At 57.5% G+C, this 115,343-nt stretch carries 99 protein-coding genes (2 of these 99 only partly in view); 49 read left to right on the top strand and 50 right to left on the bottom strand.

Going from position 1 to position 115,343, the window contains the following annotated elements; all coding sequences use genetic code 11:
- On the bottom strand, positions 1 to 229 hold the 5' portion of the coding sequence (locus AC1MEA_RS23285) for a methyl-accepting chemotaxis protein (protein ID WP_219060288.1). 1,253 nt of this gene lie to the left of the window's left edge; only the first 229 of its 1,482 coding nucleotides appear in the window; the start codon lies at positions 227 to 229; the stop codon falls past the left edge of the window.
- A gap of 121 nt (positions 230 to 350) precedes the next feature.
- Positions 351 to 1,184: a TatD family hydrolase gene (locus AC1MEA_RS23280; RefSeq protein ID WP_219060286.1), complete on the bottom strand. Its 834-nt coding sequence runs from the start codon at positions 1,182 to 1,184 to the stop codon at positions 351 to 353.
- 191 nt (positions 1,185 to 1,375) lie between these two features.
- On the opposite strand from AC1MEA_RS23280, the gene AC1MEA_RS23275 reads away from it, so the two are divergent.
- The 3 genes from AC1MEA_RS23275 (at position 1,376) to AC1MEA_RS23265 (ending at position 3,914) form a co-directional block, all read left to right on the top strand.
- Positions 1,376 to 2,812, top strand: coding sequence for an MltF family protein (locus AC1MEA_RS23275; RefSeq protein WP_219060283.1), 1,437 nt, complete (start codon positions 1,376 to 1,378; stop codon positions 2,810 to 2,812).
- A gap of 102 nt (positions 2,813 to 2,914) precedes the next feature.
- The gene (locus AC1MEA_RS23270; protein WP_219060282.1) at positions 2,915 to 3,349 is read left to right on the top strand and encodes a DoxX family protein; all 435 of its coding nucleotides are present in this window, start codon (positions 2,915 to 2,917) and stop codon (positions 3,347 to 3,349) included.
- Positions 3,350 to 3,605: 256 nt separating this feature from the next.
- Entirely contained in the window at positions 3,606 to 3,914 is a 309-nt protein-coding gene (locus AC1MEA_RS23265; protein WP_219060279.1) for a class I SAM-dependent methyltransferase, read from the top strand.
- Positions 3,915 to 3,931: 17 nt separating this feature from the next.
- Here AC1MEA_RS23265 and AC1MEA_RS23260 read toward each other — a convergent pair whose 3' ends face one another.
- From AC1MEA_RS23260 to AC1MEA_RS23245, 4 genes are all read right to left on the bottom strand, one after another.
- Positions 3,932 to 4,804, bottom strand: coding sequence for a PI-PLC domain-containing protein (locus tag AC1MEA_RS23260; protein WP_219060278.1), 873 nt, complete (start codon positions 4,802 to 4,804; stop codon positions 3,932 to 3,934).
- Positions 4,805 to 5,005: 201 nt separating this feature from the next.
- Positions 5,006 to 5,503 (bottom strand): transcription elongation factor GreB, encoded by a 498-nt coding sequence (gene greB, locus AC1MEA_RS23255; RefSeq protein WP_219060276.1) that lies wholly within the window; start codon positions 5,501 to 5,503, stop codon positions 5,006 to 5,008.
- Between the two features lie 36 nt (positions 5,504 to 5,539).
- Positions 5,540 to 8,062, bottom strand: a complete 2,523-nt coding sequence (locus tag AC1MEA_RS23250) for an ABC transporter permease (RefSeq protein ID WP_219060274.1) — start codon at positions 8,060 to 8,062, stop codon at positions 5,540 to 5,542.
- Entirely contained in the window at positions 8,062 to 8,745 is a 684-nt protein-coding gene (locus AC1MEA_RS23245; RefSeq protein WP_480417534.1) for an ABC transporter ATP-binding protein, read from the bottom strand. Before AC1MEA_RS23245 ends, AC1MEA_RS23250 begins: the two co-directional genes overlap by 1 nt.
- A gap of 10 nt (positions 8,746 to 8,755) precedes the next feature.
- Between AC1MEA_RS23245 and AC1MEA_RS23240 the strand changes: the two genes are divergently transcribed.
- The 3 genes from AC1MEA_RS23240 (at position 8,756) to AC1MEA_RS23230 (ending at position 10,758) form a co-directional block, all read left to right on the top strand.
- Complete coding sequence (locus AC1MEA_RS23240) at positions 8,756 to 9,361, top strand: arylesterase (protein ID WP_219060270.1); 606 nt, start codon at positions 8,756 to 8,758, stop codon at positions 9,359 to 9,361.
- 55 nt (positions 9,362 to 9,416) lie between these two features.
- Complete coding sequence (locus AC1MEA_RS23235; protein WP_219060268.1) at positions 9,417 to 9,710, top strand: hypothetical protein; 294 nt, start codon at positions 9,417 to 9,419, stop codon at positions 9,708 to 9,710.
- 85 nt (positions 9,711 to 9,795) lie between these two features.
- Positions 9,796 to 10,758, top strand: coding sequence for a L,D-transpeptidase family protein (locus AC1MEA_RS23230; protein WP_480417533.1), 963 nt, complete (start codon positions 9,796 to 9,798; stop codon positions 10,756 to 10,758).
- 139 nt (positions 10,759 to 10,897) lie between these two features.
- On the opposite strand, the gene AC1MEA_RS23225 is transcribed toward AC1MEA_RS23230, so the two are convergent.
- A complete protein-coding gene (locus AC1MEA_RS23225; protein WP_219060265.1) occupies positions 10,898 to 11,149 on the bottom strand; it encodes an Lpp/OprI family alanine-zipper lipoprotein in 252 nt (83 codons plus the stop codon).
- 622 nt (positions 11,150 to 11,771) lie between these two features.
- On the opposite strand from AC1MEA_RS23225, the gene AC1MEA_RS23220 reads away from it, so the two are divergent.
- Positions 11,772 to 12,053, top strand: coding sequence for a GNAT family N-acetyltransferase (locus AC1MEA_RS23220; RefSeq protein WP_219060263.1), 282 nt, complete (start codon positions 11,772 to 11,774; stop codon positions 12,051 to 12,053).
- A 65-nt stretch (positions 12,054 to 12,118) separates the two neighbouring features.
- Here the strand turns inward: AC1MEA_RS23220 and AC1MEA_RS23215 are convergent, their stop codons facing one another.
- A complete protein-coding gene (locus tag AC1MEA_RS23215; RefSeq protein WP_219060261.1) occupies positions 12,119 to 13,195 on the bottom strand; it encodes a 3-deoxy-7-phosphoheptulonate synthase in 1,077 nt (358 codons plus the stop codon).
- Between the two features lie 276 nt (positions 13,196 to 13,471).
- Between AC1MEA_RS23215 and AC1MEA_RS23210 the strand changes: the two genes are divergently transcribed.
- From AC1MEA_RS23210 to cysB, 5 genes are all read left to right on the top strand, one after another.
- The gene (locus AC1MEA_RS23210; RefSeq protein WP_480417532.1) at positions 13,472 to 13,807 is read left to right on the top strand and encodes a thioredoxin family protein; all 336 of its coding nucleotides are present in this window, start codon (positions 13,472 to 13,474) and stop codon (positions 13,805 to 13,807) included.
- A 15-nt stretch (positions 13,808 to 13,822) separates the two neighbouring features.
- On the top strand, positions 13,823 to 14,776 hold the full coding sequence (locus tag AC1MEA_RS23205; protein WP_480417531.1) for a putative 2-dehydropantoate 2-reductase: 954 nt from the start codon (positions 13,823 to 13,825) through the stop codon (positions 14,774 to 14,776).
- Positions 14,777 to 14,797: 21 nt separating this feature from the next.
- Positions 14,798 to 15,703, top strand: a complete 906-nt coding sequence (locus AC1MEA_RS23200) for a 5'-nucleotidase (RefSeq protein WP_219060255.1) — start codon at positions 14,798 to 14,800, stop codon at positions 15,701 to 15,703.
- Positions 15,704 to 15,798: 95 nt separating this feature from the next.
- A complete protein-coding gene (locus AC1MEA_RS23195) occupies positions 15,799 to 16,287 on the top strand; it encodes a universal stress protein (protein WP_480417530.1) in 489 nt (162 codons plus the stop codon).
- A 136-nt stretch (positions 16,288 to 16,423) separates the two neighbouring features.
- On the top strand, positions 16,424 to 17,398 hold the full coding sequence (cysB, locus tag AC1MEA_RS23190) for an HTH-type transcriptional regulator CysB (protein WP_219060251.1): 975 nt from the start codon (positions 16,424 to 16,426) through the stop codon (positions 17,396 to 17,398).
- 74 nt (positions 17,399 to 17,472) lie between these two features.
- Here cysB and AC1MEA_RS23185 read toward each other — a convergent pair whose 3' ends face one another.
- Positions 17,473 to 18,207: a phosphoadenylyl-sulfate reductase gene (locus tag AC1MEA_RS23185; protein WP_480417529.1), complete on the bottom strand. Its 735-nt coding sequence runs from the start codon at positions 18,205 to 18,207 to the stop codon at positions 17,473 to 17,475.
- Between the two features lie 166 nt (positions 18,208 to 18,373).
- On the opposite strand from AC1MEA_RS23185, the gene thrH reads away from it, so the two are divergent.
- Positions 18,374 to 18,991 carry a bifunctional phosphoserine phosphatase/homoserine phosphotransferase ThrH gene (gene thrH, locus AC1MEA_RS23180; RefSeq protein ID WP_219060247.1) on the top strand — a complete coding sequence of 206 codons (618 nt, stop codon included), beginning with the start codon at positions 18,374 to 18,376 and terminating at the stop codon, positions 18,989 to 18,991.
- 45 nt (positions 18,992 to 19,036) lie between these two features.
- On the opposite strand, the gene pabB is transcribed toward thrH, so the two are convergent.
- Positions 19,037 to 20,380, bottom strand: coding sequence for an aminodeoxychorismate synthase component I (pabB, locus tag AC1MEA_RS23175; protein WP_480918206.1), 1,344 nt, complete (start codon positions 20,378 to 20,380; stop codon positions 19,037 to 19,039).
- 357 nt (positions 20,381 to 20,737) lie between these two features.
- On the opposite strand from pabB, the gene AC1MEA_RS23170 reads away from it, so the two are divergent.
- The 3 genes from AC1MEA_RS23170 to AC1MEA_RS23160 all read left to right on the top strand — a co-directional run bounded on the left by AC1MEA_RS23170 (position 20,738) and on the right by AC1MEA_RS23160 (position 26,738).
- Positions 20,738 to 22,756 carry a hypothetical protein gene (locus tag AC1MEA_RS23170; protein ID WP_480417528.1) on the top strand — a complete coding sequence of 673 codons (2,019 nt, stop codon included), beginning with the start codon at positions 20,738 to 20,740 and terminating at the stop codon, positions 22,754 to 22,756.
- 197 nt (positions 22,757 to 22,953) lie between these two features.
- Positions 22,954 to 25,206 carry an autotransporter outer membrane beta-barrel domain-containing protein gene (locus tag AC1MEA_RS23165; protein ID WP_480417527.1) on the top strand — a complete coding sequence of 751 codons (2,253 nt, stop codon included), beginning with the start codon at positions 22,954 to 22,956 and terminating at the stop codon, positions 25,204 to 25,206.
- 56 nt (positions 25,207 to 25,262) lie between these two features.
- A complete protein-coding gene (locus AC1MEA_RS23160; protein ID WP_480417526.1) occupies positions 25,263 to 26,738 on the top strand; it encodes a hypothetical protein in 1,476 nt (491 codons plus the stop codon).
- 117 nt (positions 26,739 to 26,855) lie between these two features.
- Here AC1MEA_RS23160 and AC1MEA_RS23155 read toward each other — a convergent pair whose 3' ends face one another.
- From AC1MEA_RS23155 to rloA, 3 genes are read right to left on the bottom strand one after another with little or no spacing between them, the layout of a single operon-like run.
- The gene (locus AC1MEA_RS23155; protein ID WP_449633572.1) at positions 26,856 to 27,824 is read right to left on the bottom strand and encodes an alpha-L-glutamate ligase-like protein; all 969 of its coding nucleotides are present in this window, start codon (positions 27,822 to 27,824) and stop codon (positions 26,856 to 26,858) included.
- A complete protein-coding gene (rloB, locus tag AC1MEA_RS23150; protein WP_219060240.1) occupies positions 27,824 to 29,359 on the bottom strand; it encodes an osmotic stress tolerance membrane protein RloB in 1,536 nt (511 codons plus the stop codon). The genes AC1MEA_RS23155 and rloB overlap by 1 nt, the downstream gene beginning before the upstream one ends.
- Before the next feature lie 5 nt (positions 29,360 to 29,364).
- Positions 29,365 to 29,901, bottom strand: a complete 537-nt coding sequence (gene rloA, locus AC1MEA_RS23145) for a retropepsin-like aspartic peptidase RloA (RefSeq protein ID WP_480918205.1) — start codon at positions 29,899 to 29,901, stop codon at positions 29,365 to 29,367.
- A gap of 472 nt (positions 29,902 to 30,373) precedes the next feature.
- On the opposite strand from rloA, the gene prpD reads away from it, so the two are divergent.
- Positions 30,374 to 31,858, top strand: a complete 1,485-nt coding sequence (gene prpD, locus AC1MEA_RS23140) for a 2-methylcitrate dehydratase (RefSeq protein ID WP_480417525.1) — start codon at positions 30,374 to 30,376, stop codon at positions 31,856 to 31,858.
- Between the two features lie 38 nt (positions 31,859 to 31,896).
- Here the strand turns inward: prpD and ppsR are convergent, their stop codons facing one another.
- A complete protein-coding gene (gene ppsR / locus AC1MEA_RS23135) occupies positions 31,897 to 32,715 on the bottom strand; it encodes a posphoenolpyruvate synthetase regulatory kinase/phosphorylase PpsR (protein WP_219060236.1) in 819 nt (272 codons plus the stop codon).
- A gap of 177 nt (positions 32,716 to 32,892) precedes the next feature.
- Here ppsR and ppsA point away from each other — a divergent pair, with 177 nt between their 5' ends.
- The 9 genes from ppsA to AC1MEA_RS23090 all read left to right on the top strand — a co-directional run bounded on the left by ppsA (position 32,893) and on the right by AC1MEA_RS23090 (position 41,376).
- Complete coding sequence (ppsA, locus tag AC1MEA_RS23130; RefSeq protein ID WP_219060234.1) at positions 32,893 to 35,268, top strand: phosphoenolpyruvate synthase; 2,376 nt, start codon at positions 32,893 to 32,895, stop codon at positions 35,266 to 35,268.
- 101 nt (positions 35,269 to 35,369) lie between these two features.
- Entirely contained in the window at positions 35,370 to 36,335 is a 966-nt protein-coding gene (locus AC1MEA_RS23125) for an alpha/beta fold hydrolase (protein ID WP_480417524.1), read from the top strand.
- 126 nt (positions 36,336 to 36,461) lie between these two features.
- Complete coding sequence (locus tag AC1MEA_RS23120; protein WP_449633529.1) at positions 36,462 to 36,761, top strand: Rieske (2Fe-2S) protein; 300 nt, start codon at positions 36,462 to 36,464, stop codon at positions 36,759 to 36,761.
- Between the two features lie 128 nt (positions 36,762 to 36,889).
- Entirely contained in the window at positions 36,890 to 37,378 is a 489-nt protein-coding gene (rraA, locus tag AC1MEA_RS23115; RefSeq protein ID WP_219060230.1) for a ribonuclease E activity regulator RraA, read from the top strand.
- Between the two features lie 12 nt (positions 37,379 to 37,390).
- A complete protein-coding gene (locus AC1MEA_RS23110; RefSeq protein WP_480417523.1) occupies positions 37,391 to 38,386 on the top strand; it encodes a zinc transporter ZntB in 996 nt (331 codons plus the stop codon).
- Positions 38,387 to 38,474: 88 nt separating this feature from the next.
- Positions 38,475 to 38,723 carry a CrfX protein gene (locus AC1MEA_RS23105; protein WP_219060227.1) on the top strand — a complete coding sequence of 83 codons (249 nt, stop codon included), beginning with the start codon at positions 38,475 to 38,477 and terminating at the stop codon, positions 38,721 to 38,723.
- A gap of 2 nt (positions 38,724 to 38,725) precedes the next feature.
- A complete protein-coding gene (locus tag AC1MEA_RS23100) occupies positions 38,726 to 39,550 on the top strand; it encodes a mechanosensitive ion channel family protein (RefSeq protein ID WP_219060226.1) in 825 nt (274 codons plus the stop codon).
- 90 nt (positions 39,551 to 39,640) lie between these two features.
- Entirely contained in the window at positions 39,641 to 40,231 is a 591-nt protein-coding gene (sigX, locus tag AC1MEA_RS23095) for an RNA polymerase sigma factor SigX (protein ID WP_480417522.1), read from the top strand.
- Positions 40,232 to 40,338: 107 nt separating this feature from the next.
- Positions 40,339 to 41,376, top strand: coding sequence for an OmpA family protein (locus AC1MEA_RS23090; protein ID WP_219060223.1), 1,038 nt, complete (start codon positions 40,339 to 40,341; stop codon positions 41,374 to 41,376).
- 89 nt (positions 41,377 to 41,465) lie between these two features.
- On the opposite strand, the gene cobA is transcribed toward AC1MEA_RS23090, so the two are convergent.
- The 8 genes from cobA to AC1MEA_RS23050 all read right to left on the bottom strand — a co-directional run bounded on the left by cobA (position 41,466) and on the right by AC1MEA_RS23050 (position 53,005).
- Entirely contained in the window at positions 41,466 to 42,245 is a 780-nt protein-coding gene (gene cobA, locus AC1MEA_RS23085) for a uroporphyrinogen-III C-methyltransferase (RefSeq protein ID WP_480417521.1), read from the bottom strand.
- A 13-nt stretch (positions 42,246 to 42,258) separates the two neighbouring features.
- Positions 42,259 to 44,988: a nitrate reductase gene (locus tag AC1MEA_RS23080; protein ID WP_480417520.1), complete on the bottom strand. Its 2,730-nt coding sequence runs from the start codon at positions 44,986 to 44,988 to the stop codon at positions 42,259 to 42,261.
- On the bottom strand, positions 44,988 to 45,305 hold the full coding sequence (gene nirD, locus AC1MEA_RS23075; RefSeq protein WP_219060220.1) for a nitrite reductase small subunit NirD: 318 nt from the start codon (positions 45,303 to 45,305) through the stop codon (positions 44,988 to 44,990). Before nirD ends, AC1MEA_RS23080 begins: the two co-directional genes overlap by 1 nt.
- Entirely contained in the window at positions 45,302 to 47,746 is a 2,445-nt protein-coding gene (gene nirB, locus AC1MEA_RS23070; protein WP_480417519.1) for a nitrite reductase large subunit NirB, read from the bottom strand. Before nirB ends, nirD begins: the two co-directional genes overlap by 4 nt.
- Before the next feature lie 291 nt (positions 47,747 to 48,037).
- Entirely contained in the window at positions 48,038 to 49,696 is a 1,659-nt protein-coding gene (locus AC1MEA_RS23065) for a bifunctional protein-serine/threonine kinase/phosphatase (RefSeq protein ID WP_480918204.1), read from the bottom strand.
- 8 nt (positions 49,697 to 49,704) lie between these two features.
- Positions 49,705 to 50,916 (bottom strand): nitrate/nitrite transporter, encoded by a 1,212-nt coding sequence (locus AC1MEA_RS23060; RefSeq protein ID WP_219060218.1) that lies wholly within the window; start codon positions 50,914 to 50,916, stop codon positions 49,705 to 49,707.
- A 287-nt stretch (positions 50,917 to 51,203) separates the two neighbouring features.
- Complete coding sequence (locus AC1MEA_RS23055; RefSeq protein ID WP_219060217.1) at positions 51,204 to 51,779, bottom strand: ANTAR domain-containing response regulator; 576 nt, start codon at positions 51,777 to 51,779, stop codon at positions 51,204 to 51,206.
- A gap of 14 nt (positions 51,780 to 51,793) precedes the next feature.
- Positions 51,794 to 53,005 (bottom strand): CmpA/NrtA family ABC transporter substrate-binding protein, encoded by a 1,212-nt coding sequence (locus tag AC1MEA_RS23050; RefSeq protein WP_480417518.1) that lies wholly within the window; start codon positions 53,003 to 53,005, stop codon positions 51,794 to 51,796.
- A gap of 347 nt (positions 53,006 to 53,352) precedes the next feature.
- On the opposite strand from AC1MEA_RS23050, the gene AC1MEA_RS23045 reads away from it, so the two are divergent.
- On the top strand, positions 53,353 to 54,387 hold the full coding sequence (locus tag AC1MEA_RS23045; protein WP_449633523.1) for a quinone-dependent dihydroorotate dehydrogenase: 1,035 nt from the start codon (positions 53,353 to 53,355) through the stop codon (positions 54,385 to 54,387).
- A gap of 113 nt (positions 54,388 to 54,500) precedes the next feature.
- On the opposite strand, the gene rmf is transcribed toward AC1MEA_RS23045, so the two are convergent.
- Positions 54,501 to 54,716, bottom strand: a complete 216-nt coding sequence (gene rmf / locus AC1MEA_RS23040) for a ribosome modulation factor (RefSeq protein ID WP_080290409.1) — start codon at positions 54,714 to 54,716, stop codon at positions 54,501 to 54,503.
- Positions 54,717 to 55,295: 579 nt separating this feature from the next.
- Between rmf and rlmKL the strand changes: the two genes are divergently transcribed.
- Both rlmKL and AC1MEA_RS23030 read left to right on the top strand, forming a co-directional pair.
- On the top strand, positions 55,296 to 57,566 hold the full coding sequence (gene rlmKL / locus AC1MEA_RS23035) for a bifunctional 23S rRNA (guanine(2069)-N(7))-methyltransferase RlmK/23S rRNA (guanine(2445)-N(2))-methyltransferase RlmL (protein WP_480417517.1): 2,271 nt from the start codon (positions 55,296 to 55,298) through the stop codon (positions 57,564 to 57,566).
- A gap of 133 nt (positions 57,567 to 57,699) precedes the next feature.
- Positions 57,700 to 60,060, top strand: a complete 2,361-nt coding sequence (locus tag AC1MEA_RS23030) for a sensor domain-containing diguanylate cyclase (RefSeq protein WP_480417516.1) — start codon at positions 57,700 to 57,702, stop codon at positions 60,058 to 60,060.
- A 90-nt stretch (positions 60,061 to 60,150) separates the two neighbouring features.
- On the opposite strand, the gene dacB is transcribed toward AC1MEA_RS23030, so the two are convergent.
- Positions 60,151 to 61,617 carry a D-alanyl-D-alanine carboxypeptidase/D-alanyl-D-alanine endopeptidase gene (gene dacB, locus AC1MEA_RS23025; protein WP_219060211.1) on the bottom strand — a complete coding sequence of 489 codons (1,467 nt, stop codon included), beginning with the start codon at positions 61,615 to 61,617 and terminating at the stop codon, positions 60,151 to 60,153.
- Positions 61,618 to 61,956: 339 nt separating this feature from the next.
- Here dacB and AC1MEA_RS23020 point away from each other — a divergent pair, with 339 nt between their 5' ends.
- Positions 61,957 to 62,301 (top strand): YggL family protein, encoded by a 345-nt coding sequence (locus AC1MEA_RS23020; RefSeq protein WP_219060210.1) that lies wholly within the window; start codon positions 61,957 to 61,959, stop codon positions 62,299 to 62,301.
- A 72-nt stretch (positions 62,302 to 62,373) separates the two neighbouring features.
- Here AC1MEA_RS23020 and AC1MEA_RS23015 read toward each other — a convergent pair whose 3' ends face one another.
- The 10 genes from AC1MEA_RS23015 to AC1MEA_RS22970 form a co-directional block, all read right to left on the bottom strand.
- Positions 62,374 to 65,328, bottom strand: a complete 2,955-nt coding sequence (locus AC1MEA_RS23015; RefSeq protein WP_480417515.1) for an HD domain-containing phosphohydrolase — start codon at positions 65,326 to 65,328, stop codon at positions 62,374 to 62,376.
- Positions 65,329 to 65,478: 150 nt separating this feature from the next.
- Positions 65,479 to 65,949 (bottom strand): GNAT family N-acetyltransferase, encoded by a 471-nt coding sequence (locus AC1MEA_RS23010; RefSeq protein WP_480417514.1) that lies wholly within the window; start codon positions 65,947 to 65,949, stop codon positions 65,479 to 65,481.
- Between the two features lie 40 nt (positions 65,950 to 65,989).
- Positions 65,990 to 69,625 carry a transporter substrate-binding domain-containing protein gene (locus tag AC1MEA_RS23005; RefSeq protein WP_480417513.1) on the bottom strand — a complete coding sequence of 1,212 codons (3,636 nt, stop codon included), beginning with the start codon at positions 69,623 to 69,625 and terminating at the stop codon, positions 65,990 to 65,992.
- 8 nt (positions 69,626 to 69,633) lie between these two features.
- Positions 69,634 to 70,260, bottom strand: a complete 627-nt coding sequence (locus AC1MEA_RS23000; RefSeq protein WP_449633517.1) for a response regulator — start codon at positions 70,258 to 70,260, stop codon at positions 69,634 to 69,636.
- A 308-nt stretch (positions 70,261 to 70,568) separates the two neighbouring features.
- Positions 70,569 to 70,973 (bottom strand): response regulator, encoded by a 405-nt coding sequence (locus tag AC1MEA_RS22995; RefSeq protein WP_219060205.1) that lies wholly within the window; start codon positions 70,971 to 70,973, stop codon positions 70,569 to 70,571.
- Positions 70,974 to 71,299: 326 nt separating this feature from the next.
- Complete coding sequence (locus AC1MEA_RS22990; RefSeq protein ID WP_449633515.1) at positions 71,300 to 72,631, bottom strand: deoxyguanosinetriphosphate triphosphohydrolase; 1,332 nt, start codon at positions 72,629 to 72,631, stop codon at positions 71,300 to 71,302.
- Positions 72,632 to 72,712: 81 nt separating this feature from the next.
- Positions 72,713 to 73,876 carry an EAL domain-containing protein gene (locus tag AC1MEA_RS22985; RefSeq protein WP_480417512.1) on the bottom strand — a complete coding sequence of 388 codons (1,164 nt, stop codon included), beginning with the start codon at positions 73,874 to 73,876 and terminating at the stop codon, positions 72,713 to 72,715.
- Between the two features lie 120 nt (positions 73,877 to 73,996).
- Positions 73,997 to 74,338, bottom strand: coding sequence for a hypothetical protein (locus AC1MEA_RS22980; RefSeq protein WP_480417511.1), 342 nt, complete (start codon positions 74,336 to 74,338; stop codon positions 73,997 to 73,999).
- Complete coding sequence (locus AC1MEA_RS22975; protein ID WP_219060202.1) at positions 74,335 to 74,721, bottom strand: phage holin family protein; 387 nt, start codon at positions 74,719 to 74,721, stop codon at positions 74,335 to 74,337. The genes AC1MEA_RS22980 and AC1MEA_RS22975 overlap by 4 nt, the downstream gene beginning before the upstream one ends.
- 5 nt (positions 74,722 to 74,726) lie before the next feature.
- Positions 74,727 to 75,041, bottom strand: a complete 315-nt coding sequence (locus AC1MEA_RS22970; protein ID WP_219060201.1) for an ElaB/YgaM/YqjD family protein — start codon at positions 75,039 to 75,041, stop codon at positions 74,727 to 74,729.
- A gap of 356 nt (positions 75,042 to 75,397) precedes the next feature.
- On the opposite strand from AC1MEA_RS22970, the gene AC1MEA_RS22965 reads away from it, so the two are divergent.
- The 6 genes from AC1MEA_RS22965 (at position 75,398) to AC1MEA_RS22940 (ending at position 80,115) form a co-directional block, all read left to right on the top strand.
- Positions 75,398 to 76,606 (top strand): ammonium transporter, encoded by a 1,209-nt coding sequence (locus AC1MEA_RS22965; RefSeq protein ID WP_480417510.1) that lies wholly within the window; start codon positions 75,398 to 75,400, stop codon positions 76,604 to 76,606.
- A 90-nt stretch (positions 76,607 to 76,696) separates the two neighbouring features.
- A complete protein-coding gene (locus AC1MEA_RS22960) occupies positions 76,697 to 76,933 on the top strand; it encodes a glutaredoxin family protein (RefSeq protein WP_219060199.1) in 237 nt (78 codons plus the stop codon).
- Between the two features lie 125 nt (positions 76,934 to 77,058).
- The gene (locus tag AC1MEA_RS22955; protein ID WP_219060198.1) at positions 77,059 to 77,499 is read left to right on the top strand and encodes a LexA family protein; all 441 of its coding nucleotides are present in this window, start codon (positions 77,059 to 77,061) and stop codon (positions 77,497 to 77,499) included.
- On the top strand, positions 77,496 to 78,761 hold the full coding sequence (locus AC1MEA_RS22950) for a Y-family DNA polymerase (protein WP_449633509.1): 1,266 nt from the start codon (positions 77,496 to 77,498) through the stop codon (positions 78,759 to 78,761). The genes AC1MEA_RS22955 and AC1MEA_RS22950 overlap by 4 nt, the downstream gene beginning before the upstream one ends.
- Before the next feature lie 56 nt (positions 78,762 to 78,817).
- Positions 78,818 to 79,141, top strand: a complete 324-nt coding sequence (locus tag AC1MEA_RS22945; RefSeq protein ID WP_219060196.1) for a transcriptional regulator — start codon at positions 78,818 to 78,820, stop codon at positions 79,139 to 79,141.
- 83 nt (positions 79,142 to 79,224) lie between these two features.
- Positions 79,225 to 80,115 (top strand): pseudouridine synthase, encoded by an 891-nt coding sequence (locus AC1MEA_RS22940; protein WP_480417509.1) that lies wholly within the window; start codon positions 79,225 to 79,227, stop codon positions 80,113 to 80,115.
- Between the two features lie 89 nt (positions 80,116 to 80,204).
- On the opposite strand, the gene AC1MEA_RS22935 is transcribed toward AC1MEA_RS22940, so the two are convergent.
- Positions 80,205 to 80,429 (bottom strand): YgdI/YgdR family lipoprotein, encoded by a 225-nt coding sequence (locus AC1MEA_RS22935; protein ID WP_219060194.1) that lies wholly within the window; start codon positions 80,427 to 80,429, stop codon positions 80,205 to 80,207.
- A 175-nt stretch (positions 80,430 to 80,604) separates the two neighbouring features.
- Between AC1MEA_RS22935 and moaB the strand changes: the two genes are divergently transcribed.
- Together moaB and AC1MEA_RS22925 are read left to right on the top strand one after the other, a co-directional pair.
- On the top strand, positions 80,605 to 81,144 hold the full coding sequence (gene moaB, locus AC1MEA_RS22930; protein WP_219060193.1) for a molybdenum cofactor biosynthesis protein B: 540 nt from the start codon (positions 80,605 to 80,607) through the stop codon (positions 81,142 to 81,144).
- 6 nt (positions 81,145 to 81,150) lie between these two features.
- A complete protein-coding gene (locus AC1MEA_RS22925) occupies positions 81,151 to 82,365 on the top strand; it encodes a molybdopterin molybdotransferase MoeA (RefSeq protein ID WP_480417508.1) in 1,215 nt (404 codons plus the stop codon).
- 41 nt (positions 82,366 to 82,406) lie between these two features.
- Here the strand turns inward: AC1MEA_RS22925 and AC1MEA_RS22920 are convergent, their stop codons facing one another.
- Positions 82,407 to 82,649, bottom strand: a complete 243-nt coding sequence (locus tag AC1MEA_RS22920) for a cbb3-type cytochrome c oxidase subunit 3 (RefSeq protein ID WP_480417507.1) — start codon at positions 82,647 to 82,649, stop codon at positions 82,407 to 82,409.
- A 51-nt stretch (positions 82,650 to 82,700) separates the two neighbouring features.
- A complete protein-coding gene (ccoN, locus tag AC1MEA_RS22915) occupies positions 82,701 to 84,128 on the bottom strand; it encodes a cytochrome-c oxidase, cbb3-type subunit I (protein WP_480417506.1) in 1,428 nt (475 codons plus the stop codon).
- A 268-nt stretch (positions 84,129 to 84,396) separates the two neighbouring features.
- Between ccoN and AC1MEA_RS22910 the strand changes: the two genes are divergently transcribed.
- Positions 84,397 to 86,073, top strand: a complete 1,677-nt coding sequence (locus tag AC1MEA_RS22910; RefSeq protein WP_480417505.1) for a nitrite/sulfite reductase — start codon at positions 84,397 to 84,399, stop codon at positions 86,071 to 86,073.
- A complete protein-coding gene (locus tag AC1MEA_RS22905) occupies positions 86,070 to 86,579 on the top strand; it encodes a DUF934 domain-containing protein (protein ID WP_219060188.1) in 510 nt (169 codons plus the stop codon). The genes AC1MEA_RS22910 and AC1MEA_RS22905 overlap by 4 nt, the downstream gene beginning before the upstream one ends.
- Before the next feature lie 529 nt (positions 86,580 to 87,108).
- Here AC1MEA_RS22905 and AC1MEA_RS22900 read toward each other — a convergent pair.
- Complete coding sequence (locus AC1MEA_RS22900) at positions 87,109 to 88,917, bottom strand: monovalent cation:proton antiporter-2 (CPA2) family protein (protein WP_480417504.1); 1,809 nt, start codon at positions 88,915 to 88,917, stop codon at positions 87,109 to 87,111.
- Positions 88,918 to 89,205: 288 nt separating this feature from the next.
- On the opposite strand from AC1MEA_RS22900, the gene AC1MEA_RS22895 reads away from it, so the two are divergent.
- The 4 genes from AC1MEA_RS22895 (at position 89,206) to AC1MEA_RS22880 (ending at position 93,583) form a co-directional block, all read left to right on the top strand.
- Positions 89,206 to 89,394 carry a hypothetical protein gene (locus AC1MEA_RS22895; protein ID WP_219060186.1) on the top strand — a complete coding sequence of 63 codons (189 nt, stop codon included), beginning with the start codon at positions 89,206 to 89,208 and terminating at the stop codon, positions 89,392 to 89,394.
- A 104-nt stretch (positions 89,395 to 89,498) separates the two neighbouring features.
- On the top strand, positions 89,499 to 90,545 hold the full coding sequence (locus tag AC1MEA_RS22890) for an Ldh family oxidoreductase (RefSeq protein WP_219060185.1): 1,047 nt from the start codon (positions 89,499 to 89,501) through the stop codon (positions 90,543 to 90,545).
- A gap of 659 nt (positions 90,546 to 91,204) precedes the next feature.
- Entirely contained in the window at positions 91,205 to 92,524 is a 1,320-nt protein-coding gene (locus AC1MEA_RS22885) for an OprD family porin (protein ID WP_219060184.1), read from the top strand.
- 114 nt (positions 92,525 to 92,638) lie between these two features.
- The gene (locus tag AC1MEA_RS22880; RefSeq protein WP_480417503.1) at positions 92,639 to 93,583 is read left to right on the top strand and encodes a LysR family transcriptional regulator; all 945 of its coding nucleotides are present in this window, start codon (positions 92,639 to 92,641) and stop codon (positions 93,581 to 93,583) included.
- On the opposite strand, the gene AC1MEA_RS22875 is transcribed toward AC1MEA_RS22880, so the two are convergent.
- Both AC1MEA_RS22875 and AC1MEA_RS22870 read right to left on the bottom strand, forming a co-directional pair.
- On the bottom strand, positions 93,574 to 94,890 hold the full coding sequence (locus tag AC1MEA_RS22875) for a leucine-rich repeat-containing protein kinase family protein (RefSeq protein ID WP_480918203.1): 1,317 nt from the start codon (positions 94,888 to 94,890) through the stop codon (positions 93,574 to 93,576). The genes AC1MEA_RS22880 and AC1MEA_RS22875 overlap by 10 nt on opposite strands.
- A 20-nt stretch (positions 94,891 to 94,910) precedes the next feature.
- Positions 94,911 to 95,468, bottom strand: a complete 558-nt coding sequence (locus tag AC1MEA_RS22870) for a TetR/AcrR family transcriptional regulator (RefSeq protein ID WP_480417502.1) — start codon at positions 95,466 to 95,468, stop codon at positions 94,911 to 94,913.
- 321 nt (positions 95,469 to 95,789) lie between these two features.
- On the opposite strand from AC1MEA_RS22870, the gene AC1MEA_RS22865 reads away from it, so the two are divergent.
- Positions 95,790 to 97,682 (top strand): propionyl-CoA synthetase, encoded by a 1,893-nt coding sequence (locus AC1MEA_RS22865; RefSeq protein WP_480417501.1) that lies wholly within the window; start codon positions 95,790 to 95,792, stop codon positions 97,680 to 97,682.
- 36 nt (positions 97,683 to 97,718) lie between these two features.
- On the opposite strand, the gene AC1MEA_RS22860 is transcribed toward AC1MEA_RS22865, so the two are convergent.
- From AC1MEA_RS22860 to AC1MEA_RS22840, 5 genes are all read right to left on the bottom strand, one after another.
- On the bottom strand, positions 97,719 to 98,870 hold the full coding sequence (locus AC1MEA_RS22860; RefSeq protein ID WP_480918202.1) for a M14 family metallopeptidase: 1,152 nt from the start codon (positions 98,868 to 98,870) through the stop codon (positions 97,719 to 97,721).
- 206 nt (positions 98,871 to 99,076) lie between these two features.
- Entirely contained in the window at positions 99,077 to 101,050 is a 1,974-nt protein-coding gene (locus AC1MEA_RS22855; protein WP_219060179.1) for an acetyl/propionyl/methylcrotonyl-CoA carboxylase subunit alpha, read from the bottom strand.
- Complete coding sequence (locus AC1MEA_RS22850) at positions 101,047 to 101,883, bottom strand: gamma-carboxygeranoyl-CoA hydratase (protein WP_449633495.1); 837 nt, start codon at positions 101,881 to 101,883, stop codon at positions 101,047 to 101,049. Before AC1MEA_RS22850 ends, AC1MEA_RS22855 begins: the two co-directional genes overlap by 4 nt.
- Before the next feature lie 24 nt (positions 101,884 to 101,907).
- Complete coding sequence (locus AC1MEA_RS22845; protein ID WP_449633494.1) at positions 101,908 to 103,515, bottom strand: carboxyl transferase domain-containing protein; 1,608 nt, start codon at positions 103,513 to 103,515, stop codon at positions 101,908 to 101,910.
- Positions 103,516 to 103,541: 26 nt separating this feature from the next.
- Positions 103,542 to 104,705 (bottom strand): isovaleryl-CoA dehydrogenase, encoded by a 1,164-nt coding sequence (locus AC1MEA_RS22840; RefSeq protein WP_219060176.1) that lies wholly within the window; start codon positions 104,703 to 104,705, stop codon positions 103,542 to 103,544.
- Between the two features lie 271 nt (positions 104,706 to 104,976).
- On the opposite strand from AC1MEA_RS22840, the gene AC1MEA_RS22835 reads away from it, so the two are divergent.
- On the top strand, positions 104,977 to 106,656 hold the full coding sequence (locus tag AC1MEA_RS22835) for an AMP-binding protein (RefSeq protein WP_480417500.1): 1,680 nt from the start codon (positions 104,977 to 104,979) through the stop codon (positions 106,654 to 106,656).
- Positions 106,657 to 107,208: 552 nt separating this feature from the next.
- Here the strand turns inward: AC1MEA_RS22835 and AC1MEA_RS22830 are convergent.
- The 3 genes from AC1MEA_RS22830 to AC1MEA_RS22820 form a co-directional block, all read right to left on the bottom strand.
- Positions 107,209 to 108,108, bottom strand: a complete 900-nt coding sequence (locus tag AC1MEA_RS22830; RefSeq protein ID WP_219060174.1) for a hydroxymethylglutaryl-CoA lyase — start codon at positions 108,106 to 108,108, stop codon at positions 107,209 to 107,211.
- 26 nt (positions 108,109 to 108,134) lie between these two features.
- Entirely contained in the window at positions 108,135 to 108,536 is a 402-nt protein-coding gene (locus tag AC1MEA_RS22825) for a MerR family transcriptional regulator (RefSeq protein WP_219060173.1), read from the bottom strand.
- Positions 108,537 to 108,703: 167 nt separating this feature from the next.
- On the bottom strand, positions 108,704 to 109,651 hold the full coding sequence (locus AC1MEA_RS22820) for a LysR family transcriptional regulator (RefSeq protein ID WP_480417499.1): 948 nt from the start codon (positions 109,649 to 109,651) through the stop codon (positions 108,704 to 108,706).
- A 161-nt stretch (positions 109,652 to 109,812) separates the two neighbouring features.
- On the opposite strand from AC1MEA_RS22820, the gene AC1MEA_RS22815 reads away from it, so the two are divergent.
- Positions 109,813 to 111,045: an acyl-CoA dehydrogenase gene (locus AC1MEA_RS22815; RefSeq protein WP_219060171.1), complete on the top strand. Its 1,233-nt coding sequence runs from the start codon at positions 109,813 to 109,815 to the stop codon at positions 111,043 to 111,045.
- 71 nt (positions 111,046 to 111,116) lie between these two features.
- Here the strand turns inward: AC1MEA_RS22815 and AC1MEA_RS22810 are convergent, their stop codons facing one another.
- The gene (locus tag AC1MEA_RS22810; RefSeq protein WP_219060170.1) at positions 111,117 to 112,487 is read right to left on the bottom strand and encodes a substrate-binding domain-containing protein; all 1,371 of its coding nucleotides are present in this window, start codon (positions 112,485 to 112,487) and stop codon (positions 111,117 to 111,119) included.
- Between the two features lie 101 nt (positions 112,488 to 112,588).
- A complete protein-coding gene (gene xthA / locus AC1MEA_RS22805) occupies positions 112,589 to 113,401 on the bottom strand; it encodes an exodeoxyribonuclease III (protein ID WP_219060169.1) in 813 nt (270 codons plus the stop codon).
- A gap of 199 nt (positions 113,402 to 113,600) precedes the next feature.
- Between xthA and AC1MEA_RS22800 the strand changes: the two genes are divergently transcribed.
- Together AC1MEA_RS22800 and AC1MEA_RS22795 are read left to right on the top strand one after the other, a co-directional pair.
- The gene (locus AC1MEA_RS22800; protein ID WP_480417498.1) at positions 113,601 to 114,251 is read left to right on the top strand and encodes a GNAT family N-acetyltransferase; all 651 of its coding nucleotides are present in this window, start codon (positions 113,601 to 113,603) and stop codon (positions 114,249 to 114,251) included.
- 66 nt (positions 114,252 to 114,317) lie between these two features.
- On the top strand, positions 114,318 to 115,343 hold the 5' portion of the coding sequence (locus AC1MEA_RS22795; RefSeq protein ID WP_449633491.1) for an autotransporter assembly complex protein TamA. It continues 714 nt past the right edge of the window; the window shows 1,026 of its 1,740 coding nt (coding positions 1-1,026); its start codon is at positions 114,318 to 114,320; its stop codon lies beyond the right edge, outside the window.

Genomic DNA, 115,343 nt, shown 5'->3' with positions numbered 1-115,343 from the left:
GACCCTGGGTATAGACCAGCAGATTGGCGCCGGTGGGCAGCGCTTGAGTGCCAGGCCAGGCACTGAGCAGGTGAGCCTGAGCCTGGGCTGAACCTTGCGCATCCTCCACCCGGGCTTGTTGTTCAAGCTGCAAGGCGTACTGCACCAACATCAACGTGGTGATAAAAGCGACCGCGTTCACGGCCCAGAACTTGTACTTCAAAGAAACGTTGCTAAGCCAGGCGCCCATGAGAGGTCTTCTTTTTGATTCGCGGAAATGAATTTAGGCAAGGTGCCAGCATTGTGCCGCCAATCTTTAGACGATCATTTGATATGGGTCAAGCAAATACTAGGGCTTAGTAGGCCCGGGGCTATCGGTCAGCTTCGACGCTGTCCGGTTCTATCCATGTCGGCAAGGCAAAAAAGGTGCGGGCGCACGCGGTGGTATGGGCGGAAAGGTCTTCCAGGCTTTCGCCCCGGTGCAACGCAACTTCACGCAGTACTTCAGGCAAGTAGGCGGGTTCGTTGCGTCCACTTTTCGGTTTGGGTCGCAGGCTGCGCGGGAGCAGGTAAGGGGCATCGCTTTCCAGCATCAACCGGCCACGGGGGATTTCCCGGACCAATGGGTGCAGATGAGTGCCGCGTCGTTCATCGCAAATCCAGCCGGTGATGCCGATGTGCAGGTCCAGGTCCAAATAGCTGAACAGTGCACGTTGCTCACCCGTGAAGCAGTGCACCACGGCAGCAGGCAGGCGGTCGCGATAATCGCGGAGGATCTCCAGCAAGCGCTGGTTGGCATCGCGCTCATGCAGGAACACTGGCAATTGCAGCTCTACAGCCAGGGCCAGATGTTCTTCGAGGACTTTTTCCTGCTGTGGACGCGGCGAGAAATCGCGGTTGAAATCCAGCCCGCATTCGCCGACGGCCCGCACTCGATCTTCTTTTAGCAAAGCACGCAACTGGCGCTCGGTATCGGAGGTCCAATCGCTGGCTGCGTGGGGGTGAATCCCCGCCGTGGAGAACAACCGTTGCGTTGTTTCGTCCAATTGTTCACAGAGCTCAAGGGCCTGTTCGCTGCTCTCGACACTGGTCCCGGTCAACACCAGTTGGCACACGCCGGACTGGTAGGCGCGATCGAGTACGGCCTGCTGTTTATTGGCAAAGCTTGAGTTAGTCAGATTGACGCCGATGTCGATGAGTTGCATGGTGCTACCTCAGGCCTAAGACTGATGAGAATATCAGAGCTTTGCCGATATAAAAAAATCCAGTTAATACAGCTGGTTATAAAAACTTATTGAAGTGTTTTCACCGCTGCGGTTCGCCGTCACTCCGCAGATATCACAGGCTTTGGACTTTTTGCGGCTTCTTTTTTGGCACGCATTCCCCTGGAGAACGGATGACGCGACCCTCATTATTGATCGTGCTTTGTTTGTTGGCGTTGCTGCCACTTCCTGCGGCTGCGCGACTTGCCGGGCCGCCTGTGGTGGTGCACAAAAGCCAGGTACGCGATCTGGCGGCTATCCGTAGCAGTAAGGTGCTGCGGGTGCTGGTCAACCAGAGTCGTAACAGCTCCGGTGAAGTCCAGGGCGAGGCGATTGGGGGTGAATATCACCGGCTGCGCGCCTTCGAGCAATACCTCAATGGCCATTCGCGTGACGGGCAACAACTCACGCTGCAAATCATCCCCAAATCCAAGGATCAATTGCTCGCGGCATTGCAACGCGGTGAAGGCGATCTGGTCGCGCCGGGAGAGTTGCTCAACACCAGCGCTGCACGGAATATTGATGCCAGTGACCCGATTGTCAGCCATGTGCCGCTGATCGTGGTCGGTATCAAGGGTGAGCGCGGTTTCAAGCACGTCGAGCAGTTGTCCGGACACACGCTGACGCTGTCCACTGGCAGCGCGGCCGACGAGGCGGTTCATCAGCTCAACCAGAAGCTGGCATTGCGCAAACTGCCGCCGATCAAGATCGAATGGGTTGATCCCAGCCTCGCGGTTGAAGATGTCCTGGAAATGATCCAGGCCGGAATCTTTCACCTGACGGTTGTCGAACAGCCGATTGCCGAGCGCTGGGCCAAGGTCCTGCCCAAGCTGCGAGTGGATCGGACGTTGGTTTTGAGCACCGGTGGTGACATGAACTGGTACGTGCGCCGCGACGCATCAATGTTGCGTGCGAGTATTGACCGCTTTCTCAAGACTTACCGTGTTCCGGCGGATCAGGATGCGGCGTTTCAGCGGGTCTACCAACGTCTGTATCAGGTGCACAATCCTTTGGCTCGCGACGACCGTCAGCGGTTGGAAAAACTGCGGCCGATCCTGCAGCGCACTGCGGACGAGCAGGGCATGGATTGGCTTAACCTGGCCGCCTTGGCCTTCAAGGAGTCGGCGCTGGACCCCGCTGTGAAAGGGGGCAGCGGCGCAACGGGGTTGCTGCAAATCACCCCGTCGGCGGCGCAGCGAGTGGGCGTGGACAATATTCAAAGCGTGGACAGTAATGTTCAGGCCGGTGCCAGGTACCTGACCCTGATCCGACGCAAATTTTTTTCCAGCTCCCGCGTCAACGAACGTGAACGCATGGCGTTCGTCCTGGCGGCTTACAACCTTGGGCCGGAGAGAGTGCAGAGCATGCGTACCGAAGCGCGACGACGTGGGCTGAATCCGAATCAGTGGTTTTTTCAGGTTGAGCGAATCGCCATGGAGCAGGCGGGAGTGGGCGTCGTCAGCTATGTTAACAGCGTCAACAAGTATTACCTGGCGTTTGATCGCGAGCGGGAGGCTTTGGAGGCGCAGCCGCAGAAGGGCGAGATGAGAACGCTTACGCCACGTAAATGATCGATATGGTCGATGTTTATGCTGCTATTTTTAGGGTTTTAACATTGGCTGATTTGATTATTATGGCGGCCAACACACTTCTCCTACAAAGGAATGAACGCGATGAACACACTGATTAAAACCGTTTTCGCAACCCGTGCCGGTTACGGCCTGACTGTCCTGCGTATTTTTGTGGGCATCATTTTCATCGGCCACGGTGGGCAGAAACTCTTCGGCCTGTTTGGCGGTTATGGCTTGGCGGGTACCGCGCAATACATGGAAAGCATTGGTCTGGCGCCAGGCTATCTGATGGCGACGCTGTCCGGCGGTTCCGAGTTTTTCGGCGGCCTGGCACTGGTCATTGGCCTGCTGGCGCGTCCAGCCGCGGCCTTGTTGGCGGTGCTGCTGGTGGTCGCGATTTTCTCTGTGCACATCGGTAATGGTCTGTTCATGGCCAACAATGGTTATGAGTTCGCTCTGGCACTGCTGGGAGGGGCGATCGCCGTGTTGATCGAAGGTGCTGGCAAATTGTCGGTGGACAAGGCCATCGCTGATTGAGCGATCACCGTGACGAACAAGGCCCGCAATGTGCGGGCCTTGTGTTTTTGCGACTTATGCCGCCTTGACAGTTCACAGGCAGCTTCTCTAGGATGCTGCTCATGCGCCGATTTAAACAGCTACTTGCGGGGCGCCAGGTGAGGTTGAACCCTTACCGACTGAAGTCTTCACAGACTTTGAAATACCGCTAAAGCGCTGGTTCGGTGTTGCCTCTCACCGCTGCCCAGCGGGATTTTTGAGGCTGAGATAAAACACCATGAGCTGTCCGCGTCCCCTGATACGACTGTCCCCCTTTACGTCACCTCTGACTCGCCGCAACCCAAGGATTCTGCTGGGAGGCTCGCATCAGCCGACGCTGCTGCGCTATCTCGAAGGCTGGCCAAAACGCAACGGTAAGCCGGCGGCCTTTCTGATCGAGTTCATCGACCATTCTGAATCCCTGTCGCGCTTTGCCAATGACCGTTTTGACCTTGCGGTGGTCCAGGCGCCAAGTGCCGACGAGGCTGAAGACTTCATTAAGCACCTGACGCGTGTTGCCCGGCAGGGGCTGATTACTCGTGGTTGAACATGAGCGTTGGGTGTTTATTTTTTTCCGGCTTTGATGAGGTTGGCATGAGCGCAGTTATAAATAATTTTACTGCGCAGAGACCAGTCTGTATTGATGATGTGAAAGTTCTGGATATAGCTGTTTTCGTCTTTGGATTCGAACCAGTCATCGATTTTTTCACTAAAATCGTCGGGTACATGAAAGGGCAGAACGTATTTGGCGCACTGGATGGATTGTAACCCATAATCCGGCTTTCTCTGGTCGGCGCGGGTGTCCATGAACAGCTTTAACTGCGCAGTGGTATTTAGATTGTCCCCGCTCCAGACTTGATCAACACCCGGCCAGAACATCTCACTTGAGGTGTTTCTGTTGTAAGCGGCCACCACTGTTTTCCATGGATGGTTATTCCACAGCTCTTCGACAGTCAACGCGTGGTGGTAATAGGGAATTAACCGATGGTTGAGCTGCGAGGTCACCAGCGTCTGCAACTCCTCATGAGCAAGTTCGTTAAAGTTTTTGAATTCATGAAAATCCAGAATGATGATCTCTTTCTGGGTGTCGTTGGACTCCAGTATGCCTTGATAGAACTTTTCAAGCATTTCAATAATGTCGACAGCGACGTTTCTGCCTGAGGACGTCAGGTGAAACAGTTGAAATCGGCGTGGGTCGCCTGGGGGGTGGTTTTCATAATACGAAACCCGCAAATCCAAGGCTCTGATGCCCGCCTCGACCTGCTTGGCTGGTGACACATCTTGAGTGTACTCCTGAGGCAGGCTTAAGTTAGGAGACTCTTTATCGCTACCGGAGTCATGAGTTCCCGGAAGAATCAGTTCGTCTACACGTAGCCGTCCCAGGTGGGGGATTCTGTGCATCCAGTTATGTTTTGCGTGGGGAGGTACTGTGTTCATACATGCCATCCTTGACATAAATGTGTGGTCAAAACATCGCCGCACGAATCGTGCTGACACTACGAGTTTGGATTAAAATACCCTGTCGTCAATGTTGAACGTGTTACTGAATACTATAGGTCGGTACGCAAGGCTCACTCATGGGAAGCGCACCCGGAAAGTAGATATGAATATTAGCGCAGGGGCCAGTTAAGCGAGTGGTCAGAAGTATTCGATCGCGACGATGTAACTGGTCTGTTCACCGACGGGCGTTTGAACTCGAACTTCTGTATCCAGCGCTTTACCAATCAGAGCGCGAGCCAGCGGTGAGTCGATACTGATCAGGTTTTGCTTGAGGTCCAATTCGTCGGGGCCAACAATTCGGTAACGAGCTTCTATGCCGTCTTCGTCTTCGACAGTGACCCACGCGCCAAAGTAGACTTTGTTCCGATCGCTGGGGTGTTCGCTGACCACCTTCAAACTTTCGAGACGTTTGGTCAAAAAGCGTACTCGGCTATCGATCTCGCGCAGCATCTTTTTGCCGTAAGTATATTCAGCATTCTCTGAGCGATCCCCTTGAGCCGCGGCTTCACTCACAGACTGCGTGACCTGAGGGCGGCGTACATGCCAGAGTTCGTGCAGTTCGGCGCGCATCCGCGCTTCACCTTCAGGGGTGATCAGCGCGGTGCCGGCGGAGCGAGGAGGGCGGTAACGGCTCATGGTCTGTCGCCTGGCGATTAGGATGCGCCAAGTTTATCAGCCATCACGCAGCACCGTCAGTGGGCTGACATTCAAGGCGCGGCGGGTGCCGAACACCCCGGCGCCGCCTACCAGTAGCGCACCGATGATGGGCAGTAACAGCAGCCAGATGTGGGGGTGCCATTGAAGGTCGAAAGCATAGCGGTACAGCGCAAAGCTCACTAGTTCGCAACCCAGTGCAGCCAGCACACCGCTGGCTGCGCCTAGCAGGCCAAACTCGATGCGTCGCGCCTTGACCAGCAGTGCTCGCTCGGCGCCAAGTGCGCGCAGCAGGGCGCCTTGGCGGATGCGTTCGTCGAGGGTTGCTTGCAGGCCGGAGAACAAAACCGCAAGCCCCGCCGCCAGCACGAACAGCAGCACGTACTCCACCGCGATCGTTACCTGAGCGAGAATGCTCCGAAGTTGCTCCAGCAGCGCTTCGACTTGAAGGATGGTCACCGCTGGAAAGGCGCGAGACAGCTCGACGATCTGTTGGTCGTTCCCGGGTGCCAGGTAGAAGCTGGTCAGGTACGTGGTCGGCAAATCCTTGAGCGTGCCGGGCTGGAAGATCATGAAGAAATTGGGCTGGAAGTTGTCCCAATTCACTTCGCGCAAACTGGTGACCTCAGCTTCTCGGATGACCCCGCCGATGATGAAACTCATGCGGTCACCGAGTTTGAGTTTCAGGCTTGTTGCCAGCTTCGATTCCACGGACACCCCGGGAATTTGCTCGGCAGTGGTCGTTGCGCTGCTGTTGGTATTCGGCCACCAGTTTCCTGCGCTCAGGCGATTGCCCTGCGGCAGTTCGGCAGCCCACGTCAGACTGAGGTCGCGTTCAGTCGCGTTTTCGCCACGCGAGTCCTTGCTCACGATGTTGCGTACGGGCTCGCCATTGATGCTGATCAAGCGTCCAGGCACGACCGGATAAAGCGGCGCGGCATGGGTGGAGAGGTTAGCCATCCGCTCGGTGAAGGTATCTTTGTCAGCCGGGAGGATATTGAGCGCAAAATAATTCGGTGCATCTTTGGGTAACTGGTTTTGCCAGGTGTCGAGCAACTCTCCGCGCAACAGGGCGATCAGCCCCATGGACAACAGAATCAGTCCAAATGCCAGCGATTGCCCGGCGGCTGCCAAAGGATGGCGCAGCAGTTGGCCCAGACCCAGGCGCCACGGTAGCGACGCACCCGCCAGCAGACGACGCAGGCTTTGCAGCGCGAGCAGCAGCAGGCCACCTAAAACGACAGCAGCAATGATTCCTCCGCCAAGCAGGGCAAAGGTCAACACCAGGTCGAGACTCAAGCGCCACATGATCAGGCCGAGCGCTAGCAGCGCGGCACCGTAGACCAGCCACGAACTGGGAGGAATGGGCAGCATGTCGCGGCGCAGGACACGCAGGGGCGGCACGCGGCCTAGCGCGGCCAGGGGTGGCAACGCAAAGCCCGCGAGCGCGACGAGGCCGGTACCGATTCCCGCAACGGCCGGTAGCAGGCCTCCGGGCGGGACGGCGGCAGGTAGCAAATCGTGCAGCAGGGCGAACAGACCCAGTTGTGCGAGCCAGCCCAGCAGCGCGCCGGTGATGCTGGCCAGCAGCCCAAGCATCGCGAGTTGCAGGCTGAATAAAACCAGTGTTTCTCTGCGCGACAGACCCAGGCAGCGCAGCAGGGCGCTGGCATCGAAGCGTCGTGTCGCAAAACGGGCGGCCGACAGGGCCACGGCCACACCGGACAGCAAGACTGCCACCAGGCTGGCCATGTTCAGGTAGCGCTCGGCCTTGCCCAGTGCACCACCAATTTGCCGATTGCCGTCGCGAGCGTCCTGTATGCGTTGATTAGCGGCCAATTCCGGGGTGATCGCCTGACGGTAGGCTTCCAGAGACTCATGACTGCCGCGCCAGAGCTCACGATAGCTGACCCGGCTGCCGGGCTGGACGACGCCTGTCGCTGCAAGGTCCGTCAGATTGATCATCACTCTGGGCGTCAGGCTGTAGAAGTTGCCGGCGCGGTCGGGTTCGTAGGTCAGTACCCGACTCAGACGAAGGGTTTTCGAGCCGACGTCGATGCTGTCGCCAACTTTCAGATTCAGCGCTGCAAACAATCGTGACTCGGCCCAGGCTTCACCCGGATTCGGTCGGCCACCGGATGCCTCTGTTTGATAGGGCGCCTCGGCGCTCTTTAGCTCGCCGCGCAGGGGGTAAGCCGTGTCGACCGCTTTAACGCTCGCCAGTTGAATGCCGCTGTCAGTGGCAATCACGCTGGAGAATTCGACCACCTGTGCGTGGTCCAGCTTTAACTGCTTGCCTGCTTCGATCTGCGTCGGTTGGGCGGGGCTGGTGCCTTCGAGAATCAGGTCCGCACCGAGAAACTCGGTGGCGCGCAACAGCATCGCCCCGTTGAGTCGAGCTCCGAAGTAGCCAATGGCGGTGCTTGCTGCCACGGCAACCAGCAAGGCGAAAAACAACACCCGCAACTCTCCGGCGCGTGCGTCGCGCAGGAGTTGGCGAGTCGCAAGGCTCAACAGACGAAGAAGCGGCAAGCGTGCCATCAAGGCTCCAGAGGGGTGACCAATCGGCCACCTTCAAGACGGATCATGCGCTGGCAGCGATGCGCCAGACGTTCGTCATGGGTGACGAGCACGAGTGTCGTGTGACGCTCTTTGTTCAGCTCGAACAGCAAGTCGCTGATCCGTTCACCGGTGTTGCTGTCGAGGTTGCCTGTGGGTTCATCGGCAAACAGCACGTCGGGATCAGCCGCAAAGGCTCGGGCAATGGCCACCCGTTGTTGCTCACCACCGGAAAGCTGGCGCGGCGAATGCGTCAGGCGTTGGCCCAACCCCACGCGTTCGAGCAAAATCCGGGCGCGCTCGCGGGCGTCCTTGCGGCCTTCGAGCTCCATGGGCAGCATGACGTTTTCCAGCGCATTGAGACTGTCGAGCAGTTGAAATGACTGGAAGACGAATCCGACATGCTCTGCGCGGATGCGCGCACGCTGGTCTTCGTCCAGGTCGCTGAGGTTGCGTCCGGCCAGTGTGACCGCTCCTGCGCTGGGCAAGTCGAGTCCGGCCAGCAGGCCGAGGAGGGTGGATTTGCCCGATCCGGAGGCGCCGACGATGGCCATACTGTCGCCCTTGTTCAGTTCCAGGGAGAGTTCGTGCAGGATGGTCAGGTCACCTTCGGTGCTGGGGACCACTTTGCTAAGGTTCCGAGCACTGAGAATACTTTCGCTCATGGAGAATCCGATGCGTGCGTGGTTTTTAAGTGCTGGCCTGGTTTTGCTGTTGCTGTCTCAAGGAGCTGCGGCGGGCACAGTGCTGATCGTTGGCGATAGTATCAGCGCTGCTTTCGGCCTGGATACCCGGCTGGGCTGGGTATCATTGCTGGAGCAGCGCCTGCAGAAGGAGGGTTTCACCGATAAGGTGGTCAATGCCTCTGTCAGTGGCGACACCAGCGCTGGAGGCCAGGCGCGGCTGCCAGCGCTGCTTGCAGAGCATAGACCGCAGTTGGTAATCCTGGAGTTGGGCGGTAATGACGGCCTGCGCGGACAGCAACCTGCGCAATTGCAACAAAACCTTGCGGGCATGATTCAGCAGTCGCAAAAGGCGGGGGCCAAGGTGCTGCTTTTGGGGATGCGCTTACCGCCCAATTATGGCGCCCGCTATACCCAGGCTTTCGAGGCGGTCTACAGCAATCTGGCAGAGCAGGAAAAAGTCCCGTTGGTGCCGTTTTTCCTCGAGGGTGTGGGCGGTATTCCCGAGTTGATGCAGGCCGATGGTCTGCACCCGGCTGTCGCAGCACAGGGCAAGTTGCTGGAAAACGTCTGGCCGACGCTAAAACCGCTGCTTTGACGCTTTTCTAGCGGCGTACTTTGGGCTAAGGTGGCGCCCCGATTTGGAGCCCCCGATGCCGCGTCCCGCCTGGTCTTTATTTGCCTATCAACTGATCGAGCCTGATGAGCAACTCGACTTGTTCGCGTGCCAGGAAGTGCGGGTGCATCTGGTCGCGCGCCAGCTTGAGTTGGGCGGCTCGATCGACCGCACATTGTGTGGCACGTTGTTGCCAGCCCAGCCGCGCTGGTCGGGTGTCAATTCGGCAAAGCTTCGTGATGAGCGCCTGTGTTCGCTGTGCCGGGCGATTCTCGAGGCTCAAAAACGAGGCACGCGTCCTATTTGGCCAGAGCTTCGATTCAGTCAGTGAATCGTTAGCTACCTCCCGATTTTATGGTCGGCGGTGTACAATTCCGTCACTTTACTTCCCGTCGCTTTTCCCAAGGATTTCCCGGATGTTGTCGCGCATTCCTGCCGTCGCTCGCTGTCTGTCACTTGCTGCGCTCTGTGCGGCAGGCCCCGTCGCTGCATTAGAGTTCCCTCTGCCCCCTCCGGGCGAAGACATTGTCGGTCAGGTTCAGACCGTCACAGCTAAATATGAAGATACCTTCGCTGACTTGGGTACCCGCTATGACTTGGGCTACCTGGAAATGATCGCTGCTAACCCTGGTGTCGATCCGTGGTTGCCCGGGGCTGGGACCCAGGTCGTATTGCCGACGCGTTTCGTGCTGCCGCCTGGTCCGCGTGAAGGCATCGTGATCAACCTGGCCGAGTACCGTCTTTACTATTACCCCAAAGGCTTGAACGTGGTTCATACCTATCCGTTGGGGATTGGTCGTGAAGGTTGGGGTTCGCCTCTCGCGTTGACCAAAGTGACGGCGAAGACCCCGAATCCAACCTGGACGCCGCCCGCTTCGATCAAGGCCGAGCACGCAGCGGATAATGATCCGCTGCCTAGCGTCGTACCGGCCGGTCCTGACAACCCGTTGGGGCCGTTCAAATTCAGTCTCGGCCTACCGGGTTACCTGATCCACGGTTCGAACAAGAAATTCGGTATTGGCATGCGTACCAGTCACGGCTGCTTCCGCATGTACAACAATAACGTGCTGGAGATGGCAGGTATGGTGCCGATCGGTACGCCGGTGCGAATCTTGAACGAACCCTACAAATTCGGCATCAGTGGCGGCAAGGTCTATCTGGAAGCGCATACGCCGCTGGACGACAAGGGCAATCCATCGGTCGTCGACAAGCACACCGCAGTGATCAATGCGTTGCTCAAACGTGAGGATCTGGCCAAAAACCTGCGCATGAACTGGGACGTGGTGCGGGACGTGGTAGCTGCTGAGGATGGCATGCCGGTTGAAATCGCGGTGCCGAGCGGGTCAGTGGTATCGAGCGAACCGCTCAATATGCAGTAATCGCCTGCAAGCGAACCCGTCTGCCGTGCCTTGAACGCCAAGGCTGGGTAGGCGGGTTTTTTATTGCCTGGAGTAAAACCAAGGCAATAAAAAAGCCGATCCAGAACTGGATCGGCTTTTCAATAATCTCGAAAGATTATTACTTACGGCTTGCTTTGTCCAACATACGCAGAGCGCGTTCGTTGGCTTCGTCAGCAGTTTGCTGAGCTTTTTGAGCAGCAGCCAGAGCTTCATCAGCCTTGCGATAGGCTTCATCAGCGCGTGCTTGGGAGCGAGCGGCTGCGTCTTCGGTAGCAGTCAGACGAGCTTCGGTTTCTTTGGAGACGCTGCTGCAACCAGTAGCCAGAATTGCGGCCAGAGCCAAAGCAGAGAATTTCAGAGCGTTGTTCATCGTGTTCACCTTCCAGGACTTTCTAATGAATAGTCATCTCTCGAAAGTGAGAAAATGACCGCGGTACATACTACCCATTGTTTGTAGTAAGTAAACTGAGGAAGCGCAAGAAGCGGGCAAATTTCTTGTGTTTTAAACTGTTCCGAACAACTTCTCGGGGATTTTGTATGAAAATTATCCAATCGCCGGCATCAACTTGGTGGCGTTCGCTCTGAATCGGGCAGGGCTCAAGGACGCCCTTGACCGGGTAAAGAAGAGAATAGACGATTTGCGGGCTAGTATATGGCGCCTCCCCATCGGGCCCATGTTCCGTGTCTGTCATGAGTTTGCTTTTTTGCGCCGGTACAGGGGTGACTTTCTCATCGCGAACTCGTCTCAATCGACAGCCCCCGGCAATGTTCACATCAACTGTCGGAGCGACCGTCGGATTTTTTAGCGCCTCCCCTGCAACAGCTTGAGCAAATACCGAAATGACGCCTACTATTTGCAGGTGCTCGTGTGCAGGAGAATAGCAAAGCTGTTCTCGATGTCGAAAACAGGCACAGGGGTGGCGTAGAGGTTCCTTCGCCGGAAAAACATCGGTAAGGTAGGGGTCTAATTTCAAGACCCGCGAGGAGCAGTGATGAGCGAGGCGTTGTCCATCCACCATGACCATGTTGGCCATCAGTTCGAGACCAATGTGGACGGCCATCGTGCCTATCTGACTTACATGGACCTAGGTAAGCAGACCCTGGATATCTATCGGACGTTTGTGCCCAATGCCCTGCGAGGCCGAGGTATCGCTGCTGCATTGACCGAGCAGGCGCTCGCGTATGCCGACAGCATGGGCTATACCGTGATTCCTTCTTGCTCGTATGTTGAGCGGTACATGGAACGTCACCAGCGACATGCGGCAAAAATCTGATCAGGATGCCGCCACGATAATGAAAAACGCCGAGCATTTGCTCGGCGTTTTTGTCTCGGCAGCAATCAGTCGCGTTGGCGCTTGGGCAGCACATCCTTGAGTTTGGCATGCATGCTGCGCAGGGTTTTCTCAGTGTTTTCCCAGTCGATGCAGGCATCGGTGACGGACACGCCGTATTGCAGCTCTTCGAGGTTTTTAGGGATCGACTGGCTGCCCCAGTTCAAGTTGCTTTCAACCATCAGGCCGATGATTGACTGGTTGCCTTCGAGGATCTGGTTAGCAACGTTTTCCATTACCAGCGGTTGCAGGGCCGGGTCCTTGTTGGAGTTGGCGTGGCTGCAGTCGACCATAATGTTAGGGCGAATACCGGCCTTGTTCAGCGCCTGCTCGCATACGGCGACACTGACCGAGTCGTAGTTAGGCTTGCCATTGCCGCCGCGCAATACCACATGACCGTAGGCGTTGCCTTTGGTGGTGACAATGGACACCCCGCCTTCCTGGTTGATGCCCAGGAAGCGATGGGGGCTGGAGACCGACTGCAGGGCGTTGATGGCAACGGTCAGACCACCGTCAGTGCCATTCTTGAAGCCAACAGCTGAAGACAGGCCGGAAGCCATCTCGCGGTGAGTTTGTGATTCAGTGGTGCGTGCGCCGATGGCCGACCAGCTGATCAAGTCCTGCAAGTACTGCGGGGAGATCGGGTCAAGGGCTTCAGTGGCTGCTGGCAGGCCCATCTCAGCCAGATCAAGCAGCAGCTTGCGACCAATGTGCAGGCCGTCCTGAATCTTGAACGAGTCATCCATATACGGGTCATTGATCAGGCCTTTCCAGCCCACGGTTGTGCGCGGTTTCTCGAAATACACGCGCATCACCAGGTACATGGTGTCCGACACTTCAGCGGCAAGGGCCTTGAGGCGATTGGCGTATTCGTGGGCAGCCTTGATGTCATGGATCGAGCACGGCCCGATCACGACGAACAGGCGGTGATCCTTGCCATCGAGGATGTTGCGGATCACTTCGCGGCCCTTGGTCACCGTACGCAGAGCAGCTTCTGTAAGCGGGAGTTCGCGCTTGAGCTGATCCGGTGTGATCAGGGTTTCATTGGAAGCAACGTTGAGGTCGTCAATCGGTAAATCAGCCATCGTGTTACTCGTCAGGTCACGGGTGCTGGCCGCCAACGATCCCCGTGCGGCGGAGCCCAGCACGATTGAGCACAGCGGGGACCGGAACCTTAGCGCGTTATCCGGTTGTTCGACAATGGGCAAACGCGGCTTTAATCCCGGCGGCATGGCCTGATCGCTATCTTTGGCGGACAGATGTGGTGTCGAAAAAGACCAGGCCGTACGCGATTCAAAGAGGAATTTGCAAGCGGGCCCGTCGGGACGGATAGTGTGCAGCCAGTCTTCAGGAGGTCTTTTGTGAACGAATTGGAACTGACCGACTTCGATGTAGATCAGCGTTTGCTGACGTTGCCGGGCACCTCGCTGGTCATTTTTACCAGCGTCGGGTGTGCCAGTTGTCGCTGGGCCAGGGAAGCGTTGCCCCGCCTCGATCTGCCTGTCGAGCGTGTGTGCTGGATTGACGCCGCTGAAAATGGGGGCGTGGTTCAGCGTTATCAGGTGTTTCATCTGCCAGCGTTGTTTGTGGTGCGTGACGGTGAATTCTATGGGGCTTTACATGCCCGATTGACGTTGTCCGAGCTCAGCGCGGGCTTGAATCGGGTGTTGAGTATTGATGCGGAAGAGTTGCCATGACGGGGAGTTGCCAGGGTGAGTAAAGCGATACGGGTACGGATCGGAATTATAGGCACCGGTGCGATTGGCGGTTTTTACGGTTTGATGCTGTCACGCGCCGGCTTTGATGTGCATTTTCTATTGCGCAGTGAGTTTGCGGCGGTGGCACACAATGGCCTGCATCTGGACAGTGCCGTTCATGGCGCTCTGACCTTGAATCCGGTGCAGGCTTATTCCTCGGCTGCGGATATGCCGCCTTGCGATTGGTTGCTGGTCGGTACTAAAACCACCAGCAATGCGGACCTTGCACCGATCATCACCCAGGCTGCAGCGCCCGGCGCTAAAGTGCTGTTGCTGCAAAATGGTCTGGGCGTCGAGGACGATCTGCAGCCATTGTTGCCAGCGTCGCTGCACCTGTTGGGTGGTTTGTGCTTTGTCTGTGTCCACCGAACTGCGCCGGGGGTTATCACGCATCAGGCGTTGGGTGCGGTAAACCTCGGGTACCACAGCGGTCCGGCAACTGACGCGGCATCTCGGCTGAGCATCACCGAGGAGGGGGCCGAGCTGTTTCGCAAGGCCGGGCTGGAATCCCAGGCGACGCCCAGCCTGGCTCAGGCGCGCTGGCAGAAACTGGTCTGGAATGTCCCGTATAACGGTCTGTCCGTGCTGCTGAGGGCGAGCACCACGCCGTTAATGGGCGACGCGAATAGCCGCGAGTTGATTCAGGCAGTGATGAGCGAAGTGGTGCAGGGGGCTCGGGCATGTGGGCATGCCTTGCCCGAGGGGTACGCCGAACATCTGTTTGCCGTGACAGAAAAAATGCCGGATTACAGGCCAAGCATGTACCTTGATTTTCTGGAAAAACGACCCCTGGAGTTGGAAGCTATCTATGCCAAACCATTGGCGGCAGCGCTGAGCGCCGGGCATGAGATGCCCAGGATTCGCGCGTTGTACCAGGCATTGGCCTTCATCGATACGTGTAACGGCTGACACAGCCAGGCAGGGTGATATATGGCTACAGGTCTAGGTAAAAAATTGGTTCTGGCGATTTCTTCGCGAGCACTATTCGATCTGCGCGAAAGCCATGCGGTGTACGAGACTGAGGGCGTAGGGGCGTATCGCCAATACCAGATCGAGCATGAGGATGAGATCCTCGAACAGGGCGATGCCTACCTGTTGGTGGAGAAACTCCTTAGCCTGAATGCGAGGCTGGAGACGTCGCGGGTTGAAGTCATTCTGGTTTCGCGCAACAGCGCCGATACGGGGCTGCGGGTATTCAACTCGATCCAGCATTATGGCTTGGACATCACGCGTGCTGCTTTCGTCGGAGGGCGTAGCCCTTATCCGTATCTGGCGGCGTTTGGCTGTCATTTGTTTCTCTCGACCCACGCCGAGGATGTGCGCAGCGCTCTGGACGCCGGCTTTGCCGCAGCGACGATTCTGTCTGGCGGCGCACGCCGTGCGGCCAGTGCCGAATTGCGCATTGCGTTTGATGGCGACGCGGTGCTGTTTTCCGACGAGTCCGAGCGAGTCTATCAATCCGACGGGCTGGAAGCGTTTCAGGCCAGTGAGCGTGAGTCAGCGCGCGAGCCGTTACGTGGAGGCCCGTTCAAGCCCTTTCTTGCCGCGCTGAACCTGTTGCAGCGCGAGTTTCCCGAGGACGCTTGCCCGATCCGTACTGCACTGGTTACCGCGCGTTCTGCGCCAGCGCATGAAAGGGTGATTCGTACATTGCGGGAATGGAATATTCGCCTGGACGAGTCGCTGTTTCTGGGCGGTCTGGAAAAATCGGCCTTTCTTGAAGCCTTCGCCGCCGATGTGTTTTTTGACGATCAGCCTGGGCATTGCGAAAAGGCGCGTGATGTCGTCGCGACGGGGCATGTGCCGCACGGCATCAGCAATGAAGTAAAACCGTGAGCCTTTGTTTCCTCGTGAGATAGCGGCCGCCGCAGTCGTCAAGGCGCTGCTAAGCTCAGTCAATCTCCGCCACTATTGGCAATCGAGGAGGTCGTATGATTCGTTCAATGCTGTATGCCACTGACCTCGGTCTTTATGCGCCTTATGTCTTGCAACATGCCTTGGCGCTGGCGCGAACCTTCAATGCCGAGCTGAATGTGATCCATGCGGTGGAGCCCATAGGGTTGTTCGCCGAGTCGGTTTTGCAGAGCTATCTTGATGAGGACACGTTGAAAGAATTGCGCACCCAAGGCTTGAACACCGTCATGGAAACGATTGAACAGCGCGTTCTGAATGGCTTTCGAGACGAGTTAGGCGAAGGTCATCAGGACTTGGCGTTGATTCGCACGGTGCGGGTGATGCAGGGGGATCCTTCCAATGTGATCCTCGAGCAAGCGCAAAAGCTGGCCGTCGATTTGTTGATCGTCGGCAGTCACAGCCATGGCACAGAAGGCGATACGCCACTGGGCCGCACCGCCGCCAGGGTTCTGCAGTTGTCGGAGGTTCCGGTCTACATGGTGCCCATGCATCGCGGGCGCGAATAAGTCTGTGTATCGCTGAAATTGAGCGTGCCATTGCGCTGTAAAAGTGATAAAAAGTTCTAGCTTTATCGGTTCAACCATTAATATAGTTATATACCGTCGCTGATGACCGTGGCGTCTACTGCTTTGAGGGATACATATGAAGCTTCAACAATTGCGCTACATCTGGGAAGTGGCGCACCACGACCTCAACGTTTCCGCGACGGCTCAGAGTCTGTATACCTCACAGCCAGGGATCAGCAAGCAGATTCGCTTGCTGGAAGACGAACTGGGCGTCGAAGTCTTTGCTCGCAGCGGCAAACACTTGACCCGGGTCACGCCGGCCGGTGAAAGAATCATTACTACCGCTGGCGAGATCCTGCGCAAAGTCGAGAGCATCAAGCAGATTGCCCAAGAGTTTTCCAACGAGAAAAAAGGCACGCTGTCGATTGCGACCACTCACACCCAGGCGCGTTATGCCTTGCCGCCGGTGATCAGCAGTTTCATCAAGCAATACCCGGACGTCGCGCTGCACATGCATCAGGGCTCGCCGATGCAGATCGCCGAAATGGCCGCAGATGGCACTGTGGATTTCGCTATCGCGACTGAAGCGCTGGAGTTGTTCGGTGATCTGGTGATGATGCCGTGCTACCGCTGGAACCGATGCGTCGTCGTGCCGCAAGGCCATCCGCTGACCAAGGTGCCAAAGCTGACACTGGAAGTGCTGGCCGAATACCCTATCGTGACCTATGTCTTTGGTTTTACCGGTCGGTCAAAGCTGGACGAAGCGTTCAGCCACCGTGGCCTGACCCCTAAAGTGGTGTTCACTGCCGCCGATGCTGACGTGATAAAAACCTACGTCCGTCTGGGCCTGGGTGTCGGTATCGTGGCGAAAATGGCAGTAGACGCCAAGCTCGATAGTGATCTGGTGGTGCTTGATGCCAGCGAACTGTTCGAAGCTAGCATCACCAAGATCGGTTTCCGTCGCGGTACCTTCCTGCGTGGTTTTATGTGCGACTTCATCGAGAAGTTCGCGCCGCACCTGACTCGCGAAGTGATGGCCAAAGCCATCCAGTGCCATAACAAGCAAGAGCTCGAAGAGTTGTTCGAGGGTGTCGAATTGCCAGTGCACTGATTGCGATCAAGGCGGTGTGCGTGGCACACCGCATCAAACCCTTCGCGAGTAGATTCGCGAAGGTGGTGTCAGCCTTACACTTTGGCGATCAGGTTCCCTGAGTGCAGTCCGCACTCTTTCTGCGTGGACTCTTCCCACCACCAACGGCCTTCGCGCTCATGCTGGTTCGGCAGCACGGGGCGCGTGCAAGGCTCGCAGCCGATGCTGATGAAACCGCGCTCATGCAAGGTGTTGTAAGGCAACTCCAGCATGCGGATATAACCCCAGATCTCTTCGCTGGTCATTTGCGCCAACGGGTTGAATTTGTACAGCGTACGCTCAGGGGTGGAGAAGGCGCTGTCGATTTCCAGGACGGCAACCTCGCTGCGGGTACTCGGGCTCTGGTCCCGGCGTTGACCGGTGGCCCAGGCCTTGACCCCTGCCAGCTTACGGCGCAACGGCTGGATTTTGCGGATACCGCAGCATTCGCTATGGCCATCCTTGTAGAAACTGAACAGACCCTTTTCCTTGACGAACGGTTCGAGCACGCGCTGATCCGGCGAAATCAGCTCGATATCAATTTTGTAATGCTCACGCGTCTGTTCGATGAACCGATAGGTTTCCGGGTGCAGACGCCCCGTGTCCAGGCTGAACACTTTGACGTTCTTGTTCAGCTTCCAGGCCATGTCCACCAGCACCACATCTTCGGCACCGCTGAATGAGATCCACAGTTCATCACCGAAATGCTCGAAAGCCAGTTTCAGGATGTCCTGCGCAGATTTGTTGGCGTAAGTCGCGGCAAGTTCGGCGACGTTGAAGGGTTGGCTCATCAGGCGGCTTCCTAACAGGTATGGCGCTTCGCGCTCGTAATGGTTGCAATAGTAACAAAATCTTTTGGGCAATTGCCGGTTGGCGTAGGTGCTGCGCTGCTGGAAATAATTGATCAGACGACCTAAAGTGCCGCTTCTTTTTTGAAGTCCCCTCTAGGAGTGTTCTGTGGAAATTGCCTGTCTCGACCTGGAAGGCGTGCTGGTCCCGGAGATCTGGATCGCCTTTGCTGAAAAAACCGGTATCGAATCGCTGAGGGCGACCACCCGGGATATTCCCGATTACGACGTACTGATGAAGCAGCGTCTGCGGATTCTCGATGAGCACGGCTTGAAGCTTTCTGATATTCAGGAAGTGATCGCGACCCTCAGCCCGCTGGACGGCGCCATCGAATTCGTCAACTGGCTGCGCGAGCGTTTCCAGGTGGTGATTCTGTCGGACACCTTCTACGAATTTTCTCAGCCACTGATGCGTCAGCTGGGCTTCCCGACTTTGCTCTGCCATCGCCTGATCACCGACGAGACGGACCGTGTCGCCAGCTATCAGCTGCGTCAGAAAGACCCGAAACGTCAGTCGGTTCTGGCGTTCAAGAGTCTGTACTATCGTGTCATCGCGGCCGGTGATTCGTACAACGACACCACCATGCTCGGTGAGGCAGACGCAGGCATTCTGTTCCATGCGCCGGAAAACGTGATCCGCGAATTTCCGCAGTTTCCAGCCGTGCACACCTTCGAGGACCTGAAGAAAGAATTCCTCAAGGCGTCGAACCGTGAATTGAGTCTGTAAGGCTGCACCGGTAGCGCGCTGGTCGCAAAGGCCAGCACGCTACGCTTAAAGAGCCTGCAACGTATCGAGCAGCACTCGCACCTTGGTGATTGACTCTTGGTATTCGGCTTCGCACTCCGAATCGGCGACAATGCCGCCGCCGCCCCAGCACGAAACACGTCCATCCTTGACCAACAGGCTGCGAATGGCGATGGAACTGTCCATCTCTCCACGCACATCCAGATACATCAATGATCCGCAGTACAGCGTCCGACGCGTGGGCTCCAGCTCGTCGATAATCTGCATCGCTCGAATTTTCGGCGCGCCGGTGATCGAACCTCCGGGGAAGCTGCCGGCGATCAGGTCCAGCGAATCCTTATCCGCAGCCAGTTCTCCCGTCACGCTGCTCACCAAGTGATGCACGTTCGGGTAACTTTCCAGGCTGAACAGTTCCGGGACTGTCACCGAGCCAGTCTTGCAACTGCGGCCCAGATCATTTCGCAGCAAATCGACGATCATCAGGTTTTCGGCACGGTCCTTCGGGCTGTTCAGCAACTCGGCGGCATAGGCGGCGTCTTGCGCCATGTCCTTGCTACGCGGGCGGGTACCTTTGATCGGGCGGGTTTCCACTTTACGGTTACTGACTTGCACAAAACGTTCCGGAGACAGGCTCAGCAGGGCGTTGTTGTCAGGCAAGGTCATGAAGCCGGAAAAGGGCGTCGGACAGGCCCTGCGCAAGGCGCAGTAAGCCGCCCAGGGGTCGCCTTGGCAATCGGCCTGGAAGCGTTGGGCAAAATTGACTTGATAACAGTCGCCGGACTGGATGTAGGCCTGAATGCGCATAAACGCGCTGCGGTAATCACGTTCAGTCAGGTCGGCCTTGAAGGCACCGATCAGTTTGAAGGTCGCCGAGTCAGCGGCAGGCACGTGTAAAAACAGCGTGAGCAAGCGCTGCCGTTCGCTTTCGGGCAATGCAGGGTGGAACACCAATTGACTGGTGCCTTGCTGGTGATCGCTGATCATCGCCCACGCATAAACACCGAGGCGCGCATCAGGCAGTTGCAGATCATCAATGGCGTGGGCGGGCAGAGGCTCCAGACGCCGACCAAAATCGTAACTGAGGTAGCCGATCAACCCACCTGCAAATGGCAGTGGACAGTCTTCGGGCAGTTGCGCAGTGCCTAGCTGCTCGAGACTTTGACGCAGGCGTTGGAGGAAGCCGCTGCCGGTTTCCTCCGGCTGCACCAGCAACTGCTCTACAGGCCATGCGCTGAGCAGATCGAACCGCCCGCGGTCGGCGATCGGCCTGCCGCTGTCAAGCAGCACGGCCCCCGGAGCATGGCGAACTCTCGAGAAATACTCGGCGGGGTTGGCGCGGTACGGCAGCGGGTACACGGAACAGGTCAGCATTCGCAGAAAATCGGTCATCGGTGTGAGGGCGGGGATTGTAATCCTCTACAGAGCGGTGTCCTAGGGGCATCTCGCAGAGGGTTCGGCGCCAAAATGAAACAGACGTGCCGCATCGGCGAAACTATTGCCGTTAAGCCGTCACGTCTAACCGCAGGTTTCGACGTCGTATGGGCGCTGCAGGACCTTACCGTTCAGCGGAATTCACTCGGAAAGACGGCCTACCTGTCATTTCTGACAGTATCCAGCGGATGTAATCGGCGTTCTAATTTCGATCAGGTCTTGACCGACCTGGCAGCGCGGTATGTTTGCAGTTGCCTCCTTTCTACCGCGTTGCATCGAACAGCCATGGGCTCAGGTATGGCTGAAATGGACTTGCAGGGAGCATTCAACATGGCACTTTCGAAAAAAAAACTAAACGCAGAAGAGGCACGCCGAAATTATTGGCAGAGCCGGGCTGAAACCAGGGCTGATCTTAAGGTGCCTGAAGTAAGTGGAATCATAGATGCCACGGACGGTACGTTGGATTCGACCGTGCTTGGAGACGATCTGGCGGTAAAAATCCCGGCATGGATGGTTTTGCCGGAGTACCCTGAAGACGTCGACAATGTCACCTTGCAGTGGGCTTATGTAAACCCCGATGACACTCTAGAACCCTATGTTGACGTCGACACAGCATCTTTTCCGGGACCACTGACGTCAGCCGATTTCCCACAGGAGATGTCAATTCCGAAGCGACATCTGGCAGATGGCCGTTATCAGCTCCGCTATAAACTCGAGTCTTGGATTGGCGGCGCTCCCAACTTATCGGTTGTGCTCCCCTTGATCTGCGACAAGACAGCCCCTTATGGCGACGACGAGCCTCCTTCTTTGGTATTGCCGGAGGACACCATTACCGACGGGTATCTGGAGGACAACGGCGATCAGGTCATCGGCACCGTGCCCGGCTATCCAGACTGGCAAGACGGGGACACCGTTTCATTCTGGTGGGAAAAGTCACCTCTGCCCAGCAATCCCGATTTGTCACCTGTTGCTACCATTCGCGTGGTCGGGCCGGCAAATACCGACCAAGAGGTCATTTTTCCAGCGGACTATATCAAGGAAAAGGGTGATGGCGCTGTAGTCGCCTTTTATTCGTTGCACGATAAGGCTGGCAACCGGAGCCGTTATCCAAAGACACTCACCCCCACGAGCGTTGCGCTCGGCCCTATACCGCTCGACCTGCAAGATCCGGTAGTGCCCTTTGCAGACGACGATGGCCTGATTGATCTCAATGATGCGATCGCGAATGTGAGGGTGCAGATACCTGCGTTTACCGGCTTCCATGTGGGTGGAGACGACCAGATTGAACTCACGTGGGGAACGACAGAGGTAGCGCTTTATCCGGTCGGAGCTTCTCCTGTATTCCCTTTGGAGATCTCAGTACCTGCACAAATACTCCGGGCTGAATATGGTTCAGCCAGCGGCGCGTTAACCACGAATGTCAGCTATCGAGTAATGCGCGGCACTCAGCCCAGTGCGCAAACACCAGAGACGACAGTCGGCGTCGATTTTTCAGTGACAGGCCCGGCAAGGCCTAACCCTGATCCTGATTGGCCAAATCCGGTTAACACAGACCTTCCCGTGGCCGTCGTTAGAGGCAGAGTGTCAAATACCCCCGGCCAACTGACAGTGGCCGACAAAGATCAACCTGCTGACCTCGAATTTGTTTTGTATGGCCCTTTGAACGAGGGCGAATACATTGAATTTTATTGGGATGGAGAGCTGATCGGCGAGGCGACCTATACCATTGTTTCTGGCGATTCCCCGGCCGAGTTTAGGAAAGTTACCATTCCATGGTCATACATCCTCCGCGCCGGCAATAAACCTGTGTCGGTGCATTACCGCATCGGCAGTCCGGATTCCACCAATGAACAACAGTCGAAAACGACCGTTGTCGATGTCACTGCCGTCGTTATCACTCCGGACGCGCCCACGTACCCGGATCGTAATCCTGGCAACGGTTATCTCAATTGCAGCTCATTGAATGGGCCAGATCATGCCATACGGGTACAAGTCCCCGACCTGTCTGTCCATTTGAAGGCGGGTGATAAGGTGACCCTGATTTGGGAACCGTATTCGAAGCGAACCGGAGGAGTGTTGATTACTGACGCGGTTAAAACAGAAGAGATCGAACTCACCGCGGAGACTGTCAAAGGTTTTATCTGGAGGGTTCAGCCCTACAGTGACCATATTGCACCCATCTATCTTGTCGGTGGTTCAGCGGGTCTTGGTCGGACAAGGTATGAGTTCAAACTGAACGGGGTAGACGTCGTCTCGGAAACAGAACAAGCGGTTGTTGGCATGTTTGATGGAAGCGGTGTCTGCGAACTTTCTTGAAGCGTTTCCGGTGTGGTGTTGGGACTGATACGGCGCAATAAAGCGGCGGCAGAATATTCCTACTTAAATGTAGGAATATTCCTACATTTATTAGGGACATTAAAATGTAGGCTCTCCGCCGCTGCAGTTCGACCTGGGTAATTTTTATCGGGCTGGACTTTTTCGACGTCAATCATCAACTCCAAGGATGATCAAGAATGCCACGATCCATTCAATATACTTACGCACCGCTGGCGCGCGCGCTGAAGATGATGTCTATTGCGCCGTTTATGGTGATGAGTTCACAGGGGCTGGCGACACCGATTACCGGCGATAGAACCATCGACAGCTCTTACGCCGTTGACAGTTATGAGGTGAGTGCAGGTGCCATCCTGACCGCCAACGGCGCGAACACCTACGCTATCAGTGCGTTGGATTCGACCATTTATCTCAATCACTCTGTTGTCACGGCAACCGGTGCCTTTGGCGTAACGCTGACCGGGAGTAAGGCCACTATTGTCGGCGGCAGCGTCAGCGGTACCGGTACGGGGTTACGTTTAAATTCCGGTGGTTTGAAAGCCGCTTCGGCAGACGTGAGCGGTAGCAATATCATGGGGGGCGTATCGGGTGCGTTGATCGGTGAAGGCAACTCTCTGACGTTGCATGACACTCAGGTCACAGGCACCAATGAAATCAGTACGGGCATACAAGTGTTTGGCGCTACGCTCAAGGCCACATCGAGTACGATTATTGGCGGCACCAACGGTATGAGCTTGCGCTCTGTCTCCGCGAGCACCCCTGCCAGCACGGTGACGCTGGACGACACCAAGGTCGTGGGCCAGAACGGCTCGGCCATTGTTGTACGGGGTGATGCCGCAGGGCTCGGAGCAGTCGCGAATATCACGGTGGGCAACGGTTCGAGCCTGACAGGTAGTAATGGCGTCATGCTGGATGTGCAACGCGGTGGCGTAGCAAAGATGGCCGTTAACAACAGCGCGCTGACCGGTAATATCCAGCTAACCGGCAACAGCACGGCCAAGGTCACTCTTGACCAAAGCACTATGCTGGGTGACGTGACCGCCGAGGCTGGCAGCACGGCGAATGTTGTGCTCAATAATCAGTCGGTCTTGACCGGACGGCTGGAGAGCGTGGCCAGCCTGAGCGTAAACAGTAACGCCCAATGGGTAATGATTGGTGATGGCTCGGTAGCCGACGTGTCGATGAATGGTGGTTCGATCAAATTTGGCGATCCGACGGCTTTTCACACCCTGTCAGTGGGCACCTTGTCTGGCAGCGGTACGTTTGTGATGGATGCCAATTTTGCCACGGGTCAGGCTGATTTTTTGAACGTTACCGGCACCGCGTCGGGCAACCATAACCTGCTGATCGGCAGCAGCGGCAATGACCCGCTGACCGACAACAGGCTTCATGTAGTGCATATCGCCGGTGGCGATGCCCAGTTTTCATTGCTCAACGGCCCGGTCGATCTGGGCACATTTTCCTACGGGCTGACACAGCGTGGCGATGATTGGTACCTCAATACGCAAACTCGGGCTATCAGCCCCGGCGCGCGTTCGGTGTTGGCATTGTTCAATGCCGCACCCACCGTCTGGTACGGCGAACTCAGCACACTGCGCAGCCGCATGGGCGAAGTGCGCATGGATGCTGGCAAGACGGGCGGCTGGATACGTGCCTACGGTAATAAATACAATGTATCTGCGGTTTCCGGAACAGGTTATCAGCAGACTCAGCAGGGGATTTCCTTCGGTGCAGATGCACCGTTGCCGGTGGGTGACGGCCAGTGGCTGGCGGGTTTGATGGGCGGATACAGCAAGTCCGATCTGGATTTACAGCGCGGCACATCCGGTACGGTCGACAGTTATTATGTGGGTACCTACACCACTTGGCTCGATGAACAGAGCGGTTATTACTTCGATGGCGTACTCAAGTTCAACCGTTTCCAAAATGAGTCCAGCGTGGCGTTGAGCGATGGTCATCGTGCAAAGGGCGATTACGATAATAATGGCGTGGGTGCATCGCTGGAGTTCGGTCGGCATATCACGCTTGATAACGACTACTTCATCGAACCTTATACCCAATTGTCCGGGGTGATCATTCAAGGCAAGGATTACAACCTCGACAATGGTTTGTCCGGGCAAGGTGACCGCACGGGCTCCCTGCTGGGTAAGTTGGGCTCCACCGCTGGGCGTAACTTCAACATGGGGAACGGTCAGGTGATCCAGCCCTATGTGCGTATCGCCTACGTTCATGAGTTTGCCGACACTAACAAAGTGCACGTCAATGACAATGTTTTCAATAATGACCTGTCTGGCTCGCGAGGTGAGTTGGGCACGGGTATTGCCGTGTCGTTGGCCGACCGGTTGCAAGTGCATGCCGATTTTGATTACAGCAATGGCGACAACATTGAACAGCCTTGGGGTGCCAACGTCGGGGTTCGTTATAGCTGGTAACTGACTGCGTCATGGAGGGCCATGACGGCCTTCTGTTTATTCAAGGAGAGCAGGTAATGCACAGTTCCGATAATCGAGGCGACGATAAGGCCCTTAAGCTCCCGAGTGTGGGGGCCATCCTTGGCAATATTCCCGGCGGGCAAGAAAACCTGTTGCCCGCCAGCGCACTGCAAGACCCCCTGCGCGTTGATGTTCCCATGTGGTTGAACTCGGAACCGGCGCCCGATGAGCCGGAACATCTTTACCTGTATTGGAATGACGTAAAGGTCGCTGAAAAAACCTGGACCAAGCCCGTTCTGCCTGGCGAGCTTTTCTTGATGGTTGAGCCACGGTATTTGAGCGCAGCAGGCACGCATCGTCTGCACTACGAAGTAATGACGTTCAACGGCGGCTTAGCCTCTTCTGACCCGCTGGTGCTCACCATCGCCTCTTCCCCCGCCCTTGGCGGTGATCAGGGGCGATTGTTGTTTGATAAAGAGGTCGTCAGCGGCGGGGTAACGGCCCACTACCTTGAGACGCACGGCGACAAAGTCCTGGCTGAAGTGCCCACTTACAACAGGGTTTGGGCAGGCGATACCCTGAGCTGGTACTGGGATCAGAAGCTCTACACTGACGAATGGGTCGGTTCAAGAACATTGACCCAAGCCGATACCTTGAAGCCGTTACTTCTCACGTTTGAAGGCAAAATGATTCGTGAGCGTGGTGAGGGTGATCGATTTGTGCATTATAAGGTAGAGGATCGGGCGGGTAATAACAGCGGGCACTCGCGCCCCGCTAACGTGGAGGCCGTTCCCCCTCCGCGTGACCTGCCCTGGCCTGTTGTCGACGGCGCGACGGGCACTGGACAGGAGGTGGTGCTGGACCCGTTCGATGCAGAGGAAGGCGCGACGGTGGTGATAGCGGATACGGTGGTCATCAAGCCGAACGAGCAGCTATGGGTGCAGTGGGGCGAGCCAGGCAGTTTGGGGGCTTTTCGAACGGCGACACCCATCGTCGCCGGTGCGCGTCGCTATTACATTCCAAAAGAATATGTTGCGCGACACATCGGCAAGGCGCTGTCGGTGTACTACGACGTTGTGGGTCCCGAGGGGACGTTACGGTCCGAGATTCGTCAACTAAAAATAACAACGCTCGATCCTGGGGTACTTCCGATCACTCAATGCAGCCACGTCATCTACCAAAATGGGCAAGCAGTGGTGAACTGGCGGGATATCCCCTCCGAAGGCCTGAAGCTGACGCTGAAACCCTGGCCCTTGATGACGAGGGACCAGCATATCTGGATCAGGGTGTGGGGGCATACGATTATGGGGGGGCGTGAATGGGTTGCAGTCCATAAGCGCCCGCTCGCGGCCCAGGAGTTGGTTGCAGGTGTCGGTGGGACAGACAATCTGACGGTATCAAAATCGTGGCTTGGGGATCTGATCCCTGATCAAGGGTTCTCGGTCTTGGTGTATGTGAGTTTCGATTCCGGGATTACCTGGCCGGACAGCTCGAATTTTCCAACGCTGCACGTTGTGTTCTCTACCGATTAGCTTTGTAGGGGGGGGCAGATTCTGTATGGCTCGAGTTTGCTCGGTACAGCACCGGGACGGCAGTTCTCGGATTGGCGTCTCGACAGGGGCATTGTGCGGAGGGGCGGGGAGCAACAATTATTTTAAACCAAACAGTTCCTGCACGAAGCGCACCCGCTCTTCCACGGTTTCCTGCTCGCCATTCAGCGCCAACTGCTCAAGGCGAGCTTCGACGGCATGGGCCCGGTGGGTCAGACCGCAGTCGTTGGCGATCTGAATATTCAGGCCCGGGCGGGCGTTGAGCTCGAGAATCAGCGGGCCTTTGTCCTGATCCAGGACCATGTCGACGCCGATGTAACCCAGTCCGCACAGCTCGTAACAGCCCGCGGCGAGTTTCATGAAGCCGTCCCAGTTCGGTAGCTGCACGCCATCCACGGAATTGGTGGTGTCCGGGTGTTTGCTGATGATGGTGTTCTGCCAGGTGCCGCGTAATGTCAGGCCGGTGGCGAGGTCGACACCCACGCCGATGGCGCCCTGGTGCAGGTTGGCCTTGCCATTTGACTGACGCGTCGGCAAGCGCAGCATGGCCATGATCGGGTAGCCCATCAGCACGATGACGCGGATGTCGGGCACGCCTTCATAGCTGATGCTCTTGAAGATCTGGTCCGGTGTGACCCGGTACTCGATCAGTGCACGATCACGGTGCCCGCCCAGTGAATACAGGCCGGTAAGGATGCTGGACACCTGATGTTCGATTTCTTCGTGGCTGATGATTCTGCCCGAAACCGTGCGAAACCGGTCTTCGAAGCGGTCAGCAATCACCAGAATACCGTCGCCACCCGCGCCTTGGGCGGGCTTGATCACGAAGTCGTTGCGCCCGCCGATGATCTCGTCGAGTTTGTCGATTTCCTTCTCGGTGGAAATGACCCCGTACATCTCCGGCACATGGATGCCGGCCATGATCGCCCGTTCTTTGGTAATGATCTTGTCATCGACGATCGGGTACAGACTGCGCTTGTTGTACTTGAGCACGTAATCCGCGTTGCGCCGGTTGATACCCATGATGCCCTTGGCTTCCAGGGCCTTCCAGGTCTTCCAGAAGCCGATCATTTCGTCTCGTCCTTAAGGAACGCCTTGAAGCGCATCAGCTCGGTCAGGCGGTAGCCGCGATAACGTCCCATCGCCAGCATGAAGCCCACCAGAATCAACAGTACGGCAGGGAAGGTGAAGACGAAGTAGGTCAGCTCTGGCACGCTCATGATCAGGTGCGCCAGGGAGGCGGCGAACAGTGTACCGATGGCGACTTTCATTGCATGGCCGCTGCCACGCTCTTCCCAGGTGATCGACAGGCGCTCGATGGTCATGGTCAGAATCACCATCGGGAACAGCGCCACCGACAAGCCACGCTCAAGGCCGAGCTTGTGGCTGAACAGGCTGATGGCCGCGATCAGCACCACGACAAAGGTCAGCACCACCGACAATCTCGGCAGCATTTGCAGTTTCAAATGCTCAAGATAGGAGCGCAATGACAGGCCGAGCGCGGTGATGATCGTAAACAGCACGATACCAAAGCCCAACTGTGTCTCTCGGAACGCCAGGGCGATCAGCACCGGGGTGAAGGTGCCGAGGGTCTCCAGGCCGACAAGGTTGCGCAAGATCAGGATCACCAGCACGCCAATCGGGATCATGACCATGATCATGAACGTCTGCTGGGTTTGTAGCGGCAGCCCGTATAGCGAGTAGCCGAGGAAGTGATCGTCAGTGTTTGCATCGGTCAGCTTGGCCAGGCGGATCGCGTTCATTTCACTGTTGTTGAGGGTGAAGTTGACCGTGGCTTTTTTTCCGCCTTCGACGCTGACCAGGTTCTCATCGCCGATCCACCACGTCAGCCGATCTGTCGGCAGACCTTGTTCGCCGTTGTCCGGGTTGAAGTACAACCAGTCTTTGCCGTTGAAGCTGCGCAGCCACAACTCGGGGGTCTGAGGTTGATCGGTCGTCAGGCGTATGGTGTGCAGTTTTTCGACCGGCACGTGGGCAATGGACAGCAATAACTCAGTGATTCGAGCCTTGTTCGAGGTCGATGTGTCACCCGCCAGCAGCAGCTTTACGTTGTCGTCGCTGAGGTTATTGACGCGCTTGATGGCTTCGGTGACAAAGGTTTCGATATCCGCCGAGTGCTGGCGGATAGGTTCAAGCAGGGCTTCGGCGGCAATTTTTTCCGGGCCTTCGATGGCGATGCTGTCACGGAAAACCGAGCCTTTGATCTTGGGTTTGTCGCCGCTGTAGCGTTTGGTCAATACCAGGCGGTAGTAAAGTGTCTGATTACCAGTGGCGCGTCGGGCCGACCAGGTGACTTTGCGGTTGCCGTCGACGCGGTTGACGCTGACACCGTAATTGTTGGAGATGAAGCTCTCGTTGAGGCTGACGTAGTCGTGGCTCAGGGGCGGCACGAACATCTGGATCTTGACCGGGTCTTTGGTGTTGGCGACGAACTCGACTTTGGCGTCGATGTTCCACAAGTCGTCCGTTTCATCCTCGGTCACCGGAATGCCGAGAACGAAAATCTGATAAGCCGTGATCGCGATCCCCAGTGTCACCAGGACAGTAATCAGGATTTTCAGATGGAGGGTAATCGAGCGCATGGGTATTACTCTGCGGTATGAGCGTCGGTGGCGCAGGCAGGCTTGCCCGCTGCGTATTTAAGACTCGGATCGACCAGCGCATCAAAGCGTTTGAGTGCTTCGGAGCCTATCAAAAGCGGGTATTGGAATGCACTTCGGTCAGTCAAGTTCACTTCGATGCTGCGAATAGCCGTCCCCATGCACACATCCAGGTTGATAACCGGGCGCGCGGTGTACTTTTTTTCATCGTCAGGGTCGTAATCGCCGGCGCGGCGCTTGATCTTGCTGACCCGGGCCAGCGGTCGCTCGATCGGGTGGGCGTGGGCATCGTCGATGGCCAGATAGAAGCGCACCCAGGTTTCGCCATTGCGTTTGAAACGCTTGATGTCGCGGGCGCTGAGGGAGGCAGTTTTTGCGCCGGTGTCGAGTTTTGCCGCGACTTGCAGATCGATGTCGGAGAGTGTGGCGTATTCGTTAAGGCCATACACAGTCTTGTCAGCCGCAGCGTTTACACCGGGTAAAAGGAACAAACAGAATAATGTGGGGAAGGGCTTGAGTCTCATAAATCCTGGCGCGGTGAAAGGACGATCTTCGGGGCAAGGGCGGTTTTCACGTAGCACGCAAGCTTCCTCGTGCGCCTGACATACAGGTAGACGGGTATTGGTACCGGTTCCAGTCGACAGAGGCGCGCGGCATTCTAGCATGAAGGTTTTGCGCCGTGAGCATAGTGCGCATCCGTCAAACGCTGTGGGAGAAGTCCTTGTCTACGACGCGCCACACGCAGTGCTCATTAGACGATTGTCGACAATATTGTATTTTTAATTGACTGAACTGGCCTTTTTGGCTAGTTTCTAAGCGATAGATGTTGACAATGTAGTGATTTTGATCGAGGCGGCGAGTCTCGCGTGAGACGATTGCGAGACCCTGCCCGAGAGCGTGTTGCGACCTATTCAGTGGGCCGTCGTGCAGCGCCGTTTTGTACCTGTTGAGCAGCGTTAATCAATCCTCCTATTTATAGAGAGCGTCGAAAACACCATGAGTGCCAACGTTGATCTGAACAATCGCCCGGACTACGACAAGGTCTTGCAAGATATCGCGGACTACGTTCTGAATTTCAAGATTGAGTCCAGAGAAGCGCTGGACACTGCGCGCAACTGCCTGATGGATACCTTGGGCTGTGGCCTGTTGGCGTTGCGATTCCCTGAGTGCACCAAGCACCTTGGCCCAATCGTCGAGGGGACTGTAGTGCCGTTCGGTGCGCGTGTTCCTGGTACCCGTTTCAGTCTGGACCCGGTAAAAGCGGCTTGGGACATTGGTTGCATCGTGCGCTGGCTTGATTACAACGACACCTGGCTGGCCGCTGAATGGGGGCACCCGTCTGATAATCTCGGCGGCATTCTCGCCGTGGCGGACCATCTGTCGCAAAAGCGCGTTGCCAGCGGCGATGCTCCGTTGACCGTGCGAGCCGTGCTTGAAGCGATGATCATGGCTCATGAAATCCAGGGTATTATTGCGCTGGAGAACTCTTTCAATCGCGTCGGTCTTGACCACGTGTTGTTGGTGAAAGTGGCGTCGACTGCCGTCACCGCCAAGCTGATGGGCGCAAATCGCGAGCAGGTGCTGGCCGCGCTGTCCCATGCGTTCGTTGATGGTCAGGCGCTGCGCACGTATCGTCACGCACCTAACGCAGGCTCTCGTAAGTCCTGGGCGGCGGGGGATGCCTCAAGCCGTGGCGTGCGTCTGGCCGATATCGCCATGCGCGGCGAGATGGGTATTCCCGGGGTGCTGAGTGCGCCGCAGTGGGGCTTCTACGATGTGTTGTTCAGTCACACCAACAAGGACCTGGCGCTCAAGCCAGAGGGCAAGCGCGAATTCGCCTTGTCCCAGCCATACGGCACTTACGTGATGGAAAACGTGCTGTTCAAAATCAGCTTCCCTGCCGAGTTCCACGCGCAAACTGCGTGTGAAGCCGCTGTAACCCTGCATCCGCAGGTCAAGGATCGTCTGCACGAGATCGAGAAAATCGTCATCACGACCCACGAGTCGGCTATCCGGATCATTTCCAAGCAAGGCAAACTGGCTAACGCGGCAGATCGCGATCACTGCATTCAATACATGACGGCGGTGCCGCTGGCGTTTGGCAACCTGGTTGCCGAGCAGTACGAAGACGACTTCCACGCCGCTCATCCGATCATCGACGAGCTGCGCGAGAAGATGGTGATTGTGGAAGATGCACGCTATACCCGTGAATACCTGGAGGCTGACAAGCGCTCCATCGCCAATGCGATTCAAGTGTTCTTCACGGACGGTTCCAGCACTGAGCAGGTTGTGGTCGAGTACCCGATTGGTCACCGTCGTCGTCGCGTCGAAGGTATTCCGTTGCTCGAAGACAAGTTCAAGGCCAACCTGGCAACCAAATTCACCGCCCAGCGCACCAGTGAAATTTTCGCCCTGTGCAAGGATCAGGCAAAGCTGGAGGCTACGTCCGTTAACCGGTTTGTTGATTTGTTCGTGATCTAGCGGTATCCCACAGGAGACCGCCTGGCGCTATGGGCCTGTTATTTGAACCGTCGCTCGACGCCTTTTTCTACGAGGATTTTCGCTGAGATCTCTTCAACCGAAAAGTGCGTGGAGTTGATGTGCGGGATGTTTTCGCGGCGGAAGAGGCTTTCTACTTCGCGGACTTCGAACTCGCATTGGGCATAGCTGGAGTAGCGGCTATTGGGTTTGCGTTCGTTGCGAATCGCCGTCAGTCGGTCCGGGTCAATGGTCAGGCCGAACAGTTTGTTTCGATGCTGCTTGAGCGCAGCCGGCAATTGCAAACGCTCCATGTCGTCTTCGGTGAGCGGGTAGTTGGCCGCACGAATGCCGAATTGCATGGCCATGTATAGACAAGTTGGCGTCTTGCCACAGCGCGAGACACCCACCAGGATCAGATCGGCTTTGTCGTAGTAGTGCGTACGCGCGCCGTCGTCATTGTCGAGTGCGAAGTTAACCGCCTCGATCCGCTCCATGTAGTTGGAGTTGTGCCCGATAGAGTGGGATTTACCTACTGAATACGAGGAGTGTGAACTAAGCTCCAGCTCCAGCGGGGCGAGAAAGGTTGAGAAGATATCGATCATGAAGCCGTTTGAGGTCGCCAGGATTTCGCGAATTTCCTGGTTGACGATGGTGTCGAAAATGATCGGTCGTAGTTCGTCCTTATCGGCGGCGCTGTTGATTTGTTGTACCATGGCGCGCGCCTTTTCCACGTTATCGATGTACGGTCGCGTGAACTTATTGAACGTAATGTTTTCGAACTGCGCTAACAGGCTTTGGCCGAGTGTCTCGGCTGTGATGCCAGTGCCGTCGGAGATGAAGAAAGCAGATCGTTTCATTTGCGCCATGGGCCTTAAGCTGGTGACGAATCTTGGATATGATAGGCCCGCTTGCGGACCTTGATGGCCAGCATTCTCACTTATTTTCCAGGTCCAGGCCACAAACGCTCGGAACCGCTCTTAATAGATGTTTCAGCGCCCTGAGCTTTTCCCAACACAGTTAGTGGAGAGATCACCTTGGTAGAGTACGTAGTTTCCCTCGATAAGCTCGGTGTCCATGATGTGGAGCACGTGGGGGGCAAGAACGCATCCCTCGGCGAGATGATCAGTAACCTCGCGGGCGCCGGTGTTTCGGTCCCCGGTGGCTTTGCCACTACGGCTCAAGCGTATCGTGATTTTCTTGAGTTGAGCGGTTTGAACGATCAGATCCATGCCGCCCTTGATGCGCTTGACGTCGATGACGTCAACGCGCTGGCCAAGACCGGTGCGCAAATCCGCGCCTGGATCATGGAGGCCGAGTTTCCCGAGAAACTCAACGCTGAAATTCGTACGGCGTTCGCCGAGCTGTCGGCCGGCAACCCGAACCTGGCTGTTGCCGTGCGCTCTTCGGCCACCGCTGAAGACTTGCCCGACGCATCGTTCGCCGGCCAGCAAGAAACCTTCCTTAATATTCGCGGCGTCGAAAACGTCATCCGCGCTGCAAAGGAAGTGTTCGCCTCGCTGTTCAATGACCGCGCTATTTCCTATCGTGTGCACCAGGGCTTCGATCACAAACTGGTCGCTCTGTCTGCAGGCGTGCAGCGCATGGTTCGCTCGGAAACCGGCACTGCCGGCGTGATGTTCACGCTGGATACCGAATCCGGTTTCCGTGACGTGGTGTTTATCACCGGCGCTTATGGCCTGGGTGAAACCGTGGTTCAGGGCGCGGTCAACCCTGACGAGTTTTACGTCCACAAAAACACCCTTGCAGCCGGTCGCCCAGCGATTCTGCGCCGCAACCTGGGCAGCAAAGCCATCAAAATGATTTACGGTGACGAAGCCAAGGCTGGTAAATCGGTCAAGGTTATCGACGTAGAGCCGGCTGACCGTGCGCGCTTCTGCCTGACCGATGCCGAAGTCAACGAGCTGGCCAAGCAGGCGATGATCATCGAGCAGCACTACAAGTGCCCGATGGACATCGAGTGGGCCAAAGACGGCGATGATGGCAAGCTTTACATCGTTCAGGCCCGCCCTGAAACCGTGAAAAGCCGTACGTCGTCCAACGTCATGGAACGCTACCTGCTCAAGGAAACCGGCACTGTGCTGGTGGAAGGTCGCGCTATCGGTCAGCGCATCGGCGCTGGCAAAGTACGGATCATCAAAGATGTATCCGAGATGGACAAAGTGCAGCCGGGCGATGTGTTGGTCTCCGACATGACCGACCCGGACTGGGAGCCGGTGATGAAGCGCGCCAGCGCCATCGTCACTAACCGTGGTGGACGTACCTGTCACGCGGCGATCATCGCTCGCGAACTGGGTATCCCGGCCGTGGTCGGTTGCGGCAACGCCACCGAAGTGTTGCAAGAAGGGCAGGGCGTGACCGTTTCCTGCGCTGAAGGCGATACCGGCTACATTTTCCAGGGCGAACTGGGCTTCGACATCAAGAAGAACTCGGTCGATGCCATGCCTGATCTGCCGTTCAAGATCATGATGAACGTCGGTAACCCTGATCGCGCGTTCGATTTTGCCCAGTTGCCCAATGCCGGTGTCGGCCTGGCGCGTCTGGAGTTCATCATCAACCGGATGATCGGCGTGCACCCCAAGGCGCTGCTTAACTACGCCGGTCTGCCGCAAGATATTAAAGCCAGCGTCGACAAGCGCATCGCCGGCTACGACGACCCGGTCGGCTTCTACGTCGAAAAACTGGTTGAAGGCATCAGCACGCTGGCAGCGGCGTTCACGCCGAAAAAAGTCATCGTGCGCCTGTCGGACTTCAAGTCCAACGAATACGCCAACCTGATCGGCGGCAAGCTGTACGAGCCGGAAGAAGAGAACCCGATGCTGGGCTTCCGCGGCGCTTCGCGTTACATCAGCGAAAACTTCCGTGACTGTTTCGAGCTCGAATGCCGCGCCCTCAAGCGCGTGCGCAATGAGATGGGCCTGACCAACGTCGAAATCATGGTGCCGTTCGTGCGCACCTTGGGCGAAGCCAGTCAGGTCATCGATCTGCTCGCGGCTAACGGTCTGGTCCGTGGCGAGAACGGTTTACGCATCATCATGATGTGCGAGTTGCCTTCCAACGCGATCCTGGCCGAGGAGTTCCTTGAATTCTTCGACGGCTTCTCGATTGGTTCCAACGACCTGACTCAGCTGACCCTGGGCCTGGATCGCGACTCAGGGATCATTGCTCACCTGTTCGACGAGCGTAACCCTGCGGTCAAAAAGCTCCTGTCGAACGCCATTCAGGCGTGCAACAAGGCTGGCAAGTACATCGGTATTTGCGGTCAGGGTCCTTCGGATCACCCTGATCTGGCCAAGTGGCTGATGGAGCAGGGCATCGAAAGTGTTTCGTTGAACCCTGACTCCGTGCTGGAAACCTGGTTCTTCCTGGCTGAAGCTCAGGCACCGGTCTGATGTGATGAGTGAAGCGTCGGCCTGCTTTGGCAGGTCGGCGCTTCGTCGCGTTTTCTTGGGCGGTTTTCTCAAAGAAACCGCCTTTTTTGTGCAAGAGCAATATGCAAAGCAGCAGCAATCTCTTTCCTGTGGCCTTGATCAGCGCCGAACGCCGTGGCGATCTGATCGAGGACGTGTACCGTTTGAAACCCGCCAACAGCCCGGACATCAGTGTCGAACTGGCCGTGACCCGTCTCGGACTGGCCGAACAGCCCGATACACGCGGCATTCCGGTGGTCCTGTTGCACGGCAGCTTCTCCAATCGCCGCTTCTGGTATTCACCCAAAGGCATTGGCCTGGGCGCGTATCTGGCGCGCGCGGGCTTCGATGTGTGGATTCCAGAAATGCGCGGGCATGGTCTGTCTTCGCGCAATCAAGCGTACCGGCACAATCGTGTGGCCGATTACGCGCGCTATGACCTGCCGGCGATTGCCGCCTTTGTGCGAGAGCAAAGCGGGCAGATCCCGCACTGGATTGGCCACTCGCTGGGCGGTATCACGCTCGCGGCCGCGCTTGGCGGGCATTACCTTGACGCGGAGGGCGTGGCCTCGGTTGCGCTGTTCGGCAGTCAGATCAGCCGTACGTATTGGCCGTTGAAGATCCCGCCAGTTGAGTGGGGCGGGCGCCTGTTACTCAAGCGTTTCAGGCATATCTCCGGCTCGCGGCTGAAGCGAGGACCCGAAGACGAGCCTATTGGGTTGGCGTTGGAAAGCATGCGCTGGTATGGGCTTTTTCGCCGCTTCGGCGATGCCGAGCGAGATTGGTGGGCGGGGTTGAGCGAGGTTCAAGTGCCGGTGCTGGCGGTTGCCGCCACGGGTGATGATCAAGACCCGGTCTGGGCTTGCCGTAAGCTATATGAGCAGTTCGGTTCCGAGCGACGTCAGTTTCTCTGTCTCGGTCGTGATCAGGGCTTTACCGAAGATTTTGGCCATGTCGAAATGCTCGTCAGCAGGGGCGCACAAACCCAAGTCTGGCCGCTGGTAGCGAGTTGGTTGCGGGATCCATCGGTGCCCCTGACCGAGCAGTAACCACTACGCGGTTTGGCGATGAAGCGCTGAGACAGAGCGGTCGGGCGGTTTCGCTAAAGTAGCGTTGCGGCTAAGCTATGACGCATTAAACTGCTTCAGCCACTTTCGCTTTCCGGGCCTGCATTTATGTTCGTGCCACTTGAGCGTCTGATTAATTTGAATGAAGGCTACCGGCGAACCTTCAAGGTCGCTGGGCGAGATCTGTTGCTGATGGTGGTCGATAACCAGCCGCTGCTGCTCGAAGACAGCTGTCCGCATCAAGGCGCGCCCTTGCACAGCGGTACTCTTGTGGGTACGGTCTTGCGATGCAAGCGTCATGGTATTGAGTTCCAATTGCCCAGCGGGCGTCCCTTGCAGGCGTCATGCCCGGGTCTGAAATTTTTTACCCTGGCCTATGAGGGTGATCGAATTGGTATCGATGTCTAGCCGCGCCAGCGTGCCCACGGCTTAACATAGGCGCCAGCATGACGTTTTTCTAAAGAGCCATTGATTTGAAACAGTCGAATGGCTCGTAACACCTGAGATCCTCTTTTTTTAATGATAGGAGTTCACCCATGCATTACCTCACCCCCGATTTGTGCGATGCCTACCCGGAACTGGTGCAGGTCGTTGAGCCGATGTTCAGCAATTTTGGTGGCCGCGATTCCTTTGGTGGTGAAATCGTCACCATCAAGTGTTTCGAGGACAACTCGTTGGTCAAAGAACAGGTCGATCTCGACGGCAAGGGCAAAGTGTTGGTAGTCGACGGCGGAGGCTCGCTGCGCAAGGCGTTGCTGGGTGACATGCTCGCCGAAAAAGCTTCAAGGAATGGCTGGGAAGGCCTGGTGATTTACGGTTGCATCCGCGACGTCGACGTCATCGCGCAAACCGATCTGGGCGTGCAGGCACTGGCCAGCCACCCAATGAAAACCGACAAGCGCGGTATCGGCGACCTTAACGTGGCGGTGACATTCGCGGGTGTGACCTTCCGTCCGGGCGAGTACGTATACGCTGACAATAATGGCGTCATCATCTCCCCAAGCCCTTTGAAGATGCCGGAATAAACAGGACACCGAATGTTCGACGAAGCAAACGCGCAATGGGGGCTGGTACATGCCCTGGTGCTGGATGGTAAAGGCGGGGCGCGTTTCATCGCTCGAACCGAACTGGATGACCTTCAATTGCAGCCAGACGAAAGTGTCTGGCTGCATTGGGATCGCGGTCATCCGCAAACCCAGACCTGGTTGCGCTCCTCCAGCGGGCTGAGCGAGTTCAGCTGTGATCTGCTGCTTGAAGAGAACACGCGGCCGCGTTTGGTGCCATTGCCAAATGCCGAGGTGCTGCTGTTTCTGCGCGGGGTCAACCTCAATCCTGGTGCCGAGCCTGAGGACATGGTGTCGGTACGCATCTTTGCCGCGGCGCAGCAGGTTATCTCCCTGCGCTTGCGTCCCTTGCGCGCCACCGATGAACTGATCGAACACCTGAATCAAGGCAATGGTCCGAAAACCGCCTCTGAATTGATCCTTTATCTCGCTCAATACCTCACTGACAAGGTCCAGACACTGGTCGGTGAACTGACGGAACTGGTCGATGAAGAGGAAGAAAAGATAGATGCCGACGAGCGGTACGCTTCTGATCATGGCGACATGTTGCATATCCGTCGACGTGCAGCCGGCTTGCGCCGTTTTTTGGCGCCGCAACGCGAGATTTACGCGCAATTGACCCGCAACAAATTGCCTTGGTTTGCCGATGACGATGCGAGTTACTGGAATGAACTTAACAACAGCTTGACCCGCTACCTGGAAGAGCTGGAATTGACCCGCGAGCGTGTCGGTCTGGTCCTTGAATCCGAGGACCGGCGCATGCGCGAGGGGATGAATCGGGTGATGTATCGCTTCGGTATTATCACCGGGATTTTCTTGCCGATGAGCTTCCTGACCGGTTTGCTGGGTGTCAACGTGGGGGGCATACCGGGTTCTGGCAGCCCTTACGGGTTTCTGATTGCTTGCTTGATAATGGCTGCCGTGGCGGTTGGCCAGTGGTTGTTGTTCCGTCGTTTACGTTGGGTTTGATTGAGCCGATTCTTTCGCTGGCAAAAGGCTCATTTGTGACTCGGTCGATTCTTGTCGCGTCTTTCAGTGACATTGCGTGAGGTTACCTATGCACGATCCGTTCGAACAATCACTGCGCGACATGCTCAATTCTTCATCCTCCAGTCGGGATGACGATGCTTGCTTGGGCCGTGTTTTGAAAACCGCCAACCGCCAGGTCGGTGCGGGGGATTTGTTCAGCTTGCTCGGCCGCTGGTCGCAAGCATTGATGATCGGCCTGAACAACGGTTCGGCGCATATAGCACCTGTTTCGCGTAACACGCTTTCCTCTGCTCGCCCTGCTGATAAGGCTGATTGAACATGGAATTGAATCTCTGGACGCAGAGCCTTGTGACCGCAATGACTGTGTTGTGGACCAAAGTTGCAAACTTCATTCCGAACCTGTTCGGCGCGCTCATTGTGGTGCTGCTGGGCTTTGTCGTTGCCAAATTACTCGACACACTGCTGTCTAAATTGCTCGCCAAGCTGGGTCTGGATCGCCTCATGGGCGGCACCGGGTTGACCAAGTTGATTGCACGGGCGGGTGTTCAGGTACCGATTTCGACCCTGGTCGGCAAAATCGTCTATTGGTTCGTGTTACTGATTTTTCTTGTGTCGGCCGCTGAATCCCTCGGATTGGAGCGCGTGTCCGCGACCCTCGACATGTTGGCCCTGTACCTGCCGAAGGTATTTGGTGCGGCATTGGTGCTGCTTGTGGGCGTACTGCTGGCGCAATTGGCCAATGGCCTGGTGCGCGGCGCTGCTGAAGGCGTAGGGCTCGACTATTCCGCTGGCCTTGGGCGCATCGCTCAAGGACTGGTCATTATCATCAGTATTTCAGTCGCAATCAGCCAGTTAGAGGTCAAAACAGACCTGCTTAACCACGTGATTGTGATCGGTTTGATTACCGTTGGTCTGGCCGTTGCGTTGGCAATGGGGCTGGGAAGTCGTGAAATCGCCGGACAGATTCTGGCGGGAATTTATGTGCGGGAGTTGTATCAGGTTGGGCAACAAGTGCGCGTGGGCGAGGTCGAAGGTCAGATCGAAGAAATTGGCACGGTGAAAACAACCTTGCTGACCGATGAGGGAGAGTTGGTGTCATTGTCCAACCGAATCCTCCTCGAGCAGCGAGTGAGCAGCCGCTAACCCGGCGAATCCTGCTAATGTATGCCGCCACCAAATTGCCGGAAACATCGGCAGTGGCGGACATTGACCTGACTGTCGGCACGACTTGTTTTGAATAAACCCCAATCGCTGTCCATGCGCTACGACCCCCGCGAGCTCTCCGATGAGGAGTTGGTGGCGCGGGCGCACGTCGAGCTGTTTCATGTGACGCGCGCATACGAAGAGTTGATGCGGCGCTACCAAAGGACCCTTTTTAACGTGTGTGCACGTTATTTAGGGAACGATCGCGATGCTGACGATGTCTGTCAGGAAGTGATGCTTAAGGTGTTGTACGGGCTGAAAAATTTCGAAGGTAAATCGAAGTTCAAGACCTGGCTCTACAGCATCACTTACAACGAATGCATTACGCAGTACCGAAAGGAACGGCGAAAGCGTCGCTTGATGGACGCGTTAAGCCTGGACCCACTTGAGGAGGCGACCGAAGAGAAGGCGCCTACTCCTGAAGAGCGGGGCGGTCTTGATCGTTGGCTTGTGTATGTGAACCCGATTGATCGGGAAATTCTGGTGCTACGTTTTGTCGCAGAGCTGGAATTTCAGGAGATCGCGGATATCATGCACATGGGCTTGAGTGCCACAAAAATGCGCTATAAACGCGCGCTTGATAAATTACGTGAGAAATTTGCAGGTGTTACCGAAACTTAACTCGGAGCAAATAACTCTAACGTGCTGGCAAGTTCTGATAGACTTGCCGACGAGTTCTCCTTCGGTACGAAGGATTGCTTAACAATCACCAGATGGGGATTTAACGGATGAAACTGAAAAACACCTTGGGCTTTGCCATTGGTTCTATTGTTGCCTTGACTTCATTCGGCGTATTGGCGCAAGGCCAAGGCGCTGTCGAGGTGGAAGGCTTCGCCAAAAAACAACAGTACGACAGCGATCGCGATTTCAAGAACAATGGCAACCTGTTCGGCGGTTCGATTGGCTACTTCCTGACCGACGACGTTGAATTGCGTCTGGGCTACGACGAAATCCACAACGTTCGCTCCGATGACGGCCGCAACGTCAAGGGCGCAGACACTGCTCTGGACGCTCTGTACCACTTCAACGCTCCGGGCGACATGTTGCGTCCGTACGTTTCTGCCGGTTTCTCTGACCAAAGCATTGGCCAGAATGGCGGTGGCGGTCGTAACCGTTCCACCTTCGCTAACGTTGGCGGCGGCGCGAAACTGTACTTCACTGAAAACTTCTACGCCCGTGCTGGTGTTGAAGCTCAGTACAACATCGACCAAGGCGACACCGAGTGGGCTCCAAGCGTCGGTATCGGTGTGAACTTCGGCGGCGGCAGCAAGAAAGCCGTTGAAGCAGCTCCAGCTCCAGTAGCTGACGTCTGCACCGACAGCGACAACGACGGTGTTTGCGACAACGTCGACAAGTGCCCGAACACACCAGCCAACGTAACTGTTGATGCTGATGGCTGCCCAGCAGTAGCTGAAGTGGTTCGTGTTGAATTGGACGTCAAGTTCGACTTCAACAAAGCCGTTGTTAAGCCTAACAGCTACAGCGACATCAAGAACCTCGCTGACTTCATGAAGCAGTACCCACAGACCACCACCACTGTTGAAGGTCACACTGACTCCGTCGGTCCTGACGCTTACAACCAAAAACTGTCTGAGAAGCGTGCAAGCGCTGTCAAACAGGTTCTGGTTAACCAGTACGGTGTTGGCGCTAGCCGCGTGAATTCGGTTGGCTACGGCGAAACCCGTCCAGTTGCTGATAACGCAACTGACGCTGGTCGCGCTGTAAACCGTCGCGTAGAAGCTGAAGTAGAAGCCAAAGCTAAGTAATTAGCCCGCGCCTCAAGAAAAGCCCGGCTTAGGCCGGGCTTTTCTTTGTCTGCGATTTGAGGTTTTAGTTAGCTATCAGGTCAGACTAATCAGCCGCTCGCCAACACGTTGGCTGCCGCCAGGCCTTGATTCGCTGTAGTTGAAGCCCCTGATACATCCTGCGCACGGGCTGCCACTTCTCCGATCACCAGAATCGCCGGGCTTTTCAGTTCGAAGGCGACAGCGTCCAGCTGCATGTCAGTCAGCGTGCTGCGGCATTCGCGTTGATGGGGCAGAGACGCGTTTTCGATCATGGCCACAGGCGTGTTCGCAGCCAAGCCGCCCGCGAGCAGGTTGTCGCGTATTTCTGATAGTTTGGCGACGCCCATATAGACCACCAGTGTCGTGCCACTTTGTGCCAGCGCTGGCCAATTAAGGCTGCTGTCGTCCTGCGTGTGAGCAGTGACCAGGGTCACGCCACGACTGACACCGCGCAAGGTCAGCGAAATACCGCACTGAGTTGCCCCGGCCAGTCCGGCAGTGATGCCGTTGACCAGTTCGACCTCCACCCCTTTCGCCCTCAGCCACTCGGCTTCTTCGCCACCGCGTCCGAAGATGCACGGGTCGCCACCTTTAAGCCGTACCACGCACTTGCCTTGGCGGGCGTAACGCAGCATGAGTCGATGGATGAAGGCCTGAGGTGTCGAGCGACAGCCGCCGCGCTTACCGACGGCGATCACTCGAGCTGTAGGGCAGTGTTCCAGTATTGCAATATTGACCAGGTCATCGATCAACACCACCTGGGCTTCGTGCAAGGCCCGTACGGCCTTGAGCGTAAGCAGTTCAGGGTCACCAGGGCCTGCGCCCACCAGCCAGATTTTTGCGCTCATGCTGCAGCCCTCATTAGCTGATTGCCATTGGCAGCGGGTTGGCCGCCAGCAATCGTTTGATTTCCGGTACACAGGAGCCACATTGGCTGCCGCAGCCCAGTTGTGTTTTCAGTTCAATCAGATCAAGCCCGCGACCAATTCCGGCCAGCACGGCGCTTTCGCTGACATTCATGCAGTTGCACAAAGTTTTGCTGCTGTGAGGCGTGGCCGCTGCGTTACCGGGTGGGGTGCTGATCGGCGCCAGAAGCCAGCGGCGCAGTTGTTCATCGGCGCGGCCTTCCAGCCACAGGCTCTGCAGCCAATGCTGGGCGATGGTTTCCCCTGCCAGGCGGATGGCGGTGATCCGGCCATTTTCGATGCGTACCCGTTTGCCAATAGAGCGACGTGGGTCGTCATAGGACAGTACCGGGCCCTCATTCAGGCCAAGTAGCTGGTCGATCTGTGTGAGTAATTGATTGTCCGGCGCCTGGGCGCTTGCAGCGCGGATCAGCAAAGCAGGACGCTCGCGACCAGCCAGGCTGAGGCTGGCGTAAGCAAAGCTTTCGCACAGCGGGCGCAGGGCTTCGAGATGGGTTTGTACGTCACCTTCGACCAGTGCGAACAGTTGCCACGGCAACGTCACGGCCTCGATGCGCACGCCGGTGTGCTTGAGCTCCGGCTGCTTGGACAGCGGGTCGAACGCGGGTTGCGTCAGTACGTTAACGCCACCCTTGAGAAAGCGATCACCCCAGTGCATCGGCAAGAACGCTTGACCTGGTCGCACGCTGTCATCGCTACTGACGGGCACGATCAAGCTACCGCGACGACTTTTCAGGCTCACCAGATCGCCCGCTTGCAGGCGATGACGGCGCATCTCGTCAGGGTGCAAGCTCAATACGGCCTCGCTGACATGGCCGAACAATCTTGCAGCGGTGCCTGTGCGGCTCATGCCGTGCCATTGATCACGCAGGCGGCCTGTGTTCAGGGTCAGCGGGAAACGTGCGTCACGCAGCTCTTTGGCGGCTCTGTAGGGCTCGGTAATGAAATTGGCACGGCCCGACTCGGTGGGGAAGATGCCATCGCCATATAAGCGAGGTGTTCCTGTCTGGGCACCGGTTGGGAAGGGCCATTGTTGTGGGCCTTGTTGATCGAGCACGGCATAGCTGATGCCCGACAGATCCAGATCACGCTCGCGCGTCAGCTGTTTGTACTCGTCGAACAGCGCTTGTGGTTGATCAAACGCGAACAGGCTGGGCGCGCCTGGACGTAGCCGTTGTTCCAGGCGCTGAGCGAAGTCCACGGTAATCGCCCAATCCGCGCGCGCCTGGCCGGGGGCCGGTATCGCCTGGCGCACGTGAGAGATGCGTCGTTCCGAGTTGGTGACCGTGCCTTCCTTTTCGCCCCAGCTGGCCGCAGGCAACAGCAGGTCGGCAAAGCGGCAGGTTTCGGTGGTGCGAAAGGCTTCTTGCAGGACCACAAAGGGGCAAGTGGTCAGCGCTTGCTGAATTTTTTGTTGATCGGGCAGCGACTGCGCCGGGTTAGTGCAGGCAATCCAGAGGGCTTTGATCTTGCCTGTCTGCAATTGCTCGAACAACTCGATGGCGGTCAGCCCGGTAGAGGCGGGTAACGCATCGACCCCCCAATACTCGGCAACCTCTGCGCGATGCGTGGCGTTGGCCGCTTCGCGATGGCCCGGCAGCAAATTGGACAAACTTCCTGTTTCACGGCCGCCCATGGCGTTCGGCTGACCGGTGAGAGAGAAGGGGCCTGCGCCGGGGCGGCCGATTTGCCCGGTTGCCAAATGCAGGTTGATCAGTGCGCTGTTCTTGGCGCTACCCGCCGTGGACTGATTCAAGCCCATACACCACAGCGACAGAAAACTCGGGGCGGTGCCAATCCATTGCGCGCAGGCGTGCAGTTGCTCCACGGGAATGCCGCAGATCTCGGCGACCATTTGCGGGGTGTAATCGCGCACCAGGGTCTTTAGTTCTGCATAGCCTTGGGTGTGCTGATCGATAAAGCTGCGATCAATCCAGTCTTCCCAGAGCAGCAGATGCAGGATGCCGTGAAACAGCGCGACATCGGTGCCGGGCTGGATCGCCAAGTGCAGGTCCGCCAGTTCGCAGGTGTCTGTGCGGCGCGGGTCGACCACGATGATCTTCATGTCCGGCCGCTGGCTTTTCGCTTCTTCCAGCCGACGGAACAGCACCGGGTGGGCGTAAGCCATGTTGCTGCCAACGATCAGCACGCAGTCGCTGAGCTCAATGTCTTCGTAGTTACACGGTGGTGCGTCGGCACCCAGGCTGCGTTTGTAGCCGACCACTGCGGAAGACATGCACAGCCGCGAATTGCTGTCGATATTGTTGGTGCCGACCAGTGCTCGGGCCAGTTTGTTGAATGCGTAGTAGTCCTCGGTCAGCAGTTGCCCTGAGACGTAAAACGCAACGCTGTCCGGGCCGTGTTCGCGAAGGGTGTCAGCGAACACGTTGGCAGCATGGTCAAGCGCCGTGTCCCAATCTGTGATGCTGCGCGCCAGGGATTTACCCAAGCGCAGTTCCGGGTACAGCGCCCGAGCCGTCAAGTCGCCAGTCAGGTGCAGGCTTGATCCTTTGCTGCACAGTTTGCCGAAGTTGGCCGGGTGCCTAGGATCGCCGCTGACGCCGAGAATGCGCTCATTGTCGTGCTCGATCAGCACGCCACAGCCGACTCCGCAATAGCAGCAGGTCGACGCGGTGATCTGCGTTGTAGCGGCGGGTGGGCGCATTATGCTGCTTCCTTCAATGCCAGTTGCACGCGGCCGTTCTCTACGCGGGCCAAGTGTTTGTGTGTGCAGCCCACGTCGGGCGCTTGCGCTTCACCCGATTCCAGGTCGATCTGCCAGTTGTGCAGCGGGCACGCCACGCGCTTCCCGTAGATCAACCCCTGAGACAATGGGCCGCCTTTGTGTGGGCAACGGTCGTCGAGGGCGAAGACTTCATCGTCGCTGGTGCGGAAAATGGCGATGTCCCCCTTGGGCCCTTCGATGATGCGCGAGCCCAGCGGGTTGATGTCTTCCAGGGCGCAGATATCGAGCCAGTTCATGCCAGCACCTCCACAGGGATGCGTTCGAATTCTTTTTTCAGCAGTGGTTGCTCGATGCGCTCTTTCCAGGGGTCCTGCTCGAATGACAGTGAGAACTGCAATTTCGCGTTCAGGGCCCGGCGGTTGTCATGATCTTCCAGCACCGCTTTTTTGATGTGCTCCATACCGACTCGCTGCAGGTAGTGCACGGTGCGCTCCAGGTAGAAGGCTTCTTCGCGATACAGCTGCAGGAAGGCGCCATTGTATTCGCGGACTTCTTCAGCGGTTTTCAGCTTGACGAAGAATTCGGCGACTTCGGTCTTGATCCCGCCGTTGCCACCGATGTACATCTCCCAGCCGGAGTCGACGCCGATGATGCCGACGTCCTTGATCCCGGCTTCCGAACAGTTGCGCGGGCAGCCAGAGACGGCCAGCTTGACCTTGTGCGGCGACCACATGTTGAAAAGGTCGTGTTCAAGTTCGATGCCCAGTTGGGTCGAATTCTGTGTGCCGAAGCGGCAGAACTCACTGCCGACACAGGTCTTCACCGTGCGGATTGATTTGCCGTAGGCGTGGCCGGAAGGCATGTCGAGGTCTTTCCAGACGCCTGGCAAATCCTGCTTCTTGATCCCCAGCAGGTCGATACGTTGCCCGCCGGTGACCTTGACCATGGGCACGTTGTACTTGTCGGCGACATCGGCAATACGGCGCAGTTCGGACGGGTTGGTCACGCCGCCCCACATCCGTGGCACCACCGAATAAGTGCCGTCTTTTTGAATATTGGCGTGAGCGCGTTCGTTGATCAGGCGCGATTGCGGATCGTCCTTTGCCTCGCCTGGCCAGGTGGAAATCAGGTAATAGTTCAGCGCAGGACGGCAGGTGGCGCAGCCGTTGGGGGTGCGCCAGTTCATGTAGCTCATGGCGCCAGCGATGGTAAGCAGGTGCTGCTCGCGGATGGCTTTGCGGATTTGCCCGTGGTTCAGGTCGCTGCAACCGCAGATGGCTTTTTCGCTCTTCGGTTTGACGTCTGCTGCGCCGCCCACGGTGTTGATCAGAATCTGCTCCACCAGACCGGCGCAAGAGCCACAGGAGCTGGCCGCCTTGGTGTGCTTTTTCACGTCATCGACGCTGAACAGCCCGTGTTCCTGAATCGCCTTGACGATGGTCCCTTTGCAGACGCCATTGCAGCCGCAGACTTCGGCGCTGTCGGCCATGCTCATGGCTTTGTCCTGACCCTGGTGGCCGACATCGCCCAAGGCGTTTTCGCCGAACATCAGGTGGTCGCGGATTTCATTGATCTGATGGTTTTCGCGGATTTGCCGGAAGTACCAGCCGCCGTCTGCGGTGTCGCCATACAGGCAGGCGCCGACCAGGACGTCATCCTTGATCACCAGCTTTTTATAGACCCCGCCAATCGGGTCGGACAGGGTGATGGTTTCAGTGCCTTCGCCGCCCATGAAGTCGCCAGCGGAAAACAGGTCGACGCCAGTCACTTTCAACTTTGTCGAGGTCACTGAGCCTTGATAGCGCGCGAAGCCCAGTTGGGCAAGATGGTTTGCGCAGACTTTGGCTTGCTCGAACAGCGGCGCCACCAGCCCGTAGGCAATGCCGCGATGGTTGGCGCATTCGCCGATGGCATACACACGCGGGTCGTAGGTTTGCAGGGTGTCGTTGACCAGAATCCCCCGGTTGCAGGGGATGCCAGCCTGCTCGGCCAATTCGGTGGCGGGGCGGATACCGGCGGCCATGACCACCAGATCGGCAGGGATCACATCGCCGTTCTTGAATTGCACGGCTTTCACCCGGCCTTTGCCGTCATCGAGCAGTGCCTGGGTCTGTTCTTTCAGGCGGAACGTCAGGCCGCGCTTTTCCAATTCCATTTGCAGTAAATGCGCGGAAGTCTGGTCCAGTTGGCGTTCCAGCAGCCATTCGCCGATGTGCACCACGGTCACGTGCATGCCGCGCAGCTTGAGGCCGTTGGCGGCCTCGAGGCCGAGCAGGCCGCCACCAATCACCACTGCGTGGGTGTGGGTCTTGGCGGTGTTGATCATGGTCTGGGTGTCGGCGATGTCGCGGTAGCCGATCACACCCTGCAGGTCATTGCCGGGGATGGGCAGAATGAAGGGGGTCGAGCCGGTCGCGATCAGCAAACGATCATAGTGGGCTTCGGTGCCGTCGTCGGCGATTACCAGCCGCTTGGCGCGATCAATCTTCACCACTTTACGGTTGAGCAGTAGCTGAATGTTGTTTTCCAGGTACCAGCTCAAATCGTTGAGCACGATCTCATCGAACGTTTGCTCCCCGGCCAATACTGGCGACAGCAGAATGCGGTTGTAATTAGGGTGTGGCTCTGCGCCGAACACGGTGATGTCGTACAGGTCGGCGCTCAGTTTGAGCAGCTCTTCGAGGGTACGAACGCCGGCCATGCCGTTGCCAATCATCACCAGTTTGAGTTTTTTCATAGTGCCTCCGAGAGACCACGAGGGGCGTGCTCGACAAGTTCCGCGCAAACAAAAAAAGGCGTCCCGCTAGTCACCTAGCGAGGACGCCTTTGTCCAGTCCCGTTCTCTCGGGAAGTGCCACTTTCGTCGTTGAAAGCGGGCACTTTATAAATTGCTTGGTGAAACTAATGCAGTGGTTGTGCCAAGTCGGTGGGCGCCCGTGATTACAGGGGTTTTCCAGGCGTTGTGCTGGGTTGATTGCACTCTTTTAACGCGGATTGCCTGCAAGTGGTGCGATCTTGGGTCGCCACCTCATCCACGCAATATCCAGATAATCAGTATCAGATTCACCAGCAACGACGTCAGCGCCAGTGTTCGCCATACCTTCAGCGGCTCGCGTTCCATTAGCGGCCTGGGTTTGACCTTGAGCGTGGTCAGTTCGGCCTGTTCCAGTTCCAATAACCACTCTTCGGCGGTTTCATAACGCTGGGTCGGGTCTGCGCTCAACGCCCGGCTCAGGTTGCGCTCCAGCCAGTCCGGTACGTCCGGTCGATAGCGACTGGCTGGAACCGCCACGCCAAAGTGCGGGTGTTGAAACGCTTCGATTTCGCCATAGGGATAGTGCCCGGTGAGCAGGTAATACAGGGTGACTCCGGCGCTGTATAAGTCCTGCTGTCCACTGGGGGCTATGCCGTCAAAGGCTTCGGGGGCGATGAAGCTGGGTGTGCCGGGTAAGTCGTTGGCGGTATCGACTGACAGGCCGGGGCAATACGCGAGGCCGAAATCCAGCACCCGCAGCTCGCCACCGTCATCAAGCAGCAGGTTCTCCGGCTTGATGTCGCGATGCACGATGTTGCGCCGATGCAGTAGGCCCAGGGCGCGCAGCAAGCTCATGGCCAGATCCTGCCATTGCGGCAACGGCAGTGGACCGTTTTCCCCGAACACCTGGGCCAGGGTCTGACCGGGGTATTCGCGCATCACGTAATACAAATGCTGACGTTCGGGGGCGGGATGAATCTCAGGGAAAAACCGTCCGGCCACGCGCCGCAAGAACCACTCTTCCAGCAGCAGGCCTTGTCCGGCATGGCTTTCGGCATGACGACTTGCAGGCAGGGTTTTCAGTAGCCAGGGCTGTTGTTGCTGATCGCGTACCCGATAAAGCAGGGATTGCCGCGACTGCCCGAGTACCGTTTCCACCTGCCAGCCTTCGAACCGTTGGCCCGGCTTCAGTGCGGGAGGTATTGGCCATTGCTGAAGCTGGATCAGGGTGTCGCCCAGGTTATCCTGCCCCAGTCCATCGACCTGAATCAGCAGGGCGCTGGCGTTGTCCTGACTGCCCGCCAGATGCGCGGCGCTGACCAGGGTCTGCACTGCGTTATCGAGATTGTCCTGCTCGCGCAGGATTGAGCTGATGCTGGCTTCGCTGAGCGTCGACCATACGCCATCACTGAGTATCAGCCAGCGCTCGCCCTCGCGCAGTTCGCCGTCAAGGTAGTCCATGACCACGTATTGATCGAGCCCCAGCGCGCGTTTGAGGACGTGTTGCATGTCCGGTTGTTCCCAGACGTGGTCCTCACTGACGCGCAGCAGTTGCCCTGCGTGCCAGCGGTAAACCCGGCAATCGCCGACATGGGCCAGGGTGAAACGCCGGCCCCGTAAGACGATGGCACTCAAGGTAGTCAGCAGGCCATTGGCCTGTAGCCAGCGATTCTGTGCCAGCAACAGGCGGTCCAGCGACTGCGCGACACCCCAGGTTTCCGGGGTGGCGTAGTAATCCAGCGCCAGCGCCTGCAAGGTCGAGCGGGCCGCCAGCCCGCCGTCGGCACAATGGCTGACACCGTCGGCGAGGGCGAACAAGTAGCCCTTGCTCGCCGCCAATGCCGGCATCGGCGTCACCAGGCGACCTGCATCCTGATTTTCCGTGCGCGGACCACTGGCGCTGAAATGGGCGAAACTCAGTTGCAAGCTCATCGGGGAGGTTAAACCCGTGCCGCCGTCACTGCTGCCGAGCCCCATGTGGTTCTCCAGCGGCGTTTGACGTTATGCAGGCCGAACCAGGCCAATACGCCGAGGCTGGCGAACAGCCACAGACCCATTTGGTAATCGCCTGTGTTCTGCTTGATTGCACCCAGACCGGCTGCCAGGAGGAAACCACCCACGCCACCGGCCATGCCGATCAAGCCCGTCATCACACCGATTTCCTGACGAAAGCGCTGCGGTACCAGTTGGAATACTGCGCCGTTGCCGGCACCCAGGCCAAGCATTGCCGAAACGAACAGGGCCAGGGCAGCCCAAGAGCTGGGCAGGTTAAACCCGACAGCCGCAATACAGATGGCCGCCACTGCGTACATCCCCGACAAGGTACGAATCCCGCCGAACCGGTCCGCCAGAGCACCGCCCAGTGGGCGCATCATGCTGCCACCGAACACGCAGGCTGCCGTGTAATAACCGGCAGTCACCGGGCTCAGGCCGTATTGGTCGTTGAAATAGCCGGGCAGGGCGCTGGCCAGGCCAATAAAGCCGCCGAAGGTCACTGCGTAGAAGAACATGAACCACCAGGTGTCACGGTCGCCCAGGGCTTTCATGTAGTCAGCCATGGATTTGGTTTTTGCCCGTTGCGGCGAGTTGCGGGCCATCAATGTAAAAACGATCAGGACCAGGATCAGCGGAATCAGGGCGAAGCCGAACACGTTGGTCCAGCCAAAGGCCAAGGCCAGTGCAGGGGCGATCAGTGCGGCGAACACGGTGCCGGAGTTGCCTGCACCGGCAATGCCCATGGCCTTGCCTTGATGCTCTGCCGGGTACCATTGCGAGGCCAGCGGCAGGGCGACTGCGAACGCGGCGCCTGCCATGCCGAGGAATACCCCGAGCAGCAAGGCTTGCTCATAGCTGTGGATGCCCAGCTGCCAGGCCGCCAACAATGCACCAATGACGATCACTTGACCGATGATGCCCGCTGTCTTTGGCGACAACTTGTCAGCCAGCAGGCCCATGAGTACGCGCAGAAAAGCCCCGGCCAGAATCGGCGTCGCTACCATCAATCCGCGCTGCTGGGTGGTCAGGTGCAGATCGCCGGCGATCTGTACGGCCATTGGGCCGAGCAGGTACCAGACCATGAAACTCAGGTCGAAATACAGGAAGGCTGCGAACAGAGTCGGCTTATGGCCGGCTTTCCAGAAGCTTGTATTCATTGAACACCTCATCTGCAAAAAAGAGTTGTTGCTGAGTTCGAGCGCGGCTTGAAGCTCAGCGGGTAGGGACGTGCAGGTGGAGCATCCATATCCGGGGGCTCCACCAGCCCCAGGCGCTGGGGCCAAAACGCAAAAAACGCCGCAACCCGATTCGCGTTTGCGAGAGGGGTATGCGACGTCTTTGTCGTAAGTGGGGCAGCCGCCGTTGGCTACCTGTGTAATCTCTAAAGCAAAAGCCGGGCCATCATCAGAGGATTGCTCTCGCGCGACACGTGAGAGCGATCAATTCATCCCAGTAATTCACTCATGGCAATGATCTGCTCAGCCACCTGAATCAGCTTCTGCTGGCGGCTCATGGCTTGGCGGCGCATCAGGGTGTAGGCCTCTTCTTCTTTGCAGTCCTTCATCTTCATCAACAGGCCTTTGGCCAACTCGATGCGTTTTCGCTCCACCAATTGCTGGTCGCGTGCCTGTAATTGGGCACGCAGCGCTTGATCGCTCTCAAAACGGGCCATCGCCACGTCCAGGATCGGTTGCAGGCGTTGGGCATTGATACCTTCAACGATGTAGGCACTGACCCCGGATTTGATGGCCTGGCGCATGACGAGCGGGTCGTGCTCATCGGTGAACATCACGATAGGGCGCGGCAGATCGCGGGTGACCAGCACCACTTGCTCCATCACGTCTCGGCCGGGGGACTCGGTGTCGATCAAAATGACGTCGGGTCGCACGGCCTCTACCCGGGCAGGCAAGTCGATGGTCAGTCCGGACTCGTCGATCACCTCGAAACCGGCCTCGCTGAGTGCGGCCTTGAGGCGTCCGACTTTTTTAGCCGTGTCATTTATCAGCAGGATACGCAGCATGTTCGCGACTTCCTTCAGCGACTGACACGGGTGGGTACGGCATCGGCCAGCGCGTGCAACTTGAAGCTGTGTGCATAGGCTGTGGGATCGCTACCGTCCCAGACTTTGCCATCAATCAGCTGGCTGCTGCGCATGGAGGACTCAGGGACTGCGATGCCGAGAGCGGTCGCTGCCTGGCTGTACAACTTCAGTTGCTGCACTTGCGTGGCGATCCCAAGATAGTCCGGGTCTTCGCGCAACAGGCCCCAGCGCCGGAACTGGGTCATGAACCACATGCCGTCGGACAGGTAAGGCAGGTTGACCTCGCCCGCGCCATGAAAGCGCACGGCGTGCGGGTCATGCCAGTGGTTGCCGAGACCGTCAGCATAGTCGCCCATGAGCCGTGGTTCTATGCAGTCTACCGGCGTATTGAGGTAATCGCTGCCGCTGAGCAATTGCGCGGTACTGCGCCGGTTTTCATCGTTTTGTTCAATAAAACGGCTGGCTTCCAGCACTGCCATGACCAGCGCCCGTGCAGTGTTGGGGTACTGCTCGACAAACTCGCGGGTGCAGCCAAGTACTTTTTCCGGGTGATCGGGCCAGATCGCCTGCGTCGTCGCCAAGGTAAAGCCAAGGCCTTGATTCACCGCGCTGGCGCACCAGGGTTCGCCGACGCAGCAGCCGTCGATACGCCCGGCTTGCAGGTGCGCGACCATTTGTGGCGGCGGCACGACCACGCTGTTGACGTCGTTCAGCGGGTGAATGCCTTGGCTCGCGAGCCAGTAATACAACCACATGGCATGTGTGCCGGTGGGGAAAGTCTGGGCAAACGTCAGTTTTGTACGGCTTTGGTGCACGTACCGGTCGAGTGCCTCAGGACTGGTCACGTTCGCGTCCTGCAACGCTTTGGATAAGTTGATGCTTTGCCCGTTCTGGTTCAGGCCCATCAGCACCGCCATGTCGGTGCTCACGGAGCCGCTGATTCCCAATTGCACCGCATAGATCAGCCCGTAAAGGCTGTGAGCGGCGTCCAGTTCGCCACTGACCAGCTTGTCGCGCAGGTTGGCCCAGGACGATTGGCGTTTCAGGTTCAGGGTCAGGCCATAGGGCTGAGCAAACCCTTGGGTGGCGGCAACCACCAGTGGCGCGCAGTCGGTCAGGGCCATGAAGCCCAGGTCGATGGTGTTTTTTTCCGGCGCGTCGCTGCCCGCGACCCAGGCCAGAGTGTTGTTCGGTAGTGTGTTCATGCCGATTTATTCATGGTCAAAGCGCCATCCATAAAAAAGCGTCGCGCAGTCTTCTGCACAAGCAAAGACCGTCACGACGCCATTGTCCGATGCCTCGCTCCGCCGTTGGAGGGAGTGCTGATCAACGGTATCAAGCAAGGCATATGCCATGAGTGGGTTGCCGGGTGTGGGAACAGGGGGACGCCTAGTTCTTGCCTGCGAAAGCGGTGGTACCGAATGGTGGTGACGAATGGCAGGGTGAAGACAGTTGCTCGTGTTGATCTGCTGCAGTTCGAACTCGCCTACAACCCCTCGGCCCGTCTATAATCGCTGCCCTGAATTCAGCCGCTCACGAGCCAATCCCGCCCATGTATAACCTGGCCCGCCAGTTATTGTTCAAACTTTCCCCGGAAACGTCCCATGACCTGTCGCTGGATTTGATCGGCGCCGGGGGGCGTTTGGGGCTCAATGGCTTGTTTACCAAGGCGCCTGCGCAGTTGCCGGTAACGGTCATGGGCCTGAACTTCCCTAACCCGGTCGGGTTGGCAGCGGGGCTGGACAAAAATGGCACGGCGATCGATGGGTTTGCGCAGCTGGGCTTTGGTTTTGTCGAAGTCGGCACCGTGACCCCGCGCCCACAGCCGGGCAATCCGAAACCACGGATTTTTCGTCTGCCGCATGCCGAGGCAATCATCAACCGGATGGGTTTCAACAATCTGGGTGTCGATCACCTGATCAGCCGGGTACAGGCTGCCAAGTACCGCGGGATCCTCGGGATCAACATCGGCAAGAACTTCGATACCCCGGTAGAGCGCGCCGTGGACGACTACCTGATCTGTCTGGATAAGGTCTACGCTCATGCCAGCTACGTGACCGTGAATGTCAGTTCGCCGAACACGCCTGGCTTGCGCAGCTTGCAGTTCGGTGACTCGCTCAAACAATTGCTCGAAGCCCTGCGCCTGCGTCAGGAGGACCTGGCGCAAAAACACGGCAGGCGCGTGCCGCTGGCCATCAAGATTGCGCCTGACATGACGGATGAAGAAATTGTGCAGGTCGCTGCTGCGCTGATTGAATCAGGCATGGATGCGGTGATTGCGACCAACACCACGCTCAGTCGCAAAGGTGTTGAAGGGTTGCCCCATGCGGACGAAGCCGGTGGCCTGTCGGGCGCGCCGGTTCGTGAAAAGAGTACCCATACGGTCAGAGTGCTGGCGGGTGAATTGGCCGGGCGGTTGCCGATCATTGCGGCGGGCGGGATCACAGAAGGCAAGCACGCGGCTGAGAAGATCGCCGCAGGTGCGAGTCTGGTGCAGATCTATTCGGGCTTTATCTATAAAGGACCAGCGTTGATTCGCCAGTCGGTTGATGCGATAGCGGGGATGTCGTCCCGGCACAGCGCATAAAAAAAGGGGTTCCTTGACGGAACCCCTTGGGCTTTAGCCCGCCGCCCGGGTGGGGCGTGCATGGTTTAGGTCATCGTTCAAACATTTAAAAAACTTGATCGGAATGTACCTGATTAGCCGACCGCGTGAAGTTCGTTGAGTCTGTGGATACCCGCAGTGCCGGTCATACCGTCCCAGTTGTCGCCGCGTCCTTCTCGCCAGCCATTGATCCAGGCTTGGCGTACCGACGGTAGAGTAAAGGGGCAAAGCTCACGGGATTTGCCATGAACACCAAATTGATATCCGCGTAAAAATGCTCTTTCCAACGGATCACGCTTAAGTCTTCTCATAGGGTGTTGCCCTCGTTTGTTGACTGTAATGTCCCTGAGGACCTCATGTTGAGGTCGGGCAGAATCTTCTGCCGTTGGTACCCGCTGCCGGCGTCGCGGGCTTGGTGTTGTCATCGTTGCGGTGACAACCTGTGATGAGTTCTAACCAATGCGCTTGGCTCTGTGAATGATCGTTTTGTCATAAGAACGTAACTATTGGCGTGGTAATGCCATAAGCAGCACACTCATTCGCAGGGATTTTTTACCACAGCCCCCCTGACCTGAGGCTTTGAATGAAGGCTGACGCGGTTTTTCAAACGCGAATGATGGCGGATTGCTTTCAGCCGTAAAACGACGAAGGGTCGGGATGTGACTTTTTATTACAAGGATCTTTAGCCTAAATGGGCGATGATCGAACGATCAATTGTCTTTTGGCCACCAAGCTGATGGACTGACTGCTGCATCGACGCAACGCGCCGATGACGGTGGACCGGCACAATATGTGTGCCACGCAGGCGCTCTCCAAGAAAGGCGCCTGTTTAAAATCTGGTCGGGCAATGCGTTGCCCCGCCGCTTATCGCTTAAGGCCCTGGATTACCCATGTCGGACCGTTACGAACTCTTTCTTACCTGCCCCAAGGGCCTCGAAGGTTTGCTCGCAGAGGAAGCCACCGGGCTTGGCCTCGAGGAGACCCGCGAACACACCTCGGCCATTCGTGGCATGGGCGACATGGAGACCGCCTATCGGCTGTGCCTCTGGTCGCGACTGGCCAACCGCGTGTTGCTGGTGCTCAAGCGGTTCCCGATGAAAGATGCCGAGGACCTGTACCACGGTGTACTCGATGTCGAATGGGAAGATCACCTGGACGCTGAAGGCAGTCTCGCGGTGGAGTTCAGCGGTAACGGTTCGGGGATCGACAACACCCACTTCGGTGCGCTGAAGGTCAAGGATGCGATCGTCGATAAACTGCGTACCCCGTCGGGTCTGCGTCCTTCTGTCGATAAGCTCAACCCGGACTTGCGCGTTCACCTGCGCCTGGACCGCGGCGAAGCGATTCTGTCATTGGACCTGTCTGGACACAGCTTGCACCAACGCGGTTACCGCTTGCAGCAGGGCGCGGCACCGTTGAAAGAAAACCTGGCAGCAGCGATTCTGGTGCGGGCCGGCTGGCCGCGCATCGCTGCTCAAGGCGGCGCGCTGACGGACCCGATGTGTGGCGTCGGCACCTTCCTGGTGGAAGGGGCGATGATGGCTGCGGATATCGCGCCAAACCTCAAGCGTGAACGCTGGGGTTTTTCGGCCTGGCTCGGGCACGTTCCTGCCTTGTGGAAGAAGCTGCACGATGAGGCGCAGGCGCGGGCCGATATCGGTCTGGCCAAGCCGCCGCTGTGGATTCGCGGTTATGAAGCCGATCCACGCCTGATTCAGCCTGCCCGCAACAACATTGAACGCGCCGGCATGAGTGAGTGGGTCAAGGTGTATCAGGGCGAAGTCGCGACGTTTGAGCCGCGTCCGGATCAGAACCAGAAAGGGTTGGTCATCTGTAACCCCCCTTACGGCGAGCGTCTGGGTGATGAGGCGAGCTTGCTCTATCTCTACCAGAACCTCGGCGAACGTCTGCGTCAGGCGTGCCTGAACTGGGAAGCGGCGGTGTTCACCGGCGCACCGGATCTGGGCAAGCGCATGGGTATTCGCAGCCACAAGCAATATGCCTTCTGGAACGGCGCCTTGCCGTGCAAATTATTGCTCATCAAGGTTCAGCCGGATCAGTTCGTCACCGGCGAGCGCCGCACACCTGAGCAGCGTCAGATTGAGCGTGAACAGGTCGAGGCGGATGTATCGGTTGAAGTCGAAGCGCCCGGCAAGTACGAAAAGTACAACAAGAACGGCAATCCTATTCGCAAACCTGAACCGGTCATTGAACAGGCACGGTTGAGTGAAGGCGGGCAGATGTTTGCCAACCGCTTGCAGAAAAATCTCAAATTGCTGGGCAAGTGGGTCCGTCGTGAAGGCATCGATTGCTATCGGGTCTACGATGCCGACATGCCCGAGTACGCGTTGGCCATCGATCTGTACCACGATTGGGTTCACGTTCAGGAGTACGCAGCGCCCAAGACTATCGATCCGGAAAAGGCGTCGGCCCGTCTGTTCGATGCGCTGGCAGCGATTCCCCAAGCGTTGAATATCGACAAGAGCCGGGTGGTGATCAAGCGCCGTGAGCGCCAGAGCGGCACCAAGCAGTATGAACGCCAGAGCGCACAAGGACAGTTCCTTGAGGTGAGCGAAGGCGGCGTCAAGCTGCTGGTGAACCTGACCGACTATCTGGATACCGGGCTGTTCCTCGATCACCGGCCGATGCGCATGCGCATTCAGCGTGAGGCAGCGGGCAAGCGCTTCCTGAACTTGTACGCCTATACGGGGACCGCGAGTGTGCATGCGGCAAAGGGTGGTGCACGTACAACCACCAGTGTCGATCTGTCCAAGACCTACCTGGATTGGGCACGACGGAACCTGTCGCTTAACGGTTTCTCTGACAAGAACCGCCTGGAGCAGGGCGACGTCATGGCGTGGCTGGAAGCAAGTCGTGACGAGTACGACCTGATTTTCATCGATCCGCCGACGTTCTCCAACTCCAAGCGCATGGAAGGGATCTTCGACGTGCAGCGCGATCAGGTGCAGTTGCTGGATCTGGCGATGGCGCGACTGGCCCCGGGCGGCGTGTTGTACTTCTCCAACAACTTCCGCAAGTTCCAGCTCGACGAAAACCTCGGCGAGCGCTATGCGGTCGAAGAAATTACCGCACAGACCGTTGACCCGGACTTTGCTCGCAACAGCAAGATCCACCGGGCCTGGCGTATTACGGCTCGCTGAACCGGCGATGTCCCACCCCTGACTTAATTAGTTAGGGGTGGGACGCGAGTAGGGCTAGGCAAGCTAGTGGCAAATAGCTATAACTGAGCCATGGCCACGGTTGCACCACAACGCTGGCGTATGAGTTCTGCTTATGTCGCCAAACAGCATTCGATCCAGAATTCTCGGCTTGATCCACGAAGACGCGCTTGCGCCGTCCGCAGCGACCCTGGCTTTTGCGGCAGGCGCTGTGCTGACCGCGATGCTCGTGTCGGCCAGCGCCGATATGCACCAACGCCGACTTGATCAGCGTTTCAATCTGTTGGCCAGCGAACGCTTCAGTCGCATTCAGGAGCGCTTCGACGATCAAGTCCAGCGCCTGGATGGCCTTCGCCGCTTCTTCGTCTTTTCCGACCAGATCACTCAAGCGGAATTCGATGGTTATGCGGCGCCTTTACTGGCGCTGACGCAGGCGTATTCCTGGGCGCCAAGGGTCTCTGGCGCAGAGCGCTCGCAGTTTGAGGCGCACGCGCACGCACAAGGTCTGACCGATTTCACCGTTCGCGAGCTGAGCCCCAGCGGTGAGCTAAAGCCTGCTGTTGATCGCCCTGAGTACTTTCCGGTCTTGTATACCCAATCCAGAAGCACAGAGCCGCTGCCGCTGGGTTTTGATGTGATGTCTGAAAGCATTCGCCGAACCACGCTTGAGCGTGCCTTGCAACGGGGCAGCATGGCCGTGTCGCCACGGATGGATCTGGTGGGGCTTGAGCCCGCGAATACCAGTGGTCTATTGCTGGTGGCGCCCGTGCTGTTATCGGTGGTCGATGGCGGAGCGAAGAAGCAGGCATTGACTGGGTACGTGATGGCGGTGATCGGCCTGCGGACATTGATGTCCGAAGGGTTGCCCGCCCAGGATCGCGACAACCTGGCGCTGCAGCTGTTCGACCTTTCTTCACCAGAGCAGCCCGGGCTGCTGTATCAGTCGGCAAACCAAACGGTGGAAAGCAACCTGCGCATCAGTACGCTGTTGAGCATGGCTGACCGACGTTACCTGCTGGAACTTCGTCCATCCGCTGCTTTTGTTGCTGCCAACCAGTCCTCGTCGACCAGCGTGATTGTGTTGGGGGGGTTACTGAGTCTGATCCTCAGCGCGTTGCTGTATAGCCTGGTCAATCAGCGTCAGCGCGCCTTACTGCTGGTCGAGCGGCGTACGGCCGAGTTGCGCAGCGTGCTAAACGCTGCGACTCAGGTGGCGATCATTGCGACGAATCTGCGCGGCGTCATCAGTACCTTCAACGTGGGTGCACAAAGGATGCTCGGCTACAGCGGCGATCAAGTCCTGGGGCAGTTCACGTTGGGGGATCTGCACCTTGGCACAGAGCTTTTGGCCCACGGCGAGCAGTTGAGCCGGCGTTATGGTCGCGAGGTGCCCACTGCCGAGGCGATGTTGGTCGAGGCGATGGAGGAGGGTGCCCATCCTGCACGGGAATGGACACTGGTGCGTCGCGACGGCAGCTCTCTGGTAGTCAATATGCTGGTCACGGCGGTGCGCGATGAGCGCCAGCAATGGGTGGGTTACCTTGCAATCTGCGTCGACGTCACTGAAGGCAAGCGCGCTCATCAAGCCTTGGCTGCGCGCGATCAATTGCTGGAAAAGCTCAGTGCGCAGGTGCCCGGAGGGATTTATCAATACCAACTGAACAGCGATGGCAGTTCCTTTTTTACTTACGCCAACAGCGGCATGTGGCGGATTTACGAGCTGCCTCATGATTTAAAGCAGCAAGGTGTCGAGGCAGTGCTCGATCGGATCCACCCCATGGATCTGCAGCGAATCAAGAAGTCGATCTGCTATTCCGCCGAGCACCTGACGCCGTGGCGTGAGGAGTATCGCGTTGAACTGCCACACCAGGGCCAGCGCTGGTTGCAGGGAGAGGCGATGCCTGAGCGATTACCTGATGGCGGGGTGCTGTGGCATGGTTTTATCTCCGATATTTCTGACTTGAAGCGTGTTGAGGACGAACTGCGCGCGCTGTCAGTGACGGACGTACTGACGGGCGTGTACAACCGTCGTTATTTTCAGGAGCGGCTCAAGGCCGAGCTTTCTCGGGTCCATCGGCATGGTGGGGAGTTGTCGGTGATCATGCTCGACATCGATCACTTCAAACGCATCAACGATCAATTCGGTCATGCGATGGGCGACCATGTGCTGCAAGGGCTTTGTCAGCGGATCAATCAGCGCTTGAGGCAAGATGATGTGTTCTGTCGGCTAGGTGGCGAGGAGTTCATGGTGCTGTGTCCCAACGCTACTGGGGAAAACGCACATGCGCTCGCGCTTGAGTTGTGGCAGGTGTTGCGGGGGGAGCCCATCGAGGGTGTGGGCGTGGTGACGGCGAGTTTCGGTGTTGCCAGCTGGCGACCTGTTGAAGGCGGTGATTCGCTATTGCTACGGGCAGATTCGGGCGTTTATGCCGCCAAACAGGCTGGGCGTGATCGCGTCGAACCCGAGTTGTCATGAGGTAAAACAGTTGTGTCGCGTGATATGCCACCTTCACGCAGGCAAGCCTGCGTGAAGGTGCGGGGGCGTCCGAGCGACGCGGTATCAGGATTACTGTTGCAGCGAAATGGCAGTGTTGACCAGCTTCGGTTGGCGATAAAGGTCGAGCAGGACCTCATCGAGCACCGAAGATGTGCCGCCTACGCGTGAGTCATTGAGGATCGCGACCACCGCCCAGGTATTGCCGTTGATGTCGCGGCTGAAACCGGCAATTGCGCGAACGGTATTCAGGGTGCCGGTCTTGATGTGCGCTTCACCCCTCATCTGTGTAGTTTTGAGGCGCTTGCGCATGGTGCCGTCCATGCCCGCCAGCGGCAGAGAGCTCATGAACTCCGCTGCGTAGGGGCTGCGCCAGGCAGCTTGCAGCAAGGTCGCCATTTCACGTGCGCTGACCCGCTCGGCGCGCGACAGGCCCGAGCCATTCTCCATCACCAGGTGCGGCGCAGTGATGCCCTTCTTCGCCAGCCACTGACGAACCACGCGTTGCGCGGCTTTGGCATCATCGCCGTCTGCTTCATTGCGGAACTTCGCGCCAAGGCTCAGGAACAGTTGCTGAGCCATGGTGTTGTTGCTGAATTTGTTGATGTCACGAATGATTTCCGCCAGATCCGGGGAAAACGCTTTGGCCAGCAGCTTGGCGTTACCGGGCACGATATCGACCCGGTCCTTGCCCAGAATGGTGCCGCCCAGTTCCTGCCAGATTGCGCGTACCGCACCCGCCGCATAGGTTGGATGGTCCAGTAGCGACAAATAGGTCTGCGAGTTGCAGCCTTCGCCCAACTGACCGTTGACCACCACAGTAATGCTGCCATCGGCCTGGGTTACCGGGTTGTAGCGCATGTCTCCGGTGCATTTGTTCGAGGCCAGCGCCTTGACCTGATTATCGATGTGAATGCTGGCAATCGGTGGCTCTACAGACACCAGCACTTTGCCGGAGTCGTTGCGCGCGACAAAGCGCAAGGCCTTGAGGTTAATCATCAGCGAGTCGGGCTTGACCAGGAATGGCTTGTTCTCATCATTGCCGTCGTCGTTGAACACCGGCAATTGCGGCTGGATGAAATGGCTGCGGTCCAGGACCAGATCGCCAGTCACCTGTTGCACACCATTGGCACGCAGGTCACGCATCAGAAGCCAGAGTTTTTCCATGTTGAGCTTGGGATCACCGCCACCCTTGAGGTAGAGGTTGCCATGCAACACGCCATTGTTCAGGGTGCCGTCAGTGAAAAATTCGGTTTTCCATTGATGCGTAGGGCCGAGCATTTCCAACGCCGCATAGGTGGTGACCAGTTTCATGGTCGACGCCGGGTTGACTGAGACATCGGCATTGAACACGGTCGGGGTGCCGGGACCATTGAGCGGCAGCATCACCAAGGACAAGGCATCATTCTGCAGCTTGGCGGCTTTGAGGGCTTGTTGAACCTTGGGCGGCAGCGAGGTGTTGATGGGGGCCGCAATGACAGGCATCGCCAAGGGCAAGAAAAGGCCGGCGAAAAACAAGTGACGTAAAGATTTGATCATGTGAAATAAAACCCTGCTATTGAGGAGGGGAAAAATGGAGGGCATGGATGGATTCCCTCGATCATCGCAACGTCGACCGGAATCAAAGCGGCGATTAAATACCCTGTTTCACCGACAGATGAATGGTCGGTACTTAAAAAGGTTCGATATTGAGCGGCATTATGCCCCAAGCGCGGGTGACTTGCGCCGTGGCATAGCCGTCCAACCGGCTATTTTTTACCGTTGATGGGTTATTTTGCTGTGGCGGACCCTACGGCACGCAAACATTGGCACGGAGGCGGGCATTTAATAGCCCGAACTGGTAAAGTGCCGCCCGTTATTACTTATGAGGATTGTTCCATGGCCACTAACCGTTCCCGCCGTCTGCGCAAAAAACTCTGCGTGGATGAATTCCAGGAGCTGGGTTTTGAGCTGAACCTGGACTTCAAACAAGACCTGGACGATCAGGCTATTGATGCCTTCCTCGACGCTTTCCTGACAGATGCCATGGAAGCCAACGGTTTGAACTATGTTGGCGGCGATGACTTCGGTCTGGTTTGCTTGAGCAAACGTGGTTCGGTCAACGAAGAGCAGCGTGTCAAGGTCGAAGCCTGGCTGAAAAGCCGCAGCGAACTGACAGAATTGACCGTCAGCCCGTTGATCGACGTGTGGTACCCGGAAAAGTCGATCAATCCGGTAGTTTGATGGTGTAAGAAGAGGCAGGCTTCAGGGCCTGCCTTTTTCGCCGAGTGCAACGCTCTGGCGCTGATGTCCCGTTTATCCCTGTGTACTCAATCCGGCTTTCGCCAAAATACTGCTTTTGTCGACGGCATCGATTTGTTGCGGCTGCAGAAAATCAGAGGCGTAGTGCTGATAGATTTCCGTCTGGACAAACAACTGAAACAGTTCCGGGTCGATATGCGCATCGCGACACATCTGCGCCATGATCGTGAGTGCTTCGCTCAGGCTTTTGCCTTTTTTATACGGTCGATCGGCCGCTGTCAGGGCTTCGAAAATGTCAGCGATGGCCATCATTCGCGCTGCCAGACTCATTTCGTCGCGTTTCAATCGTTTCGGGTAACCCGTGCCGTCCATTTTTTCGTGATGGCCGCCAGCGATTTCGGCAACCCCCTGCAGATGGCTGGGGAAGGGTAGGCGGCTCAGCATCAGAATGGTCTGCACCATATGGTGGTTGATGACGTAGCGTTCCTCACGAGTCAAGGTGCCTCGGGTGATGCTCAGGTTGTACAACTCGCCTCGGTTGAATTTGTACTGTGGAACCTCAAGCTTGAAGCCCCAGCGGTTGTCGGCGGGGATATTTTCGGCCGCCGCCCGTTCGAACAAATGCTCAGACCGGTCAGCCAGCAGAGGTTCGCTGGCAGGCAAGTCCGGTGACGGGCTTCGGGCCTGACGTTTGTTTTCTTCCCAGGACACGCCGATCCTGTCGTCCAGCGTACGCATCCAGGTCCGTGCAGCAATCGTTTGCAAATGTTCTAAATCTGAATCGGCCATGGCTTCGCTGCCCAGATTGCAGAGGGCGACAAACCTGAAATCATCATCCAGTTCGTTGAGCTGAGTTTCGCGGGCAGCGGCCAATGACACTTCGTCGCCGTCCTGCGCTTTGGCTTTCCAGTAGTCGACCCAGGCGTCGCGTTTCAGTACTTCGAAGCGGGTGCGGACTTCATGGATGCGGTCGTACAAGGTTTCCAGCTTGGTGGCCTTGTCCACGACATACTCGGGCGTGGTGACCTTGCCGCAGTCGTGTAGCCAGGCAGCAATATGCAAGGTCTCCCATTCGTCCTCGGTCGGCTGGTAATTACGAAAAGCCGGTTGTTGGCTGGCGGCGGCCGCGCGAGCAAGCATGAACGTAAGTACCGGCACGCGCTGGCAGTGGCCGCCGGTGTAAGGGCTTTTGGCGTCGATGGCACCCGCGATAATCTGGATGAAAGCGTCCAGCAGCATTTTTTGTCTGGCTTGCAGGCGCTGGCTTTCGATGCATAGGGCCGCTGCGCCGGAGACTGCCTGGATGAACGCAATACGATCAGGGCTGAGCTTTTCAAGATCGGTCTCGGTGCCAGTATCCGTATGTATGAGGGTGAGGACGCCGATGGTTTCCCCTCGCTGATTACTCAATCGGATGCCCAGCAGGTGTATCCGCGGCGCCTCCAGCGCGCTCATCAGGCTTTGTAAATCGAGTGCCTGATCAAAGCCAAGCGCGACCACGCAGTGGTCTTTTTTCATGGCGAGGTCTTGCAGCCAGACGGGCGTCTCACTGGCTTGCGGGTCGTGAGTGGCGATGCTGTATTGCTGCGGGTCGTGTTTGACACCCTTGACGATCAGGCCCTGGGGTTCAAGGTGCCCGCTGTCACTGTCGAGCAAATAAATCAGCCCTGCCTGTGCCTGATTGATATTGACGGTTTCGAACAGAACACGTTCCAGCAGTGTCTCAAAGCGGGTTTCGGCCGACAGGCTGGCCGTGATCTCGAGAAAGCTGGCCAGTGTTTCCTTCATGCGGGCCATGGAGAGTGAAAGTTGATCGACCTCAAGCACCCATGATCGGTGGCTGGTCGGATGTTTGAAATCGAAGCTGCGAATCGCATCCGCTTCGCTGACCAGCGCCCGCAAGGGTTTGACCATTATTCGCGACATTAACCAGCCCAGTGGAAGACAGAGCAACAGCGTGGTCAATGTCACCAGTGCCCCTTCCCATCGCAGGCGCAGGGCGTCGGCCAGCAATTCGTCTTCGGGCACTAATAGCGCCAACTTCAGCCCCTGCGGGCCCCCTTCCTGCAGGGTGCTTTGGGCCACGACCCATGATCGCTTTCCTACGTTCAAGTGGTTGTTGGCGTCAACGCCGTCGTCGAACAGGCGAGCGAGGGCCGGGCTCAGGTCTCGTGCCTTTGCCAGATGCGCGGTACCGCTTTCTACAATCAGTTTTGAGCTGTCGGGGTAGGCCACTGCATTTCCGCTGGCATCGAAAAGCACGACTTCGGTGCCAGCGGTGACCTGATGCTTGGCCAGTGTCGACGACAGGGACTCCAGTGTCAGGTCGGCAGCGATCACTGTGCCGTCGCTGCTGCGACGAGCAAGCGTGGTGCCCACGTTGCGACTGGAGAAAAATACGTAGGGCGCTGTGGTGATCTGATCGGTGTCGCTAAGCGCGCTCTTGAACCACACGCGTTGACGCGGATCGTAATGTTCATTGAGGTTGTCGCGGTGGCTGATCAGGTGCAGTGAATCGTCGAAAAAAAGTGATTGAGAGCGCAGGCTGTCGTTGACGTGTTCAATGCTCCAAACCTGATAAGCCGCCTTGGCAGGCGCTTCGAAATAGCGTTTCAGGGTATCGCTGCGCAAGGGGCGGACCATGAAGAAATCGCCGTTCGCATACCCGATATACAGCGACGCCAGATTCGGGTTGTCCCGCAACGATTGAGAAAACGGTTTGAGCAGCGGCAGCCGCTGCTCCAGCGTGCTGTACTGATGTGCGTCAAAGACCGCTAGCAGGCTGAGCAGGCTGTGGATAGGCTGATAGGTGCGCTGTAAATCGACTTGCACATCCTGGGCAATATTGCTGAAAAGCTTCTCACTGCTCGACAGGATTATCTGTGACGTTTGCAGGTAGTTGAAAATGCCCAGCACGACGCCTGTGAGCAGGAGCAATACGGTGAACATGACGCTGATATGCACATGCAGAGGGTAGCGGCGTTGATTGGGCCACGGATGACTGGGCATCGCAAATCTCTCCATAGTCGTGCGGTGCATTGCTCGTGACTCCAGCATAGCCAAGGCTTGCCGGAGTTGCTGAGTGACGAGGTGCTTTCTTTGCGACGTAAAAAGGAGGATATCGCTAGTGCAGTGGCTATTCGATACCTTGCCCGCCGTTCAGTCCAGACGTTTGCCCAGGGTTATTTCGTACGGATCAAGTCCGCACATGCCGTAGAGCGCAAGCCCTGCTTTGTTTTGCGCGAATACATTCAACTCGATACGCTTGACCCCATTGGCGCGTGCCCAGCGTTCGACCTGTTCCAGTGCTTTTTTTCCGTGGCCACACCGCCGTGCTTGAGGGTGGATCTCGAGGTCATAAATGAAGAGCTTCTTGATCCCGTAGGCCGAATCAATTCCGAACCACAACACCCCAACGTCTTCACCTGATGAGGCTCTCAAGCTGAATAGGTGATGGCCGGAGGTATTTAGCCCGTCTGGCAGCAACTCGTTAAAGCCCTCAGTAGCTTGCTCCAGCGCGAGGCTGGGCGTTAGCCCGTAAGTCTGCTCAATGTCTTGTGCATAACCTGCAATCGAGTGAGCCGCGAAGGTTTTAAGTTGCTCCTCGCTCATCGTGATCAAACGCACCATTTGGTTGTAAGCCTGTGTGATTGAGTGGGCTGCTGCTGACTCATGTACCGTCAACCTGTTGTGCGCGCAACGCGGTTTCAAGCTCGATCATTGCGGCGTCGATTGCCTGATGACGCGCCGTGATGACCTCGGCCGACGCTGCTTCGTTGCAGGCATCTTCCAGCGCCTCGCAGTGTTCGATCACTTCGCTGGCCTGGATGATTCGGGCTGCGCCTTTGATTTTATGGGCCATGTCGCCAAGGCTCTGTCGATTGCCACTTGCCATGGTTGCCGCGAGCTCCTTGCGGTCTTCCTGACTGCTGAGAAGCAACTGAGCGAGCAAGCGTTGAATCATTTCCGGACGTCCGCCAGTCAACATGTTCAAGCCGTCAACGCTGAAGGCAGCAAAAATATTTTGTCGCGGACGCTGGGGCAGGGGATTTACTTTCGCCAACTCCTCATGGAGCGCGGTCAGGCTAATGGGTTTGAACAGGCAGGCGTCCATCCCGGCATTTCGGCAGCGCAGGAACTCTTCGGGTTGCGCATTGGCCGTGAACCCGAAAATGGTGCAGCGAGGGCGTGATTTTTCCTGCTCATGGGCGCGGATCGCGCGCGTCAAGTCGTAGCCATTCATGACGGGCATGTTGCAGTCGGCAATGATCAGATCGAAATGGCCGTCCAGCCAGATTTGCAAGCCTGCAGCGCCTTGCTCTGCGGCTTCATAGCGATACCCCAGAAAGCCGAGTTGTTGGCACAGCAAGAGCCGGTTGGCGGGGTGATCGTCGACCACCAGGATATTCAATGGGGTACTGACATTGGGGCGGAGTTCAATAGGTTGCTCGATGACCTGGGTCTGCTCCAGTGTCGTCAGGGTCAACTCAACCTGGACGTGTGTGCCTTTTCCTGGCTGGCTGCTCAGGGTCAAGTGGCCCCCCATCATTTCACACAGACTGCGGCATATGACCAGACCCAGGCCTGCACCGCTTCGTGCCAGTTGGCCGGAGTTATCGGCTTGGGCAAAAGGCTCGAACAGCTGCTGCTGATCTTCTTCACTGATGCCGATGCCGCTGTCCTGGATCCCCATAGTCAGGTGCAGTTGTTGCGAGTCAGGGGTGTCATCGATGCGCAGGCTGATCTTGATTTGGCCCTGCTCGGTGAACTTGATCGCGTTGCTGATCAGGTTGGAAATAATCTGTTTGAAGCGCAGCGGGTCGAGCAGCACGTCGGCGTTGATGCCACTGTCGAAGTCCAGTAACAAGGTCAGGCTTTTTTGGCGGGCCAGACCATCGAAAACGCGCACCACCGACTCCACCAGCTCCCGCAGATTGGCCCGTTCGGGGCTCAGGCTGAGGCGGCCGGATTCGATTCTGGCGATATCGAGAATATCCCCGATCAGCTCCAGCAGGTCTCGGGCCGAGTTGTAGGCGACCTCAATGGCTGGACGATCAAGATGTCCTTGGTCTGCGCGTTTGAGGGCCAGTTCGAGCATGCCGATCACGGCGTTCATCGGTGTACGGATTTCGTGACTCATGGTCGCCAGAAACGTGCTTTTGGCGCGGTTGGCATCATCGGCCAGGTCTTTGGCGGCATGCAGATCTTCGATCAGTTGGCGTCGCTCGCTGATGTCGATCCAGCCACCAATGATGCCTTGCACCTCACCCAGCGAGTCCCGGAAGGGCAGGGTCCAGTGGTAAATGGTCAGGAAGCGATCACCGATCTGCAGCGCGCGATCAAGAATCAGCGGTGTGCCATCGGCCATTACCCGTTGGTAGTCGGCGGCATATTCCCGGGCCTCAAGCGTACTGCTCAGTACACCGTCCATGACACTTTTGCCAATGACGTCTTCGCGTCGGGTCGAGAAGGCCTCCAGATAGCTGTCATTGCAGGTTTGCAGCAGGCCGTCACGGTCGCGAACGTAGATGGGGTGAGGCGTGCCATTGAGCAGGGCGCGCATGAACTCGAACTGGTCATTCAGAGCGCGCTCTGCCGTTTCGCGCTGTTTTATCTGGCGGCGCATGTAGGCGTTCCAGGCCAACGAGCCCAGCAACAACAGCCCGGTGCCGAACACGATCTGATAAATCAGCTGATGGTAATTGCGCCAGTAACCCGTCCCTTGTGGGGTATAGGTTCGCCAACGGTTGTTGATCACGGCCAGGTCTTCCGGGGCGATGCTCAATAATGCTTTATCCAGGATCGAGCTCAGCTCTGTGGCATTGCGAGCGGTTGCCATGGAGATGCGTGCCTGATCGTCGCCGACGGTGTCGCTCATCTGTAATTTGTCGTCGAACAGCTGCGAGGACAGGAAATAGTTGGCACTGGGGAGTGAGGTGATTGCGCTTTGAACCTGTCCCTGGGCCAGCATGTCCAGCGCCCGGAAGGGGTTGTCCGTCTCCACCAGGGTTATGTGTGGGTACTCGCGCTGAAGGTAGGGCATGGTCGGGCTGCCCCGGCTAACGGCCAGGCGCTTGCCTGCAAGTTGATCCAGATGGGTCGGACTGGAAGGTTCTGTGCTGGTCACCAGAACAAAAGAGGTGTCCATATAAGGGCGGCTGAAGCTGAGTTGGCTTTCTCGCTCGTTACTGGGAATCATCGCGCCAATCAAGTCGGCCTGTCCCTCAATGACTTGCTTCATCATTTCGGTCATGCCCTGAACGCGTTTGATCTCGAAATTCAGACCTGTGCGCAGGCGGACCAGCTCAAGCAGGTCTGCTGTAATCCCGCGGAAGTTGCCGTTTGCGTCCAGAAACGTCAACGGCGCGTACGCCTCGTTGATGACGACGCGCACCACCGGATGCTGGGTAATCCAGCGTTCTTCGCGCTGGGTCAATTGCAACTTTTGATCGGTGAGCAGCACGTCGCTGCCAGCGCTCCAGCGTTTGGAAATGCTGACCCGTTCATCAATAGGGATGGCTTTCAGTGTCTTGTTGACCACATCGAGCAGTTGGGTGTCATCGCTGCGCACGGCGAAGCTGAAACCGTCAGCCTCATGTTTCCCGAAATTGGCCATCTGCACGTTGCTCAGATAGCGCTTGTTGATCAGGTAGTGGGTCGAAATGGTATCGCCGAGGAATACGTCTGCCTGGTTGAATGCCACCGCGTTTATTGCGCTTTGAAAGGAGGGGTACGTCTGAAGGGTCGCGTTCGGGTAGAGCGCTTTGACCTCCTCCAGCGGCAGATAGTGGTAAACCATGCTCAAGCGCAAGCCAGCCAAGCCCTCGGTGAGTGGACGGGTTTCCCCCACTCGGGTCACCAGCACGGGCTGATCCACGGCATAGGGCGCCGACAGAGTGATGTTCTTGCCCTTGGCCTCGAAACCATTGGCGCTGCCGAGAAGGTCGATCTGCCCCTCAGCCAGGGCTTGAATGGCCGCGTCCCGGGATTCGAAGCGCTGGACCTTGATCGGCGTGTCCAGAGCGTGAGCAAGAATGCCTGCGTAGTCGGCGGTAAATCCCTCGTAATCGTGACCCGTGCTGGTCATGTCAAAAGGCGGGTAATCCGGGGCTGAAGTGCCCAGCCTCAATTCACGTTTGTTTTGCAGCCACTGCCATTGAGCCCGGTCCAGCCGGGTTTCCATATGACTGGGGCTGGAGCGGCTGAGCAACGTGTAGTTTTGGGACGCAAGCTCGGCCGCCTGCACATTCATGCTCAAGCAAACGCCTGCCCCTAGCCTTAAATAATCCATTAAACGCTTCGACATCCGATATCTCACACTAGCGCATTGCGTTTTGCCATCTCGATAAGTTCTACCAAGGTTTTTGCCCTGAGCTTCTGCATGAGCCGAGTCTTGTAGGTGCTGACAGTCTTATTGCTGAGAAACATGCCTTTTGCAATTTCTTTGTTGGTTCTGCCTTGTGCGAATAGTTGCAGCACCATCAGTTCTCGGTCATTGACCAGTTTGAAGAGCTCGATTTCAGAAGGAGGACCGTCTGCACGAGAAGCAGGATTCAGGGCCTGGCTTGGAAAGTAATTGTAGCCGGATAATACGGCCTTCACCGAACTTAGCAGTTCACTCAGGTCTTCTTGTTTGCACACATAACCTGCGGCCCCCGATTGCATGCAGCGGATGGCGAATAAATTGGGTGTCTGCGCAGTGAGTACCAGGATTTTTGACGGTAAGTTCATCGCGTTGAAGCGGGCCAGTACTTCCAGGCCGTCCAGCTTGGGAATGCTGATGTCGAGGATGATCAGGTCGGGCATGCATTCGCGGACCATTTGCATGGCATCCACACCGTTGTCCGTTTCGCCAACGACATCGTAATTTTCATTTTCCAGCAGCATGCGTACCGCGAGGCGAATAACGGGGTGGTCGTCGACAATAAAAACCGAGTTCATAATTCTATTCCATACAAGCAGTGAAGAAAGCGCGCACCTTAGCTCAGATGTTCAGGCAGGCACATGAACCGATAGGGCTGCCAAGTGGATATAGGAAAGTTCCTACAGGAATTAACGTATTAGCGTACGTAAATGTCCAAAGGTCATCAGGCGACGTTTAAAATGATGAATAATTCAGCTGTGTAGATTGGCTATTAGTGTGCACGCTGTTTATAGCGTTTCGGAATTACCCTACAGTGAATTCAGGGCTTGCTTACGCGATGGCAACTTGTTTATTCGCTGGCTTCAAACGGATGTTTATTCGGTGTTTAAGCTTTTTCGCAAAAGCCGCTCGCGGCGAGCAATTCAGTCAGGGCCTGGACATCCAGGGGCTTGCTCAAGCATCCCAGGAGCGGCAGTTGGCGTTTATCTGCACTGCGTTCCAACGCGTCCAATTGCTCTTGGCTCAAGCCACTGAGCACGACCGCCCGGTGAATCAGGCCTCGCTGGCTTGCCAGATCTATCAGCTCAAGGCCCAGCATATCGGGCAGGCATTGATCACATAGCAACACGTCGAAGGGCTCTGTTGCTGCTTCCATCGCCGCCAGCGCTTCAGCCGCGGTCAGCACCGGGGTCAGTCGGTAATAGCCTTGATTGTTCAGCAGTATCTGGGTGGCAATCAATTGGAAAGGATGATCTTCCACCAATAAAATTCGCAGATTATTTTTTGACATCAGGATCTTCCGGGCAAAAGCGACGGCGCCACATGCGCAAATCAAACCTGCGGGGCAGGGTCACGCTCACTCAAGAGCGCCCCCGACAGGGAACAGCCTGGATTTGAGCCGAAGGTGCCAAGTGGCCTCAGGTTGATAGGTGTTCTCGCCAGCAATGGCCAAGAACCAGAGCCGAATTATTCGGCAGCCCGGCATCTCAAGCGATAGGGCTTTTCTGTTCTGAGCGTAGGCTCCCTCTTTAATTACAACGCGGGCGGGCATACCGCAGATCTGCAGCCAGATGAGTGACCGGGCGTTCACTCATCTGGTCATGGGGGTTGCAGGCGTTAAACCGGGCTTGAGAGACCGGTCATTTCTCGGGCCATCTCGCTGGCATAGCTGTCGGTCATGCCAGCGATGAAATCGATCATGCGCAGGAACGAGGTGTGCAGCGGCCAGTGGGGATCGGGCGCGTTATTGCCGAGCAAATCGAGAATGCGTCGATGCTTGAACGAAGGGGTTCGCCCGCCGAATTGCTCCAGTGCCGCACCGCAGAACGCATTGAGCAGTACTTCCAGGGTGGTGTAAGCGCCAATCTCATGCAGGGTCTTGCGTTTATCCTGAAAGATTTTCTGGCGAGCCATGTCCTTGGCGTCGAGCACGCAACGTTTGGCGGGGCCGTGCATGTGCTCCACCAGGTCGCCACTGAGGGTGCCCGCCAGCAATGCATCTTGCTGTTCGACAAAAGCACGCGCGGCGGCGTTGGTCAGATGCTCGATGGCCTTACCGCGCAAAATGGCCAGTTTGCGGCGGCGAGAATCGTTGGGCCCCAATTGCCGATAGGTTTCCGGGAGGTCATCGCCCACCAGGCCCAAGAGCAGGGATTCAACCTCGGCGTATTCGAGCAGGTCCATTTCCAGACCGTCCTCAAGGTCGATCAGGGCATAGCAGATGTCGTCGGCGGCCTCCATCAGGTACACCAGCGGATGACGCGCCCAGCGCTGTTCTTCAAGCTGCGGCAGGCCGAGTTTGTGTGCGATCTGCTCAAGGATCGGCAGTTCGCTCTGGTAACAGCCGAACTTGTGCTTTTTGTAGCCTAGCGAGTCGGCATGGCGCGCGGTCCAGGGGTATTTCAGGTATGTGCCGAGGGTTGCATAGGTCAGACGGGTGCCGCCTTCGAACTGGTGGTATTCAAGCTGCGTAAGCACCCGGAATCCTTGGGCATTGCCTTCGAAATTGAGAAAGTCATTGCGCTCGACGTCGCTCATTGCATCCAGCCAGCCACGTCCGGCGGCCTGTAAAAACCAGTGGCGAATCGCATCTTCACCCGAATGCCCGAACGGTGGGTTGCCGATGTCATGAGCAAGGCACGCAGATTGAACGACCATTCCAAGATCGCTTGGCTCGCACCAGTCAGGCAGGGCGCCGCGAATGATTTCGCCGACCCGCATACCCAGCGAGCGGCCAACGCAGCTGACTTCCAATGAATGGGTCAGGCGCGTGTGGATGTGATCGTTGCTCGTGACCGGATGAACCTGGGTCTTGCGGCCCAGTCGACGGAACGCGCCGGAAAAAATGATGCGGTCATGATCTTTGTGGAAAGGACTGCGCCCCAGCTCTTCAGGGCTGTAAATGGGTTTGCCAAGTCGTTCGCGGTTAAGCAGGGTTTGCCAATCCAAGGCGTTCACTCCGTCTATTGATTACGCCTAGCTTCCCGGTTCAGTCGTTGGGCTGCAAGGGCCTTGATCGCAACGCCGCGATTACAAACCGGCGGCGTCGATATCGATCAACAGCAGGCACTGGCCGTTCTCGAAGAACTGTCCGGCAGTCAGGCAATATTGGTTGCTGGTCACGTCGCGGTAAGTATTGGACAGGGTCAGGCGCCGTTCACCCCACCCCTCGGCCAGTAAATGGTAGAAGTACGGACGCCAGGACCAGTTGTGGCCCAGATAACTGGCATCAGCGTGCCAGACGCCGTTGCGCCATTCAAAATTTGGCGTGAGCTGTGTACCATGACGATCGCATTGATAGACGCGCAATAGCCACGGGTAGTCGTGCAGTTGCGGCAACTGGCTCAGGGGGGCTTGCCCTTCGGCCCAACTCTGGAGCAGGTTCATCAACTTGCTGAGCTGCAGGCGCAGGGTCATCAGGCGCGCGCGCTCGGCCACTTTTTGCAGCACGTAGCGGTCACGCAATTGAGCAAAATGCTGGACGAACGTGTCGCCAGCAAAGAACTCCACCTCACCTTGGGCGAACAAAAAACCCTGAACGTAGCGTGAACCACATTCCAGGGCGAAATGCAGTTCGGCTTCTGTCTCCACCCCTTCGGCGATGATCGAGCAGCCGGTCTTCTCGGCCATTTGCGCCAGTGCCTTGACCACATCACTGCTGTGGCCGCCACGGGCTGCGGCCTGAAACAAGCGCATGTCCAGTTTCAAAATGTCTGGTTGCAGCGCCAGTACCCGGTCCAGTTGTGAATAGCCGGCCCCAAAGTCATCGATAGCAATGCGCGCACCCGCTTCCCGATAGCGTGCTACCACATCGGTCAAACGTTGGCTGTTGCCGCCCAACTCAGTGATTTCGAAGACGATGCGCTGTGGTGCCACGCCATGGCTCTGTAGCTGTTTGAGGCTGGGCAATGGTTGACCCGGTCGCAGGCGATTGATCCAGCGTGGGGAAATATTCAGGCTGAGAAACCAGTCGTTGGGCACTTCATGCAGGCGGCTCAGGGCATTGTCACGGATCGCCCGGTCCAGGCGGCGCAGGATGGCAGGAGACATCTTGGGATCAGCAAACAGGGGGCCAACGGATAAAAGACGGCCATCGCTCTGGCGTAGGCGACCCAAGGCTTCAACGCCGGCAATACGACCAGTAGCGGTGTCGATGAACGGCTGAAAGCAGGCAAGCGGTTGCCCGTCTATCACGGAGCCTCCTTAGTAGATCTTGGAATTGTTTGCCGGGCAGGCAGCGCTTGTCACCCCACGGAGGACCATGGGGTGGCAGGCGCTGGAGTGCTTTGCAAGAATGCAGCCAGATGAGGCGCGTTAGCGTTTAGGCGGGGAGCCTTGTAACGCGAGCTTTATCAGCGGAAGCAGGCTGGTGCCCAACTTCACGAGGCGCGTGACACCACCGATGCCGCCGCCTTTGGCTCCTTTCCCGCTGAGGAAGCCCAGCAGGGTGACGATGCCAATGCCCCACAGAGGCGCGTGTTTAATGCCCAGCGTGCCTTGCCAATCCTGCGTCATATTGCGCACGCGGCGTATTGGCTCCAGCAGTTGACTTGATTCGTGACGAATCTCCTGGCGATGCATTTCCATGCGCAAGCGAATCAACGCCTTGCGCAGTTCTCGCCGGGAGGCTGAGTGCGACAGTTCAGGAAGATTCATGGCATCAGTCGCTCGCGATCATTGGCCAATTCTTGGAGGGTGGCATTGAACGGTGACGATTCGTCGAAGATCGCCGCTTTCAAACGCAAGCCGCAGAACACCGCAGCCAGGGTATAGAAGACACAGAGACCAATGATGCCGGCCAAGCGATAACTATCCCATACGACGATCAGCAATAAAGCGGATAACCCGATCAGCAGCAGCAGTGCAAAAACCAGCGCCAGACCGGCAAACAGCAGCAGGCTCAATGTACGTGATTTTTGCTCCTGCAACTCGATGCCGAACAACTCCACGTGACTGTGCAGCAGGCCCAGAAAAGCGGCACCCAAGCGCCGCGGTGACGAGTGTTGGTCCGCTGATGACGAACCTGATTCTGTGCCCATAGCCGTCAGCGCCTTGTAGCCAGCAGACCCAGGAGGAACCCGACGCCAGCGGCGATGCCCACTGACTGCCATGGATTGCTCTGAACATAATCTTCGGTGGCCGTTACCGCTGCTTTACCGCGTACGCGCAGGGACTCCTCTGTCAGACGCAGTGTCTCCCGTGCCTTTAACAGACTGTCGCTAATCTGCCCCCGTAATTCATCGGCCTGATCGCCAGCCAGCGTGGCGGTGTGCGCGAGAAGCTTCTCCGTGTCACTGACCAATGTTTGAAAATCAGTCATTAATATTTCCTGGGCGCTCGGCGCTGTTTTGCTAGCCATGGTTATCTCCGTCTGGTGGCTTAATGGTATTTCGAGTCTAAGGGATTACTGAAGGTTCATTTCAATTCGCATCCGTATTAAATCGACCAACTGGTACAGGTTTTGCTTCCAGATGGTGCGCCACGGAGGGCGATGCGCTGAATAAGAGCGAAGACAATGGCAAACGTGCCCAGATCTTACGCTTACATCATAAAACTTGAGAAAAAGCTCAAGCGACAATTTGTCCTCAAAAGTGGACTGCTCCAAATCGGGTCACGCATTGCGCCTCTCTGCCAATGCGTGGCGCCAGTTCGGTGCACGTAGAGGACTGCTTGACCCGCTTTGGTGCTTTTCGATGAATTGCAGGCCTGCCCTCCATGGAAAATTTGCAAAGCGCTGTGGACTCCCTGGTCCAAAGCTCAAATACCTTGTTCATCTTGACCGGCGCGGTGATGGTGCTGGCCATGCACGCCGGCTTTGCCTTTCTTGAAGTCGGTACGGTCCGGCACAAGAATCAGGTCAACGCGTTGTCGAAGATTCTCAGCGATTTTGCTGTATCGACACTGGCGTACTTCTTTATAGGCTATTGGATTTCTTACGGGGTGAACTTTTTACAACCCGCGTCCGTGATCAGTGCAAATCACGGGTATCAGCTGGTGAAATTTTTCTTCCTGCTAACCTTTGCTGCCGCAATCCCGGCGATTATCTCTGGCGGTATCGCCGAACGTGCCCGATTCGCGCCACAGCTGTGTGCAACCGTATTGATCGTCGCCTTTGTCTACCCGTTCTTCGAGGGCATCGTCTGGAATGGCAACTTTGGCTTGCAGTCCTGGTTGTTGGAGCGTTTTGGTGCCAGCTTTCATGACTTCGCCGGCTCCGTCGTGGTTCATGCCATGGGCGGCTGGCTGGCACTAGCGGCCGTGTTGTTGCTAGGGGCGCGCAATGGACGATACCGGGAAGGACGGCTGGTTGCCTACCCACCCTCGAGCATTCCGTTCCTGGCGCTGGGTTCATGGATACTGATCGTTGGCTGGTTCGGCTTTAACGTCATGAGTGCCCAGACCTTGCAAGGTGTCAGCGGGTTAGTTGCGGTCAACTCATTGATGGCCATGGTCGGCGGCACGGTCGCCGCGTTGATTGTGGGGCGTAACGACCCGGGCTTTCTGCACAACGGTCCTTTGGCTGGCCTGGTGGCGATCTGTGCCGGGTCTGATCTGATGCATCCGGTGGGGGCCTTGATCACGGGCGTTATCGCCGGAGCGCTGTTTGTCTGGTGCTTCACTGCGGCTCAGGTGCGCTGGAAAATCGATGATGTGTTGGGCGTTTGGCCTCTGCATGGGTTGTGCGGCTTCTGGGGTGGCATCGCGTGTGGTGTCTTTGGTCAAACAGCGCTGGGTGGGCTGGGCGGGGTCAGCCTCATCAGCCAATTGATCGGCTCCGGGCTGGGTGTGGTTGTGGCATTGCTTGGCGGGTTCCTGGTATACGGCACGCTCAAAATGATCATTGGCTTGCGTTTGACTCAGGAACAGGAGTACTACGGCGCCGACCTGTCGATCCACAAAATCGGTTCAGTCAGCCAGGACTGAGGCAACGGATTCAGGCTCGACGCGGGTACCCGCGTCGGCCTAAAATGCAGGCACTGTCAATGTTCTACACGCCATGCTCAAGGTGTCTTCATGCCTCCTGAATGCCAATTGCTGGGCACCCTTGGGTGTCATCTGTGTGAAGTCGCCGAAGCCGAACTGCTGCCACTGGTCGAGCATGGTCTGCTGGTCGAACTGGTCGACATTGGAGAGAGCGCTGCGCTGGTGGACGATTACGGCCTGCGCATTCCCGTGCTGCGGCGCGTGGACACCGGCGCCGAGCTGGACTGGCCGTTCGATGCCGGGCAGGTAGTGGTGTTCCTTCAGTAACGCGTCCGACAAAAATGTCTGATGCACGGAACTGAAACCCCCTCGTCGCAGTTGCCGATAATCAATTGGTCAGCGAGTGCTGATTCGTTTACTGTACGCATGTACAGTTAATCGGGTAGCACGGCATGTCTCTCACCATTCTTACTCGCAGTGAACGCCTGCAGCACATGCTGCCGGAGTCCAGAGAGCTGCGCATCACCGGTTTTCAATCACCCGCCGAAGACGAAAAGGAGCGGGGGTTTTCCCTTGATCGCATTGTCGGTATCGGCGCCCCGCAGATGCGTGCAGTGATGGTGAACGATGACGGTCTGATCGGCTTTGGCATCTACCCTGGTGACCGTTTGATTGTCGACCGTTCAGTGTCGCCTTGTGCAGGCAATTATGTCGTGGCTCATCTGGACGGTGCGGACAGCTACTGTGTGCGCCTGGTGAGCACAGGAGACAAAAACACACTGATGTTGGTCGACGCGCAATCGGCCACCCTGCCGCTGACGTTCGAAGATCCGGATTGCGTTGAAATCTGGGGCGTCGTGATGTGGGTGGTCAGCTATGTGGGGCGTGGATGACCACTTACGCCCTGGTCGATTGCAATGCTTTTTATTGCAGTTGCGAGCGCGATTCCCAGCCAGCGCTCAAGCGCGTGCCGGTCGTGGTTTTAAGCAATAACGATGGTTGTGTGATTGCCCGTTCGGCTGATGCTAAAGAACTCGGCATCCCCATGGGCGCGCCCTATTACCAGGTGCGAGACCAGCTGGCCTCGCTTGGGATCGCGGTGCGATCAAGCAACTACGTGCTGTACGCGGACATGTCCCATCGTGTAATGAGCGTCCTGGCATCCATGGTGCCGACAATCGAAGTCTATTCCATCGATGAGGCGTTCTGCGACCTGACCGGTATCCAGGAAGACCTCACTGAGTTCGGTACGGCCATCCGCCAGCGCCTTTTGCAATGGGTGGGCATTCCTGTTGGCGTGGGTATTGGCAGCACCAAGACCTTGGCCAAGCTGGCCAATTGGGCGGCCAAGAAATGGCCGGCCACCGGTGGAGTGGTCGACCTTCGCGATCCTTTACGGCAACAGCGATTGCTCAAACTGGCCCCGGCGACCACTGTCTGGGGGGTAGGGCGGCGTCTGGGTGTGCGATTGGCGGCGATGAATATCCATACGGCCTGGGATCTCGCCCAGTGCGACCCGGCTATCTTGCGGATGACGTTTGGAGTGACCGTCGAGCGCACGGGACGGGAGCTCAACGGGCAGAGCTGTCTTGACATGCACCAAGCACCGCCCGCAAAAAAAGCCATCTGCACCAGCAAGATGTTTGGCTATAGGCTTTCCGAACTGGAGCCTATTCGCGAGGCCATGGCGACCTACGTCACCCGCGCGGCGGAAAAACTGCGGTCTCAGGCTTCACTGTGCGGAGGTCTGCAAGTGAGCTTGCAAACCCAGCGCCACGATCCAGGCCAGCCGATCGTGGCCGACGCCGAAAGCTGCATCCTTGCGTATCCCACCGACGACACTCGAGACCTGATCGCACGGGCGTTGTCGGCGCTGGAACGAATCTTCAAGCCTGGCGTGGCCTACTCCAAATGCGCGGTGATGCTGTTCGATCTGTCGCAGCGCGGCGAGCTCACCTCAGACCTGTTCGCACCTGCCATGCGCGACGGCAGTGATCGGCTGATGGGCGTGATTGACCGGATTAACAAGCGGGAAGGGGCCGGCACTCTGCGCTTTGCCAGAGTGCCCGTCACGCCTAAATGGGGCATGCGCAGCGAGATGCGCAGTCGCTGTTACACCACGCGCTGGGATGAGTTGATACAGATCGGCAGTTGACAGCGTAGGCATATCCCGATTCAACGAATTGAACGAACACAACGAGAGCTACAGTCATGGTCAATGTCGAACAACTGAAATACAGCGTAAATCGCATGTCCACCGACGTGGTCAGTGAAGCCGTCCTTGAATTGCGCATGGATGGCCTCGTCACTGAGGGGAAGACGCCCTTTACCAAATTGCACTTCAACACCTGCTTCGCGGAAATCGAAGCATTGTTCCAGCGTGCCGGGTATCACCGTCAGTTGGATGTCGTTGGCTATCAGGGCCTGCTTTATGCGCTGTATGACCCTGCGCGATGGGACGCAGTGGATGTATTGCGTTGGCTGAAAGAGTTTACCGAAGCGGCGGCGCAAACGGCTGTGCCGGTACGTGGATGAGCGGGTGCCATTAGGTTCTGCCCAGCCCTTGCGCGATAATGCGCCGCCAGCCAATCAAGGCGTTCCGAGATTTGAGCCTACCCATGTCCGAGCCCGTTTTTTCCCCCGCGCAGAGCCAAGCCAGCACCCTGTACCTGCCAGCAGGGCCATGGACAACGGTTCTCGATTGTCTGTGCGCGCATTTTTCCGCCATTAGCCGGGAACAATGGCTGGATCGAATAGCCAGAGGACGGGTGCTGGATGCCGAGGGTGTGGCCATAGCTGCCGAGTTGCCTTACCGGGAAGGCTTGCGTGTCCACTACTTTCGCGAGGTTCCGAACGAAACGCCGATACCGGTGCTAGAGACGATCCTGTATGCGGACGAGCATCTGGTGGTGGCGGACAAACCGCATTTTTTACCGGTGACGCCTGCCGGTGAGTACGTCGAGCAGACCTTGCTCAGACGCTTGATCCGTCGCCTGGATAACCCGGATCTGGTGCCACTGCACCGAATTGACCGGCACACGGCAGGCCTGGTGTTGTTCTCGGCAAACAAGGGCAGCCGTTCGGCATATCAGTCGCTGTTTCCTGCGCGTCAGATCGACAAGCGCTATGAAGCCATTGCCCGCGCGTTGCCCGAAGTGCAATTCCCACGGGTGCATAAAAGCCGGCTGGTCGCGGGTGAACCATTCTTTAGGATGCAGGAAGGGCCAGGCGTCAGCAACACTGAAACGCGCATCGAAGTCAGCGAACGTAATGGCGAATATTGGCGGTACGGCTTGTACCCCGTGACGGGCAAAAAACACCAGTTAAGGGTGCACATGGCGGCTCTGGGCGCGGCGATCTGCAATGATCCGTTTTATCCCGACGTGCTCAAAGATGCGGTGGATGACTACTCTCAGCCGCTGAAGCTGTTAGCCCAGGGTCTGCGTTTCATTGACCCGCTGTCCGGGGAAGACAGGCAATTCGAGACGCAGCTGACGCTCGATTGGTAGGTTGCTTCTTGCGATGAATGTGCTCCTGATACAGAAAAACCCGCACGGGGCGGGTTTTTGAACAAAATCGCAAGCGATGTTGTGAAGGATCAGAGATCCTTGACCGTACTCACCTGGTCTTTGTTGACGCGAGTTTGTTTGCCATCAAGCTGTTCGAATTCGTAGAAACCCGATTCTTCATCATACTTGGGCGTATCAACAGCCTGGATTTCGCGCCCGTCGTTGAGAGTGATGACTGTGGGCGAAGCACAGCCGGCGAGGCTTGCGAGGCTCAGTGCCAGCAGGAAGGCTGCGGGTAAGGTCCGTTGAGTCATGGTGTGTCTCCGTCAGGGAATGCTTTGATTACTGAGGTTGAGACGTATACATCATCCGCAAGTTCCATGGACAGTAGTGGCTTGTCGCAATCGCTGACTCAGATCAACGAAGGGCCAGCGAAAAGGGGGCTGTGATATAACAACGGGCTGTTCCCCCTCTCTTTGGATCGAGCCTATGAAAGCGAAGGCTGAAACACCTTTCGTGCCATTGAACATCGCCGTATTGACCGTCAGTGACACCCGTACCTTTGAAACCGATACGTCTGGTCAGGTCTTCGTTGATCGCTTGACCACCGCAGGTCACAGCCTGATCGAGCGCGTGCTGCTCAAGGACGATCTGTACAAAATCCGCGCCCAGGTTGCCACCTGGATTGCCGACGATGACGTACAGGTTGTACTGATCACTGGCGGCACAGGCTTTACCGGTCGCGACAGTACACCTGAAGCGGTGACCTGCTTGCTGGACAAACAGGTCGATGGATTTGGTGAGCTGTTCCGGCAGATTTCCGTTGCGGATATTGGTACCTCGACCGTGCAGTCGCGCGCGCTGGCGGGCATGGCCAACGGCACACTGGTCTGCTGTCTGCCGGGTTCGACCAATGCCTGTCGTACCGGTTGGGACGGTATTCTTGCCGAACAGCTGGATTCACGTCACCGCCCGTGCAACTTCGTCGCCCACCTCAAGCAGGCCGAGCCCTGCGAAACCCGCGGATAAACTGATATGAGCCGCACTGATGCGCGATCGTTGATGCCTGTAGAAGTGGCGCTTGCGCGCTTGCTGGAGATGGCCGAGGCGACGCCAATCCTTGAGCGTGAGCGGGTCGTACTGGCCGATGCGCAAGGTCGGGTTCTGGCCGAGGAGTTGATTGCAACCCTGGATCTGCCGCCGTGGCCCAATAGCGCCATGGACGGTTACGCCTTGTGTCTGGCGGACTGGAAGGGTGAGCCAATGGAGGTCAGCCAGCGCATATTTGCCGGGCAAGCACCTGAACCATTGGCGCCTGGAACCTGTGCCCGAATCTTCACCGGCGCGCCCGTGCCGGCGGGTGCCGATTGCGTAGAAATGCAGGAGAACGTGGACGTACTCGCCGATCAGCGGGTGCGCTTCATTGAGCCGATGAGAATCGGACAAAACATTCGTCCGCAGGGCCAGGAAACAACAGTCGGCGAGCAAGTACTGGCTGCCGGCACGCGCATGGGGCCCATTGAACTGGGCCTTGCGGCGTCCTTGGGCCTGGCGGGGCTGAATGTCGTGCGGCGCGTGCGTGTTGCCGTGCTGTCCACCGGCGATGAGTTGATCGAACCGGGCCAACCGCTGGGCCCCGGGCAGATTTACAACAGCAATCGGGTGTTGCTGTGCAGTTGGTTACAGCGTTTGGGCTGCGAGGTGCACGACGCCGGGATTTTGCCAGACGATCTGGAAAAAACCCGTATCGCGTTGGGCGCTCTGGGGCACGTCGATTTAATTCTTTCCACCGGTGGTGTCTCGGTGGGCGAGGCAGATTTCCTCGGACATGCCCTGCGCGAGGACGGCGAGTTGTCATTGTGGAAGCTGGCCATCAAGCCTGGGAAGCCGCTGACGTTTGGCCATTTTCGTGGCGTGCCGGTGATTGGTTTGCCGGGTAATCCAGCCTCGACTCTGGTGACCTTCGCATTGCTCGCCCGGCCCTATCTGTTGCGCCGTCAGGGCGTCGCCGATGTCGCGCCGCTGCAGTTTCCGGTGCCTGCCGGGTTCACCTGGAACAAGGCCGGAGACCGCCGCGAATATCTGCGCGGGCGATTCGAACAAGGCCGCGCCGTGCTCTACAGCAACCAGAGCTCGGGCGTCCTGCGCAGCGCAGCGTGGGCCGAAGGCCTTATTGAAGTGCGCGAAGGCACCACGGTCGCCGAAGGGGATTGGCTGAACTTCATTCCTTTAAGTGAAGTGCTGGGCTAACGACCGGATTCATGCGCTGGGCGCGGTTATAAAACAGGCGCTTACATCTCAACGTCGATCCAATCGTTTTGTGTGGGTATTGCGTGTTCGGCGGTGTCCACGCAATGGATGGTTTTACCCGTGGCCTGTTCGACTCGTCGGGCAACGTCCGGGTCATCGGCGAAAGGGATCATGCTGGCTTCATCGATGCTCCGGGTGTTGTTGTTCTTCAGGCACAGCTGGGTGACCACGAAGAAAAACACCACGGCGGCGATTCCCAGCCACTCGTAACCTGGTTCGATCATCACGTCAGGCCTTATCAGGAGAGGGAGTCGCGCTGTACTCCCGCAGGATGGTCAGGCGAATTGCGCTTGCTGGTCGACCAGCGCCGGGTCGGCCGTGCGCACGGTGCGCCACGTGTTGTAGGCCATGAGCAACATGCCGCTCAGGAAAAATACGCCACCGGTGAAGCGCACGATGAAGCCCGGATGGCTGGCTTGCAACGCTTCTACGAACGAGTAGGTGAGGGTGCCGTCGTCGTTCACTGCCCGCCACATCAGGCCCTGAGTGATGCCGTTGACCCACATTGAGGCGATGTACAGCACGGTGCCGATAGTCGCCAGCCAGAAGTGTGCGTTGATCAAGCCGACGCTGTGCATCTGCTCACGGCCGAAGACTTTCGGGATCATGTGGTACATCGAACCGAAGGTGATCATCGCGACCCAACCCAGCGCTCCGGCGTGCACGTGACCGATGGTCCAGTCGGTGTAGTGGGAGAGGGCGTTGACGGTCTTGATCGCCATCATCGGACCCTCGAAGGTCGACATGCCGTAGAAGGCCAGCGAAACCACCAGAAAGCGCAGGATCGGGTCGCTGCGTAACTTATGCCAGGAGCCTGAGAGGGTCATCATGCCGTTGATCATGCCTCCCCAGCTTGGCGCCAGGAGGATGATCGACATGGCCATGCCCAGCGATTGCGCCCAGTCCGGCAAGGCGGTGTAGTGCAAGTGATGCGGACCCGCCCAGATGTACAGGGTGATCAGTGCCCAAAAGTGGACGATCGACAGCCGATAGGAATACACCGGCCGTCCGACCTGCTTGGGCACGAAGTAATACATCATCCCGAGAAACCCGGTGGTCAGAAAGAAGCCAACAGCGTTGTGCCCATACCACCACTGCACCATGGCATCGGTAGCGCCGCCATACATAGGGTAGGACTTGAACCAGCCCACCGGGATCGACATGTGGTTGACCACGTGCAATAGGGCGATGACCACGATGAAGGCCCCAAAGAACCAGTTGCCGACATAGATATGTGAGGTCTTGCGTTTGATCACGCTGCCGAAGAAAACGATGGCATAGGCGATCCAGACAATGGTCATCCACACGGCGCCACTGAACTCGATTTCGGCATATTCCTTCGTCGTGGTATAGCCCAGCGGCAGGCTGATCAGCATGATCACAATCACCGATTGCCAGCCCCAGAAGGTAAACGCCGCGAGCTTGTCGGAAAACAACCGCACCTGACATGTACGCTGTACTGCGTAATAGCTCGCAGCGAACTGCGCGCTGCCAGCGAAACCGAAAATCACCAGGCTGGTATGCAAGGGGCGAAGCCGGCCGAACGTGGTCCAGGGCAAGTCCAGATTCATTTGCGGCCAGACCAGTTGCGAGGCGATCCAGACCCCGACGGCCATGCCAATAACGCCCCACACCACGGTTGCCACTGCGAATTGCCGGACAACCTTGTAGTTGTAGGCCTGCCCGATTTGTTCTGTGCTCATGGCAGTGTTTCCACCCATCCATTGCTTGCCAGGCCCCTGCGGTCCAGCACGAGGCTGCACTGTAGAAACTCTAAGGCAAACAAAACAGACTCAGAGAAGGCAAAGAAAAGCGGTGCAGACGCGCCGTTTAATGAGCCTCTGATACGGTTTTATTTGCCCGGTCTGACGCTGTTTTGTCGGGGTGCGCTTCGCCATAGTCTCAAGCCTCGGCAGCTGCCTCGACTCTCGAAGAAGGCAGCCAGCACCGATGAGCTTGAGGGGGTGGACGATGTATCAATACGACGAATACGACCGTGCGTTGGTCTTTGAGCGGGTCGCGCAATTTCGCGATCAGGTACAGCGCTTCCAGAGTGGCGACCTGAGCGAAGAAGAGTTTCTGCCGCTGCGTCTGCAGAACGGCCTGTACATGCAAAAGCACGCGTACATGCTGCGTGTGGCCATTCCGTATGGCACCTTGAGCGCCGAACAGATGCGCACGTTGGCCAACATCGCCCGTGACTATGACCGTGGATACGGGCACTTCACGACTCGACAGAACATGCAGTTCAACTGGATCGAACTGGCGCAGGTGCCGGACATTCTCGAACGGTTGGCCGGTGTCGAGATGCACGCCATCCAGACCTCCGGTAACTGCGTGCGCAACATCACCACCGAAGCCTTTGCCGGGGTTGCTGCCGACGAGTTGCTCGACCCACGCCCGCTGGCCGAGATCCTGCGGCAATGGTCAACCATCAACCCGGAATTCTTGTTTTTGCCGCGCAAGTTCAAAATTGCCATCTGTTCGGCGGAGCAAGATCGGGCGGCGATCCAGATGCACGACATCGGGCTGTATCTGTACCGCGATGAAGCTGGGCGGAGGGTGTTGCGGGTCTTGGTCGGGGGCGGGTTGGGGCGTACGCCGATTCTCGGTCTACAGATTCGTGAGGGTTTGCCCTGGCAGCATTTGCTGTCGTATGTTGAGGCGGTGTTGCGCGTCTATAACCGCTACGGGCGGCGGGACAACAAGTACAAGGCGCGGATCAAGATTTTGGTCAAAGCCTTAGGCATCGAGACCTTTTCCCGCGAAGTCGAGCAAGAGTGGCAACACATCAAAGATGGCCCGGCGCAGCTGACGGAAGAAGAATTTCAACGCGTCGCTTCAGCCTTTGTGCCCCCGGCTTATGCAAAGCTCTCGGACACAGATCTGGACTTCGGTTCACATCTGGCACAAAGCCCGCCTTTTGCCCGCTGGGTTTCGCGCAACGTGCAGCAGCATAAAATCCCCGGCTACGTCAGTGCAGTACTCTCGACCAAACCAGGGATCAGCGCACCACCGGGGGACGTGACGACGGAGCAAATGAACGCAGTGGCGGATTGGTCGCAGCGGTTCGGGTTCGGTGAAATTCGCATCGCCCACGAACAGAACATTGTGTTACCGGACGTCCGCAAAGCTGACCTGTATGCGCTGTGGTGCCTTGCGTGCGAAAGCGGGCTAGGTACCGCAAATATAGGATTGTTGACCGACATCATCGCCTGCCCGGGTGGCGATTTTTGTGCCTTGGCCAACGCCAAATCGATCCCGATTGCACAGGCCATTCAACAGCGTTTCGATGATCTGGATTACCTGCACGATCTGGGAGAGATCAGCCTGAATATCTCCGGCTGCATGAATGCGTGCGGCCATCATCACATTGGCAATATCGGCATATTGGGCGTCGATAAAAATGGCAGCGAGTGGTACCAGATCACGCTAGGTGGTTCGCAAGGCAAGGTGGCCGCATTGGGGAAAGTGATTGGGCCTTCCTTTAGCGCCTTACAGGTGCCGGACGTGATCGAAAAGATTGTCTCTACGTTCACCGATTACCGGGAAAGCGACGAGAGCTTCGTGCAGACCCTCAATCGCATCGGTCTGGCGCCCTTCAAGGAGCGCGTCTATCAACGAGAGCCGTCAGAGGCGACGCTGTGAACAATGTGCTGAGGCTTAAAGTCGGGCTGGCGCACATCGCCGACCACGACTCATGGACGTTGGTTCGCGAAGCACAAGGCGATCTGCCAAGTGGGCCATTGCTACTGCCGTTTACGCGTTGGTGGTCGCGTCAGGATCGGGCTGTGCTGGCCGGTGAGCGTTTGAGCCTTGATGGCGTTTGGCTCGGTCCGGATGACGAGGTCGAGACCTTGAAGCCGTTCCTCTCGGTACTGCCCCTGATTGCCGTGGATTTCCCCAGCTTTCGTGATGGTCGAGGTTATAGCCAAGCATATCTGCTGCGCACGCGTCTCGACTGGACGGGCGAACTACGGGCCATTGGCGATGTACTGCGCGATCAGCTCAGCCATATGCGCCAGTGCGGTTTTGACAGTTTTGCGGTGCGCGAAGATAAAACAATCGAAGATGCACTCAAGGGGCTGGCCGGGGTCAGCGTTGCTTATGGCCGCTCAGTGATCGAGCCGCGGCCGTTATTTAGACGGCGTTGATTCAGACGTTCGTTATCGTAATAGGTGGCCTGCGCAGCCTGATTAAATACGCTGTTCTGAATACGGGTGCGCAAGGCTGGAATATTGCCCAGTGGGCCTTTCAGAACAATCAGTGCGTCCCGTAGGGCCATGAGATTTTCCAGGCCAAACGCCTTGGTTGTGTGGGGATCAGCGACAGGTAGCGACAGGTCTATAGCAGTCGCAGTGTTCGGGTTCATATAGATCAGCTCTTATAGTTATTCAGTGAAGGTGGTATTTGTTAGTTACCAAGGGTAATGCTAAAAACGAATTTTTACAGTTTCGGGTGTCAGGGTAAATAGCTTGGCGGGGTGAATATTGCGGAAAATCGTGTAGGGTATTTCTACAGTTTTAAAATTTATGTAGGAAGTTTGTATATGGCCGCTGAAACTATCCTAAATATAGATGGGTTTGTCTAACAATCGAGCAAGTCCGAAGAAAGGGCTTCTTCGGACTTGTTCGATGGGGTGTGTTCCAGGTTTGATTAGCTGAGTTGAGTACCTGAATGTCGTCAGTCTTTGGCGGACTCTTCCTCCAGGCGGTCGGCTTCAAACAATTGCTCCAGTTCCGTCCTGGCTTCACGGGCGGTTTGCAGGACCTTGGCGTCATCGTCATACACCAAATGTTGCGCGTTCAGCACTTGCTCATCGTGACGCTTGAAACGACTGACCCGTGCATCGGCCTGAGCCTGACTCAGACCCAGCCCTACCAATGTACGCCTGCTCATCTCCAGACTGGAGTAGAACGTTTCGCGTACTGCCTGAGCACCCACGTCCATCAGCCGATGCACATGTTGACGGTTGCGAGCGCGGGCGATGATCTTTATGTGCGGATAAAGCTTGCGCACCAACTCGGCAGTCTTGATGTTGGTGTCAGGGTCATCGGTGGCAATGATGAAAAACTCTGCCTGATCAACCTTGGCCGCACGCAGAATTTCCGGGCGTAGCGGGTTGCCGTAGAACACCGGCAGATGGCCGGAGCTGCGGGAAAACTCAATGGACTCGACGGCGTTGTCCAATGCCACGAAGGAGATTTTTTGCGCCCGCAGAATCCGCGCAACGATTTGGCCCATGCGTCCCATGCCCGCGATGACCACCCTTGGTGAGTCACTGGCGATATCACGGTACTCGTCCGGCACGATCTGCGGTGTGATTTTGGGTGTGAGCAGTCGCGAAATCAGGAGTAACAACAGCGGCGTCATGGCCATGGACAGGGTGATAGTCAGCACCAGAATGTCGTACAGCCGCGGTTCGAACAGCCCTTGGTCGCGGCCGATCTTGAACACCACGAAGGCAAATTCACCACCCGCTGCCAGCACCACGCCCAAGCGTATGGCGCTGTGCTGGTCCAGGCCGCCGACCAGACGGCCGATGCCAAACAGCAAGGGCAGTTTGATTAGAATAAGCAGCACTGTCAGCCCCAGCACGGTCAGCGGTGCGCTGGCCAGCAGGCCGATATTGGCGCCCATGCCGACGCTGATAAAAAACAGCCCGAGCAGCAATCCTTTGAAGGGCTCGATCTGCGATTCCAGTTCGTGGCGGTATTCGGAGTCAGCCAATAGCAGACCTGCCAGAAACGCCCCCATGGCCATCGATACCCCCACCAGGTCCATCAGCCAGGCTGTGCCGATCACTACCAACAATGCGGTCGCGGTCGAGACCTCCTGTAGGCCGGTCTTGGCGACGATCCGAAATACCGGGCGCAGCAGATAGCGCCCGCCGATCACCACAATAGCGATGCTGCCCACCACCCGTAGACCATGAGTCAGGTGGTCGGAGGTGCTGGCGTTGTGATCCACACCCGCTAGAAACGGCACCATGGCAATCAACGGAATCGCGGCAATGTCCTGAAACAACAAAACGGCGAAGGCCAGCCTTCCGTGTGGGCTGTTAAGTTCCTTGCGCTCGGCCAGACTTTGCAGGCCGAAGGCGGTGGACGACAGGGCTAACCCCAGCCCCAACACCACCGCGCTGTTAAATGACTGATCGAAGGCAAACAGGGCGACGCTGCCGATAGCCATCCCGGTGAGCAGTACTTGGGCTAGTCCAACACCAAACACGGCCTTGCGCATCACCCACAAGCGTCGCGGTGACAGCTCGAGGCCAATGATGAACAACAGCAGCACCACGCCCAACTCGGAAATATGGCTGACGCTTTGCGGATTGCCGATCAGGCCCAGCACTGAAGGGCCGATGATCACCCCGGCAAACAGATACCCGAGCACTGCGCCTAGTTGCAGGCGCTTGGCCAGGGGTACGGTCAATACTGCGGCCAGCAGAAATACGACTGCGGCCTGCAGCAGATTGCCTTCGTTGGGCATGGTGAACTCCTTGATGTATCGCTGTTCGATCAATGCTAAAGCGCGAGGGCGGAAGCTTGGTGGCAATCGTCTTGAATAGGGCGGCATTAAAACATGGGGTGTTTATCTCATCAGCGTCCATTTTGTTCTGATCAAGGTCACAGGATCGGTGTTGAGGCCTCAATCGGGTAACACGGCGGCCGGTATCGCAGATTTGTATGCCAGGCTGCCGTCTGCGAGTCATCAGCGTTACCATGGGCTCGCATTTGCGCAAAGCAGATGATTTCTACAGGTATTCAGGAAGCCGTAATGACTAACAAACAGCGTTTGACGTATTCGATTCTGATCGCCCTGGTGGTACTGGGGATCATGTTGGGCTTGTCGCACTTGCAGAACATTGGTGTGATCACCGAGAAGACCTTTCAGTACATCGCCATCTCGGTCGCGGTGCTGGTGGTGATCATCAACGGGTTCATGCGGCGCAAGGTCAAGCCCTGATTACACTGTGACGCTCAGGCTGGCTCAATACCTGCTTGAGCCAGCGCGCGGGATCAATGAAGAACGTCATTACCTCCCTCAAAAAAAATATACCGGAGTTTAAAATGTCTGCATCCAGCGATACCGCGGCCCACGTAGAGACGCGAAACATTTCTTTTCCTGAGTTGGTCGAGTTGCTGCGCCAGGTTTTCCTGCGCAACGGCACCTCGCCGGAAGTGGCAAGTGTGTTGGCTGAAAACTGTGCCAGCGCTGAGCGTGACGGTTCCCATAGCCACGGCATTTTCAGAATTCCCGGTTACCTTTCGTCCCTGGCCAGCGGCTGGGTCGACGGCAAAGCAGTGCCAAAAGTCGAGGATGTCGGCGCGGCATTTATCCGGGTTGATGCGGCTAATGGCTTCGCTCAACCGGCATTGGCGGCTGCCAGACCGTTGCTGGTGGAAAAGGCCAAGAGCGCGGGGATCGCCATTCTGGCGATTCGCAGTTCGCACCATTTCGCAGCACTGTGGCCCGATGTCGAGCCGTTCGCTCGTGAGGGGCTGGTGGCGTTGAGCGTGGTCAACAGCATGACGTGCGTGGTGCCCCATGGGGCACAGCGACCGCTGTTCGGCACTAATCCCATTGCATTTGCCGCACCCAGGGCAGGTGGTGACCCGATCGTGTTCGATCTGGCCACCAGTGCTATTGCCAACGGTGACGTGCAGATCGCTGCTCGCAAGGGCGCGATGCTGCCGCCGGGCATGGGTGTGGACCGCGCCGGGCTGCCGACCGAGGATCCCAAGGCGATCCTTGACGGTGGTGCGTTGCTGCCCTTCGGCGGCTATAAGGGCTCAGCCTTGTCGATGATGGTCGAGTTGCTCGCCGCAGGCCTCACGGGCGGTAATTTCTCGTTCGAGTTCGACTGGTCCAAGCATCCCGGTGCGCAGACACCCTGGACGGGCCAGTTGTTTATCGTGATTGATCCGAACAAGGGTTCCGGGCAGAACTTTGCCGAGCGCAGTGAGGAACTGGTCCGGCGGATGCATGACGTCGGTCAGGAGCGCATGCCTGGCGACCGCCGCTACCTGCAGCGCGCCAAGGCGTTGGTCCATGGCATCGATATTCCTGTGGCTGAACTGACTCGGTTGCGGGAGTTGGCCGGGGTACAGGGTTAAACCCTGACCTTACAGCGGTTTTAGACCTGCAGCAGGCTTGCCTGTGGAGGCTCGCGTCAGATACACCGCGCGAGTCCATTCTCAGGCAACTTTGCCACACGCATTGGTTTATGAGCGCTGGATAAAGTCTGGCTCTAGTTACAGTCCTCCAGGACGACGTTTGCCGCAGGGAAAGTTGCATCGGCGACCGTTGATTTCATCTGGAATGGCTATAACTTTTGTAGTCTTGACACGTGGATATGAAGAGCAATTCTTTGTTTCGCCAACCTGTAATTCCTTTACCTGGAGTCAGTGGCTGGAGGGCTACTTTACTTCAAATACGATCCGTTAACGTGTAACGACCGGCCTCTTTCCTTCCCCGATCTGATCTCCCGAGACCCCGGCGATAAAGGGGTGCAGCCCAATCGGCGTGGCGATCACCCCTTATTGTCAGGAACCACGATGTGTCGCTGGCAGGCGTCCGTGAGGAATGAGTTCGCGCAGACATCCTCATAAAAGGCTCCAGGATGTAGAGAGGCTATATTCCAAAAGTAGATAAAAAAATAATAATTCATTCTTGTTAAGAATAAACAAAATCCTTTAAATTGCCGCCACTCAACGCCGCAACCCCTCTAGGACGGGCGTTAGCCTCGCATTAGCACTGCCGATCGGAGACAACGATGTGCAATAAAACTTACCTCACGCTGGTCATGGCTCTGGGTGTCGCACAGCAAGCGCATGCAGCCGGATTCATTGAGGACAGCAAAGCCTCACTTGACCTACGTAACTTTTACTTTAACCAAGACACGCGTAATGCAAAGGCACCTTCTGACCGTGAGTGGGGCCAGGGTTTCATTCTTAATTACCAGTCAGGTTTCACTCAGGGACCGATAGGGGTTGGTTTGGATGTGCTGGGCTTGTATGGCCTGCGGTTAGACGCCGCAGGACGTGCGGGTAAAAAGGGAGAGGATCACACCCCGGGAAGTGTATTTCCTTTGGACAGCAACGGAGAAGCGGTTAATGATTACGGCCGGCTGGGGGCGACCGCCAAGTTTCGCGTGTCCCAGACTCAGTTAAAGGTCGGCACGTTGCTCCCGAAACTGCCTGTTTTGACGTATAACGATGGGCGCTTATTGCCGGAAACCTTTGAGGGCTGGCAAGTAGAATCAAAAGAGTTTGAACATTTAAATTTTACCGTGGGCGATATAAGGCAGGTGGCTGATCGCAACTCCTCAAATACCCAGGGGATGTCGATTGCGGGCGCAAATAACCCGGATACGGGGAAATTCAGTAATCAGTTCTATTACGGTGGGGTCGATTATCAAGCCACTCAGCAATTGCAACTGCAATACTACTATGGCGGCTTGAAAGATTTTTATCAGCAACACTTTTTGGGATTGGTTCACCAATGGCAACTGCCCGTCGGTCAGCTGAAAACAGACTTGCGTTATTTCTATAGCACCTCAGACGGTGAAAATGCCAGCGCTTCAGGCCGTGATCAAGGTTATGTCAGTGCGGGTTATTATGGTCAAGGTATTGGCAAGGGCGAAGTAGACAACCGCCTGTGGAGCAGCCTGTTCACGTATAGCCTGCAAGGCCATTCCATCAGCGTTGGCTATCAGCAAACGAGCGGGCGTAGTGACTTCCCTCATATTAACCAGGACCAGGGTCGCTCTCCTTACTTGATCACCAATTCGCAGGTTCTGCGCTTCGTCAATGCAGGCGAAGACACGTCAATGGCCGCGTATGCCTACGACTTTTCGACCCTCGGCTTACCGGGTTTAAAGACAAGTTACACCTACTGGAACGGTCAGCATATTCAAGCGCTCAACAAGCAAAATAGCGAATGGGAGCATGACTTTCGCATCGACTATGTGATCCCTCAAGGCAGCCTCAAGGGGCTGGGCTTTACGTGGCGCAGTGCGGTGCTTCGAGGCAACGATGCAAGCGATAAAGATGAAAACCGCTTTATCGTCAGCTACAGCATTCCTCTTATATAAGGCATCGTCCTCGGCTTCGACGCCGCCTTGTCCAGCCACTTCGACAGAACAAGGCGGGCTCATGCTAAATTCGCAGGACTGTTCAAAAAACGCCAACAATTGACGAGGGCCGCGATGGATCAGGTCAAGGCGATGAAAATCTTCGTGCGTATCTATGAGCGCAGCAGCTTCACATTGGCTGCCGAAGACTTGACCCTGCCGCGTGCGACGCTGACTCACAGCCTCAACCAACTGGAAGCCTGGCTTGGCACTCGCTTGCTGGAGCGCAGCACGCGCAGGGTCAAACCTACCCTTGACGGGGAGGCCTACTACGCGCGATGCATCCATTTACTGGCGGAACTGGAAGATGCCGAGCATGCGTTCCGCAGCGTCGCGCCCAAAGGCATGCTGCGGATCAACCTGCACGGTACGTTGGCACGGTACTTCGTGGTGCCAGCCTTGCCGGACTTCATGGCACGTTACCCTGATATTCAACTGACCCTGAGCGAAGCTGATCGATTGGTGGACCTGGTTCAGGAGGGTGTGGATTGCGTGGTGCGGGCCGGCAACCTCAGCGATTCGTCGTTGATCGGACGTCGTATCGCGATGCTGGAGCAGGTGACCTGTGCAAGCCCGGCGTACCTGCGCAAATACGGGGTGCCGAAACAGGTGAGGGACCTTGCGACTCACACGGGCGTGAACTATGTCTCCAGAACCACCGGCAAACCTTACCCCTTCGAGTTTATGGTTGACGGGCAATGCCAGGAGGTCCGGCTCGAGGGTCGCGTCGCGGTGTTTGGCGCCGAAATCTACGCCGCGTCGGCGGTTGCCGGCATTGGCATCATCCAGGTGCCGCGCTATCGGGTTGCTCAGCAACTGTCCGAAGACGTGTTGCGTGAAGTTTTACCCCAGTGCCCGCCGCCACCTATGCCCGTGTCGGTCCTGTATCCGCACAACCGCCACATGTCCCCGCGAGTTCGGGTGTTCGTCGATTGGGTGAGCGAGTGTTTTGCCGAGATGGAGCGGGGCTCGCTCGGCATGGGTATGACCCGTGACGCTGTGCAGCAGCTTCAGGGGTGAATGCACTGCACCGTGTCACAGGCCCGCAACTCGCCATGAACCTGCGCAAACGACGGCCTTGCCAGTACGTCGGGATGCGTGCATCGGCTTTTCAGGTCGAGTAGCCACTCGGCAGGTGCTGGATCGCAACGCGCCAGCAATTCACCCAGCAGGATCCCGAAAGCCCTGACTTCAACGCGTTCCAGTGCCTGCGCTTGAGCGGTGTTGGCTGTCGGATAAAACGACGCTGCGCCGAAATCGCCGAGCAGGCAATCGCCGTCCTCGTCCCACAAGATATTGTGCCCGTACAGGTCGCCGTGGCAGATACCGCCTGCATGCAGATGCTCAGCAACCGAGGCGATGCCGCAGGCCAGGCGCAGGGCGACGGTCAGGGAAAACCGGGTGCCTGAGGCATAGATGTCGCGGGTGCAGGACTCCAGGCTGGGTGGGCCAGCGAGGTTGCTGAAGCTGGGGGCGATCAATTGCATCACCAGACCAACCTGTGCCTGTGGGTGTTCAGCGATCTGCCCCTGGACTTCGATCAGCTGTGGGTGAATCCCCGCAGCAATGCAGGCAGACATTTCGTTGAGCGGGGAGCCGTCACTGGTGATGCTGCCCTTGTAGAGCTTGATTGCCACAGGCGTGGACTGGTTCTCCTGACGTTGCCACAGGGCTTGTTGAATCACCCCGGAAGCGCCTTCGCCCAGTTGTTGCTGTACCTGAAGATGCTCCCACGGGATCTGGCGGATGGGCGTTTCAGCGGGGCTTACGGCCAGCGGGTTTCCGGCGTAGGCCAGCCAGGCAAGTGCAGGCAGTTTCAACAACCAGTCGGGTAATTCAGTCAGGCGGTTGGCGGCGATACGCACCAGCTCAAGCTGCTCGCAGGCCGCCAGACTCTCAGGTAACTGCTGCAAGCGATTGCCCGCCAGCATCAATTTTTGCAAGGCACTGCAGGCGCCGAGTGCGTCGGGCAGGGCCTCAATGCAGTTGTCCGTCAGGATAAGCCAGCGCAACAAGGGCGGCAGCGCCTGAGCCGGAACGTCGCGGATCTGATTGGCCTTGAACCCGACGATTTGCAGCTGCAGGCACTGACCTATACTGGCCGGCAGCTCGGTGAACCTGTTTTCCGAGCAGAACAACACGCGCAGGTGCTTCAGGCGGTACAGATCTTCCGGCAGGCGGCTCAATGCATTGCCTGTCAGATTGAGCACCTCCAGCGAGTCCGCTAGGTCGAAAATCTCCACAGGAAACTCGGTCAGCCCGCAGGACAGATCAAGCCGGGTGATGCCCGCAAGTTTTCCAGCGCGCAGACGCTCAAGGGTGTGAATTTGATTGTCGATCATCATCATCAATCCTGCCGCGCGAGGCAGATGTCGATCAATTGGTGCATTCGCTCCAGGCTTGGCGGAGCTTCGGCGTAGAGGATGCGATACACCATTGGCGCAACGATGGCGTCCATCAACTCTTCGGCCGGTGGAGTCGGTTCACCACGGGCAAGCGCGCGTTCAATGATGATTTGTAATTGGTCACGAGCGATGGCGGAGCATTTTCCAGAGCAGGTTGCCGCGCTGCTGGCCACGACGTCACGCATCAGTTCCCGACCCGGGGCTGAACTCATTTCGTCCAGGTACTGCTCGGTCCACGTTTGCAGGTCTTCGCGCAGGTTGCCGCAATTGACCGGGATGTCCGGACGCAAACGCTCGACCGCTGCGTCTGCAAGCAGCGTGGTCAGGTCACCCCAGCGCCGGTAAATGGTTGAGGGCGTGACACCGGCACGGGCAGCAATCAGTGGGACACTGAGCATCGAACGGTCGTGTTCGAGCAGCAGGTCACGGATGGCCGTGTGGATTGATTGTTGAACACGGGCGCTGCGGCCTCCCGTGCGAATACCTTCTTTAATAGCCATACGGCAGACCTGACACACATAATTTTCTTTGAGCGGGATCGCGTTGCTCACTCACAAAAGCTAATTTTTAACTTTAGTGGTGTGCTTTATTGGAGAGTGTACTCATGTCCCATCCTTTGCAGTACCCGCACTCGACAGTTCGTCACACCGATGCCGGCGCTGCTGGATGTGTGGGTCCTGCATTCGGCCAATGCCTGCGTCCTGTCACAGGGCCGCGTGGCCTACAAAAGTCGTAGCTGTTTTTCGCTGTGCATCTGCTACGTTCATAGATGTAGGCCCTTTCTCGTTAAGCCCTCAATAAGAACAATCACAGGGATGCCGATGAACCAGCAACAGAAGAACTATCAGCAGCATTACGACCATTCTATCGCCGATCCCGAGACTTTCTGGGCGCTACAGGCGCGCAACGTGGCTTGGTATCAGGCACCTCGACAGACTCTGCAAACCCTGGCTGACGGCACGCATCGCTGGTTCGCCGACGGTCAGCTCAATAGCAGCTACCTGGCGCTCGACTTTCAGATCGAGCAGGGCCGTGGCGAACAGACGGCACTGATCTATGATTCGCCCGTCAGCCACAGCAAGGTGCGCTACAGCTATAACGAACTGCGTGACGAAGTGGCGCGGTTGGCGGGTTTGCTCCGCCAATTGGGCGTGGGGAAGGGCGACGGCGTAATCATCTATATGCCGATGGTTCCCCAGGCGGCCATGGCGATGCTGGCCTGCGCCCGACTCGGCGCAATCCACTCCGTGGTGTTCGGCGGTTTTGCAGCCCATGAACTGGCGCTGCGCATCGACGATTCCAAACCCAAACTGCTGCTGACGGCTTCGTGCGGGCTGGAGTTCGACCGGGTCATTGAATACAAACCCTTGGTGGACAAAGCCCTGGAACTGGCGCGCCATCAGCCGAGCCATGTTCTGGTGCTGCAACGCCCGCAGGTTCAGGCACAGTTGCAGAAGGGCCGCGACCTGGACTGGAACGCAGCCCTGGTCGGTGTGCAACCGGTCGATCCGGTGCCCGTCGCCAGCACAGACCCGCTGTACATCATGTACACCTCGGGCACCACCGGCCGACCCAAAGGCATCGTTCGCGAAAACGGCGGCAACGCAGTCGCACTGACCTTCACCATGAGCCATATCTACGGGATGCAACCGGGCGATGTCTGGTGGGGCATCTCCGATGTTGGCTGGGTGGTAGGCCATACCCTGATCGTCTACGGACCGCTGATGTGCGGTTGCACCACTGTCCTGTATGAGGGCAAGCCGATCCGTACGCCGGACGCCGGTGCGTATTGGCGGGTGATCGAAGAATATAAGGTCAACGCCTTGTTCTGTGCCCCGACTGCCATGCGCGCGATTCGCAAGGAAGATCCTGACGGCGAGTTGATCAAGAACCGCGACCTGAGTTCGCTGCGACAGTTGTTTTTGGCAGGGGAAAAGCTCGACTCCAGCACGCATCACTGGCTGGAACAGCTGACTGGCAAGCCGGTACTCGATCATTGGTGGCAGACTGAAACCGGTTGGCCGGTGACTGCGCCGTGCGTCGGTCTTGAAGGCCACAGCCCGGCACCCGGCTCAAGCAATCGCGCCGTGCCGGGTTATAACGTCAAGGTGGTGGATGAGGAGGGCCGATTGCTCGCGCCGGGTCAGCAAGGCTCTATCGTCATCGCCTTGCCATTGCCGCCGGGGTGCAGCCAGACGCTATGGAATGACCACACACGCTACCTGGAAGCTTATCTGCAGACCTTTCCTGGCTATTACCACACGGGTGATGGGGGGTATGTGGACGAAAATGGTTTCGTGTACATCATGGGCCGCACGGATGATGTGATTAACGTCGCGGGTCATAGGCTGTCTACCGGGGAGATGGAGGACGTGGTCAGCCAGCATCCCGCCGTGGCCGAGTGTGCGGTGATCGGCGTGCATGACGAAATCAAGGGTCAGGTGCCGCTGGGCATGATCGTGCTCAAGGACGGCGTCAGCGAAAGTGCCGAGCAGTTGCGCAGCGAAATGGTGGCGCTGGTGCGCGAGAGAATAGGTGCCCTGGCGTGTTTGCAGCGAGTGGTCGTGGTCAAGCGCTTGCCCAAAACCCGCTCTGGCAAAATACTGCGCGGTGTTTTACGAAAAATCGCTGACGGCGAGGACTTCACTCCGCCGTCGACGATTGATGATCCGGCTATTCTCGGGGAGATTGCTGCTGCGTTGAAAGCAACATAAACCCCAAGAACAGGCTTGCCTGAAGGGGCCGTCGACTCAGCGCAGGACCGAGACCATTTCCGACACGGTGGTCAGGACATCTTTGGCCAGGTGTTTCGAGCGCTTGCCTGACCAACCGGTGACGAGGTCAGGCGCGTCATCGTTGTCCTTGAACGGCATCTCCAGGGTCAGTGCCAGGCACTTATAACGTTCACCGACGCTGTTGCAGGCCAGGTTCATGTTGGCTTGGCCGGGGCTGCTGCGCGGGTAGCCGTAGCGGGTCTGGAAATCCTTGGTGATTTCGCTCAAGTGGCGGCGGAAGTGTTCTTCCAGTTGCTGCTGTTGCGGGGTGTAGCCGGGATTGCCTTCACACGCTGCGGCAAAGACGTAGGGAATTTCTTCATCGCCGTGGATATCAAGGAACAGGTCGACGCCGTATTTCTCCATCTGCTGCTGGACGAAAAACACTTCAGGGCTCAGTTCCCGACTGGAATCCTGCCAGGCCCGATTCAGGTCTTTGCCCTTGGCGTTGGTGCGCAGATGACCGTGGAATGAGCCGTCAGGGTTCATGTGCGGCACCAGATACAGATCGGCGGCAGCCAGCAGTTGCGTCATGACAGGGTCGTCTTTTTCCTGCAAACGCTCGATCAGGCCTTCCATGAACCATTCGGCCATGTGTTCGCCCGGGTGTTGCTGGGCGATGATCCAGACCTTGCGCTTGCCGACAGCACCGTCACCTTTGCGCAACAGTTGGATGTCGCGACCTTCGACGCTTTTGCCGATGGCGATCAGCTCGGTGCCGGCTTTGTTGATGGCCTGCTCGATCAGCCAGTCATGACGTGCGCGGCTATAGGGCTCGAAGTAGGCGAAATACACCTGAGACTCGGTCGGCACAAGGCTGAAGTTCAGGGCCGCGCCGTCGAATGTTGTTGGCACACGAAACCAGTGTTCATGATCGTAAGAGGCCACTGCCTGATAACCGCTCCAGGCGCGGTTGTAGCTGGACTGGCTGGCGTTGGTCAGGCTGAAGGCATGGCTTTGGCCCACGTGCAGGTGTTCGGCCTTGAAGTGAAACCATTGCAGATGGGGGCTTTGAGTGTCGGGACGGATCGCCAGTCTTACGTTAGAAGGGTTGCTGGCGTCGAGTACTTCAATATTGCCGCTGTCGAAATCAGCGCTGATTTTGAGAGGGGTCTGAGTCACGGTTATGTCCTGTACGGCGGTACCAATTCGTGCCGGTACTGTACACCCATCAGAAAGAAACCAAAAAAAAGACCCGGCAAAAAGCCGGGTCAAAAACCGTGATTAGCCTGATGAGGAGATAATCCGGAAGCCGACCTAAGGCTTCTGGGTTATCGGGTTGATCTTGCGATCAACGGCGCCAATAATAACAATTATCATTCGCATGTCAAAGTTTATTTTGCTTCATCCAATTCCACCAGTGCCGCGCCTTCGCTGACCATCTCGCCTTCGACGCAATACAGCGCCTTGACTATTCCAGCATGGGGGGCGCGGATACTGTGTTCCATCTTCATGGCCTCCAGCACCACCAACTGCGCTCCCGCGTCGACGGTTTGACCGACTTCGACCAGCACTCGCACGATGCTGCCGTTCATTGGCGCGGTCAGACCGCCCTGATGGCTGTGGCTGGCCTCAACCTCTGCAATCGGATCGAGGCGTTTGATCGTGTGCAGCTCGCCTTGCCAATGCAGATACAGGGTGTCGCCCCGGCGGATCGCCAAGTGCTGACGGCGCACGCCATCGTGTTCGATCAGCAGTTGCTCGCCCCGTAGCTCAGCCAGCGAGGCGCTGCTGTTGCGCAGCTGGATCACTTGCTTCTGGCCATTGCAGCTCAAGTGCAGGTCGATTTCTGTCGGCAGCCCGGCACGCAGACCGTTGTGGCTGGCCCAAGGTGAATGAAGGTCGTCCTGACGAATAGAGGCTGGCTGGCTTTGGCTGAAGGCCTCGCCAGCGGCTTGCCAGAACGCTGCCGATAACTCTCCGGCGGGTGGCAGCAACTGTTCCTGATAACGTGGAATAAACCCGGTATCGAGCTCCGCCGCTGCGAACGCAGGATGAGCGACGATGCGGCGCAAGAACGCCAGGTTGGTTTTCAGCCCACCGATGGCGAACTCATCAAGCATGGCCAGCAAACGCAGACGTGCCTGCTCGCGGTTCTCACCCCAGGCGATCAGTTTGCCGAGCATCGGGTCGTAGAAGGGCGACACGCTGTCGCCCTCGGCTACGCCGCTGTCCACGCGTCGACCGGGGCCCGCAGCGGGTTCGCGGTAGATGTCCAGTGTGCCGGTCGCCGGCAAGAAATCGTTGGCGGGGTCTTCGGCGTACAGCCGCACTTCGATGGCATGCCCGATCAGCGGCACCTGCGCTTGAGTGATCGGCAGCGCCTCGCCCTGGGCTACGCGAATCTGCCAGGCCACCAGGTCCAGCCCGGTGATCGCTTCGGTGACCGGGTGTTCAACTTGCAGGCGAGTGTTCATCTCCATAAAGAAGAATTCGCCGCGAGAGTCCAGCAGAAACTCCACCGTGCCTGCGCCGACATAACCAATGGCTTGAGCGGCACGCACCGCCGATTCACCCATGGCGCGGCGCAGCTCTGGGCTCAGACCTGGAGCAGGGGCTTCTTCAACGACTTTTTGATGGCGGCGCTGGATCGAGCAATCGCGCTCATTAAGGTACAGGCAGTTGCCGTGCTGATCGGCAAACACCTGGATTTCGACGTGACGCGGCTTGAGCAGGTATTTCTCCACCAGCATCCGCGAGTCACCGAACGATGACTGTGCTTCACGCTGGGCCGAGGCCAGGGCTTCGGCCATTTCACTGACCTGTTCCACCACCTTCATGCCTTTGCCACCGCCGCCTGCCGTGGCTTTGAGCAATACCGGGTACCCGATGCGCTCAGCGGCGGCGCTGAAGGTTGCGACGTCTTGTGCTTCGCCGTGATAACCCGGCACCAGAGGCACGCCCGCGTCTTCCATCAGGGCCTTGGCAGCGGATTTACTGCCCATCGCGTCGATGGCAGAGGCGGGTGGCCCGAGGAAAATCAATCCAGCGTTTTCGATGGCGCGGGCAAACCCTGCGTTTTCAGACAAAAAGCCATAACCGGGATGGATCGCCTGAGCGCCGCTGGCCTTGGCCGCAGCGATCAATTTGTCGATCAGCAAATAGCTGTCGGCCGCCTTGCTCCCGCCCAGATCGACACGAATGTCGGCTTCGCGGCTGTGTCGTGCATCGCGATCAGTGGCGCTGTGTACGGCAACGGTGGTCAGTCCAAGCGCCTTGGCGGTGCGCATGATGCGGCAGGCAATTTCGCCTCGGTTGGCGACCAGAATGCGGGTCAGCAGGGGTGTAGGGGTCTGCGAGGCGCTCATGGGCGCGGCTCCTTTTTATGGGATTGAGCGGCGTCAGCCTGTTCGGACTGCCAGGCCGGTGCGCGTTTTTCCAGAAAGGCGCGCAAGCCTTCCTGGCCTTCAGGGCTGACGCGGATACGGGCAATGGCGTTTTCGCAATAACGACGCAGGGCAGGGGTCAGTGCGCCGTTACCTACTTCACGCAGCAGGTCTTTACTCGCACGCATTGCTTGCGGGCTGTTGAGCAGCAGATTGTCGATCCACTGATCGATCTGCTGCTCGAACTCGGCAGCTGGGTAACACTCGGCAAGCAGGCCGATTTCACGTGCGCGCACACCACTGAAACGTTCGGCAGTCAGGGCGTAACGACGTGCCGCACGCTCACCGATGGCTTGCACCACGAAGGGGCTGATCACCGCCGGGGCCAGGCCAATGCGCACTTCCGACAGGCAGAACTGCGCATCTTCGGTACCGATGGCCATGTCACAGCAACTGATCAGACCCAATGCGCCGCCATAGGCCGCGCCTTGCACGACCGCCAAGGTCGGGATCTTCAATTTGGCCAGGTTGTACATCAGCTCGGCCAGCTCGCGGGCATCGTCGAGGTTGGTGTTGTAATCCAGGTTCGCCGATTGCTGCATCCAGGCCAGGTCGGCCCCTGCACTGAAGTGCTTGCCCCGGCCACGGATCACCATGAAGCGCAGGCGAGTGTCGGCTTGCACATCATCCAGGGCGATGATCAGCTCGCGAATCATCTGGGCATTGAAAGCGTTGTTCTTGTCCGCGCGGTTCAGCCAGAGCGTGGCGAAGCCCCGAGGATCGGTGTGCAATTCAACCGTGTGGAAATCAGTCATGTTCACTCCGTTGGCGCGGCCCGGTTACATCCGGAACACACCGAATGTGCTTGGCTCGATAGGCGCATTCAGCGATGCGGACAAGGCCAGGGCAAGGATGTCCCGGGTTTGCGCGGGGTCGATTACACCGTCGTCCCACAAGCGGGCGCTGGAGTAATAAGGATGACCCTGATGCTCATACTGATCGAGAATCGGTTGCTTGATCTCGGCTTCCTGCTCAGCGCTGAATGTGTGGCCGCTGCGTTCGGCTTGCTCGCGCTTGACCTGCACCAGTACACCTGCGGCTTGTTCGCCGCCCATCACACCGATCCGGGCGTTGGGCCACATCCAGAGAAACCGCGGGTCGTAGGCGCGGCCACACATGCCGTAGTTACCCGCGCCAAAACTGCCGCCGATGATGACCGTGAACTTCGGCACCTTGGCGCAGGCTACGGCGGTGACCAGCTTGGCACCGTGCTTGGCGATGCCGCCGGCTTCGTACTTCTGGCCGACCATGAAACCGGTGATGTTCTGCAGAAACAACAACGGGATGCCGCGTTGGCAGGCCAGCTCGATGAAGTGCGCGCCTTTCTGCGCAGATTCAGCGAACAGGATGCCGTTGTTGGCCAGGATCGCGATGGGATAGCCGTGCAGATGGGCAAAGCCGCAGACCAGCGTGGTCCCGAACAAGGCCTTGAATTCATCGAACACTGAGCCGTCCACCAGGCGCGCAATCACTTCGCGCACATCGAACGGTTGCTTCGCATCAGCCGGGATCACCCCGTACAACTCGTCGGCGCCATACAGCGGGGCGATGGGGGTCAGGGCGTTGAGTTCACCCTGTTTACGCCAGTTGAGGTTGGCGATGCTGCGTCGGGCCAAGGCCAGGGCATGTTCATCACTTTCGGCGTAATGATCGGCAACCCCGGAGATCTTGCAGTGCACATCGGCACCGCCCAGGTCCTCGGCGCTGACCACTTCACCGGTCGCAGCTTTCACCAGCGGTGGGCCGGCGAGGAAAATCGTCGCCTGTTGGCGAACCATGATCGCTTCATCGGCCATGGCTGGGACGTAGGCGCCGCCTGCTGTGCACGAGCCCATGACGACGGCAATTTGCGGGATGCCCACGGCGCTCATGTTTGCCTGATTGAAGAAAATCCGCCCGAAGTGCTCGCGGTCCGGGAACACTTCATCCTGACGTGGCAGGTTGGCGCCACCGGAGTCGACCAGATAGATACACGGCAAGCGATTTTGTTGCGCGATGGTTTGCGCACGCAGGTGTTTTTTCACCGTCAGCGGATAGTAAGAGCCGCCTTTTACTGTGGCGTCGTTGGCGACGATCATGCATTCGACGCCTTCGACCCGGCCGATGCCGACGATCAAACCTGCCGCGGGGACGTCTTCGCCATACACCTCATAAGCCGTCAGTTGGCCGATTTCAAGAAAAGGTGAGCCGGCATCGAGTAAACGGTTGATCCGTTCGCGGGGCAGCAGTTTGCCGCGCGACGTGTGGCGCTCCTGGGCTTTAGGCCCGCCGCCCTGATGAACCTGGGCGAGCAACTTTCGCAAGCCTTTGACGTGTTCCAGCATCGCTGCGCCGTTGACTGCGAATTCGGGCGAGCGCGTGTTGATTTGGGTGTGCAGGATGGCCATGAGGCACTCCAAAAGATCAAATAGGCTCAGCGCGTTTCGTTGAACAGCTCGCGACCGATCAGCATGCGGCGGATTTCACTGGTGCCCGCGCCGATCTCATACAGCTTGGCGTCACGCAGCAGGCGACCGGCTGGAAACTCATTGATGTAGCCGTTGCCGCCCAGTATCTGGATGGTGTCCAGGGCCATTTTGGTGGCGCATTCTGCGCTGTACAGGATCACCCCGGCAGCATCCTTGCGCGTGGTTTCGCCGCGCTCACAGGCTTGAGCCACGGCATACAGGTACGCGCGGCTGGCGTTGAGCTGGGTGTACATGTCGGCGACTTTGCCTTGAATCAGCTGGAATTCGCCGATGCTCTGGCCGAACTGTTTACGGTCGTGAATGTAGGGCACCACCACGTCCATGCAGGCTTGCATGATCCCGGTAGGGCCACCGGAAAGCACGACACGCTCGTAGTCGAGGCCACTCATCAAGACTTTGACGCCGCTGTTCAGCACGCCGAGCAGGTTCTCTTCCGGCACTTCGACGTCATCGAAAAACAGCTCGCAGGTGTTGGAGCCCCGCATGCCGAGCTTGTCGAATTTGTTGCTGCGGGAAAATCCTTTCCAGTCGCGTTCCACGATGAACGCGCTGATGCCATGAGCGCCTTTTTCCAGGTCAGTCTTGGCGTAGATCACATACGTGTTGGCATCCGGGCCGTTGGTGATCCAGGTTTTACTGCCATTGAGGACGTAATGATCGCCGCGCTTGTCGGCGCGCAGTTTCATCGACACCACATCGGAGCCGGCATTAGGTTCGCTCATGGCCAGGGCGCCAACATGCTCGCCGCTGATCAGCTTGGGCAGGTATTTGGCTTTCTGCTCGGGGTTGCCGTTGCGGTTGATCTGGTTCACGCACAGATTGGAGTGAGCGCCGTAGGAGAGGGCGACTGAGGCCGAGCCACGGCTGATTTCTTCCATCGCAACGACGTGAGCCAGGTAGCCCATGCCCGCGCCGCCGTATTCCTCAGAGACCGTGATGCCGAGCAAACCCATGTCACCGAACTTGCGCCACATGTCAGCCGGGAACAGATTGTCTTTATCGATTTGCGCCGCACGGGGCGAAATTTCTGCCGCGACAAAGGCCTGAACCTGGTCGCGCAGCATGTCGATGGTTTCGCCGAGGGCGAAGTTCAGGCTCGGGTAGCTCATGCTTTATACCTTTCCTATTATTGTTGGGTGCAAACCCTGGGTTGGGGTCTTGAAAATAATGAGTGGCATGGTGAATGCCTTATTCACCTTTACGTTAACGTAAACCTGTCGGGCTTTGCCTGTCAACATCCGTTCGTAGGCATGACCTTTACGTTAACGTCAATTTGCGCCAAAGTAGGCTTGTTCGAAGAGTAAGGCCTTTATGATGGCTGTGTCTGGCGAAACGACGATACGGCTGTGATCCCAAAACAAACATAAAAAGGGACCGTCCATGATTCAACCTAGCTATTCTCGCGGCCGGCAGGACAAGGCGCTGTTGGCGCAGACCATCGGTCAGGCATTCGACGAGACTGTCGCCAAATGTCCTCTTGGCGAGGCATTGGTCGTGCGCCATCAGCAACTGCGCTATAGCTGGGCGCAGTTGGGCGAAGCGGTAGACCTGCATGCGCGGGCGCTGATGGCGCTGGGCTTGCGGGCGGGCGACCGCCTTGGCGTTTGGGCTCCGAACTGTGCGCAGTGGTGCATCACTCAGTTCGCCAGCGCCAAACTGGGCGTGATTCTGGTCAATATCAATCCCGCGTATCGCACCAGTGAGCTGGAGTACGTGCTCAAGCAGTCTGGCTGTCAGTGGTTGATTTGCGCCGGAGCGTTCAAGACCTCGAACTACCACGCCATGCTCGCCACGCTGGTACCGGAATTGTGCGACTACCCGGCAGGGCAATTGCGCAGTGAGTCCCTGCCGGAGTTGCGTGGGGTGATTAGCCTCGATGAGCAGCCGCCAGCCGGCTTTCTTCCATGGAGTGCGTTGGCGCCTTTGGCAGTCGAGGTCAGTGTCGAGCAACTGAACGAGCGGCAGAGCTGTCTGCAATTCGATCACCCTGTGAATATCCAGTACACCTCCGGTACCACCGGTTTCCCCAAAGGTGCGACCCTCAGCCACTACAACATCCTCAATAACGGTTACATGGTCGGTGAAAGCCTTGGCCTGAGCGCTGCTGACCGCGTCGTGATCCCTGTGCCGCTGTATCACTGCTTCGGTATGGTCATGGGCAACCTGGGTTGCATGACCCACGGCGCAACGATGATCTACCCGAATGACGGTTTCGACCCTTTGCTCACCCTCCGCGTCGTGGCTGATGAGCGAGCTACTGCGCTGTATGGCGTGCCAACCATGTTCATCGCCATGCTCGATCATCCGCAACTCAAGGCATTTGACCTGTCCAGCCTGCGCACCGGGATCATGGCTGGCGCGACCTGCCCGATAGAGGTCATGCGCAAGGTGATCAGCGAGATGCACATGAAGGAGGTGCAGATCGCCTATGGCATGACTGAAACCAGTCCGGTGTCGCTGCAGACCGGGCCTGAGGATGGTATTGAGCTGCGGGTAACGACCGTGGGCCGCACCCAGCCGCAACTCGAGAGCAAGATCATCGACGAAACCGGTTGTGTCGTCCCGCGTGGCCAGATCGGAGAGTTGTGCACCCGTGGTTACAGCGTGATGCTCGGCTATTGGAACAACCCGAAAGGCACCACCGAGGCGCTGGATCAAGCGGGCTGGATGCACACCGGCGACCTGGCGTCGATGGACGACAATGGTTACGTCTGCATTGCCGGGCGCAACAAGGACATGATCATTCGTGGCGGCGAGAACGTGTATCCCCGCGAGCTGGAGGAGTTCTTTTTCACCCATCCCGCAGTGGCGGACGTCCAGGTGATCGGCATCCCGGATATCAAGTATGGCGAAGAGATCGTCGCCTGGATAAAGCTGCACCCAGGGCACGTCGTCAGTGCGCTCGAATTGCAAGGTTGGTGTAAAGATCGGATTGCCCATTACAAAACCCCGCGTCACTTCAAATTCGTCGACGAATTCCCCATGACCGTAACGGGCAAGGTTCAGAAATTTCGCATGCGGGAAATCAGTACCGAGGAATTGCTGAAGGCGGTTAAGTAGGGGCTTGATGGGGTTTGGCAAACGCCAGATAGCACGAAGGGGAGCCTGGGCTCCCCTTCAAGGTTTTTATGCATGCTCATTTTTATTGTTTTAGGGTGGCCTGTTCTTGTTTTTGGCGACCTGTCCCTTTTACCGCTGTTTTAGTCGATCCCATTCAGGATCAAGAGCAAACGTATTTTTTTGAGCGCTGACTCGCTTTCATCACCTGCGTGATCCAACCAGTTCGGGAGCTACCTGAGGTAGTTTTATTGTTCTCTGCCCGGTCGCGGGGTCGAAACCCCTGAAAAGCTATCCACTCCAAAAAAATCTATTAGCTGCGTCTCTGTCCGTGTTGTTCTTGTTATGTCAGAGCCGATACGTATTGTTTTTATTGGGTACTGCTTTGTTTTTTATTTTTGTTGTACGGAACTTATAGCAGAAGCCGTGCCAACTTCATCAAGTCCTTTAAAATCAATGGCTTGAAAAAATACTTATCAAAGTAATCCCTGAAAATTATCAGTAATTGTTTCCGTGTTACCCGTTTTCGCCCGCCATTTTTCCAAGCGGTAACACTCAACTCGCCAAACGCACCTTCGCGACCCGCGAACCGGTAGGGCGCCCCAGCACGTCACAGATGCGCTGACCGGCTGCGATCAAGCGATCCATGTCGATGCCGGTATCAATCCCCAGGCCGTTGAGCATGTACAGCACGTCTTCGGTCGCGACGTTGCCGCTGGCGCCCTTGGCATAAGGGCATCCGCCGAGCCCGGCAATTGAGCTGTCGAACACCTGAATCCCTTCAAGCAGGCTGGCGTAGATATTGGCCAGCGCTTGCCCATAGGTGTCATGGAAGTGGCCCGCCAGCTTGCCCCGAGGTATCTGCCCGGCGACCACGTCGAACAAGGTCCGGGTCGCGCCGGGTGTACCGGTGCCGATGGTGTCGCCCAGAGACACTTCATAACAGCCCATGGCGAACAGCTCGTTGGCGACCGAGGCCACCTGCTGCGGCGCGACCTGGCCTTCGTATGGGCAACCGAGCACACAGGAGACATACCCGCGCACACGGATGCCGTGCAGGCGGGCGGCCTCCATGATCGGGACGAAACGTTCGAGGCTTTCGCTGATCGAGCAATTGATGTTGCGCTGGGAGAATGCTTCAGACGCGGCGGCGAATACCGCGACTTCTGTGACACCCGCAGCGAGGGCGTCTTCAAATCCCCTGAAGTTGGGCGCCAGCGCGGCGTAGGTTACGCCGGCCTTGCGCTGGATCTGGGCGAAGACTTCGGCGGAACCGGCCATTTGTGGGACCCATTTGGGCGAGACAAAACTGCCGACTTCGATATAACTCAGGCCTGCTGCGGTCAGTTCATCGACCAGCTGTACCTTGTCCGCGACGCTGATGGGCTGGGCTTCATTTTGCAGGCCATCGCGAGGGCCGACTTCTACCAGGCGTACATGTTGAGGCAGGGGCATGGCATCACCTTATAATTGTTTGAGATTTACTCAGTAACATCATGATCTGTAACCGTTCTTTCAAGTGCCGCCAGGCAACGCTCTTCAGCAGTGTCCAGCTCCAGCTGCATTTGCTGGATGTCCAGAAGCTGCTGTTCAAGCTGAGTGCGGCGGTCACTGATTTTGCCGAGCATGGTATTCAACTGTTTTCGGTTGTCGCCGCGAGGGTCGTACAGCTCGATCAGTTCCCGGCATTCGGCCAGGGAAAAGCCGATGCGCTTGCCACGCAGAATGAGTTTCAGGCTCACCTTGTCGCGGCCTGAGTAGACACGCTCAAGGCCGCGCCGCTCTGGAGCGAGCAGGCCTTGTTCCTCGTAGAAGCGAATCGCGCGGGTGGTAATGTCGAGCTCGCGGGCGAGGTCGGAAATGCTGTAGGTCTGACTGCTCATGAAAGGACTCACGGTTAAACGTGTGGTTAACCTACGGCGTGCTTGACGTATACGTCAAGCTGCCTGCCGCGCCTTCATGCGTTTTTTGCTGTCTTATCAGTGTGTAAGTCACGACTATTTATTCTAGAAATGACTTTAAGTTATTAAAATTAACGCTTGATAATCAATTACTTGAGATTGGTATCTAAAGCTTTATCTAGCTTCTTTTCCTGCGCTGTCACCAGTTGGCAGAGTTCGATTATCTGCTCACGCATCCAGCGGTTAGCCGGGTCTTGATCAGTGCTTTCGTGCCAGTAAAGATGGGTTTCCACCGGTGGCACATCATTGACCGGCAAATTGACATAGTGCAGATCATGGCGTCTGGCGAAGCGTTCCGGCACGGTCATGACCATATCAGTCTGTTGCAGCACTTGCGAAGCCATCAAGTAGTGCTGCGAGCGCAGGGCGATTTTGCGCTGAATCCCCATCTTGCCCAGTGCCAGGTCAACATGTCCCAGGCCGCTGCGGCGACTGGAAATGTGGATGTGCGTCAGGGACAGGTAGTCTTCCAGGCTGAACTTTTCTTTGGTCGCGAAGGGATGCCCCTTGCGCATGGCACACACGTATTTGTCTTCCATGAGTTTGACGTGACGCACTTGCGGGTCGGTATTGAGGGGCGCATCGACGGCGAAGTCCAACCGCCCTGCGGCCAGCTCCTTGGTGGTCTCGCGACGCTTGGACAAAAAGCTCTCGATAATCACCGCCGGGGCCAGTCGACGCAGACGCTGAAACAACGCAGGCAGGATCACTGCTTCGGTCAAGTCGGTCATGCTGATGCGGTAGGTCTTGTTCGCCTGCAGCGGATTGAAAATCCGGCTTTCCTGCACCGAGACGCGCAGCAATGTCAGGGCGTTGCGCACCGGCCCGATGATGTTCTGGGCCATGGGCGTGGGCACCATGCCTTGCGCGGTCCGTACGAAAAGCGGGTCGTTGAAGGTCTCCCGCAGGCGGGCCAGAGCGTTCGAGACCGCAGGCTGGGTGATGCCGACAATCTGCCCGGCACGGGTCAAATTGGCTTCGGTATAGATGGCATCAAAGACAATAAAGAGGTTGAGGTCGACCTTGCTCAGATTCATTCCATTGCGCTCTCATGTTGTTTTTATTGAGACGTTACGAAGGCCGATCATATATCGGTTATGAATGTTTATACACGTTGAGAATAGGTTAGATAAATTTTCATCGCTGATCTAGCATCCAATTCATGCATTCACCCACCTCCTTCAGAAGGTAGCTGCTCATGGATTTCGCGTATTCCCCAAAGGTTCAGGAACTGCGTGAGCGCGTCACTGCGTTCATGGATGCTTATGTCTACCCGGCAGAACCTGTGTTCGAACGTCAGGTCGCCGAGGGCGATCGCTGGCAGCCCACTGCGATCATGGAAGAACTCAAACTCAAGGCCAAGGCTGAGGGGCTATGGAACCTGTTTCTGCCAGAGTCGAAGCTCGGTGCGGGCCTGACCAACCTGGAGTACGCCCCGCTGGCTGAAATCATGGGCCGTTCGTTGCTAGGGCCAGAGCCGTTCAACTGCTCGGCCCCAGACACGGGCAACATGGAAGTGCTGGTGCGCTATGCCAACGAAGCCCAGAAGCAGCAGTGGCTTGAACCGATGTTGCGCGGCGAAATCCGTTCAGCGTTCGCCATGACCGAGCCGGACGTGGCGTCCTCCGATGCCACCAACATGGCCGCCCGCGCTGAGCGTGACGGTGACGAATGGGTGATCAACGGCCGTAAGTGGTGGACCTCCGGGGCCTGCGACCCGCGTTGCAAAATCATGATTTTCATGGGGCTGAGCAATCCCGAAGGTCCGCGCCATCAGCAACACTCAATGATTCTGGTGCCGACCGATGCCCCTGGCGTAAAAATCGTCCGCTCGCTGCCGGTATTTGGCTACGACGATGCACCCCACGGTCACGCTGAAGTGCTGTTTGAGAACGTTCGCGTGCCTTACGAGAACGTCCTGTTGGGTGAGGGGCGTGGCTTTGAAATTGCTCAAGGTCGACTCGGGCCAGGTCGGATTCACCACTGCATGCGCTCTATCGGTATGGCTGAACGGGCATTGGAGCTGATGTGCAAGCGTTCGATCAGCCGCACTGCATTCGGTCGTCCGTTGGCGCGGCTGGGCGGTAACATCGACAAAATTGCTGATTCGCGGATGGAAATCGACATGGCGCGGCTGCTGACACTAAAGGCTGCGTACATGATGGACACTGTCGGCAACAAAGTCGCGAAAAGCGAGATTGCCCAGATCAAAGTCGTGGCGCCGAACGTGGCATTGCGCGTGATTGACAGGGCGATCCAGATGCACGGCGGCGCTGGGGTTTCCAATGATTTCCCGTTGGCCTACATGTACGCAATGCAGCGCACGCTGCGCCTGGCCGACGGCCCGGATGAAGTGCACCGCGCGGCGATCGGCAAGTTCGAAATCGGTAAGTACTTGCCGAAGGAAATGCTGCGCAGCGAGCAGCACTGACCGCGAGTAGCTGTGGGGGGCGGATTTATTCGCTCCCGCACTGGCTACGCAGGTCCATGTCACCCGGACACTCAATACACCCAGACTTCTACCCGCCGATTCTTGATCCGGCCTTCATCGGCGTTGTTGGCCGCGACCGGCATCTCATCACCCAAACCGCGAATGTCGCGCAAGACCACGCCCGCCTTGACCAACTCTCGCCGCACCGCCATGGCCCGGAGTTTGGACAATAAGGCTGCCCGCGCTGGATCGCTCTTGGCATCGCCAAACCCTACCAGGGTGACGTGGCCATTCAATTTATCGTGTGTCTTGAGGTAATCAACGACCCGCTGCAGGTCGAGTTGCGCCTTGTTATCCAGGGTCGCACTGCCTTGAGCGAAGCGAAAATTCACCGACAAACGCTGTGCTTGCTTAACGATGGCTTGATAGTCCGCAGGCATCCCGGCGGAGGCCTGGACTTTGATCGCCTGTACTGTCTGGGCGATGAAGCCGTTGTTCGCAACGATGGCCTGGCCTTTGCTGCTTTGTGCGAACTGCACCAGTGCGTCGGCCCATGGTTGGAGGCCCTGAGGTGGCAGGTAGAAATACAGGCGCCGCGACAGTGGATAATCTTCGGTGGCAATCAGGCTGACGGTCGGCAGCATGGGTTTCGAGTCGCCATCGGCAATCGCGACTGCGTGGGCCCTGCGCACGTAAGGCAAACCGATAAAACCAATGCCTCCACGGTCCTGGCTGACTTCATCAGACAGCTGCTCACTGGATTCGAACCGTTTGGTGTTGCGCGCCAGGGTTTTGCCGTACTTGAGCAGTACCAGCTCATTGAACGTGTCGAAGGTGCCGGAGTGATCATCACGGGCATACAGGTGAATCGCGCCACCGGTACCGCCGAGATCTTCCCAGTCGTGAACTTCACCCGAGAATATTTGCGCGAGTTGTTCGGTGTTCAACTGATGCAAGGGGTTGGCCGGATGGAGGATCACCGCCACGCCGTCGATGGCGATGACTTGTTCGGCCTTGCGACTTTTCAGGTCGCCCAGCGAGGCCAGGTTCGCCAGTTCGCTGTCTTTGATCGGCCGTGAGGAGGCCGCCAGGTCTGCCTTGTCGGCCTTCAATGCAGTGAAACCCGTACCCGAACCATGGGCCGCAACCTCGATCAGTACCGTGCGCCCGGCAGGCGTCTGGCCGAGCACACGCCGTTCGTTCTCATGGGCGCCCGCTTCGATATGCACATTCTGCAGACCTTGGGCGTGCAGCAAGCCTTCGACCAGCGCTGGGCCCAACGCGGCGCCGATGGTATTGGAGCCCTGGATGCGTAACGCCGGGATGCCTTCGGCAGGGATGGGCAATGCCGCGAAAACCAGGCCGGGCAGGGCGCTGCAGATAAAACCGAATAGCCAGGCTGCGCGGTGTTGGGCAGTACCGGTAAACAGAGCGCGCAGCATGTGCGGCACCTTATTAGAGACAGAAAGTGCCGGGAGATTAAGTCAGAATGATTGCTGAAATATGACAGCCATGACTAAAAGGGTGTCTGCGGGGGCAGGTTCTAGCTTAACTCCAGCCAGATCGGCGCATGGTCCGATGGTTTCTCCATGGCGCGCAGGTCGTAGTCCACGCCAGCGGCCTTGATGCGTGACTGCAAGCCATGGGAGGCCATGATCACGTCGATCCGCAAACCGCGCTTGGGCTCATCTTCGAAGCCTCGGCTGCGATAGTCGAACCAGCTGAAGCGGTCGATCACTTCGGGATGAAGATGACGGAAGCTGTCTATCAGGCCCCAGTTTTTCAGGCGCGCCATCCACTCGCGTTCTTCAGGCAAGAAACTGCATTTGCCTGTCCTGAGCCAGCGTTTGGCGTTATCCGGGCCGATGCCGATGTCGCAGTCTTCCGGGGAAATGTTCACGTCGCCCATCACCACCAATGGCTGATCGTTTTTGAACTGGCTTTCCAGCAATAGCTGCAGGTCGTTATAGAAACGCTCCTTGGCCGGGAATTTGGTCGGATGGTCGCGGCTTTCACCCTGCGGGAAGTAGCCATTCATGATGGTCACAGGCTCGCCTTTTGGGTCGGCGAACGTGCCCCAGATAAAGCGTTTTTGCGACTCCTCGTCATCGGTGTCGAAACCCTTGTGCAGGGTGAGAGGCGCCTGGCGCGAGAGCAGGGCGACACCGTAGTGGCCTTTTTGCCCGTGGAAGTGCACGTGATACCCCAAGGCTTCGATTTCAGCGTGGGGAAATTGCTCGTCCGAGACTTTGGTTTCCTGCAGGCCGATCACGTCCGGCTGATGTTTCTCAATCAGCGCCGCCAACTGATGAGGTCTGGCGCGCAGGCCGTTAATATTGAACGAGACGATTTTCATGGGCGGCAATCCTGGCAAACAAAAAAGCGATGCTAGCTGACCTGTCGACTCACGGCCAGCGTGGCGGATTGCCTGTTCCAATGCTAGGGTCGGGTAGCAGAGTCGAAAATGTCGGAACTGTAGCGCGTACCTGTTACTCGAAGCTTTCGCATCACAAACGCTGTCGTTCGAGCAGCGCTGTACCTATGAGGTCAACCGAATGCCTGAAACTTCAACAGTCGTGGCTGAAGTCCGCCAGCTGGACAGTGGTTACTCCCGCGAAGCACGTTCGCTGCTGTACCACGCCTACCGCCATGAGCCGAGCTTCGCTTACTTGTTTGAATCCGACAGGCCGGGCTATGAACATCGGGTCAGGGCCACGGTGCGTGAACTGGTCAAACAGCACTTTTTGCAGGACCTGCCGGCGCTGGGTTTGTTCGTCGAGGATCGGCTGGTGGGGATCGCTCTGATTGCCCCTCCGCAACGCCGTCTGGACATTACCGAAAGCTGGGCGTGGCGCTTGCGCATGGTTCTCAGTGCAGGGTTGCGCTGTACCCAGCGCTATCTGGAGTATCACCAGGCGGTGCTGGCTTGCCTGCCGTCAGACGCTGTGCACGTTTTGCCATTGCTGGGGGTCCACCCGCAATTTCAGGGTCGTCACTTTGGCGAGCAGCTGCTTACGGCGCTGCATCAATGGTGCGCCGTCGACGAAACCTCGCAGGGCGTGGTGCTCGACACGGGCAATCCGCGTTATCTGGAGTTTTATAAGCGACAGGGCTATGAGGAAATCGGAGAGATTGCTGTAGGGCCAATCCGTGAACATGTGTTTTTCCACCCCAATCCTCAGGTATTGCTTAAAGCCCAGGCATAAAGTCCCTGGCTTTCGCTGTCAGACGCGCTCCAGCACGACGCGCCGCGCGTGATAGCATCCGCGCCTATGAAGTTTTCCGGTAGATTCACCAGCGGTTTGGTCCTGCTGTTTACTGTCCAGTTCAGCACCTTCGCGGTGTTCGCCGCGGCGCAACTGGACATCAGGATCGAACCCTCCAACGACGCACTTAAAGCCAATATCGAAGGGTATGTGGGCAGCCTTGGCGAGCGCGACGAAGAGGCCCTGCAGCGTTTCAGTCTGGGGGCCGAAGAGCAGGCGCAAAAAGCGGCGCAAGCCCTGGGCTATTACCAGGCGCAGATCGACAGCACCGTAAAAACCGGCAAGGACCTGCGACTGGTGATCAATGTGGTGCCCGGCGAGCCGGTGCATCTGCGCAATGTCACGGTACGGATTGACGGCCCGGCCGCCTCGCTCAAGGCTTTTCGGGTGCCGAAAAGCGACAGATTGAAAACTGGCGCTGTACTCAATCATGGCTACTACGAAGACGCCAAGCGCCTGATCCTGAATCAGGCGTCGCGCTATGGCTTTTTTAGCGGACGCTTCAGCAGCCAGCGCCTGACTGTCGATCCGAAGGCCGGTGTGGCCGATATAGAGCTGATTTATGAGAGTGGCCCGCGCTACGTGTTAGGCAAAGTCAGCTTCAGTGGCGATGCGCCATTTGATGATGACTTGATGCAACGCATGGTGCCGTTCAAAGCCAACACCCCTTATGACTCGGAACTGATCGCTGAACTCAATCAGGCCTTGCAGTCGAGCGGCTATTTCGAGGGTGTGCGGGTAGACGCTGCGCCCCCGGCGGCAGTGGATCAGGTAATTCCAGTGGCGGTCCAGCTGGAAACCCGCAAGCCGCGCACGATGGGACTCGGCCTTGGCTTTTCCACCGACGTCGGCGTGCGCGGCAAGGCTAACTGGACGCGCCATTGGGCCAATCCCCAAGGCCATAGCTACGGTGCCGAGATGGAACTCTCGGCACCGCGCCAAAACGTGGGCCTGTGGTACGACATTCCTCTGACCCCGCCACTGACCGACAAACTGCGGTTCGCTGGCGGCTACCAGTACGAGGAGATCGCG

Source organism: Pseudomonas sp. ASL8, from assembly GCF_056680355.1.
The sequence above is the reverse complement of the archived record's forward strand: the minus strand, read 5'-3'. Positions and strand labels throughout refer to the sequence as shown.

Excerpts from the sequence above, each read along its gene's own strand:
- AC1MEA_RS23280 (WP_219060286.1), bottom strand. The coding sequence starts at position 1,184 with ATGCAACTCATCGACATCGGCGTCAATCTGACTAACTCAAGCTTTGCC.
- AC1MEA_RS23275 (WP_219060283.1), top strand. The coding sequence starts at position 1,376 with ATGACGCGACCCTCATTATTGATCGTGCTTTGTTTGTTGGCGTTGCTG.
- AC1MEA_RS23270 (WP_219060282.1), top strand. The coding sequence starts at position 2,915 with ATGAACACACTGATTAAAACCGTTTTCGCAACCCGTGCCGGTTACGGC.
- AC1MEA_RS23265 (WP_219060279.1), top strand. The coding sequence starts at position 3,606 with ATGAGCTGTCCGCGTCCCCTGATACGACTGTCCCCCTTTACGTCACCT.
- AC1MEA_RS23260 (WP_219060278.1), bottom strand. The coding sequence starts at position 4,804 with ATGAACACAGTACCTCCCCACGCAAAACATAACTGGATGCACAGAATC.
- greB (WP_219060276.1), bottom strand. The coding sequence starts at position 5,503 with ATGAGCCGTTACCGCCCTCCTCGCTCCGCCGGCACCGCGCTGATCACC.
- AC1MEA_RS23250 (WP_219060274.1), bottom strand. The coding sequence starts at position 8,062 with ATGGCACGCTTGCCGCTTCTTCGTCTGTTGAGCCTTGCGACTCGCCAA.
- AC1MEA_RS23245 (WP_480417534.1), bottom strand. The coding sequence starts at position 8,745 with ATGAGCGAAAGTATTCTCAGTGCTCGGAACCTTAGCAAAGTGGTCCCC.
- AC1MEA_RS23240 (WP_219060270.1), top strand. The coding sequence starts at position 8,756 with ATGCGTGCGTGGTTTTTAAGTGCTGGCCTGGTTTTGCTGTTGCTGTCT.
- AC1MEA_RS23235 (WP_219060268.1), top strand. The coding sequence starts at position 9,417 with ATGCCGCGTCCCGCCTGGTCTTTATTTGCCTATCAACTGATCGAGCCT.
- AC1MEA_RS23230 (WP_480417533.1), top strand. The coding sequence starts at position 9,796 with ATGTTGTCGCGCATTCCTGCCGTCGCTCGCTGTCTGTCACTTGCTGCG.
- AC1MEA_RS23225 (WP_219060265.1), bottom strand. The coding sequence starts at position 11,149 with ATGAACAACGCTCTGAAATTCTCTGCTTTGGCTCTGGCCGCAATTCTG.
- AC1MEA_RS23220 (WP_219060263.1), top strand. The coding sequence starts at position 11,772 with ATGAGCGAGGCGTTGTCCATCCACCATGACCATGTTGGCCATCAGTTC.
- AC1MEA_RS23215 (WP_219060261.1), bottom strand. The coding sequence starts at position 13,195 with ATGGCTGATTTACCGATTGACGACCTCAACGTTGCTTCCAATGAAACC.
- AC1MEA_RS23200 (WP_219060255.1), top strand. The coding sequence starts at position 14,798 with ATGGCTACAGGTCTAGGTAAAAAATTGGTTCTGGCGATTTCTTCGCGA.
- AC1MEA_RS23195 (WP_480417530.1), top strand. The coding sequence starts at position 15,799 with ATGATTCGTTCAATGCTGTATGCCACTGACCTCGGTCTTTATGCGCCT.
- cysB (WP_219060251.1), top strand. The coding sequence starts at position 16,424 with ATGAAGCTTCAACAATTGCGCTACATCTGGGAAGTGGCGCACCACGAC.
- AC1MEA_RS23185 (WP_480417529.1), bottom strand. The coding sequence starts at position 18,207 with ATGAGCCAACCCTTCAACGTCGCCGAACTTGCCGCGACTTACGCCAAC.
- pabB (WP_480918206.1), bottom strand. The coding sequence starts at position 20,380 with ATGCTGACCTGTTCCGTGTACCCGCTGCCGTACCGCGCCAACCCCGCC.
- AC1MEA_RS23170 (WP_480417528.1), top strand. The coding sequence starts at position 20,738 with ATGGCTGAAATGGACTTGCAGGGAGCATTCAACATGGCACTTTCGAAA.
- AC1MEA_RS23165 (WP_480417527.1), top strand. The coding sequence starts at position 22,954 with ATGCCACGATCCATTCAATATACTTACGCACCGCTGGCGCGCGCGCTG.
- AC1MEA_RS23160 (WP_480417526.1), top strand. The coding sequence starts at position 25,263 with ATGCACAGTTCCGATAATCGAGGCGACGATAAGGCCCTTAAGCTCCCG.
- rloB (WP_219060240.1), bottom strand. The coding sequence starts at position 29,359 with ATGCGCTCGATTACCCTCCATCTGAAAATCCTGATTACTGTCCTGGTG.
- rloA (WP_480918205.1), bottom strand. The coding sequence starts at position 29,901 with ATGAGACTCAAGCCCTTCCCCACATTATTCTGTTTGTTCCTTTTACCC.
- prpD (WP_480417525.1), top strand. The coding sequence starts at position 30,374 with ATGAGTGCCAACGTTGATCTGAACAATCGCCCGGACTACGACAAGGTC.
- ppsR (WP_219060236.1), bottom strand. The coding sequence starts at position 32,715 with ATGAAACGATCTGCTTTCTTCATCTCCGACGGCACTGGCATCACAGCC.
- AC1MEA_RS23125 (WP_480417524.1), top strand. The coding sequence starts at position 35,370 with ATGCAAAGCAGCAGCAATCTCTTTCCTGTGGCCTTGATCAGCGCCGAA.
- AC1MEA_RS23120 (WP_449633529.1), top strand. The coding sequence starts at position 36,462 with ATGTTCGTGCCACTTGAGCGTCTGATTAATTTGAATGAAGGCTACCGG.
- rraA (WP_219060230.1), top strand. The coding sequence starts at position 36,890 with ATGCATTACCTCACCCCCGATTTGTGCGATGCCTACCCGGAACTGGTG.
- AC1MEA_RS23110 (WP_480417523.1), top strand. The coding sequence starts at position 37,391 with ATGTTCGACGAAGCAAACGCGCAATGGGGGCTGGTACATGCCCTGGTG.
- AC1MEA_RS23105 (WP_219060227.1), top strand. The coding sequence starts at position 38,475 with ATGCACGATCCGTTCGAACAATCACTGCGCGACATGCTCAATTCTTCA.
- AC1MEA_RS23100 (WP_219060226.1), top strand. The coding sequence starts at position 38,726 with ATGGAATTGAATCTCTGGACGCAGAGCCTTGTGACCGCAATGACTGTG.
- AC1MEA_RS23090 (WP_219060223.1), top strand. The coding sequence starts at position 40,339 with ATGAAACTGAAAAACACCTTGGGCTTTGCCATTGGTTCTATTGTTGCC.
- cobA (WP_480417521.1), bottom strand. The coding sequence starts at position 42,245 with ATGAGCGCAAAAATCTGGCTGGTGGGCGCAGGCCCTGGTGACCCTGAA.
- AC1MEA_RS23080 (WP_480417520.1), bottom strand. The coding sequence starts at position 44,988 with ATGCGCCCACCCGCCGCTACAACGCAGATCACCGCGTCGACCTGCTGC.
- nirD (WP_219060220.1), bottom strand. The coding sequence starts at position 45,305 with ATGAACTGGCTCGATATCTGCGCCCTGGAAGACATCAACCCGCTGGGC.
- nirB (WP_480417519.1), bottom strand. The coding sequence starts at position 47,746 with ATGAAAAAACTCAAACTGGTGATGATTGGCAACGGCATGGCCGGCGTT.
- AC1MEA_RS23065 (WP_480918204.1), bottom strand. The coding sequence starts at position 49,696 with ATGAGCTTGCAACTGAGTTTCGCCCATTTCAGCGCCAGTGGTCCGCGC.
- AC1MEA_RS23060 (WP_219060218.1), bottom strand. The coding sequence starts at position 50,916 with ATGAATACAAGCTTCTGGAAAGCCGGCCATAAGCCGACTCTGTTCGCA.
- AC1MEA_RS23055 (WP_219060217.1), bottom strand. The coding sequence starts at position 51,779 with ATGCTGCGTATCCTGCTGATAAATGACACGGCTAAAAAAGTCGGACGC.
- AC1MEA_RS23050 (WP_480417518.1), bottom strand. The coding sequence starts at position 53,005 with ATGAACACACTACCGAACAACACTCTGGCCTGGGTCGCGGGCAGCGAC.
- AC1MEA_RS23045 (WP_449633523.1), top strand. The coding sequence starts at position 53,353 with ATGTATAACCTGGCCCGCCAGTTATTGTTCAAACTTTCCCCGGAAACG.
- rmf (WP_080290409.1), bottom strand. The coding sequence starts at position 54,716 with ATGAGAAGACTTAAGCGTGATCCGTTGGAAAGAGCATTTTTACGCGGA.
- rlmKL (WP_480417517.1), top strand. The coding sequence starts at position 55,296 with ATGTCGGACCGTTACGAACTCTTTCTTACCTGCCCCAAGGGCCTCGAA.
- AC1MEA_RS23030 (WP_480417516.1), top strand. The coding sequence starts at position 57,700 with ATGTCGCCAAACAGCATTCGATCCAGAATTCTCGGCTTGATCCACGAA.
- dacB (WP_219060211.1), bottom strand. The coding sequence starts at position 61,617 with ATGATCAAATCTTTACGTCACTTGTTTTTCGCCGGCCTTTTCTTGCCC.
- AC1MEA_RS23020 (WP_219060210.1), top strand. The coding sequence starts at position 61,957 with ATGGCCACTAACCGTTCCCGCCGTCTGCGCAAAAAACTCTGCGTGGAT.
- AC1MEA_RS23015 (WP_480417515.1), bottom strand. The coding sequence starts at position 65,328 with ATGCCCAGTCATCCGTGGCCCAATCAACGCCGCTACCCTCTGCATGTG.
- AC1MEA_RS23010 (WP_480417514.1), bottom strand. The coding sequence starts at position 65,949 with ATGGTGCGTTTGATCACGATGAGCGAGGAGCAACTTAAAACCTTCGCG.
- AC1MEA_RS23005 (WP_480417513.1), bottom strand. The coding sequence starts at position 69,625 with ATGTCGAAGCGTTTAATGGATTATTTAAGGCTAGGGGCAGGCGTTTGC.
- AC1MEA_RS23000 (WP_449633517.1), bottom strand. The coding sequence starts at position 70,260 with ATGAACTCGGTTTTTATTGTCGACGACCACCCCGTTATTCGCCTCGCG.
- AC1MEA_RS22995 (WP_219060205.1), bottom strand. The coding sequence starts at position 70,973 with ATGTCAAAAAATAATCTGCGAATTTTATTGGTGGAAGATCATCCTTTC.
- AC1MEA_RS22980 (WP_480417511.1), bottom strand. The coding sequence starts at position 74,338 with ATGAATCTTCCTGAACTGTCGCACTCAGCCTCCCGGCGAGAACTGCGC.
- AC1MEA_RS22975 (WP_219060202.1), bottom strand. The coding sequence starts at position 74,721 with ATGGGCACAGAATCAGGTTCGTCATCAGCGGACCAACACTCGTCACCG.
- AC1MEA_RS22970 (WP_219060201.1), bottom strand. The coding sequence starts at position 75,041 with ATGGCTAGCAAAACAGCGCCGAGCGCCCAGGAAATATTAATGACTGAT.
- AC1MEA_RS22965 (WP_480417510.1), top strand. The coding sequence starts at position 75,398 with ATGGAAAATTTGCAAAGCGCTGTGGACTCCCTGGTCCAAAGCTCAAAT.
- AC1MEA_RS22960 (WP_219060199.1), top strand. The coding sequence starts at position 76,697 with ATGCCTCCTGAATGCCAATTGCTGGGCACCCTTGGGTGTCATCTGTGT.
- AC1MEA_RS22955 (WP_219060198.1), top strand. The coding sequence starts at position 77,059 with ATGTCTCTCACCATTCTTACTCGCAGTGAACGCCTGCAGCACATGCTG.
- AC1MEA_RS22950 (WP_449633509.1), top strand. The coding sequence starts at position 77,496 with ATGACCACTTACGCCCTGGTCGATTGCAATGCTTTTTATTGCAGTTGC.
- AC1MEA_RS22945 (WP_219060196.1), top strand. The coding sequence starts at position 78,818 with ATGGTCAATGTCGAACAACTGAAATACAGCGTAAATCGCATGTCCACC.
- AC1MEA_RS22940 (WP_480417509.1), top strand. The coding sequence starts at position 79,225 with ATGTCCGAGCCCGTTTTTTCCCCCGCGCAGAGCCAAGCCAGCACCCTG.
- AC1MEA_RS22935 (WP_219060194.1), bottom strand. The coding sequence starts at position 80,429 with ATGACTCAACGGACCTTACCCGCAGCCTTCCTGCTGGCACTGAGCCTC.
- moaB (WP_219060193.1), top strand. The coding sequence starts at position 80,605 with ATGAAAGCGAAGGCTGAAACACCTTTCGTGCCATTGAACATCGCCGTA.
- AC1MEA_RS22925 (WP_480417508.1), top strand. The coding sequence starts at position 81,151 with ATGAGCCGCACTGATGCGCGATCGTTGATGCCTGTAGAAGTGGCGCTT.
- AC1MEA_RS22920 (WP_480417507.1), bottom strand. The coding sequence starts at position 82,649 with ATGATCGAACCAGGTTACGAGTGGCTGGGAATCGCCGCCGTGGTGTTT.
- ccoN (WP_480417506.1), bottom strand. The coding sequence starts at position 84,128 with ATGAGCACAGAACAAATCGGGCAGGCCTACAACTACAAGGTTGTCCGG.
- AC1MEA_RS22910 (WP_480417505.1), top strand. The coding sequence starts at position 84,397 with ATGTATCAATACGACGAATACGACCGTGCGTTGGTCTTTGAGCGGGTC.
- AC1MEA_RS22900 (WP_480417504.1), bottom strand. The coding sequence starts at position 88,917 with ATGCCCAACGAAGGCAATCTGCTGCAGGCCGCAGTCGTATTTCTGCTG.
- AC1MEA_RS22895 (WP_219060186.1), top strand. The coding sequence starts at position 89,206 with ATGACTAACAAACAGCGTTTGACGTATTCGATTCTGATCGCCCTGGTG.
- AC1MEA_RS22890 (WP_219060185.1), top strand. The coding sequence starts at position 89,499 with ATGTCTGCATCCAGCGATACCGCGGCCCACGTAGAGACGCGAAACATT.
- AC1MEA_RS22885 (WP_219060184.1), top strand. The coding sequence starts at position 91,205 with ATGTGCAATAAAACTTACCTCACGCTGGTCATGGCTCTGGGTGTCGCA.
- AC1MEA_RS22880 (WP_480417503.1), top strand. The coding sequence starts at position 92,639 with ATGGATCAGGTCAAGGCGATGAAAATCTTCGTGCGTATCTATGAGCGC.
- AC1MEA_RS22870 (WP_480417502.1), bottom strand. The coding sequence starts at position 95,468 with ATGGCTATTAAAGAAGGTATTCGCACGGGAGGCCGCAGCGCCCGTGTT.
- AC1MEA_RS22865 (WP_480417501.1), top strand. The coding sequence starts at position 95,790 with ATGAACCAGCAACAGAAGAACTATCAGCAGCATTACGACCATTCTATC.
- AC1MEA_RS22855 (WP_219060179.1), bottom strand. The coding sequence starts at position 101,050 with ATGAGCGCCTCGCAGACCCCTACACCCCTGCTGACCCGCATTCTGGTC.
- AC1MEA_RS22850 (WP_449633495.1), bottom strand. The coding sequence starts at position 101,883 with ATGACTGATTTCCACACGGTTGAATTGCACACCGATCCTCGGGGCTTC.
- AC1MEA_RS22845 (WP_449633494.1), bottom strand. The coding sequence starts at position 103,515 with ATGGCCATCCTGCACACCCAAATCAACACGCGCTCGCCCGAATTCGCA.
- AC1MEA_RS22840 (WP_219060176.1), bottom strand. The coding sequence starts at position 104,705 with ATGAGCTACCCGAGCCTGAACTTCGCCCTCGGCGAAACCATCGACATG.
- AC1MEA_RS22835 (WP_480417500.1), top strand. The coding sequence starts at position 104,977 with ATGATTCAACCTAGCTATTCTCGCGGCCGGCAGGACAAGGCGCTGTTG.
- AC1MEA_RS22830 (WP_219060174.1), bottom strand. The coding sequence starts at position 108,108 with ATGCCCCTGCCTCAACATGTACGCCTGGTAGAAGTCGGCCCTCGCGAT.
- AC1MEA_RS22825 (WP_219060173.1), bottom strand. The coding sequence starts at position 108,536 with ATGAGCAGTCAGACCTACAGCATTTCCGACCTCGCCCGCGAGCTCGAC.
- AC1MEA_RS22820 (WP_480417499.1), bottom strand. The coding sequence starts at position 109,651 with ATGAATCTGAGCAAGGTCGACCTCAACCTCTTTATTGTCTTTGATGCC.
- AC1MEA_RS22815 (WP_219060171.1), top strand. The coding sequence starts at position 109,813 with ATGGATTTCGCGTATTCCCCAAAGGTTCAGGAACTGCGTGAGCGCGTC.
- AC1MEA_RS22810 (WP_219060170.1), bottom strand. The coding sequence starts at position 112,487 with ATGCTGCGCGCTCTGTTTACCGGTACTGCCCAACACCGCGCAGCCTGG.
- xthA (WP_219060169.1), bottom strand. The coding sequence starts at position 113,401 with ATGAAAATCGTCTCGTTCAATATTAACGGCCTGCGCGCCAGACCTCAT.
- AC1MEA_RS22800 (WP_480417498.1), top strand. The coding sequence starts at position 113,601 with ATGCCTGAAACTTCAACAGTCGTGGCTGAAGTCCGCCAGCTGGACAGT.